Below are 95,165 nucleotides of genomic sequence, written 5' to 3' on the forward strand. Positions count from 1 at the left end.
ACCGTCCTGGTCACCGGCGCTGCCAAGCGCCTGGGCCGCGCCATCGCCCTGGCCTTCGCCCGCGCGGGCTGGGACGTGGCCTGCCACTACCAGCACTCGCGCGACGAGGCCCTGGGCACCTGTGCCGAGGTGCAGGCGCTGGGCCGGCGCGCCTGGGCCCTCGCGGCCGACCTGGCCGACCCGGCGGCGCTCGAGCGCCTGTTTGCCGACACCGTGCAGGCCCTGGGCCAGGCGCCGGACGCCATCGTCAACAACGCCTCGCTGTTCGAGCCCGACACCGGCCTGGATTTCTCGCCCGAGCTGCTGCAGCACCAGATGCAGGTGAACCTGGTGGCGCCGCTGCAACTGGGCACGCTGCTGGCGCGCGCCGCGCCGCCCCCAGGCCAGGGCGTGCCGTCCGTGGTCCATGTGCTGGACCAGAAGGTGTTCAACCTGAACCCCGACTACTTTTCCTACACGCTGAGCAAGCTCGCGCTGGAGCGCGCCGTCGCCCTGCAGGCGCAGGCGCTGGCGCCGCGCGTGCGCGTGAACGCCGTCGCCCCGGGCCTGATCTATGTGAGCGGCCCGCAGACGGGCGAGAACTTCCAGCGCGCACGCAGCGTGAACCTGCTGCGCAGCCCCACCGACCCCGACGACGTGGCGCGCGCGGCCGTGTTCCTGGCCGAGAACGGGTCGATCACCGGCATCACCATCGCCGTGGACAAGGGCCAGCACCTGGTGCCGCTGGAGCGCGACATCATGTTCGTGGCCGAACAACTGGCGCCCCCGCAACCATGACCGCCACCATCGACCCCTGGCTGGCCGACTGCCGCCGCATCTTCCTGCGCGGGCTCACGCGCCATGTGCGCATCGGCGTGCACGATTTCGAGCGCGCGGCCGCCCAGCGCATCATCTTCGACATCGACCTCTACGTGCCGCTGGCCCAGGCCACGCCGCGCAAGGACCACATCGACGAGGTCGTGGACTACGACTTCGTGCGCGACGCCATCACGCGCATCGTCACGCAGGGCCACATCGACCTGCAGGAAACGCTGGGCGACGCCGTGCTCGACGCGCTGCTGGCGCACCCGCAGGTGGTGGCCGCACGCGTGTCCACGCGCAAGCCCGACGTGTACGACGACTGCGACGCCGTGGGCGTCGAAACCTTCCGGCACAAGCCCCTGCCCGCATGAACCCGACCGCGCCGGCCACAGGCCTGCAGACCCTCACCCTCACCGGCCTGCGCTTCGATGCCAACCTGGGCATCCTCGCGCACGAGAAGAACGCGCCCCAGCCCATCCAGGTGGACGCCGAACTGAGCCTGGGCGCCCAGCCCCTGGCGCCGCACAACGACGACATCGCCCATGTGCTGGACTACCGCAAGGTGCGCCAGATCATCATCGACGAGTGCACTGCCGAGCACGTGAACCTGCTGGAGACGCTGATCGGCAAGCTCGCGCACCGGCTGCTGCAACTGCCCGGCGTGCAGGGCGTGCGCGTGAAGATCGCCAAGCTCGAAATCTTCGACGACTGCGAGGTCGCCATCCGCATGGAAGCCGGGCAGTGGTGAGGGCGCAGCTCACCCGGCCGCCGCCGGGTGCTGCGCCAGAAAGGCCTCCAGCGCCGCGCCGGGCAGGGGCTTGCTGAACAGGTAGCCCTGGTACAGGTGGCAGCCCCAGGCGGCCAGCGCATCGCGCTGCGCGGCGGTCTCCACGCCCTCGGCAATCACCTCCAGGCCCAGGCTGTGGCCCAGGGCGATCACGGTCTGCGCAATGGCCGCGTCGTTCGGGTCCTGCAGGATGTCGCGCACAAAGCTCTGGTCGATCTTGAGCTGCTGCAGCGGCAGGCGCTTCAAGTAGGCCAGGGAGGAAAACCCCGTGCCGAAGTCGTCCAGCGAGAAGCGCACGCCCACCGCGCGCAGCGCCTTCATGCGCGCGATGACGTCCTCGATCTGGTGCAGCATGAGGCTCTCGGTGAGCTCGATCTTGAGCTGCCCGGCCGGCGCGCCGGTCTCCGCCAGCACCTCGCGCACCTGCTGCACGAAGTCGTCCTGCTGGAACTGGCCGGCGCTCACGTTCACGGCCATGGTGAGGTGGCGGCGTGCCGGCTCGCGCGCCCAGGCCGCCAGTTGCATGCAGGCGGTGCGCAGGATCCAGCGCCCCAGCGGCAGGATCAGGCCGGTCTTCTCCGCCAGCGGGATGAACTCGGCCGGCGGGACCATGCCATGGCCCTGCAGGTGCCAGCGCACCAGCGCCTCCACCCCCACCACGGCGCCGTCCTCGGCCAGTTGCGGCTGGTAGTGCAGCGCAAAGCTTTCTTTGTGCAAGGCCTCGCGCAGGCTGCGCTGCAGGCGCGCGCGGCTGCTGACCTGGTCGAGCATCTGCGGCTCGAAAAACAGAATGCTGCCCGGCCCCGCCGCCTTGGCCTGGTTGAGCGTGAGGTCGGCCTTGCGCAGCAGCTCCAGGGGGTCTTCGCGCGCCTCGCCAAACACCAGGATGCCGATGCTCACGCTGCAATGCTGCTCCTGCCCGCCGAGGTCGAAGGGCCGGCCCAGCGCCGCGAGCAGGCGCTGGCCGGTCTGCACCGCCTCGCTGGCCGCATCGCCCAGCACGGGCGGCAGGCCCTCGCACAGCACCGTGAATTCGTCGCCGCCCAGGCGCGCGGCCATGTCCTGCGCGCCCAGCACGCCGCGGATGCGCCCGGCCACGGTGTGCAGCAGGGTGTCGCCCTGGCCATGGCCCAGGGCGTCGTTGATGGTGCGGAAGTCGTCCAGGTCGAGGTAGAGCAGCGCACCCAGGCGACGCTCGGCCAGGCAGCGCGCCTGCGCCTGTTCCAGCCGCTCCATGAACTGGCTGCGGTTGGGCAGCCCGGTGAGCTGGTCGGTGAAGGTCAGGCGCTCGATCTGTTCGCGCGCCTGGCGGTGCGCGGTGATGTCGTGCGTGACCCACAGCATGCAGGGCTCGCCCTCGAAATCGAACAGGCTGGCCGACATCAGCACCGTGAGCCGGCGGCCGTCGCGGTGGTAGAGCTGCTGCTCCTGGCTGCGGCACACCCCGTGGGCCAGGAGCTGCGCGAGCATCTGGTCGCGCGCGGCCTTGTCGCGCCAGATGCCCAGCTCCAGCCCCGACTTGCCCACCACCTCCTCGCGCGACCAGCCGAACATCTGCACGAAGCCATCGTTGACCTCCAGGTGCTGGTTGTCCGAGACACGCGTGATGTCCACGGCATCCGGGCTGGTGAGGAAAGCCGCGCGGTAGCGCTTTTCGCTCTCGCGCAGGCCCTGCTGGCGCCGGTCCAACTGGACGAGCAGGTGGTTGAAGCCCTGCACCAGTTGCCGCACTTCGTGCCCCCCGCGCTCGGGCAGGGCCTGCAGGGGCGCCTCGTGCCGGGCCATGGCCGCCATCTGCGCCGCCATGCCTTCGAGCGGCCGCAGCGCACGCCGCAGCAGGCACCACACGCCGGCGGTCACGAGCACGGTGAGCACCAGCGCGGCCAGGACGATGCGCTGGCGCAGCGCATCGAGCGGCGCCAGGGCCTGGGCCAGCGGCTGCTCGACGGCCACCATCCAGCCGAACGAGGGCACCTGCCGCACGGCCGTGAGCATCTGCACGCCCTGGCGCTGCAGGCGCACGGCCCCCTGCGCGCCGCCCCAGTAGGGTTCGAACGCGGCCGCATCGCCGCCCGGTGCGGCCAATGTGGTCATGAGGCGGCTGCGGTCGCTGGCCGCGACGATGGTGCGGCTTGCGCGCTCGGCCACATACCAGCGCATGTGCCCGCCCAGGCTGCCGCCGGGGAGGGCTTCGAGAAAGCCCGGGCTGGCCAGATCGACCACGGCGGCCAGCACACCCACGGCGCGCCCGTCCGCAGCGGGCAGGGGCGCGGCCATCACGACCACAGGCACCTTGGCGGTGCGCCCCACCAGGGGCGGGCTCAGGGACGTGCCGCCCGCCAGGGCGGCCTGCACATAGGCGCGATCCGCATAGTCGCGGCCCACGCGCTCGGACTGCATGGGGTGGGCAGCCACCGCCACGCCCTGGGCATCCGTGGCGAAGACGCCGCCATTGAAGAGCTGCTGCAGCACCGTCAGCGCCATGAGCCGCTGCTGCAGCACCTGCGGCTCGCCCTGGGCCGTGGCGCCCAGCTCCCTGGCCACATGCTGCAGGGCCGCGGCGCGCACCTGCAGCGCCTGCTCCAGCCCCTGCGCGAGCAGCGCGGCCTGGGCCATTTGCTGCGCCTCCAGTTGCCGACCCATGTCCTGGCGCAGCGAACGGTCGGCGTACAGGGCCAGCGCCCACAGCCCGGCGAGCAGGCCCAGGACCACGCACAAGGCCATGCGGGCCTGGAGCGTGGTGGGAAGAAGGCGATGCAAGACCATGGTGGTGGGGCGGCGGGCGCAGGGGGCGGACAGGCCGTCCGGGGCACGCGCAGCACCATGATTGCGCCTGCGGACGCGCGCGGCAACCGGATTGCCCCCGATTGCAGGGAAAATCCGGGTTTTTGACGGCCCCGCGACGGACTGCCCCATGACTGCTGCACTCGACACCCCCTGGACCCAGGACACCGACCCCGCCACCGATGCCCCGCAGGGCCGCGCGGGCTTCAAGATCGAGCGCGAGGCGCACAAGCTCGAGAAACGCCTGTGCCGCGAGGTCGGCAAGGCCATCGTGCAGTACAACATGATCGAGGAAGGCGACAAGGTCATGGTCTGCATGTCGGGCGGCAAGGACAGCTACGCCCTGCTCGACATCCTGCTCAAGCTGCAAAAGCGCGCGCCCATCCATTTCGACCTGGTGGCCGTCAACCTCGACCAGAAGCAGCCAGGCTTTCCCGAGCATGTGCTGCCCGACTACCTGCGCGCGCAGGGCATCCCGTTCCACATCGAGAACGAGGACACCTACAGCATCGTCAAGCGCCTCATCCCCGAGGGCAAAACCACCTGCAGCCTGTGCTCGCGCCTGCGCCGCGGCATCCTCTACCGCGTGGCCGACGAGCTGGGCGCCACCAAGATCGCCCTGGGCCACCACCGCGACGACATCCTGCAGACGCTGCTGCTCAACATGTTCTTCGGCGGCAAGTTGAAGAGCATGCCCCCGAAGCTGGTGAGCGACGACGGCCGCCACGTGGTCATCCGCCCGCTGGCCTTCGTGCCCGAGAAGGACACGGCACGCTGGGCGCAGCACCGCCAGTTCCCCATCATCCCGTGCAACCTCTGCGGCAGCCAGGAGAATCTGCAGCGCAAGCAGGTGGGCGAGATGCTGCGCGAGTGGGAGAAAAAATACCCCGGCCGCGTGGAAAACATGTTCAATGCCCTGCAAAACGTGGTGCCCAGCCACCTGCTCGACGGCAAGATGTACGATTTCGTGCACGCACACGCCACCGGCGTCGCCAGCGAGGACGGGGACAAGGCCTTTGACGAGGAAGAATTCCCCGCCGCCCCCACGCTGCCCGGCCTGCAGGTGGTGCGCGTCGGCTGAACCGCCGGGAGCGCACTGCCGGCGCCCCGCCCCACATTCCGAGGAGGACACCATGCTTTCCCGCCGGTTGATCACCCTGGCCCTGTGCCTGGGCGCCGCCCTCGCCGCAGGCTGCTCCTCGGTGCGCGTGGTCGACAGCCAGGTGCAGAGCTGGTCCACGCTCACGGCCCTGCCCGCTGCGCCCACCTACCGGATCGAGCGCCTGCCTTCGCAGCAATCGCCTGGCCAGGCCTTTGCCCCCATCGAGGCCCTGGCCCATGCAGCGCTGGCGCGCGCAGGCCTGCAGCGCGACGACGCCCACGCCCGCCTGCTGGTGCAGGTGGGCGTGCACTCCAGCCAGGCCCTGCCCGACTGGCCGTACTACCCACCCCTGGGGGGCTGGGCCGGCGGCTGGGGCTGGCGCCCGGGCCTGCGCGCCGGCGTGCTGCTGCGCGACATGCCGCCCATGCTGCAGCGGCGCGAAGCCAGCCTGGTGCTGCGCGACGCCCCGACGCAGCAGGTGGTGTACGAGACCAGCGCGGTGTTCGAGGACGTCTGGTCCGACGATCCGGCCATCTTCGGCGCGCTGTTCGACGCCGCGCTCAGCGGCTTCCCCCAACCGCCCCCGGGGCCGCGCCAGGTGCGCACCCCCCTCGCGCCCGCGGGCGCCGCACGCTGAAAGCCCGCCATGGAGGCCACCCGCATCATTGCCGTGCGCCATGGCGAGACCGCCTGGAACGTGGACACGCGCATCCAGGGTCACCTGGACATCGCCCTCAACGACACCGGGCGCTGGCAGGCGGCCCAGGTGGCGCGCGCGCTGGCCCAGGAGCCGCTGGCCGCCGTCTACACCAGCGACCTGCAGCGCGCCCACGCCACGGCCCAGGCCATCGCCCAGGCCAGCGGCGCGCCGCTGGTGTCCGAGCCCGGCCTGCGCGAGCGCTGCTTCGGCCAGCTGGAGGGCCGCACCTTCGTCGAGATCGAGACCGAACTGCCCGAGCAGGCGCGGCGCTGGCGCCAGCGCGACCCGCACTTCGCGCCCGAGGGCGGCGAGACGCTGCTGCAACTGCAAAGCCGCATCGCCGCCACCACGCAGCGCCTGGCGGCGCAGCACCTGGACCAGCTCATCGTGCTCGTGGCGCACGGCGGCGTGCTCGACATGCTGTACCGCCTGGCCACGGGCCTGGACCTGCAGGCGCCGCGCACCTGGCAGGTGACGAACGCCTCCATCAACCGCCTGCTCTGGACGCCCCAGGGGCTGACCCTGGTGGGCTGGGCCGACACGCAGCACCTGGAACCGGGCTCCCGCGATGAAACCACCACCTGACCCCGCCACCACGCCCGTGCCCGCCGGCCTGCGCGTGGACCAGATCGACAGCCCGGCGCTGGTCATCGACCTGGACGCCATGGAGCGCAACATCACGCGCATGGCCGAGTTCGCGCGCAAGCACCAGGTGCAATGGCGCCCACACGCCAACGCGCACCGCTGCAGCGAGCTCGCCCTGCAGATGCAGCGCGCGGGTGCCGCGGGCGCCTGCGTGCACAAGATTGCGGTGGCCGAGGCGCTGGCCGCGGGCGGCGTGCGCGACATCACCCTCACCAACCAGGTCATCGCCTACCCCAAGCTGCTGCGCGTGGCGCGCCTGGCCGCACGCCTGCAGGCCCAGGGCGGGCGCCTGGCGCTGGCGGTGGACAGCACCGAGGGCATCACCCGCCTGGCCGAGGCCATGGCCCAGGCCGCGCCGCAGACGCGCATCGACGTGTTCGTGGAGATCGACGTGGGCCACTGGCGCTGCGGCGTGGCGCCCGGCGAGCCGGCCCTGGCACTCGCCCAGGCCGTGGCGCGGCTCACCCAGTTGCGTTTTGCCGGGCTGCAGGCCTTCCAGGGGCGGGCGCAGCACATGCGCAGCGCGGCCCAGCGCCGCGCCGTGGCCACGGCCGCCGTGCAGGCCGTGCAGACCACGCGCGCGTGCATCCAGGCCGCCGGGCTGGCCGTGCCGCTGGTCACGGGCGGCGGCACGGGCACGCTGGTGCACGAGGCCGCCAGCGGCGTGTACGGCGAGCTGCAGGCGGGCTCCTTCCTGTTCATGGACGCGGACTACGCACGCAACGAGCGCGAACCCGCGCAACCCGCCTTCGAGCACGCGCTGTACGTCAAGACGCAGGTGATCGCACGCCAGGGCGAGCGCGCCGTGTGCGACGCCGGGCACGCCAGCCACGCCGTCGATGCAGGCCTGCCCTGGGTGGCGGGCCTGCCCGAGGACCAGGGCCTGGCCTACCACAGCGCAGGCGACGAGCACGGCCTGCTGACCGCCGAGACCGACGCCACCCCGCTGCCCGCCATCGGCAGCATGCTGTGGCTCGTGCCCGGCCACTGCGACCCGACCGTGAACCTGCACGACACGCTCATCGGCGTGCGCGGCGGCCTGACGCGCGGCGTGGTCGAGCGCGTGCTGCGCGTGGACGCGCGCGGCGCCCTGGCCTGATGCCGCCGCGCGGCCTGCCCCCCTCTCTGGTTCTACCGCCCATGACACCCACCGCCCTGCGCCCGCTGCCCTCCCCCTTTCTCGCCGCACAGGCGCTGCTGCTTGCCGCGGGCCTGGCCGCCCTGGCCTGGCACGGCGCCGGCTCCCACGCTGCCTTGTGGGGGGCCGCCTGGCTGGTCTGCGCCTGGGCGCCCTGGGCCTGGTGGCGCACGCGCATCACGGCGCTGCAGGTGCTGCTGGTGCAGGCCGCGGCGCTGGCCACGGTGACCAGCGAAACCGGCCTGCTGCACTGGCACTGGCTGTTCAAGCCCGCGGTGATGGCAATTGCTCTTGTTTTCGTAGCTGCCTGCGCACGCCCAGCAAGCGCTGGAGCCCATTTTGATGCCAAATCCTGGTGGCTGCTGGGCGCGGCGCTGGCGGGCTCGCTCGCGGGGGACGCCTTCCTCATGGTGGAGGGCTTCTTCATCCCCGGGCTGGTGAGCTTTCTGCTCGCGCACGTGGCCTACGTGCTGCTGTTCGGCCAGGGCGTGCGCTGGTTTGCGCGGCCGCTGGCGCTGGCGGCGACGCTGGGGGTGGGCGGCGCGATGTACGCCTTCCTGTGGCAGGGCGGGCTGCCTGCGGAGCTGCGCATTCCCGTGGCGGTGTACGTGACGGTGATTGCGCTCATGGCGGCGCAGGCCCTGGGCCGCGCCGGGGCGCTGGGCGACCGCGCGGCACGCCAGGTGGCGCTGGGCGCCTGCCTGTTCATGCTGAGCGACTCCCTGCTCGCCACCAACCGCTTCGTGCAGCCCCTGCCGCTGGCGCAGGTGGGGGTGCTGGCCACCTACTTCGCGGCGCAGGCCTTCATCGTGCACGGCATGGTGCAGGCGCTGGCGCGGCGCGGCTGATCACTCCGCATCGGGCTGGCGCGCCGGATGCGCCGCGGCAAAGGGCTCCAGGGCCTCGCAGTGGGCGACGATGCGCTGCACCGTGGGCCAGGCGGCCAGGTCCAGGCTGAAACGCCGGGCGTTGAAGGCCTGGGGAATGAGGCAGCAGTCGGCCAGCGTGGGGGCATCGCCATGGCAGCACAGGCCGGTGTGCGGGCTGCGCGCCAGCTCCTGCTCCATGGCCGCCAGGCCCAGGCCCATCCAGTGCCGCGCCCAGGTATTGCGCACCTCCTCGGGCTGCTCCAGCGGGTGGTTCAGGTAGCGCAGCACGCGCAGGTTGTTGAGCGGATGGATGTCGCAGGCCACGGCCAGCGCCAGGGCGCGCACACGCGCGCGGCCCAGGGCATCGGGCGGCAGCAGCGCCGCCGTCGCGGGGTAGGCCTCGTCCAGGTATTCCATGATGGCCAGCGACTGCGTGAGCGTGTGCGGCCCATCCTGCAGCGCCGGCACCAGCGCGGCCGGGTTCACGGCGTGGTAGCCCTGCTGGTGCTGCTCGCCGCCGCCGCGCAGCAGGTGCACGGGCACGCTCTCGTAGGCCAGGCCCTTGAGCGCCAGCGCAATGCGCACGCGGTAGGCAGCCGAGCTGCGGAAGTAGGTGTACAGGCGCAGCATGGTCACTGGGGTGCGTGTACGCGGCGCACGGTCTGGTCGATGGCGCCGAAGATGCTCTGCCCGGCGGCGTCGAACATCTCGATGCGCACGCGGTCGCCAAAGCGCAGAAAGGGCGTCTGGGGGGCGCCGTTCTCGATGGTCTCGTACATGCGCACCTCGGCCAGGCAGCAGTAGCCCACGCCGCCGTGGGCGATGCTCGAGCCGTGCAGGCTGCCCTGCTTGTTCGACACCGTGCCCGAGCCGACGATGGAGCCCGCGGCCATGGCGCGCGTCTTGGTCACATGCGCCACGAGCTGCGCAAAATCGAAGGCCATGTCCTCGCCTGCATCGGGGCAGCCGAAGGGCTGGCCGTTGAGCTGCACCTGCAGGGGCCGGTGCAGTTTGTGGCCCTGCCAGGCCGCGCCCAGTTCGTCGGGCGTGACGGCCACGGGCGCGAAGCTGCTCGCGGGCTTGGACTGGAAGAAGCCGAAGCCCTTGGCCAGCTCGGCCGGGATGAGGTTGCGCAGGCTCACGTCGTTCACCAGCATGACCAGGCGGATGGCCTGCGCGCACTGCGCCACGCCTGCGCCCAGCGGCAGGTCGCCGGTGACCACGGCCACCTCGGCCTCGAAGTCGATGCCCCAGTCCTCGGTGAGGGCGTCGATGGGGTCGTGCGGCGCGACGAAGCTGTCCGAGCCGCCCTGGTACATCAGGGGGTCCGTCCAGAACGAAGCCGGCACCTCGCTGCCGCGCGCCTTGCGCACCAGCTCCACGTGGTTGAGGTAGGCCGAGCCGTCGGCCCACTGGTAGGCGCGCGGCAGGGGGCTGTGGCACTGCGCGGGCTCGAAGGGCTGGGCCGCGGGCACTGGGCCGGCGTTGAGCGCGTCGTACACCGACTGCAGCAGGGGCGCGCAGCGCTCCCAGTCGTCCAGCGCGGCCTGCAATGTGCGGGCGATGGCGGGCACGGCCTGGCAGCGGGTGAGGTCGCGGCTGACGACGACCAGCGTGCCGTCGCGGCCGCCTTGCTTGAGGGTGGCGAATTTCATGGTGGTGCAATCAGAAGAGCGCGGCGCGGGCTGCAGCACGCCGCCGCGAAGGGATGCAATGGCCGGGTCCGGGAGACGCTCACTTGGCGGCGATCTGGTCCGTGACCTCCTTGAGCAGGGCCTCGCTCACGCTGGGGGTGAACATCTTCCACACGGGCTGCACCTTCTCGCGCATGCGGGCGTATTCGGCGGCCGAGACCTCGTTCACCTGCAGGCCCTTGGCGGCCATGGCGGCCTGGGCGCTTTGCGCCTGCTCGCGCGCCACGCCGCGCTGGAAGCTGCGCGCCTCGAGCGCGGCCTCCTGGAGGATCTTGCGGTCCGCCTCCGAGAGCTTGTCCCAGAACTTCTTGGACACGAGCGGGATGAAGGCGCCATAGCTGTGGCGCGTGAGCGAGAGGTATTTCTGCACCTCGTTGAGCTTGAGCGCGGCGATCACGGCCGTGGGCGTGCCCTGGCCATCGACGGTGCGCGTCTCCAGCGCCGTGTAGAGCTCGGGCACGGCCAGCGGCACGGGGTTGGCGCCCAGGGCCTTGAGCGTCTCCTGCGAGATCTTGGCCTGGATGGCGCGGAACTTCAGCCCCTGGAAGTCCTCGGCCTTGGCGATGGGGTGCTTGCTGTTGGTGGCGTTGAAGAAGCCGTTTTCCCAGTAGGCCAGGCCCACCAGGCCCTTGGCGGGCAGCAGGGCCAGCAGCTTGTCGCCCACCGGGCCGTCGAGCACCTTCTCGGCCTGCTGCTCATTGGCGAACAGGAAGGGGAAGTCGAGGATCTCGAACTCCTTGACCATGCCCGTGAGCGTGGTCGTCTGGGGCACGGTGAACTCCACGGTGCCGCCCTGCAGCGCCGAGGTCACCTGCACGTCGTTGCCCAGCGCGCCGTTGTAGAAGGCCTTGATCTTGATCTGGCCCTTGCTCTTGGCGTCCACCAGTTCAATGAACTTGGCCACCCCCTGGCCCTGGTGCGACTTCTCCGGCAGCGTGACGGCGAACTTGGCGCTCACCTGCGCCAGGGCGGCCTGGGGCAGTGCGGCGGCCGAGAGGACGGCGGCGATGGCCGCGGCCATCAGGGTGTGCATGGTTTTCATGAGCGTCTCCTTGGGTTGAGAAAAAAGGGGGGAAAGCGGGGCGCGCATCAGCGCCACCAGGCGGCAGGCACGGTGACGAGTTGCGGGAACAGCACCAGCAGCAGCAGCACGGCGCCTTCGGCCAGCAAAAAGGGCAGCACGCCGCGCACGGCCTGCGCCATGCTGACCTTGCCCACCGAGCTGACGACGTTGAGCACCACGCCCACGGGCGGCGTGATCATGCCCAGCGAGCAGTTGATGATGAAGATGACTCCGAAGTACACCGGGTCGATGCCCGCCTGCTGCACGATGGGCAGGAACACCGGCGTGAAGATGAGCACGATGGGGATGAAGTCCAGCACCATGCCGGCCAGGAAGATCACGACCATCATGGCTGCCATGAGCACCAGCGGGCTGTCGCCCAGCAACTGCAGCCAGCCGCCGACCTGGCCCGGGATGTCGGCAATGGTGATCATGTAGGAAGCCACCATGGCCAGGGCGGCGAGCAGCAGCACCACCGCCGTGGTGCGCGCGGTGACCAGCAGGCAGTGGTAGATGGTGGCGGGCTTGAGCTCGCGGTACACCACCGCGCCGACGAACAGCGCATAGGCAGCCGCCACCACGGCGGCCTCGGTGGGCGTGAAGATGCCGAACTTGAGGCCACCGATGATGATCACCGGCAGCATCAGCGCCCAGAAGCCCTTGCCCATGAGGCGCAGCCGCTCGGCCATGCTCTGGCGCGGCGCCAGTTGCATGCTGCTCTTGCGCGACACCCACCACCAGGCCAGCACCAGCGAGCCGCCCATCATCACGCCGGGCACGATGCCGGCCAGGAACAGGCGCGTGATCGAGAGGTTGGCCACCACGCCGAACAGCAGAAAGCCGATGGAGGGCGGAATCACCGGCGCGATGATGCCGCCCGCGGCCATGAGCCCGCAGGAGCGCGCCGGGTCGTAGCCCGCCTGGCGCATCATGGGCACGAGGATGGCCGCCAGCGCCGCCGTGTCGGCCACGGCCGAGCCCGACAGGCTGGCCAGCAGCACGGCGGCAAAGATGGCCACATAGCCCAGGCCCCCGCGCAGGTGCCCGACGAAGGCGCCCGCCAGTTCCACGATGCGGCGCGACAGGCCGCCCGCGTTCATGAACTCGCCCGCCAGGATGAAGAAGGGCACGGCCATGAGGACGAAGTTGTCCGCCCCGCCGATGGCGTTCTGCACTACGATCTGGGCGTCGAACTGGTCGAGCTGCAGCATCAGCGCCACGCCCGCGAACAGCAGGGCGAACGCAATGGGCATGCCCACGGCGATGAGCACGAGCAGCGTGCCGAGAAAGAGCAGCGCGCTCATGGGCGCTGCTCCCCGGCGCCGGCGGCCACCTGCGGCAGCTTCTCGGCGATGCGGTCGCTCAGGTCCTGGGTCAGCCCCGCGTCCGGCGGCCCGCCGGCGAAGGTGCTCCAGATGTTGTGCGTGATGGTCACCACCATGCCCAGGCCAAAGACGATGGCCACGGCATACAGCCAGGCGTAGGAGATGCCCAGCACCGGGTAGCTGTTGTCCCAGTTGATGCGCACCTGCTGCCAGCCACCCACGATGAACATGGCGCAGGCCGCCAGCATCAGGGCGCCGGTGAGCAGCACGAGCAGCTTGCGCGCCCCCACGGGCAGGCGCGCGGCCAGCGCATCGAAGCCGATGTGCGCGTGCTGCGCCGAGGCCAGGATGGCGCCCAGGAAGATCAGCCAGACGAACAACAGCCGTGCCAGCTCCTCGGACTGGGCGATGCCCGAATCAAAGGCGTAGCGCAGCACCACATTGCCAAACACGAGCACGGCCATGAGCGCCAGGCTCAGGGCAATGCACACCTCCAGCACGCGCACGCCAAGGCGCGACCATCGTTGCCACATCACAGGCTCCAGTGCAGGTTCGGAACGGGCGGCTCAGGCCTTGTGCGCCCAACTGCCGTCGTGCATCCAGGCGGCGTGCTTGGGCGCCTTCTTGGTGCGCGCCCACTCGTTGATCATGTCCCACTTCACCTCGTCGAGCCGCTTCATCATCTCGGGCGTGCCGGTGTTGACGGCCAGCTCCAGGCGGTGGCCGCTGGGGTCGCGGAAATAGATGGACTTGAAGATGGTGTGCTCGGTCGGCCCGATGACCTCGATGCCGTCGGCCTCCATGCGCGCCTTGGCGGCCATCATCTCTTCCATGCTGCCGACCTGCAGCGCCAGGTGCTGCGTCCAGGTGGGGGTGTTGCGGTCGCGGTCCATCTCGGGGCTGTTGGGCAGCTCGAAGAAGGCCAGCACATTGCCGTTGCCCGCGTCCAGGAAGATGTGCATGTAGGGATCGGCCTCGCCCGTGGAGGGCACCTGGTCCTCGGCAATGGCCAGCACGAAGCCCATGTTCAGGTACTTGCCGTACCACTCCACGGTCTGCTTGGCGTCCTTGCAGCGGTAGGCCACGTGGTGGATTTTCTGGATCTGCATGCTGGAGTCTCCTGGGTTCAAGGTGCCTGGTGGTCCATGGCGGCATCCCGTGGGCACGGCGCGGGCGCCTGGCAAAACCGGTGGGCGATGGGCGCATTACAGACCGCTTTCATTTATCATTCAAACGGTTTTTTTTGATTCACTCATCAATTTTTATGATGAATATCAGCCTGCGCCAGTTGCGCGCCCTGGTGGCGCTGGCGCGCACCGGGAGCTTCACCCAGGCTGCGGGCGCACTGCACGTCACGCAGTCCGCCCTGAGCGGGCTCATCAAGGAGCTGGAGCAGAACCTGGGCGTGCGCCTGGTCGATCGCAGCACGCGCAGCGCCGAGCTCACGGTGGTGGGCCGGGAATTCGTGCCGCTGGTGCAAAAAATCCTGCAGGACCTGGATGGCGCGCTGGCCAGCGTGGACGACCTCAAGGCCCTGCGCACCGGGGTGCTGCGCCTGGCCGCACCGCAGCTCATGGCCTGCACCCTGCTGCCCGACGTGATCGCGGCCTACCGCGCCCAGTACCCGGCGGTGCAGGTGCGCCTGACGGACTGTGCCGTCGAGCAGGTGCTGGCACGCGTGGCCGCGGGCGAGGTGGACCTGGGCATCGGGCCCGAGCGCGCCGCCATGGCGGGCATTGCGGCCGAGCCGCTGTTCGACATGCCGTTCATGGTGGTCTTTCCGCGCGGACATGCGCTGGAGAAGCTGCCGCGCATCCGCTGGGAGGACGCCATGGCCTACCCCTTCATCGCCCTGCAGGGCCAGTTCACCGAGCGCCTGGCGCTGGACCTGCATGTGGCGCCGCAGCACCTGACGCTGCACCCGAGCAACGAGGTGTCCTTCATGACCACGGCGCTGAGCATGGTGAGTGCGGGCCTGGGCGTGACGGCCTGCCTGCCCTACGCCGTCTCGCTGGTGCGCCTGCACCAGTTGCAGATCCGTCCGCTGCACGAGCCCGAGCTGCGGCGCAAGTTCCAGGTCTACCGGCGCGCGCAGGCCTCGCTGTCGCCCGCGGCGGAGCAGTTCATGGCCTTCTTGCTGCGCTACGTGGCTGCGCACGGCTGGGGCGAGACCGCGCCCTGAAAGCCCCAGGCCGGGCCGCCGTCAGCGCAAGGCCGGGCCGCCGATGCGCTCTTGCAGCGCCACGGTCTCGCCGATCATGATGAGCGCCGGCGGGCGCACGCCATGCTGCACGCTCAGGTCCGGCAGGGTTTGCAGGGTGCCGACCACGGTGCGCTGGCCCGGCAGCGTGGCCCGCTCGATGAGCGCCGCCGGCGTGCGTGCAGGCAGGCCATGCGCGATGAGCTGGGCGCAAATCGTGGGCAGCGTGCCCACGCCCATGTAGATCACCACGGTCTGGCGCGGACGCGCCAGGGCCTCCCAGTCGAGGGCGACGGTGCGCTCGCCCTCCTCGCCCTGCAGGTGGCCGGTGGCGAGCACCAGCATGCCGGCGTGGTCGCGGTGCGTGAGCGGAATGCCGCTGGATGCGGCCGCGCCCTGGGCAGCGCTGATGCCCGGCACGGTCTCGCAGGCAATGCCCACGGCGGCCAGCGCCTCGGCCTCCTCGCCGCCCCGGCCGAAGATGTAGGGGTCTCCGCCCTTGAGACGCACCAGGGAGCGGCCGCTCTGCGCCAGGCGGATCATCAGCTCGATGATGCCCTCCTGCGGCAGGCTGTGGTTGCTGCTCTGCTTGCCCACGTAGATACGCTCGGCGCTGGCGGGCACCAGGGCCAGCACTTGTGGCGAAACCAGGTTGTCGTACAGCACCAGGCTGGCCTGGGACAGCACCCGCGCCGCCTTGACCGTCAACAGGTCGGCATCGCCCGGGCCGGCCCCCACCAGGGTGACACGGCCCCAGGGGGCGGAGGGCGCAGCGGCGGTCACGGGCGCCGGCGTGTCGCCACGGGCGCTATCCTTGCCATGGCCGGTAGGGTGCGAAAAATCCATCGGAGCTCCGAAGGTGAACCAAGAATGCGCAAAAGAAAAAGTGCTGCGCCGGGCACGGATTGTCAGAAGGGTTTACCCCTAAGACCTTGACGATGGTCAAGGTCTTGCAGGTACATTCGGGGGATTATCCGAGCGTACCGGCTTTTACTTGGCGCTCCCCGCAGTCACCAGAGCGCCGCACTCTGCCATTGCCCATGCTGTCCCCTTCCCCCCCCTCCTTGCGCCGGGCCACAGGCCTGCTCCCGCTGCTCGCGGCACTGGCCTGCACGGCGGCCAACGCCCAACAGCCCCCGGGCGCGGAGCGCCAGCGCGAGCTGATCCGCATGGTGCGCCAGGACTGCGGCTCCTGCCACGGCCTGCAACTCACCGGCGGCCTGGGCCCCGCGCTCACCCGCGAAGCACTGGCCGACAAGCCCCTCGACTCCCTGGCCGCCACCATCTACGGCGGCCGCCCCGGCACCCCCATGGCGCCCTGGAAGGCCATGCTCAGCGAGGCCGACGCCCTGTGGATCGCCCAGCAACTGATGGCCGGATTCCCCGAGCCGCACAAGGATGCCCGATGAAACGCCGTGATTGCCTCGCCCTGCTGGGCGCCTCCTCCCTGCTGCTGGCGGGCTGCGCCAGCACCGGCACCCCACCCTCCCTGGTCGGCACCGGCGACCTGGGCGTCGTCGTGGCGCGCTCCACGGGCACGCTGGCCATCGTCAACACCAGCTCACGCAAGCTGCTGGCCGAGGTCAAGGGGCTGGGCGACCTCTCGCACGCCTCGGTGGTGTTCTCGCGCGATGCACGCCACGCTTTTGTCTTCGGGCGCGACGGCGCGCTCACCAAGGTGGACCTGCTGACGCAGCGCATCGCCGGCCGCGTGATGCAGGCGGGCAACTCCATCGGCGGCGCCATCAGCGCCGATGGCCGCCTGGTGGTGGCGCAGAACTACACGCCCGGCGGCATCAAGGCCTTCAACGCCGAGACCCTGGAACTGGTCGCCGACGTGCCCGCCGAATACGCACCCGGCAAACTCTCGCGCGTGGTCGGCCTGGTCGATCTGCCGGGGCAGCGCTTCGCCTACAGCCTGTTTGACGCCAACGCCATCTGGATCACCGACCTGTCCGATCCGGCACGCCCCGTCACCACCAAGCTGCCGAACATCGGCCGCCAGCCCTACGACGCGCTGGTCACGCCCAACGGCCGCCACTACATCGCCGGCCTGTTCGGCGAGGATGGCCTGGCCATGGTGGACCTGTGGGAAGAGCAGCCCCGCGTGCGCCGCATCCTGGCCGGCTACGGCCGGGGCCAGGAGCCGCTGCCGGTGTACAAGATGCCGCACCTGCGCGGCTGGGCCGTGGCCGGGCGCCGCGCCTACCTGCCCGCCATCGGCCGCCACGAGGTGCTGGTGGTGGACACCGACACCTGGCAGGAGGTGGGCCGCATCCCCGTGGCGGGCCAGCCCGTGTTCGTGATGGCCCGGCCCGACGGCCGCCAGGTGTGGGTCAACTTTTCCGTGCCCGACTACCACCGCGTGCAGGTCATCGACACCACCACGCAGCAGATCGTGCGCACGCTGGAGCCCGGCAAGGCCGTGCTGCACATGGAATTCACGCCGCGCGGCGAATCGGTCTGGATCAGCTCGCGCGACGACCACCGCGTCAGCGTGATCGACACGCAAACCTTCGCCACCCAGGCCACCATGACGGTGGATTCGCCCAGCGGCATCTTCTTCACGTCCCGCGCCGCGCGGGTGGGGTTCTAGATGAACCCCCAACCCGACCTGCGCCTGACACTGCTCAACCCCTGGCAGCGCGACTTCCCACTGGTGCGTGAACCCTTTGCACAGATCGCAGATGCCCAGGGCCTGAGCACCGAGGAAGTGCTGGCCGGCTATGCCCGGCTGCGGCAGGAGGGCGCCCTGAGCCGCATCGGCGGCGTGTTCGCGGGCAATGCCGGTGGCGCCGCCCTGCTGGCCGCCATGGCCGTGCCGCCCGAACGGCTGGACGCGGTGGCCGCGGTGGTCTCCAGCCACCCCGGCGTGAACCACAACTACCAGCGCGAGCACCACTACAACCTCTGGTTCGTGATGACCGGGCAGGACGATGCCGCCGTGCGCGCCGCCATGCGCTCGCTCGAAGAAGCCACGGGATTGAGCGCGCTGCAACTGCGCATGCAGCGCGCCTACCGCATCGACCTGGGCTTCGACCTGCGCGGCAGCACCGCCCCCGCGCCCATGGCGGCGGCGCGCGAGGCCACGCCGGTGCAGGGCGCCGACCGACCGCTCGCCGCCCTGCTCGAAGACGGCCTGCCGCTGGTGCCGCGCCCCTACGACGCCTGGGCCCAGGCGCTGGGCCGCACGCCCGAATCCGTGCTGCACACGCTGCAGCAGTGGCTGGACCAGGGCACGGTGCGGCGCATCGGCGCCATCGTGCGCCACCATGAACTGGGCTTCGACGCCAACGCCATGACGGTGTTCAACATCCCCGATGCCCAGGTGGATGCCTGCGGCGAGGCGCTGGCGCGGGTGACCGGGGTGACGCTGGCCTACCGGCGCGAGCGCGCCGAGGGCTGGCCCTACAACCTGTACTGCATGGTGCATGGCCGCGACCGCGCCGCCGTGCGCGACGTGATCGCACGCGCCATCGCCGAAGCCGACCTCGGCGACTTTCCGCACGAGGTGCTGTTCTCCTGCCGCCGCTTCAAGCAGACCGGCCCGCGGCGCTTCCGCGCCCTGCCCGCCGCTGTGCCCGGCACCACCACGACCCCGGAGGTGCTTGATGCTGTCGCCGGATGATGCCCGCCTGCTGGAGCGCCTGCACGGCGACCTGCCGCTGACCGAGCGGCCCTTCGCCGATGTGGCGGCCGAGTTCGGCTGGACCGAGGACGACGTGATCGGTCGGCTCTCGGCCCTGCTGGAAAGCGGCATGCTCACGCGCTTCGGCCCGCTGTTCCAGATCGAGCGCGCGGGCGGCCTGTTCGTGCTGGCCGCCATGGCCGTGCCCGAGGAGCGCTTTGATGCCGTCACGGCCCAGGTCAACGCGCACCCCGAGATCGCGCACAACTACCGGCGCGCGCACGCGCTCAACATGTGGTTCGTGCTCGGCACCGAGACGCCGGCGCAGTGCGCGGCCGCCATCGAACGCATCGAGGCCGAGACGGGCTTGCCCGTGCTGGCCTTCCCGAAGGAGCGCGAGTTCTTCGTCGAACTCAAGCTCCCCCTGACCAACGGAGAAGCCCATGGCGCTTGACGATTTCGACCGCGCCCTGATCGCCGCCACGCAGGGCGGCCTGCCGCTGGTGCCGCGCCCCTATGACGCTGTGGGCGAACGCCTGGGCGTGTCGGGCCAGCAGGTGCGCGAGCGCCTGGCGCAGATGCTGGAAAGCGGCCTGGTGCGCCGCATCGGCGCCGTGCCCAACCACTACCGCCTGGGCTTCACGGCCAACGGCATGAGCGTCTGGGACGTGGACGACGCGCTGGTGGACCAGCTGGGCGAACGCATCGGCCAGCTGCCCGGCGTGAGCCACTGCTACCGCCGCCCGCGCCGCCTGCCGAGCTGGCCGTACAACCTGTTCGCCATGCTGCATGGCCGCACGCGCGCCGAGGTCGAACAACAGGCCGTGCAGCTGCGCGAGCTGCTCGGTGCCGCCTGCCGGGGCCACGACATTCTGTATTCCACCGCCATCCTCAAGAAGACCGGTCTGCGTCTTCGGGAAAGCTAAGAAAGCCCATCATGTTCCGCATCAGCCAATACATGCGCGAGCTCGCGCAAGCCCAGGCCACGGGCACCTACCCCGTTCCCGCCCGCCGTGGCAGCGGCCAGCCGCCGGGGCCCGTGGTGATCTGGAACCTGATCCGCCGCTGCAACCTGACCTGCAAGCACTGCTACGCGCTGTCGGCCGACCACGACTACGAGGGCGAGCTGTCCACGCAGGAAGTGTTCACCGTCATGGACGACCTCAAGGCCTACAGGGTGCCGGTGCTCATCCTCTCGGGCGGCGAGCCGCTGATGCGGCCCGACATCTTCGAGATCGCCGAGCGCGCCCGGGACATGAAGTTCTACACGGGCCTCTCCACCAACGGCACGCTGATCGACGAGCCCATGGCCGACCGCATCGCCGCCATGGGCTTCGACTACGTGGGCATCAGCCTGGACGGCCTGCGCGAGACGCACGACTTCTTCCGCCGCCTCGACGGCGCGTTCGACCGCAGCCTGGCCGCCGTGCGCTACCTGCACCAGCGCGGCGTGAAGGTGGGCCTGCGCTTCACCATGACGGCCATGAACGCGCACGACTTCCCGCCGCTGCTCGACCTGATGCGCCAGGAAGCCGTGGACAAGTTCTACTTCTCGCACCTCAACTACGCCGGGCGCGGCAACATCCACCGCGGCAAGGACGCGCAGTTCCAGGCCACGCGCGACGCGCTCGACCTGCTGTACGAGCGCGCCTGGCAGTCCGCCCTGGAAGGCCGCGAGGAAGACTACGTGACCGGTAACAACGACGCCGACGGCCCCTACCTGCTGCAATGGGTGCGCGAGCGCATGCCGCAGTGGGAGGCGCCGCTGCGCGAGCGCCTCATCGCCTGGGGCGGCAATTCGAGCGGCGTGAACGTGGCCAACATCGACAACCTGGGCAGCGTGCACCCCGACACCATGTGGTGGCACCACGACCTGGGCAACGTGCGCCAGCGCCCGTTTTCAAGCATCTGGTCCGACACCTCCGAGCCGCTGATGGCCGGCCTCAAGGCCAAGCCGCGCCCGGTGGGAGGACGCTGCGCGTCGTGCCACTATTTCGAGATCTGCGGCGGCAACACACGCGTGCGCGCCCAGCAGCTCACGGGCGACGCCTGGGCCGAGGACCCCGGCTGCTACCTGCGCGACGACGAGATCGGCCTGGTCTCGGGCAGCGATGCGCAGCGCGTGGCCGTGACACCGTTCAGCAACCGCCGCCGCACCATCGAGATCCACCCGGAGACCCACAATGCGTGAGCGCCTGCAGCACTGGCTGGCCCGTTCAGCCCCCCTGGCCCTGGGCCTGGGCCTGCTCTGGATGGGCCTGGAACTCGCCCACGCCCAGCCCGGCGCCACCCCTGCCGCATCCGTGGACGCCCAGGCCCTGTACCAGCAGCATTGCGCCGCCTGCCATGGCGTGCAGCGCACCGGCGCCATGGGTCCGGCGCTGCTGCCCGAGAGCCTGGAGCGCCTGCGCCGCCCGGAGGCGCTCCAGGTCATTGGTGAAGGCCGCCCGGCCACGCAAATGCCCGGGTTTGCCGCGACGCTGTCGCAGGCCGAAATCGCCGCGCTGGCCGCGTGGATCTACCAGCCCGTGCTGCCCACGCCCACCTGGAGCGACGCGGACGTGCGCGCCTCGCGCACCGTGCCGGCACAGGACAAGCCGCTGGCGGACCGGCCGCAGTGGAAGGCCGATCCCATGAACCTGTTCGTGGTCGTCGAGGGCGGCGACCACCATGTGTCTGTGCTCGATGGCGACCGCTTCGAGGTCATCACGCGCTTTGCCAGCCGCTACGCACTGCATGGCGGCCCCAAGTTCACCCCCGACGGGCGCTACGTGTTCTTCGGCTCGCGCGACGGCTGGATCACCAAGTACGACCTGTGGAACCTGGCCGTGGTGGCCGAGGTGCGCGCGGGCCTGAACATGCGCAACGTGGCCGTGAGCGGCGATGGCCGCTGGGTCATGGCCGCCAACTACCTGCCACGCACCGTCATGCTGTTCGACGCCGACCTGCAGCTGGTCAAGCGCTTCGAGGCCACCACGCTGGACGGCAAGCGCGCCTCGCGCGCCTCGGCGGTGTACGACGCCGCGCCGCGCAAGAGCTTCGTCGTCGCACTCAAGGACCTCCCCGAGGTCTGGGAAATCTCTTACGACCCCAAGGCCCCGCCCATCTACGACGGCCTGGTGCACGACTACAAGATGGGCGAAGCCCTGCCCAAGCCGGGCTTCCAGAACGTGCGCCGCACGCCGCTGGAGGAGCCGCTGGACGACTTCTTCTTCGACCAGAGCTACCGCCATGTGCTCGGCGCCACGCGCCCCAAGGCGGGCAGCAGCGAGGGCGCCACCGCCCAGGTGGTGAACCTGGACGTGCGCCGCAAGATCGCCGACCTGCCCATTGCCGGCATGCCGCACCTGGGCTCGGGCATCACCTTCGCCTGGAACGGCACCACGGTGCTCGCCAGCCCGAACCTGAAGGACGGCGCCATCGACGTGATCGACATGAAGACCTGGCGCACGGTCAAGACCATTCCCACGCCCGGGCCGGGCTTCTTCATGCGCAGCCACGAAAACTCGCGCTACGCCTGGACCGATTCGATGATGAGCCCGAAGGCCAAGGACACGCTCACGCTGATCGACAAGGCCACGCTGGAGCCCGTGGCCAGCCTACGCGAGCCGGGCAAGACGCTGGCGCACATCGAGTTCACCAAGGACGGGCGCTACGCCCTGGCCAGCGTGTGGGAGATGGACGGCGCCCTCATCGTGTACGACGCGCAAACGCTCAAGGAAGTCAAGCGCCTGCCCATGAAGAAGCCCGTGGGCAAGTACAACGTGTGGAACAAGATCACGCGCTCTGAGGGCACATCGCATTAGGCTGGGGAGCACCCCCCCTGTGGCCCTGCGGGCCTTCCCCCCGCTCTCGCATGGCTGCGCCATGCGGGCAGGGGGACGCTCCCAGCGCGGCGGGGCGGCCCTTGCGCGGGAGCCCTGGTATCGTCGGCGCCCCTCTCATGCGCCGCAGGCGTTGTACACACAGGTTGAATTGACATGGCAGCCAATACCCCCATCACCCGCATTCACCCGCAGGCCCAATGGTCGGACGCCGTGGTGCACCAGCACACGGCGTACTTGGTGGAGGTGCCCGAGAGTGGCACCGACATCACCAGCCAGACGCAGGCCCTGTTCGCGCAGGCCGAGCGCAGCATGGCGCTGTGCGGCACCGACAAGCGCCACATCCTGATGGCGACGATCTACCTCAAGCACATGGCCGACCGCGCGGCCTTCAACGCGTTGTGGCAGGCCTGGCTGCCCGAGGGCTGCGCCCCGGCGCGCGCCTGTGTGAGCGCGGAACTGGCCAGTCCAGACTATTTGCTGGAGATCGTGTTTACGGTGGCGGTGCCTTTGGGCTGAGCTGCGCGACGGGTTCGTCCCGCGCAATACGGCCATCGACCAGCTCCACCAGCCGGTCGCAGCGCGCAGCCAGGCGCGGGTCGTGGGTGACGACGATGAAGGCCGTGCCGCGCTCGGCGTGGATGCGGCGCAGCAGCGCAAACACGTCGTCGGAAGAAGCCGTGTCCAGGTTGCCCGTAGGCTCGTCGGCCAGCACCAGCGGCGGATCCATGACCAGCGCACGCGCAATCGCCACGCGCTGCTGCATGCCGCCCGACAGTTCCGACGGCCGCTTGTGCAGGGCCGCCGCCAGGCCCACGGCGTCGAGCAGTTCGCGCGCCTTGGCCTGCGCCTGCGCACTGACCCGGCCCGCGTGCATCAGCGCGGGCAGCGTGACGTTCTCCAGCGCCGTGAAGGCAGGCAGCAGGTGGTGGAACTGGAACACGAAGCCCAGCGTGCTACGCCGGCGCAGCGTGAGTTCGCCATCCGACAGGCCGCGCACCGAATCGCCCAGAAGCCGGTAGTCGCCTGCGGTCATGCGTTCGAGCAGGCCCAGGATATTGAGCAGCGTGCTCTTGCCCGAGCCCGAGGGCCCGATCAGCGCCAGAAACTCCCCGCGCTGCACGCGCAGGTCGATCCCGTGCAATACCTCGGCCTCATTGGGCTGGCCCAGGTTGTAGCGTTTGCGCAGGTCGTGCAGTTCGATCAGCATGGCGGTCACCCGCTACATCCGGATGGCTTGCGCCGGGTCCATGGCTGCCGCACGGCGCGCCGGCGCCACGGCGGCGAGCACGCCGCATACCGTGGCCATCAAGGCCACGCGCAGCGCCGTGGGCACCGGTACGGTGATGGCAAACAGCGGCAACCCATCCGAGCCGCGCACAAACGTGGTGAAGGCCCAGACCAGCGCCACCGCCAGCAGCAAGCCCAGCAGCGAGCCCAGCGCCCCCACCACCGCGCCCTGCAGCAGGAAGATGCGCTGCATCTGCCCGCGCGTGGCGCCCATGGCGCGCAGAATGCCGATCTCGCGCCCCTTTTGCACGACCGACACCACCAGCACGCTGGCAATGCCCAGCACCACCACCACCAGCACCACCGCGCGGATGATGGTGGTGCTGACGCTCTGGGCATTGAGCGCCGAGACGAGCTGGGCGTTGCTCTCCTGCCAGCTTTCCACGCGCAGCGGGTACTGGCGGCGCAGGCGGTCGGCCAGGGCCTGCGCGGACCAGACGTCCGTCACCGTCAGGTCCAGGTGCGTGGCGCCGCCGGGCAGGCCTTGCAGGCTTTGCGCCGCGCGCAGCGGCACGATCACGGTGCGGCGGTTGAGGTCCTTCACGCCCAGGTCCACCAGCGCGGTCACGCGCGCGGAGTCGCTCACCAGGCCGGTGCGCAGGGTGAGGCGGTCGCCCACGCGCAGGCCCAGGTCGGCGGCCAGCTCGCGGCCGATGATGGCCTCGCCCGGCTGCAGGCTGGCGCGCCCCGCCACCACCTTGGAGCGCAAGTTGACGATGCGGTCGTAGCGCTCGAGCTCCACACCCATCAGCGCAATGGACAGCGCCGCCTCGCCGCGCAGCGCCAGGCCCGCGCCCGACACCATGGGCGAGACCGCCGCCACGCCCGGCGTGGCCTGCAGCACCGGCAGCAGCGCCTGCCAATTGGCCACGGAGCGCAGGCGCTGGGCGCGCGGCTGGGTGTCGCTGAGCACCGCCGTGGCGGCCTCCAGACGGGCCGCCGGCGTCACCAGGTCCTCGGGGGCGCGCAGGCTGATATGCGCCTGAGCGCCCAGGGTCTTGGCCAGGGTGTTGGCCTGCAGTCCTTCGATGAGCGCGGAGATGTAGGCCACCACGGCGACCCCGGCCGCCACGCCCACGATGATGAGCAGCGTCTGCATGCGCCCCTCGCGCAGGAAGCGCCAGGCCACCTGCCATTCAAAGCCCGGCCAGTAGCGCCGCATCAGCGCCCCATGCCCTGGGCCAGGGCCGCACCGGCCGCGCCGCCCTCACCCGTGCGCACCCCGGCCGCCTGCTCCCAGGGCACGGGCCGTGGACGCACGCGCTGGCCCGGCTGCGCGGTGGCGCTGCGCAGCACCCAGTCCTCGGCCGAGAGCCCTTCCCGCACCTCGAACGCATCGAGCGTGCGCAGGCCCACGCGCACGCGGCGCAGCTCGGCCCGGCCGTCGCTGGCAACCAGCAGTTGCGCCGTATCGCCCTCGATGGGCGCGCGCAGCACCGACAGCGGCAGTGCCAGGGCGCGCGCGCTGCGGCCCGTTTCCACCTCCACGGAGAGCGTCATGTCTTCGCGCAAGAAATCGGGCGGCGCCTGCTCCAGCGCCAGCTTGACCTCGATGGCGCCGCGCTGCGCGTCCACCCCCGGGGCGAGGGACTGCACCCGCGCCGCAAACGGCTGGCCGGCAAAGGCGTCGGCCAGCACGGTCGCGGGCTGGCCCGGCTGCAACTGCTGCAGGAAGCGCTCGTCCACCGGGGCCACGAGCTGCGTGGGGCCGTCCAGCGCCAGCGTCAGCAGGGCCTTGCCCGGCTGCACGATCTGGCCCGGCTCCACGCTGCGCAGGATCACGCGCCCGTCGCCGCTGGCACGCAGCGCGGTCTGCGCCAGCCGGGCCTGGGCGGCCTGGGTGGCGGCGCGCGCGGCGTCCCACTGGGCCTGGGCCTGCGCGGTATCGGCACCGGCGTCGCCCTGGGCCTGCCACTGTGCCTGGGCGGCGGCCTGCTGGGCCAGCGCCACATCGAGCGCGCGGCGCGCTTCGTCGCGCTGCGCCGGGCTGTAGAAACCCTGGGCCACGAGCGGCTCCACGCGCTCGAACTGGGCGCGTGCCGCGCGCACGCTGGCGTCGGCCTGGGCGAGCGCCGCCTGCGCCGCCTGGCGGCCCGTGCCGCGCAGGCCCGCCAGGCGCGCGCGTGCCTGCTGCTCGGCTGCCTGGGCCTGCGCCAGGGCGGCCTGGGCCTCGTCGGATTCGAGCTGCACCAGCACCTGGCCGGCGCGCACGCGCGCGCCCTCGTCCACCGCCACGCGCGCCACGCGCGCCGTCACGGTGCTGCCCAGCTCCACCCGCGTGAGGCTTTCCACGCGCGCGGAAAACTGCAGGCTGCGCACCAGCGGCCCCTGGCGCGGCTGCACGGCATCGACCGGCGCGGGCCGGGCGGCCAGCCAGACCGCGCCCACGAGCAGCAGCACCAGCACGCCCGCCACCAGGACGCGCCGCCCCGTTGTCATACCCCGGCCCCGAACAGGTCGGCGCCCCCCCGGGCCGCCGGCGGCTGCAGCCCCAGGTGGCGCCACGCGGCCTGCGTGGCGATGCGCCCGCGCGGCGTGCGCTGCAGATAGCCCTGCTGGATGAGGTAGGGCTCGATCACGTCCTCGATGGTGCCGGCCTCTTCGCCAATGCTCGCGGCGATGTTGTCCAGCCCCACCGGGCCGCCGTCGAAGCGGTGGATCACGGCCTCCAGGAGCTTCCTGTCCATCACGTCGAAGCCCTGCGGGTCCACGTCGAGCATGGCCAGCGCGCGGTGGGCCATGTCCTGCGTGATGCGGCCGTTGCCCTTGACCTCGGCATAGTCGCGCACACGGCGCAGCAGCCGGTTGGCGATGCGCGGCGTGCCGCGCGAGCGGCGCGCGATCTCGAAGCCGCCCGCGTCGTCGATGGGCGCGCCCAGCAGCCCCGCACTGCGCATCACGATGCGCGCCAGTTCCTCGGGCGTGTAGAACTCCAGCCGCGCCACGATGCCGAAGCGGTCGCGCAGCGGGTTGGTGAGCATGCCCGCGCGCGTGGTGGCGCCCACCAGCGTGAAGGGCTGCAGATCGAGCTTGATGCTGCGCGCCGCCGGCCCCTCGCCGATCATGATGTCGATCTGGTAGTCCTCCAGCGCGGGGTAGAGGATTTCCTCGACCACGGGCGAGAGGCGGTGGATCTCGTCGATGAAGAGGACGTCGTTCCTCTCCAGGTTGGTCAGCAGCGCGGCGAGGTCCTTGGGCTTTTCCAGCACCGGGCCGCTGGTCTGGCGAAGCTGAACGCCCAGCTCGGCCGCGATGATGTGGCTGAGCGTGGTCTTGCCCAGCCCCGGCGGGCCGAACAGCAGCACATGGTCCAGCGCCTCCGCGCGCTTCTTCGCCGCGCCGATGAAGATCTCGAGCTGCTCGCGCGCCTTGGCCTGGCCCACGTACTCCTGCAGCAGCTTGGGGCGCAGGGCACGCTCCAGGGCTTCCTCCTGGGCGGAGGTCGGCGCGGCGGAAACCACGCGCTTCGGGGGCGCGGGGGCGAAATCGTCGGTGTGGATGCTCATGCCCTGCCCCTCACTTGGCCAGCGCCTTGAGCGCCAGTTTGATGCCCTCGCTCACGCCCACCTCGGGCGGCAGCGCCTTGAGCGCGCTGGCGGCCTCCTTGTCGTTGTAGCCCAGGGCCAGCAGCGCCTGCAGGATGTCGGCCTGGCTGTCGCTCACGGCCTGCGTGCGCGCCCCCATGTCGGCGCCCAGCTTGCCCTTGAGCTCCAGCAACAGGCGCTCGGCCGTCTTCTTGCCGATGCCGGGCACCTTCACCAGGCGCCCCGCCTCCTGCAGCGAGACGGCCTGGGCCAGGTCCGCCACGCCCATGCCCGAGAGGATGGACAGCGCCGTGCGCGGCCCCACGCCGCTCACCTTGATGAGTTCGCGAAACGCCTGGCGCTCGGCCTGCGTGCCAAAGCCGTAGAGCAGTTGCGCATCCTCGCGCACGATGAACTGCGTGAGCAGGGCCACCCGCTCGCCGACGGCGGGCAGGTTGTAGAACGTGCTCATGGGCACCAGCACCTCGTAGCCCACGCCGTGGCAGTCCACCAGCACCTCGGGGGGGTTCTTTTCCAACAGCGTGCCGCTCAATTTGCCTATCATGCGAAGCGTCCTTTTCGCGCGCCAGGGCCTGGTGCGCACAACCACAGACCGGGAATTATCCGCGTGATCCTGCGCCACTCCTTCATCCCCCAGAACAACCAGCGCCTGGCGCACCTGTGCGGTCCGGCCGACGTGCACCTGCGCACCATCGAGGCGGCGCTGCAGGTCTCCATCGGCCACCGCCACGGCCAGTTCAAGGTGGACGGGCCCAAGGCCCGCGCCACGCAGGCCATGGAGCTGCTGCAGGCGCTGTATGAGCAGGCCGACCGGCCCATCAAGGAGGAGCATGTGCAGCTCATGCTGGCCGGCGACAGCGCCCTGCGCGAGGACGCGGACGGCGCGCTCGTGCTGCACACGCGCCGCGCCGACCTGCGCGCGCGCACGCCCAACCAGAGCGTGTACCTGGAGAACATCGCCACGCACGACATCAGCTTCGGCATCGGGCCTGCGGGCACGGGCAAGACCTATCTGGCCGTGGCCTGTGCGGTCGATGCGCTCGAGCGCGCCAGCGTGCAGCGCATCGTGCTCACGCGCCCGGCCGTCGAGGCCGGCGAGCGCCTGGGCTTTCTGCCGGGCGACCTGACGCAGAAGGTCGATCCCTACCTGCGCCCGCTGTACGACGCGCTGTACGAGCTCATGGGCTTCGACCGCGTGCAGAAAGCCTTCGAGCGCAATGCGCTGGAGATCGCGCCGCTGGCCTTCATGCGCGGGCGCACGCTGAACAACGCCTTCGTCATCCTCGACGAAGCGCAGAACACCACGCCCGAGCAGATGAAGATGTTCCTCACGCGCATCGGCTTCGGCGCCAAGGCCGTGGTGACGGGCGACGTGAGCCAGATCGACCTGCCCAAGGGCGCCCTGAGCGGCCTGGTCGACGCCGAGCGCGTGCTCCGGCGCGTCAAGGGCATCGCCTTCACCCACTTCAACAGCCAGGACGTGGTGCGCCACCCGCTGGTGGCGCGCATCGTGGACGCCTACGACGCACAGCGCAGCCGCCGCAGCCCGGCCTGAACGCAAAATACTATTGTTTTGATAGCTGGTAGCGCTTGATGTACGGGCGCTGGAGGCCAAAATGGCTTTGAATCACCTCACGCTCTCCCTGCAGTTTGCCCGCACCGAGGACACGGCGGCCCACCGCGCCGTGCTGCCGCGCCACAAGGTCGCGCGCTGGATACGCCACGCGCTCAGCGCGGACGCCGAGATCACCGTGCGCATCGTCGGCGAGGACGAGGGCCGCCAGCTCAACCGCGACTACCGCCACAAGGACTACGCCACCAACGTGCTCACCTTCGACTACCAGCAGGCGCCCACGGTCCTGGCCGACCTGGTGCTGTGCGCCCCGGTGGTCGAGCGCGAGGCGCGCGCGCAGAACAAGACGCTGGAGGAGCACTACGCCCACCTGCTGGTGCACGGCACCCTGCACGCCCAGGGCTGGGACCACGAGACCAGCGAGGAGGACGCGCAGGAGATGGAGGCCTACGAGAGCGCCATCCTGCGCGAGCTGGGGTTTGCCGACCCCTACGCCGCCTGAGCCGCCCCGGCCCCGCGCGCACGGCGCCAAGGCTGCGCCGCGGGCAAAACACCTTTGCCTGAAACGGCCCTGCTGGGCCGCCTAAGATCGGCCCGGTTTCCCGCGCTCTTCTTGTTCCCCACTGCCCCATGACCGACACCCTCCTGCTGCTCGTTGCTGCCTTCGTCGCCGGCGCCCTCAACGCCGTCGCCGGGGGCGGCAGCTTTCTGACCCTGCCTACGCTCGTCTTCACCGGCATGCCGCCCGTGGCCGCCAACGCCACGGGCACGGTGGCGCTGCTGCCGGGCTACATGGCCGGGGCCTGGGGCTTTCGCGAGGACATGGCGCCGCCGCCGGGCCTGTCGATGCGCTCGGTGGTGCTGCTGTCGGTGGTGGGCGGCTCGCTGGGCGCGGCGCTGCTGCTGGTCACGCCCGATGCCACCTTCCGCAAGGTGGTGCCCTGGCTGCTGCTGGCGGCCACGGCGCTGTTCGCCTTCGGCCCGCAACTGCGCCAGTGGGCCGGCTCCGCGCAGCACGGCGGCGCCGCCTCGGCCTGGAAGGCGGGCCTGGGCATGCTGCTGGTGGCCGGCTATGGCGGCTACTTCAACGGCGGCCTGGGCATTTTGCTGCTCGCCCTGCTGGGCCTCCTGGGGCAGACACAGCTCAATGCCATGAACGGCATGAAGAACCTGGTCTCGGCGCTGCTCACCGCCATCGCCGTGGCCATTTACGCCGCCGGCGGCATCGTGCACTGGCAGGAGGCGCTGGTCATGATGCTGGCGGCCACCGCGGGCGGCTACGGCGGCGCGCGCGTGGCGCGCCGGCTGCCCGCCCCCGTGCTGCGCTGGGGCATCGTGGCGACGGGGCTGGTGATGGCCGGGCTGTTTTTCTGGAAACAGTAAGAAATCGGGCTGTAGCGCTTATCCAGTAAGCGCAGGCAGCTATCGTTTTTGATACCTGCCGGCCGCTGCCCGCCCTGGCCGGCCGGCCTTGTCACGCGCAGTACACCCCTGCCCGGCAAGACTCGCGCCCGCGCAGTAGCATGCATGGCAAGCGCGCGGCGCGCCCGGGGCGGCGCCGCGCATGCCCGTGAACCCCTGCAAGGAAAGCCATGCTCAACTTCGAATTCCACAACCCCACCCGCATCGTCTTCGGCCAGGGCAAGGTGGCCGACCTGGCGCGCCTGGTGCCGCCAGCGGCCCGGGTGCTGGTGCTCTACGGCGGCGAGAGCGCGCGGCGCACCGGCACGCTGGCCGAAGTGCGCGCCGCCCTGGGCGAGCGCAGCGTGAGCGAGTTCGGCGGCATCGAGCCCAACCCCAGCTACGAGACGCTGATGCGCGCCGTGGCGCAGGTGCGCGCCGAGAACATCGACTACCTGCTCGCCGTGGGCGGCGGCTCCGTCATCGACGGCACCAAGTTCGTGGCTGCCGCCGCCTGCTTTGACGGCGAGCCCTGGGATATCCTGCTGCAGCGCGGGCGCAATGTGCAGCGCGCCCTGCCGCTGGCCAGCGTGCTCACGCTGCCCGCCACGGGTTCGGAGATGAACAACGGCGGCGTGGTCACACGCAAGGCCACGCAGGCCAAGCTGTCGTTCTCCAGCGCGCACTGCTTCCCGCAGTTCTCCGTGCTCGACCCGACCAAGACCTACACCCTGCCGCGCGAGCAGATCGCCAACGGCCTGGTGGACGCCTACGTGCACATCATGGAGCAGTACCTCACCTACCCCGTGCAGGCGCGCCCGCAGGACCGCTTTGCCGAGGGCCTGCTGCAGACGCTGGTGGAAATCGCCCCCGGCGCACTGGCCGAGCCGCCCGACTACGACCACCGCGCCAACCTCATGTGGACAGCCACGCTGGCGCTCAACGGCCTGATCGGCGCGGGCGTGCCGCAGGACTGGGCCACGCACATGATCGGCCACGAGCTCACCGCCCTCTACGGCATCGACCACGCGCGCACGCTGGCCATCGTGCTGCCCTCGCTCATGCAGTCGCAGCGCGCGGCCAAGCGCGACAAGCTGCTGCAGTACGCCGAGCGCGTCTGGCACGTCAGCGCTGGCAGCGAGGACGAGCGCATCGACGCCGCCATCACGCACACGCGCGCCTTCTTCGAGAGCGTGGGCATCCCCACGCGCCTGTCGGCCTACGGCCTGGGGCGCGAGGCCGTGGACGCCGTGGTGGCGCAGCTCACGGCGCACGGCATGCTCAAGCTGGGCGAGCACCGCGCCATCACGCCCGAAGTCAGCCGCGCCATCCTCGAAGCGGCGCTCTGACCGGCGTCCATTGCGGCGCGGGGGCGGTTCTGCTATCGTGATCCGGGGCGCCCATGCGCCCTTGGCTTGCGAAGGAGGCCGACATGTACCAACGCATCCTCGTTCCGGTGGACGGCAGTCCCACCTCCCTCCAGGGGCTGGCAGAAGCCATCCGCCTCGCGCAGACCACGGGCGGCCAGATCCGCGTGCTGCACATGGTGGACACCCTCTCCATCGCCATGGCCGTAGGGGCCTATGCCATCAGCGCCGACGTGCTCGACCAGTTGCGCGCCGACGGCGAGCAAATCCTGCAGGACGCGCGCGCCCAGGCGGTGGCGGCCGGCGTGGCCGCCGACACCGTGCTGGACGACGGCGTGCACGGCCACCTGGCCGACCGCGTGGCCGAACAGGTGCGCACCTGGCCCGCCGACGTGGTGGTGCTGGGCACGCATGGCCGGCGCGGCGTGGGCCGCCTGCTGCTGGGCAGCGACGCCGAGCAGGTGCTGCGCACCACGCGCGTGCCGGTGCTGCTGGTGCGCGGGCAAGAAGCGCCGTGACCGCCGAGCGCCCGCCCGGCCAGCGCACCTGCCTGTACGGCACCACGGCGCTGGGCACGGTCATGGACCGCATGGCGCGCCAGGCCGCGGGGCTGCTGGCGGACCACGAGCGCGTCGCCGTGGTCGGCATCCTGCGCCGGGGCGCACCGCTGGCCGAGCGCCTGACCGCGCTCATGGTGCGCCGCTACGGCCTGCGCATGCCGCTGCGGCTGGACCTGTCCGTCAAGCGCTACGCCGACGACCTGACCCTGCTGCACCCGCAGACCCAGCTCACCGAAGACGCCCGCCACGCCGCCATCGACCTCGCCGGCCATGCGCTGCTGGTCGTCGATGACGTGCTCTACACGGGCCACTCCCTGCTGCGGGTGCTCGAATACCTCGCGCGCAAGCAGCCCGCGGAGATCCGCGTGGCCGTGCTGGCCGACCGCGGCGTCGCGCGCCTGCCGCTGCATGCGGACATCGTCGGCATGCGGCTGGACATCGCCCCCGGGGACGTGATCGAGTGCAACGTCCCGCCCTACGAGGACGAATTCAAGATCGAGCTGCTGCAATTGCAGCACAGCGCGTGAGCCGGCCGGCCGCGCGCAGGCCATGAAAGGGGACTGCCATGTTCCAGGATCGCAGCGACGCCGCCCGCCGCCTGGCGGCCAGCCTGCAGGCCTGCGCCGGCCAGAAACCGCTGGTGCTGGCCATCCCGCGCGGCGCCGTGCCCATGGGGCGCATCATTGCGCAACAGCTCGGCGGCGAGCTCGATGTGGTGCTGGTGCGCAAGCTGCACGCCCCCTTCCAGCCCGAGCTGGCCGTGGGCGCAGTGGACGAGAGCGGCTGGACCTACACCGTGCCGCAGGCCGAACGGGTGGGCGCCGACGCCGCCTACCTGGCCCAGGAGACGCGCACCCAGATGCAGGCCCTGCGCGCGCGCCGCGCGCTCTACAGGCCCGTGCGCACGCCCATCGACCCGGCCGGGCGCACGGTCATCGTGGTCGATGACGGGTTGGCCACCGGCGCCACCATGGTGGCCGCGCTGCACGGCCTGCGCGCGCGGCACCCGGCGCGGCTCATCTGCGCCGTACCGGTGGCCTCGCGCGAGGCCCTGGCCCTGGTCCGCCCCCTGGCCGACGAGGTGGTGTGCCTGGAGGTGCCGCCCGACTTCGCCGCCGTGGGGCAGTTCTACCGCGACTTTGCGCAGGTCGAGGACAGCGAGGTCGTCCGGCTGCTGGCGGGCGCTTGAGAGCCACCGCCGATGGCGCTGTCCCCCTGGAGGGAAGACACACTGCGGCTCAGGGGATGTCAGTGATGATGCCCATGCCCGCCATGCACATGGCGGTGGGCGATTTCCTCGGCCGTGGCGCTGCGCACTTCCGTCACCTTGCAGCTAAAGCGCAGCGCCTGGCCGGCCAGCGGGTGGTTGCCGTCGAGGTGCACCTCGGGACCCTTGATCTTCACCACGTTGAACACCTGGGGCTGGCCGTCGTTGCCCACGCCCTGGAGCTGGCCGCCCACCTTCACGCCGGGCGGGAACTCGCTCTTGGGGATGGTGCGCACCAGGCTCTCGTCGCGCGCGCCGAAGGCGTCCTCCACGGCCAGGTCCAGCGTGGTGGCGAAGCCGGCGGCCTGGCCTTCGAGCGCGGCCTCCACCTTGGGGAAGATGTTCTCGTAGCCGCCGTGCAGGTAGGCAAGGTTGCCCGCGTCGAGCGGCTTGCCCTGGGGCGTGGTCAGCTTGTAGCTGATGGTGACGGCGGTGTCTTTGCTGATGTTCATGCGGCGCTTTCTCTAGAAACCGGTTCTGAGGGCAAAGACGGGATTGTCCCTCACGGCAGGCTCTCGGCCGCCTCGCCGGGATAGCGCGCGAAGCGCCGTGCCGTGCCGCCATGCACCGGGTCGCCGGCGGGCCAGGGCCAGCCGCCGAACTGCGTGCGCCGGTAGTCCTGCATGGCCTGCAGGATCTCCTGCTGCGTGTTCATGACGAAGGGGCCGTACTGCGCCACCGGCTCGGCGATGGGGCGGCCCTGCAGCAGCAGGCATTCCACGGGCGTGCCGCCGGTGTTCTCCAGCATCCAGTCCTGGCCCGCCACCAATTCCAGCGCGGCGTGCGCCGCCACATCCTGCGGGCCCACGCGCAGGCCCGCGCCCACGAAGTAGTACAGCATGCGCCGCGTGCCCTGGCCGCGCGCGGCGGGCAGCACCCAGCGCGCGCCGGGCTCCAGGTGCAGCGTCCAGATGGCCACGTCGGCGTCCGGCTGCGCGGCCCAGGATTCGGGCGGCGGTGCCAGCGGCTCGGCGGCCCCGGGCAGGGCCCCGGCCACCACGGTAACCGTGGTCAGGCGCCCTGCATCGTCGCGGTGCGCCAGGCGCGGAATGCGCTCGTTCCACAGCATGGTGAAGTGCGGCGCCACCATCTTCTGGTGCGCGGGCAGGTTCAGCCACACCTGGAACAGCTCCAGCGGATTCGGGCCGTCGGTGCGCAGCAAGGGGAACATCTCCGAATGCTGGATGCCCCGCCCCGCCGTCACCCACTGCACATCGCCGCCGCCAAAGCGCGCGGCCGCGCCCAGCGAGTCGGCATGGTCGATCAGGCCCTTGCGCACCAGCGTCACCGTCTCGAAACCCCGGTGCGGGTGCGCCGGAAAGCCCGGCACCGTCTCACCGTGGTACATGCTCCAGCCGTCCTGGCGGCTGAAGTCGCTGCCGATCTGCCGGCCGCCCAGCGGCGCGGCCGGGCCGTAGGCACCGTCGCCCGCCGGGTAGGCGTCGTCGTGGTGGGCGCAGAACAGGAACGGATCCAGCGTAGGCCACAACGGGCCGAGGGGCTGGGTGGTCAGGATGGGCGAGGAAGTGGTCATGGCAATGCTCCTGGGTTGTATTGAAGCCGGATTGCGCGCGCAGGAAAAGCCGTCCACAGCGCAACACTGCGTTCCATGGGTGAATCCATCAAAAAAATGGCTTGCAGGCCAATGTGGTTGAGCGCAAGTCGCTACGGAAATAGGAGTGTTATTCCAGCGCCTGCGGCACCACCTCCGCCAGAAAGTCATACACCGCGCGGATGCGCGCGCTGGTGCGGATCTCGCGGTGCACCGTGAGCCAGATGGGGAGCTGCGGCAGCGCGAGCTGGGGCAGCACCGGCTGCACTTCGGGGTCGGTGCGCGCCATGTAGTGCGCCACGAAGCCGATGCCCAGGCCCGCGCGCACCGCCTGCCAGTAGGCGATGAAATCGTCGGTGCGCAGCGCGAACTGCTCGCGCCCCACCGGGTGCCCCAGGGCGGCAAAGCCGCGCAGGATGTCCTCGTAGCGGTCGTTGCCCACCAGCTCGTGCGCCAGCAGGTCGGTGGGCTGGCGTGGCGTGCCCCGGCGACGCAGGTAGTCGCGGTGCGCATATGCGCCCAGCGTCACCGTGCCTATGCGTCGCGCCACCAGGCTGGACTGGTCGGGCCGCACCATGCGCAGGGCGATGTCGGCCTCGCGGCGCAGCAGGTTGCTGACCTCATTGCTCGCCACCAGCTCCACCTGCACCTCGGGGAGCTGCTGGCGCATGCGGGCGAGCAGCGGGGGCAGCAGCAGGCAGGCCACGGGCTGGCTGGCGCTGATGCGCACCGTGCCGCTGGCGCCGGCCTGCGCGCCCGAGACGCCGCGTGCCAGCGCATGCGCGCCGGCCTCCATGGCGCGCGCCGCCTCGGCCAGTCGCAGCGCCGTGGCCGTGGGCTGTAGGCCCCGGCCGGTGCGCTCGAACAGCACCGTGCCCAGTTGCGCCTCCAGCTCGGCGATGTGGCGGCCCATGGTGGGCTGGCTGGAATGCAGCGCGCGCGCCGCGCCCAGCAGGCTGCCATGCTCCAGCACGGCCAGGAAGGAGCGCACCAGGTTCCAGTCGAACGGGGTATTCATGAATGAAATCCTGCTATGGATATTCATGCAATTGTGTAACGGCGCCCGGGTTCCCACAATCGACCCCATCACAGAGCACATGGAGATGGACATGGCCAAGACGGTATGGGTGCTGGGCGCCAACGGGCGCCTGGGGCGGGCGGTGGCGCAAGCCTTTGCGGCGGCGGGCTGGCGGGTGCGTGCGCCCTGGCGGCATGGCGCTGTGGCGCAGGCCCCGGTGCTGCCCGGCGTGCAATGGCTGGCGCCGGGCGCTGCCTTGCAGGCGGCGCTGGACGAGGGTGCCGACGCGGTGGTCCACGCCATGAACCCCGCGCGCTACACCGCCAGCGCCTGGCGCGCCGAGGCCCCGGCGCTGCTGCACCAGGCCATCAGCATGGCGCTGGCGCTGCGCGCCGTGCTGCTGTTCCCCGGCAATGTGTACAACTTCGGCGTGGGCATGCCGCCCCTGCTGGATGCCCACACGCCCCAGCGCCCCAGCACGCCGCTGGGCCAGGTGCGCGTGGCGCTGGAGCAGCAGCTTGCCCAGGCCGTGGCCACCCAGGGGCTGCGCGCCGTCATCGTGCGCGCGGGCGACTTCTTTGGCGCGGGCCAGGGCACCTGGCTGGACCTGGTGATCGCGCGCAAGCTGCGTCAGGGCGTGATGGCCTGGCCCGGCCCGCTGGACGTGCCGCACGCCTGGGCCTACCTGCCGGATCTGGCCCAGGCCTTCGTGCGCGTGGCCGCCGCGCCCGCCCCCGCGCCGGGGCAGTTGCCGTGCCTGCCCTTCGCCGGCCACTCCGCCACCGGGCAGGACTGGCAGGCCGTGCTGGCCGAATGGGCGCAGGAGCAAGGCGGGCTGCACGGCGGCGTCTTGCGCGTGCAGTCGCTGCCCTGGGGCTGGATGCGCCTGGCCAGCCCGGTGGTGCCCATGCTGCGCTCGCTGCAGGCCATGCGCTACCTCTGGCAGGTGCCGCATGCGCTCGACGGCACGGCGCTGGCCCGGTACGCAGGCCCCGTGCCCCACACGCCGTTGCGCGAGGCGCTGCGTGCCAGCCTGGCCTTGCTGGATGGCGCCGCGCAGCTCTCCAGCACACCCGTCACCACGCCCATCACTACAGGAGCCTGAGCATGCAGCGCCGCCCCTTCCTCCGCGTGCTTGGCGGTGCCGCCGTGCTCGCCGCGACGCCCGCGCTAACGGGCTGCTCGTCTGCCCTGCCCGCCGAGGCGCTGGCCGCGTGGCAGCCGCCCGCGCCCGTGCCGCCCGGGGGCGATGTGCGTCGCTGGCTGCTGGCGCACGCCATCCTCGCGCCGCATTCGCACAACCTGCAATCGTGGCTGGTGGACTTGCACACGCCGGGCGAAATCTGGCTCTACTGCGACCACACCCGCCTGCTGCCCGAGACCGACCCGCACTCGCGCCAGATCCTCATGAGCCAGGGCACCTTCCTCGAACTGCTGCACCTGGCCGCGCTGCAGCAAGGCCTGCGTGCCGAGGTGGAGCTGTTTCCGCACGGCGTGTTCGACCCGCGCACGCCGCCCGCGCCGCCGCACACCCACCACGCCACAGCGCGCGTGCGGCTGGTGCCCGACGCGAGCGTGCGGCCCGACCCGCTGTTCGCGCAGATCTTCCGGCGCCACACCAACCGCTCGGCCTACGAGCAGCGCGCGCCCGCGCCACCAGCGGTGCAGACCATCGTGGCGGCCTGCACGGCGCCGGGCCTGCGCGTGGACTTTGCCCTGCCCGGCAACGCGCGCCTGCCCGAGCACCGCGCCATCGCGCGCGATGCCTGGCGCGTGGAGCTGGTCACGCCGCGCACCATGCTCGAATCGCTGAAGGTGCTGCGCGTGGGCCCGCGCGAGATCGCCGCGCACCGCGACGGCCTCAGCGTGAACGAGCCGCAGCCGCGCCTGCTGGCCGCCCTGGGCCTGTTCGACCGCAGCCGCGCCCCCGGCCCCGACGACATGGCGGTGACCCAGCAGGTGCAGGACTTCAACGCCAAGATCGAGGCCACGCCCGCCTTCTTCGCCATGGTGACCGAGACCAACGACCGCGCCACCCAGGTGCGCGCCGGGCGCGCCTATGCGCGTGCGCAGCTCGCCGCCACGGCGCACGGCCTGTCCATGCACCCGCTGCAGCAGGCCTTGCAGGAATACCCCGAGCAGGCGCCGCACCACGCCGCCATCCACGCGCTGCTGGGCGCGGGTGGCGGCCGTGGCACGGTGCAGATGTGGGCGCGCCTGGGCTACGCGCCGCCCGTGGGGCCCGCGCCGCGCCGGGGCGTGCAGGCGCATGTCATGGCATGAGGCTGGCGCCGTAGCACAGCCGGTGCAACTGCTGGTGCAGCGCATCGGTGGCATCCACCGGGCGCTGGTTCTTGGCCTGCAGGTAGTGGTGGGTGAAAACGTCGAGGTAGGCCTGCATCACCTGGGCGGCCTGCGTCTCGCCCGCCAGCGCCAGGCACAGCGCCGCCACCTCCAGCGTGCACAAATGCGCCGCGTCGGCCGACTGGCGCAGCCGGTAGCGCGAGGCCTGTTCGGGCCGCAGGCCCAGCACCGGCAGGGCATCGAGGTAGGGGCTCTTGCGGAACATGCGGCGCGCCTCGGCCCAGGTGGCGTCGAGCAGCACGAACAACGGGCGCCGCGTGGGCGCTGCACCGGGCGGCTCTGCGGGTTGCACCTGGGTGACCACGCGCTGCGGGTCGGCATAGTCCCCCGGGAACACCAGGTACGGCTGCCACTGCGGATCGGCCAGCAGGGCCCGCAGGCCGGGGGGCTCCTCGGTGCGCGTCCAGGCGAAGGCAAAGGTGTCGGCCACCACATCGGCCACCAGCCAGCCGGTGTTGCTGGGCTTGAGCGCTTCGGTGTCGCCCATCAGCAGGCAGACGCCCGCGCGCGTGGGCACCTGCGGCCGCAGGGCGCACAGGCAGTGGCTGGGCCGCAGGCGGCAGCCCGGGCAGCGCTCGCCGCTGGGGCCGCCACGCGCCAGGAAGGGCTTGCTGCTGCGCACCAGGCGCTCGGCGCGCAGGCGCGCCACGGCGTGGGGCGGCGGGACGGGTGTCACGGCGGCCCCGCGTGCTCCAGCGCGAACAGCGGCACCTCGGCACGCTGGCTCAGCCACACGCCACCGCCCACTTCGGTGAAGCCCTCGGCCAGCGTGCGGCGGTACAGCTGCGCGCGGTGGCGGAACTGGCGCGTATCGGTGAGCGTCTTGTCCACCACGTCCTGCTCCCAGTCCTCGCGCGTGACGGCCTCCAGGTACAGCGCGCCCTGGCACAGCCGGGCGAGGTTGCGCATGGCCGCCTGCGCGTCGGCCGCGTTCAGGTAGGGCAGCACGCCCTGGCAGATCACCAGGTCGAAGGGTTCGCTGGCGCGGTAGTCGAGCACCGAGCCGTGCTCCCAGCCAAAACGCTCGCACAGGTAGCGGCTCACCTCCACGCCATGGAAGCTGGCGTGCGGAAAGTGCCGCGCCAGCACCTCGCGCCACAGGCCGATGCCGCAGCCCACGTCGAGCACGCGCCGCACCGGCACGCGCAGGTACTGCAGGTAACTGCACACGAAGGCGCCCAGCCGCTCGATGTGCTGCGGGTCGGCCACGCGGGTCTTGGGGTCGAAGTAGTAGCGCTGGTAGTAGGCCTCGTCGAAGGCAATGGCGGGGTGGGCGGAATGGGGAGCTTGCACGTCAGGTTCCAGTGGGACAGGGCCCAAGTATCGCTGCGCGTGCAGAGGCGGGCCTGCAGAGGCCCCGGCGGGGGCGGCAAGGCCCCGGTCACGCCTGTCCGTGCGTCACCGGCTCCCCCGCGGGCCGATCAGGCCGCCTGCAGGTAGCGCGCAGCCAGCTCTGCCCGCGCCGCCGCATCCACCCCCAGTACGTCTTCCAGGTAGGTCGTGATGCCGCCGTACTGTGCGTCCACGCGGTGCAGCGCGGCGTCCAGAAAGTCCTCCTGCACGCCCCACAGCACCTGCAGCACCTCGCGCGGTGCGGCGCTGGCCAGGCCCGTGGGCGGGCGGTAGTAGGTATTGGTGAGCAGGTAGTCCTGCATCACCACCTCCCGCGGCACGCCCAGGGCGAGCAGAAGGAGGGCGGCGGCAAAGCCGGTGCGGTCCTTGCCGGCCGTGCAGTGGAAGACCAGCGGCGCGTCGCTCTCGAGCAGCAGGCGGAACAGCCCGGCAAAGCGCGGCGCGTTGGCGTCCACGAAGGCGAGGTAGGTCTCCTGCATGAGCCCCACGGCGTCCTGCGCGCTGAGCGGGTGGCCGGCGCGCAGCAGCTCCTGGGCGCGCTGCACCACGGTGGGCTCGATGGTGAGCGGGTGGCAGGCCACGCCCGGCAGGGCATAGGCCTGCGCGGCGCGCTCGGCCTCGCCGCGAAAATCCACGGCGCGCGCCACGCCCAGGGCCTGCAACTGGTCCAGGTCCTGCGGGGTGAGTGCCGCCAGGTGGTCGGAGCGGAACACGCGGCGCCAGCGCAGCGCCCGCCCGCCGTGGCCGCGGTAGCCCCCCAGGTCGCGGAAGTTGCTGGCCCCCTGCAGCGGCAGCGCGCGCGGCAGGTCTTGCATGGCGTGGGTGTGATCGGTCATGCCCCCAAGCGTAGCGCAAGCGCGGACGGCGGGCCCGGCCGGCGCCGGGTGGCGCGCGGGGGCATTCACACGCGCTTCACACCTTCTCAGCCCAGGTGCTGGCCCAGGATGCCGGCGAGCTCGAACATGCCGGCGCTGTCCTTGCCGAAGACGGCGCGCAGCTTGGCGTCGGCGTTGATGGTGCGCTTGTCCTGCGGGTTCTGCAGGTTGTGCGCCCGGATGTACTCCCACAGCTTCTTGACCGCCTCGGGGCGGGCCACGGGTTCGCTGCCGATCACGGCGGCCAGGGCCGCGCTGGGGGCCTTGCCGGCAGCGGCCTTGCGCGGCGCCTTGGGCGCGGCGGCTTTCTTGGCCGCAACGGGTTTAACAGCTTTTTGGGCTGCAGCGCCCGCAGTCTTTGCGCTGGCAGCTCCCTTTTTGCTAGCAGGCGCCGCCGCCGTCTTGCGCGGCGGGTACTTGCTCTCGCGCTGCTCGAACTCGAAGTTGACCTTGCCCGCGTCCTTGTCCCAGACCAGGAAGGCCTTGAACGCGCGGCGCGTGCGCATGGAGACGAACTTGTCGAGCAGGTCGGTCTTGCCCGTCTGCAGCAGCTTTTCCATCTGCGCGCGCTCCACGGGCTGCTGCAGGATCACCTTGCCGCTCTTGAAGGTGCAGCTCGGTGTGGGTTGCGCCGCCGTGGGGACGGCGCGCGTGCACACGTAGTTGCTGCCGTGCTCATGCACGTCCGCGCCGCAGAGGGGGCAGGCCCCCAGGGAGGCGTCGGCAAATTCCACCAGCTCGCCGGTGTCCTCGGCGTTCTTGTCGTCGCCGAAGTCGAATTCGAGCTTGTAGTTCTTGGCTTCCTCGTCGAAGCTGATGGTGATCTCGGCCGTGAACGGCCAGCCCGCCTTGGAGCGGAAGCCCTCCAGCGGGCCGATGCGCTTGTGCGCCAGCAGTTCTTCGGCCTCGGCGGTTTCAAAGGTGCGCCCGGCGGGCGACTTGCCGAACGAGAAGCCGCAGCCCTGGCCGTTGCCGCCGGCGCCGGTGCAGGCGTAGCGGCGGTAGTTCTCCTTCACCACGCCACCGCAGTTGGGGCAGGGTGCGGACAGCGTCGCGTAGTCGCCGGGGATGGTGTCGCGGTCGTATTCCTTGGCCTTCTTCACCATGCGCTCGGTCATGGCGGCGATCTCCTGCATGAAGGCTTCGCGGCTCAGGAGGCCCTTTTCCATCTGTGCGAGCTTGTATTCCCACTCGCCCGTGAGGTCGGCGCGGCACAGCTCCTCGACTTCCAGGCCGCGCAGCAGCGTCATGAGCTGGAAGGCCTTGGCCGTGGGGATGAGCTCGCGGCCCTCGCGCAGCATGTACTTTTCGGTCAGCAGGCCTTCGATGATGGCCGCGCGCGTGGCAGGCGTGCCCAGGCCCTTCTCCTGCATGGCCTCGCGCAGCTCGTCGTCGTCGATCTGCTTGCCGGCGCTTTCCATGGCGCCGAGCAGCGTGGCTTCGGAGTAGCGCGCCGGGGGCTTGGTCTTGAGGCCCTTGGGGTCGGCCTGCTCCGTGCGCACCACCTCGCCGGGCTTCACGGGCACCAGGTTCTGGCCCTTGTCGCCGGCCTGGCCGCCTTCCACCTCGTCGGCCGCTTCCTTGCCGTAGATGGCGAGCCAGCCGGGCTTGACCAGCACCTTGCCCTCGGTCTTGAAACTGTGGCCCGCCGCCGTGCTGATGCGCGTGGTGACGGTGTACTCGGCGCTCGGGAAGAACACCGCCATGAAGCGGCGTACCACCAGGTCGTAGAGCTTTTGCTCGGCCTCGCTCAGGCCGCTGGGCGCCTGCAGCGTGGGGATGATGGCGAAGTGGTCGCTCACCTTGCTGTTGTCGAAGATGCGCTTGCTGGGGCGCACGTAGTTGTTGTTCAACGCCGTGAGGGCGTGCGGCGCCAGGTGGCGCATGCTGCTCTCGGCCAGCATCTCGAAGGTCTGCTTGGCGACGGGCAGGTAGTCCTCGGGCAGCGCGCGCGAATCGGTGCGCGGGTAGGTCAGGGCCTTGTGGCGCTCGTACAGGCTTTGCGCCAGGGCCAGCGTGGTCTTGGCGCTGAAACCGAACTTGCCGTTGGCCTCGCGCTGCAGGCTGGTCAGGTCGAACAGCAGGGGCGAGGCCTGGGTGGTGGGCTTGCTTTCCTCGGTGACGGTGGCCGGCTGGCCACGCACGGCGTCGGCGATCTGCTGGGCCTGCTGCGCGCTCCATACGCGGTCGGCGCGCATTTCCGGGTCTTCGCCCTTCTTCCACTTCGGGTCGAACCACTTGCCGGGGTAGTCGCCCGCCTCGGCGCCGAAGCGGGCATGGATTTCCCAGTAGTCGCGGCTGATGAACTTGCGGATCTTCTCCTCGCGTTCGACGACGAGCGACAGCGTGGGCGTCTGCACCCGGCCCACGGTGGTCAGGAAGAAGCCGCCGCCCTGCGAGTTGAAGGCCGTCATGGCGCGCGTGCCGTTGATGCCCACGAGCCAGTCGGCCTCGCTGCGGCTGCGCGCGGCGTCGGCCAGGCCCTGCATCTGCGCCTCGCTGCGCAGGTGCTCGAAGCCGTCGCGGATGGCCTGCGGCGTCATGCTCTGCAGCCACAGGCGCTGGATGGGCTTGCCCAGGCCGCCCTTGGCGCCACCCGCGTACTGCTCGATCAGACGGAAGATCAGCTCGCCCTCGCGCCCCGCGTCACAGGCGTTGACGAGCGCGGTCACGTCCTTGCGCTTGGCCAGGCGGACCACCGCGGCCAGGCGGCTCTTGGTCTTGTCCACGGGCTTCAAGTCAAAGTGCGGCGGGATCACCGGCAGGTGGGCAAAGCTCCACTTGCCGCGCTTGACGTCGAATTCCTCGGGCGCCTGGATCTCCACCAGGTGGCCCACGGCGCTGGTGACCACGTAGCGTTCGTTCTCGAAATGGTCTTCGTGCTTGTCGAACTTGCCCGCCACGGGGGTGAGGGCGCGCACGATGTCCTGCGCGACCGAAGGTTTTTCTGCGATGACCAGGGTTTTGCTCATGGTTGGTTCTCGTCACTGTCATCGCCCGGCGCATGGCCGGGCGCTTCTACAATCTGGGCTCACACGCGCGTACACGCGCACGCGCATGTGTGCACTATCAAATTAACAGAGTTTTGCCATGCCACGCCCCCGCCCTGCCGCCACCGGCCGCCGCATCCAGATCCGCCGCTCGGGCGTGCACGGCAAGGGCGTGTTCGCGGTGCAGGACATTGCCGAGGGCGAGGTGCTCATCGAGTACACGGGCGAAGTCATCTCCTGGCAGGAGGCGCAGGACCGCCACCCGCACGACCCGGCGCAGCCCAACCACACGTTTTACTTCCACGTCGATGAAGACCGCGTCATCGACGCCAAGTACGGCGGCAACGCCGCACGCTGGATCAACCACAGTTGCGCCCCCAACTGCTACGCCGACGAGCAGGACGGGCGCATCTTCATCACCGCGCTGCGCAACATCCGCGCGGGCGAAGAACTGAGCTACGACTACGGGCTCATCATCGACGAGCGCTACACCCCCAAGCTCAAGGCCGAATACCCCTGCTGGTGCGGCAGCCCGAACTGCCGCGGCACGCTGCTGGCGCCCAAGCGCGGCTGGGCGCCGCCACAACCGAGCGCCCCCGCCGCACCGCGGCGCACGCGCCAGGGCCGCAAGGCATGAGCGCGCCGCTGCGCTGGCCCGCCGAGGCCTTGTGGGAGGCCGTGGCACCGCAACTGCCAGGCTTCACCGTGGAGGTGCTGCGCGAGATCGACTCCACCAACAGCGAGCTGACGCGGCGTGCCCGCGCCGGCCGCTGCGACAGCGTGCTGCTCGTGGCCGAGCAGCAGACGGCCGGGCGCGGGCGCATGGGCCGACCCTGGCGCAGCGCGCCGGGCGCCTCGCTCACCTTCTCGCTGGGCCTGCCGCTGGCGCCGCTGGACTGGTCGGGCCTGTCGCTGGCCGTGGGCGTGAGCGTGGCCGAAAGCCTGCAGCCGCAGTTGCCCGCCCCGGGCAGCGCCACGCCGCGCGTCGCCCTCAAGTGGCCCAACGACCTGTGGCTGGGCGGCGCGCGGGGCGACCGCAAGCTCGGCGGCATCCTGGTGGAGACGGCCAGCGTCGTGGGCACGGCGGCGGCGCACGCGCCGGCCGGCGCACGCTGCGTGGTCGTGGGCGTGGGCCTGAACGTGCAGGCGCCCGAGGGCGCGGGCCTGTCGCTGCCGCCGGGCAGCCTGCAGGAGATCGAGCCCGACCTGGATGCGCCAACCGCCCTGCTGCGCATCGTGCCGCCGCTGGTGTCCACCCTGCAGGCCTTTGCGCTCTACGGCTTTGCGCCGCTGCAGCCGCGCTTTGCCCTGCGCGATGCGCTCGCCGGACGCCACGTGCAACTGAGCGACGGCACCCAGGGCGAGGCCCATGGCGTGGCCGAGGACGGCGCCCTGCTCGTGCATACTGCGCAGGGCATGCAGGCCGTCACCAGCGCTGAAGTCAGCGTGCGCCCCGTGGCCTGACACTTTTGCCCCTCCACCCCATGCTGCGCTTCGCCGTCATCGTGCTGCTGCTGGCCAACGCCGGTTACTTCGCCTGGTCCCAGGGCCACCTGGCCGCCTGGGGCCTGGCGCCCGAGCCCACGGGCGAGCCCCAGCGCCTGCAGCAGCAGATCCGCCCCGAGGCGGTGCGCCTGGCCGGCGTCCCCGCCAGCGCGCCGCAGCCTGCGCCCGCGCCCGCCGCCGCAGCGGCGCCCGAACCGGCGGCGGCCGAGGCCTCCAGCCCAGCCCCCGCGCCGCAGGCTGCCGCCGAGCCCGCGCGCGCCGCCGGTGAATGCCTGCAGGCCGGCATCTTCGACGAGACCCAGGCCGAAGCTCTGCGCCGCAGCGCCGCCACCGCCCTGCCCCAGGGCAGCTGGAGCCTGGAGCGCACCAGCATTCCCGGGCGCTGGATGGTGTACATGGGCAAGTTTGCCGACGCCGAGGCGCTGGCCAAGAAGCGCGCGGAGCTGCGCGAGCTGGGCGTCTCCTACGACCGGCCGGGCAGCGCCACGTTCGAGCCCGGGCTCTCGCTCGGCCGCTTTTCCACCGAGGAAGCCGCCCAGCGCGGCCTGGGCAACCTGACGGCCAAGGGCGTGCGCAGCGCCCGCGTGGTGCAGGAGCGCGCCGACGCCCCGGGCTACCTGCTGCGCCTGCCCGCGGTGGACGAGGCGCAGCGCGCGCGCCTGCCCGCGCTGCGCAGCGCGCTGGCGGGCAAGACGCTCAAGCCCTGCAGCTGAGCGCGGCCCTAGGCCTCGCGCAGCGGAAAACGCACCGTGAAACGCGCCCCCGGCGGGTGCTGGCCCGGGCGCGCATCCTCCACCAGGACCTCGGCGCCGTGCTGGCGCGCAATCTCCTGCACGATGGGCAGGCCCAGGCCGGAGCCGTCGGCCTCCGAGCCCAGGGCGCGGTAAAAGGGCTGGAAGATGAGTTCGCGGTCGGCCTCGGGCACGCCCGGGCCGTTGTCCTCGACCTGCAGCAGCAGCACGCGCCCGAAGGCGTCGCTGAGCACGCGCACGGTGATCACGCCGGGCCGCTCGGCGCTCGAGGGCGTGTAGTTGATGGCGTTGTCCACGAGGTTGCGCACCAGCTCCTTGAGCAGCGTGGGGTTGCCCACCAGCCACACGCCGGGCGAGCCCGGCCCGGCGCCGTCGTAGCCCAGGTCGATGCGCTTGTCCAGCGCGCGCGGCACCGAATCGCGCACCACGTCCATAGTCAGGCGCGCCAGGTCGCAGGGCAGGTGCGCCACGTGCATGCCGCTGGCCTCGGCGCGCGCCAGCGCGAGCAACTGGTTGACGGTGTGCGTGGCGCGCATGGACGCGCGCCCGATCTGCAGCAGCGACTGCTTGAGCTCCTCGGTGCTCGTGCCTTCGCGCTGCGCCAGGTCGGCCTGCATGCGCAGGCCCGCCAGCGGCGTCTTGAGCTGGTGCGCCGCGTCGGCCAGGAAGCGCTTTTGCGTGGCCAGCGAATCGTTCAGGCGCCCGAGCAGGTCGTTCACCGAATCGACGAGCGGCGCCACCTCCAGCGGCACGGTCTTGTGGTCCAGCGGCGAGAGGTCGTCGGGGCTGCGCGCGCGGATGCGCTCTTCCAGGCGGCTGAGCGGCTTGATGCCGCGCGCCAGCGCCAGCCACACCAGCAGCACGGCCAGCGGCAGGATGACGAACTGCGGCAGCATCACGCCCTTGATGATCTCGGTGGCCAGCACGCTGCGCTTTTCGCGCGTCTCGGCCACCTGCACCAGCGCCAGCGGCTCGCCCGCCAGCGGCAGGCGCACCCGGATGTAGGCCATGCGGATGGGCAGGCCGCGCAGCTCGGCGTCGCGCAGGCGCACGTCGCCGGGCGGTGCGGCGTCCTCCTCCTGGGGCACGGGCAGGTCGCGCTCGCCCGAGAGCAGCTCGCCGCGCGGGCCCAGCACCTGGAAGAACACGGTGTCGGCGTCGTCGGCGCGCAGGATCTCGCTGGCGGGCTGGGGCAGGTTGAACTGCGGCTTGCCCTGCTGCACCGCCACGAGCTGCGCCAGCGCGTGCGCGTTGTAGATCAGGGCGCGGTCAAAGGGCTTGTTGGCAATGCCCTGGGCCACCAGCCAGGTCAGCGCCAGGCTCACCGGCCACAGCAGCAGCAGCGGGGTGAGCATCCAGTCCAGGATCTCGCCGAACAGGGAGCGCTGCTCGCGCTGGAAGATCTTCAAGATCGCCGTCCTGGTTGTTGGTGAAAATAGGGTCTAGCGCAATAGTAGAAAGCGCTATTAGCTACTAAATTAATAGCGAAAAATACCTGTCTTTTATGGCATGCGGTCGCATTCGCGGCGCCTGATCGTGGCACGCCCCAGACCAGCGGCCACCGCGCAAGGGCCGCCCCGCCGCGCTGGTGGCGTCCCCCCTCCCGCAGCGCGCAGCGCTGCGAGAGAGGGGGGAAGGAGCGCAGCGACACAGGGGGGGAGTTCCCTACCTCAACCCGGGATCTTTTCCAGGCAGTAGCCCAGGCCGCGCACGGTGGCGATGCGGATGGGCCCGCGCTCGATCTTCTTGCGCAGGCGGTGGATGTAGACCTCGATGGCGTTGTTGCTCACCTCCTCGCCCCATTCGCACAGGCGCTCGACGAGCTGGTCCTTGCTCACCAGGCGGCCGGCGCGCTGCAGCAGCACCTCCAGCAGGCCCAGCTCGCGCGCCGACAGCTCGATCATCTTGCCGTCGATGGTGGCCACGCGGCCGGCCTGGTCGTAGACCAGCGGGCCGTGCTTGATGGTGCTGCTGGTCGTGCCCATGCCGCGGCGCGTGAGGGCGCGCACGCGCGCTTCGAGCTCCTGCAGCGAGAAGGGCTTGGCCATGTAGTCGTCGGCGCCGTAGTCCAGGCCCTTGACGCGCTCCTCCACGCTGTCGGCCGCCGTGAGGATGAGCACCGGCAGCGCCGAGCCGCGCGCACGCAGGCGCTTCAAGACCTCCAGCCCGTGCAGCCGCGGCAGGCCCAGGTCGAGGATCAGCAGGTCGAACTCGTTGTTCGTCATCAGCGCGGCGTCGGCCTCGGTGCCGCTGGCCACATGGTCCGCCACCGCCCCCGAGCCGCGCAGCGTGCGCAGCAGGCCATCGGCCAGCACCTGGTCGTCTTCGGCGATGAGGATGCGCATGGGGTCTTGTCTCCTGGTGTCTTGTGCGGATTTTAGGACCATGCCCTCGCGAGCCGCGCCCCCTGCGGGTTTGCCCCAGGCGGGGCGCAGGCCGCGGCCCGCGCGGCGTCAGCCGGCGGCATAGGCCTCCAGCCCGAGCGCGACCACGGTGGCCACCTCGGCGCCCACCTCGGCGCGGAATTCGGCCTCGGCCTGCGCCACGGCGCGGCGAAAGGCCTGCAGCCATTCCAGCCCCAGCGGGGTGAAGCGCACGATGCGTGCCCGCGCATCGCGCGGGTCGCGCTCGCGCGTGACCAGCCCCCAGGCAGCGCACTGGTCCACCAGGTCGGCCATGGACTGCTTGGCCATGCCCGCGCGCTGCGCCAGATCGGTCAGGCGGTCGCCCGCCAGCGACAGATGGCGCGTGATGTGCACATGCGCGGCGCTCACCTGGTCGCGCGCCGCCAGGTTGGACAGGGCCAGCGGCACCTGGGCATCGCGCGCCATGAGCTGCAGCACGCGCGCGTCGAAGCGGCGCATGGCATGGCCCAGCAGGCGCCCCAGGTGGATCTGGCGCCAGTCGTCATGGTGGGGAGGAGGAGGCGGAGTGTCCATGGCATGCAGTGGGCAGGGGCAAATTGTCAGCCAAACTGACCAAAAAATCCATTTACGCTAAGATGCCGCCCATCTAAACTACTGTTCAAGCATACAGACTGTCGATCGAGACAGTCTTACCTGAAAGCACTATGGCCACCAAGAGGAGCACTTCCATGGACGCACCCGTCAAGACCGCCGATCAGAGCGAAAAAGCCAAGGCCCTGCAGGCCGCGCTGGCACAGATCGAAAAACAGTTCGGCAAGGGCACCATCATGCGCCTGGGCGAGGGCGAGGTGATCGAGGACATCCAGGTCGTCTCCACCGGCTCGCTGGGCCTGGACATCGCCCTGGGCGTCGGTGGCCTGCCGCGCGGCCGCGTGATCGAGATCTACGGGCCGGAAAGCTCGGGCAAGACCACGCTGACGCTGCAGGTGGTGGCCGAGATGCAGAAGCAGGGCGGCACCTGCGCCTTCGTCGATGCCGAGCACGCGCTCGACATCCAGTACGCGCAAAAGCTCGGCGTGAACCTGCAGGACCTGCTGATTTCCCAGCCCGACACCGGCGAGCAGGCGCTGGAGATCGTCGACAGCCTGGTGCGCTCGGGCGCCGTGGACCTGATCGTCGTGGACTCGGTGGCCGCGCTCACGCCCAAGGCCGAAATCGAGGGCGAGATGGGCGACCAGCTCCCCGGCCTGCAGGCGCGCCTGATGAGCCAGGCGCTGCGCAAGCTCACCGCCACCATCAAGAAGACCAACTGCACCGTCATCTTCATCAACCAGATCCGCATGAAGATCGGCGTGATGTTCGGCAGCCCCGAGACCACCACGGGCGGCAACGCGCTCAAGTTCTACGCCTCGGTGCGCCTGGACATCCGCCGCACCGGCACCATCAAGAGGGGCGAGGAGGCCATCGGCAACGAGACCAAGGTCAAGGTGGTCAAGAACAAGGTCAGCCCGCCCTTCAAGACCGCCGAGTTCGACATCCTCTACGGCGAGGGCATCTCGCGCGAGGGCGAGATCATCGACATGGGCGTGAACGCGCGCATCGTCGACAAGAGCGGCGCCTGGTACGCCTACAACGGCGAGAAGATCGGCCAGGGCCGCGACAACGCGCGCGAATTCCTGCGCGAGAACCCGGAGCTGGCGCGAGAGATCGAAAATCGTGTCCGCGAGTCGCTCGGCATCGCCGTGCGACCCGCAGCGGCGAATGCCGATGCGGAGCAGGCGTGAGCCTGCGCGGCACAGTTTCGGTGCAGGCTGACTTGTGCGCAGCGCAAGTCAAGCCGCGAAGCGGCGTGCCGGAGCCAAAACAAGGTGCGCGAGTCGCTCGGCATCGCCCAGCGGCCGGCCGTGGCGTCCACGCAGGCGGCTGCCGAGTCATTGGACAAAAAGGCTTTGAAGCCTTGCCCAGCAATCGCTGCAAGCTCCTGAACCCATAGCACCTGCCATGGCATCCCCGCCGCTTTCCCTCAAGGGCCGCGCGCTGCGCCTGCTCGCCCAGCGCGAGCACTCGCGCGCCGAGCTGGCGGCCAAGCTCGCGCGCCATGTGCAGGAGGGCGAGGACCTGGACGCCGTCCTGCAGGACCTGCAGGCCAAGGGCTTCATCGACGAGGCGCGCGTGGCCGAATCGCTGCTGCACCGGCGCGGCCCGCGCCTGGGCACGCAGCGCCTGCTGCAGGAGCTGCGCAGCAAGGGACTGAGCGAAGACCTGGTGCGCGCCCAGGCCGCGGGCCTGCGCGCCACCGAGTTCGAGCGCGCCCTGGCCGTGTGGCGCCAGCGCTTTGGCTCCCCGGCGGCGACCCCGCAGGAGCGCGCCCGGCAGATGCGCTTTCTCGCCGCGCGCGGGTTCAGCGGCGAGGCCGTGCGCCGCGTGGTGCGCGGCGCGGACGAAGATTTTTAAGTCTTTTGGGCCTCCAGCGCTTATCCAGAAAGCGCCAGCAGCTATCAAACAGATAGCATCACAAACCCAGCATGAGCCGCAGGTTCTGCACCGCCGCGCCGCTCGCGCCCTTGCCCAGGTTGTCCAGCCGCGCCACGAGCACGGCCTGGCGGTACTGCTCGTTGGCAAACACGCGCAGCTCCAGCAGGTTGGTGCCCGCCAGCGGGTCGGCGGCGAGCTTGTGGTCCGCCGTGGGCGGGAGCACGCGCACCCACTGCTCGGCGGTATTGGTGCGCGCGTAGTGCGCGGCCAGGGCGTCGTGCAGGTCGGCGGCGCGCGGCTGGCCGGGCAGCAGGTCCAGGTGCAGGGGCAACTGCACCAGCATGCCCTGGGCGAAATTGCCCACGGCCGGGATGAAGATGGGGCGGCGCGTGAGGCCGGTGCAGTGCAGGATCTCGGGGATGTGCTTGTGCGCCAGCCCCAGGGCATAGGCCTCGTAGGGCGCGGCCGTGCCGGCCTCGTAGGCCTCGATCATCTGGCGCCCGCCGCCGCTGTAGCCCGAGACCGAAGGCAGCGCCAGCGGTGTGTCGGGCGCCAGCAGACCGGCGTCCACCAGCGGGCGCAGCAGGGCGATGGCGCCCGTGGCGTAGCAGCCAGGGTTGGCCACGCGCGTGGCGTTGCGCACGGCATCCTGCTGCCCCACACACAGTTCAGGGAAGCCATAGACCCAGCCCGGCGCGGTGCGGTGGGCGGTGCTCGCGTCGATCACCTTGATGGTGCGGCCGCGGGCCTGCTCCACCTCGGCCACCAGCGCCGCGCTCTCGCGCGCGGCGTCGTCGTGCAGGCACAGGACGACCAGGTCGGCCTGCTCGAGCAGCGCACGCTTGGCCTGCGGATCCTTGCGCTGCTCGGGCGCAATGCTCAGCAGCTCCACGCCCGCCATGCCCTGCAGGCGCTCGCGGATCTGCAGTCCGGTGGTACCGGCTTCGCCGTCGATGAAGATTCTGGACATGCTGTGCTCCTGCAAGGAATGGCCCCCCGCCGCCGCATGGGCGTAAGTTGGAAAAAAGGTATGGTGCGTCGCAGCATGATACATTTACCGGCTGCCATGTCCCAAGCCCGCCGCCAGACGATCCGCCATGGTAGACGGGTGAAATCCCTTCCCTGAGAGAGACCCTCATGAAGATTCACGAATACCAAGGCAAGGAAATCTTGCGCAACTTTGGCGTGCCCGTACCCCGGGGCATTCCTGCATTCACGGTCCAGGAGGCTGTGGAAGCAGCCCAGAAACTGGGCGGCCCGGTCTGGGTGGTCAAGGCCCAGATCCATGCCGGCGGCCGCGGCAAGGGCGGTGGCGTGAAGGTGGCCAAGAGCCTGGACCAGGTCAAGGAGCTGTCCAGCCAGATCCTGGGCATGCAGCTCATCACGCACCAGACCGGCCCCGAGGGCCAGAAGGTCCGCCGCCTCTACATCGAGGAAGGCGCGGACATCCAGAAGGAATACTACATCTCGGTGGTCACCGACCGCGCCACCCAGAAGGTGGCCTTCATCGCCTCCAGCGAGGGCGGCATGGACATCGAGGAAGTGGCGCACAGCACGCCCGAGAAGATCGTCAAGGTGTTCGTCGATCCGCTCACCGGCATGACCGACAGCCTGGCCCAGGAACTGGCCCGGGGCATCGCGCTGCCGGCCGACTCCGAAGCCCAGTTCATCGACCTGTGCAAGAAGCTCTACAAGTGCTACATGGAGACGGACGCCTCGCTGGTCGAGATCAACCCCCTCAACCGCGACAGCAAGGGCAACATCATCGCCCTGGACGCGAAGTTCAACTTCGACTCCAACGCCCTGTTCCGTCACCCCGACATCGTGGCCTTGCGTGACCTGGACGAGGAAGACCCCGCCGAGATCGAGGCCTCCAAGTTCGACCTGGCCTACATCAGCCTGGACGGCAACATCGGCTGCCTGGTCAACGGCGCAGGCCTGGCCATGGCGACCATGGACACCATCAAGCTGTTTGGCGCCGAGCCCGCCAACTTCCTCGACGTGGGCGGCGGCGCCACCCCCGAGAAGGTGACCGAGGCCTTCAAGATCATGCTCAAGAACCCCAAGGTCAAGGCCATTCTGGTCAACATCTTCGGCGGCATCATGCGCTGCGACACCATTGCCACCGGCGTCATCACCGCCTGCAAGGCCGTGAACCTGAACGTGCCGCTGGTCGTGCGCATGAAGGGCACGAACGAGGAGCTGGGCAAGAAGATGCTGGCCGAAAGCGGCCTGCCCATCATCAGCGCCGACACCATGGCCGAAGCCGCCCAGAAGGTGGCCGCGGCCGTCCAAGCCTAAGCCCAGGAAAGAGAGAAACGTCATGTCGATCTACATCAACAAAGACACCAAGGTCATCACCCAGGGCATCACCGGCAAAACGGGCCAGTTCCACACCGAGAAGTGCCAGGAATACGCCAACGGCAAGAACTGCTTCGTCGCCGGCGTGAACCCCAAGAAGGCGGGCGAGAAGATTTTCGACATCCCGATCTACGCCTCCGTGAAGGAAGCCGCCGCCCAGACCGGCGCCACCGTCTCGGTGATCTACGTGCCCCCCGCAGGCGCGGCGGCCGCCATCTGGGAGGCCGTGGAGGCCGATCTGGACCTGGCCATCTGCATCACCGAGGGCATTCCCATCCGCGACATGCTCGAAGTGCGCAACAAGATGAAGGCCAAGGAAGCCGCCGGCGGCAAGAAGACCCTGCTGCTGGGCCCCAACTGCCCCGGCCTGATCACGCCCGACGAGATCAAGATCGGCATCATGCCCGGCCACATCCACAAGAAGGGGCGCATCGGCGTCGTGTCCCGCTCGGGCACGCTCACCTATGAAGCCGTGGCCCAGCTCACCGAAATCGGCCTGGGCCAGTCCAGCGCCGTGGGCATCGGCGGCGACCCGATCAACGGCCTCAAGCACATCGACGTGATGCAGGCCTTCAACGACGATCCGGACACCGACGCCGTCATCATGATCGGCGAAATCGGCGGCCCCGACGAGGCCGAAGCCGCCCTGTGGTGCAAGGCCAACATGAAGAAGCCCATCGTCGGCTTCATCGCTGGCGTGACCGCCCCTCCGGGCAAGCGCATGGGCCACGCCGGCGCGCTGATCTCCGGCGGCGCCGACACGGCCGATGCCAAGCTCGCCATCATGGAAGAGTGCGGCTTCAAGGTCACGCGCAACCCCAGCGAAATGGGCAAGCTGCTCAAGTCCCTGCTCTGAGCGCGCGGCGCGAGCGCGCCGCATGAGCGCCTGCGGCCTCGGGGCCCAGGCGCTTTTTTCATGCCCGCGCGCGCAGCGCCGGGGTGGTGCGGGCAAACCCGGAGGTGCCGCCCCGCTGGTCCGTCCCGGGCGGCCAGATAATCGCCACCACGGGCACAGTCATTGCTTGCAAATCCGCACATCGGAACTCAGAGGCACATGCCGTGGGCGAACGCACACCAGTATCCAGCATGCCGCAAGCGCTGCGGCACGGGCCATGGCCCGTGCTGCTGGCCCTGCTGCTGTCCGCGCTGCACCTGGCCAGCGGCGGCATGCTCGACCAGCGCCTGCAGGATGCCGCCGCCGCGCACGCACGCCGCGCGCCGCTGCCCGAGCTGACCCTGATCGCCATCGACAACGAAAGCCTGGCCCGGCACGGCGCCTGGCCCTGGCCCCGCGATGTGCTGGCCCAGTTGGTGGACCGCCTGGCCGCTGCCGGTGCGCGCACCACGGTGCTGGCCCTGCCGCTCGACGGAGCGCAGGGCGAGCGCGGCCTGCCCTACCTGCGCCAGATCCGCACGCTGCTGGGCAACGCACCGCCGGACGCGCAGGCCCTGGCCGGCGCCATCACCCGCACCGTGGCCGAGGCCGAGGCCGCACTCGACACCGACCAGCGCCTGGCCGCCAGCCTGCGGCGCGCAGGCAATGTGCTGCTCATGGCGCACATGGAGCCTGCCGCCCCGGGCGCCGCCACCGGACTGCATCTGCCCGCCTTCATGCACCGCAGCGCCGCCGCGGGCGCCGCCGCCGGCGTGCCGGCCGCGCGCAGCCTGGCAGCGCCGCTCGACATGCTGGGCAATGCCGCCGCGGGCGTGGGCCACCTGGGCGCCCCGCCCGGCGCCGGCGGCCCGGTGCGCGAAGCGCCGCTGCTGCTAGCCGCCGACGGCACGCTGGTGCCGTCGCTGGCGCTGCTGGCGGCCGCGCACAGCCTGCACCTGGGTGCCTCGGGGCTGCACTGGACCGCAGGTCAGGCGGTGCAGATCGGCAGCACCGCCATCGCCACGCAGCCGGGAGGGTGGCTGCGCCCCCAGCCCTATGCGGCAGGCACGGAGCTGGATGGCGGCACCCCCGGCATCGCCCAGGTGCCGGCCCACGCCGTGCTCGCAGGCCGCGTGCCTGCAGCGCAGCTCCAGGACCGGATCGCCGTCGTCGGGCCCACCGCCAGCGGCACGCACGCCCCGCTGCTGCGGCCAGGCGGCGCATCGCTGGCCCCGGTGCAATGGCTGGCCGAGCAAATCTCCGCCATCCGCCTGGGGCATGTGCAAACCACCCCGGCCTGGGCGCCGCTGCTGCCGTGGGTGCTCACCCTGGCGGCCCTGGCCGTGCTGCTCCTGGCCCTGCCCACGCTGGGCGCTGCCGCGGGCAGCGCGCTGGCCGCGGCCCTGGGCCTGGGCCTGCTGGCAGCGCAATGGGGCGCCATGCAGGCCGCCGGGCTGGCGCTGCCGCTCACCCTGCCCGCCGCCGTGCTGCTGCTGGGTGGCGCCACGCACGCGCTGCAGCGGCGATCGGGCCGCCCGGCCCCTGCGGCCCGGGCGGCGTCCGACCCCGAGGCCGACCGCATGATGGGCCTGGCCCTGCAAGGCCAGGGGCAGCTCGACATGGCGTTTGCGCGCCTGCGCCGCGTGCGCGGCAATCCCCAGGTGCTGAGCGACCTGCTGCACTTGGCACAGGAGTTCGAAAACAAGCTGCGCTACGACCAGGCGGTGGAGGTGTACACCCACATCCTGCGCCAGGACCGCGAGCATGCCGAGGCCCGCAAGCGCCGCCGGCGTGCGCGCCACCTGGCCGACATCGCCGCACAGGCCAGCAAGCCCCTGGACGCCGCCGCCCCCGGCGCGGTGTTGCCCGCGGTGCTGGGCCGCTACCAGGTCGAGAAGGAGCTCGGGCGTGGCGCCATGGGCGTGGTCTACCAGGGGCGTGACCCCAAGATCGGGCGCGTGGTCGCCATCAAAACCCTGGCGCTGGGGCAGGAGTTCGAGGGCAGCGCCCTGCTCGATGCGCGCACCCGCTTCTTCCGCGAGGCCGAATCGGCCGGACGGCTGCAGCACCAGCACATCGTCACCATCTACGACGCGGGCGAGGACCTGGGCCTGGCCTGGATTGCCATGGAACTGCTCAAGGGCCAGGACCTGGCCCACGCCACGGCGCCCGGGCAGTTGCTACCCGTGGAGCAGGTACTCTCGATTGCCGCGCGCGTGGCCGATGCGCTGGACTACGCGCACCAGCAGAACGTGGTGCACCGCGACATCAAGCCCGCCAACATCATGTACGACGCGCAGACCGACACGGTCAAGGTCACGGACTTCGGCATCGCGCGCATCACCGACAGCAGCAAGACACGCACCGGCATGGTGCTGGGCACGCCCAGCTTCATGGCACCCGAACAACTGGCCGGGCGGCGCGTGGACGGGCGCTGCGACCTCTACGCACTGGGCGTCACGCTGTTCCAGCTCCTGACCGGCCAGTTGCCGCTGCGCGGCCATTCCATGAGCGAGCTCATGCAGCACATCGCCCACACCCCGGCGCCCGATGTGCGCAGCCTGCGCCCGGAGCTGCCGGCCGCACTGGCGCAGGTGGTGGCGCAGGCGCTGCGCAAGGACCCGCGCGAGCGGCACCAGACGGGCCGCCAGTTCGCCGCTGCGCTGCGTGGCATCCACGCCACCCCGGATGCCAACCCGGCCCCTTCTGCCATGCCGGCAGACCATGGGCTCGACTATGATGATATGCGCAGCCAATCCTCCAACCACCAGATGCCGGACTTCCAATCGACCGTGATGGGCGCGGCCCCGCCGCAGGCGCCTGCATCCGGCCCGGGGCCAGGTGTGCCATGACCGAATCTTCCATCACCTACCAGTTCTGCGCCCGCACCGATCCGGGCCGCGTGCGCGCGAACAACGAGGATGCAGCCAGCGTGGACGCACAGGCCCAGGTGGCGGTGCTGGCCGACGGCATGGGCGGCTACAACGCGGGCGAGGTGGCCAGCGGCATGGCCACGACCTTCATCCAGAGCGAGCTGGCGCGCTGGATCGCCCAGGCGGGGCAGAACCTCAAGGCCCTGGACCTGCGCCGCGCCATGGAAATCTGCGTGGACAACGCCAACCAGGCTATCCTGGGCGCCGCGCAATCCAATCCGCAGTATGCGGGCATGGGCACCACGCTGGTGGTGTGCGTCTTCCAGGGCCACCGGCTCATGCTGGGCCACATAGGCGACTCGCGCTGCTACCGGCTGCGCGCCGGCGTGCTGGACCAGCTCACGCGCGACCACTCCTGGCTGCAGGAACAGATCGACGCCGGGCTCATCACGCCCGAGCAGGCGGCACTCTCGAGCTGCCGCAACCTCGTCACCCGCGCCCTGGGCGTGGAGGACAGCGTGCACGTCGAGATCAATGAATTCCGCGTCGAAGCCCAGGACATCTACCTGCTGTGCTCGGACGGCCTTAGCGAGATGGTGGACCACCGGGAGCTGACGGCCCTCGTCGCCGCCCCCGTGCCGCTGGAGGCCAAGGTGGATCAGCTCATCGACGCGGCCAACGCCCATGGCGGGCGCGACAACATCGCGGTTGTGCTGGTGCAGGCAGGCGTGCAGCCTCCTGCCCGGCGCGGCTTCATGGCGCGCCTGCTGCGCGCGGCGTAGCCCGACCTCATCGCATTCACCCATACGCAAGACAGATACAGGAGCAGGCCATGGCCAAAATGATCGTCTCGATCGACGGCGTCGTCATCAAGGAGGTGCAGCTCACCAAGGAGCGCACCACGCTGGGGCGCAGGCCCTACAACGACATCGTCATCGACAACCTGGCCGTGAGCGGCGAGCATGCCGTCTTCCACCAGCAAGGCGACGAAGTCGAGGCCGAGGACCTGGGCAGCACCAACGGCACCTACGTCAACGGCAAGGCCATCAAGCGCCAGGCCTTGCGCAACGGCGACACCATCGAAGTGGGCAAGTACAAGATCCGCTTCCATGGCGAGGAAGAAGGCGGCGGCTTCGAGAAAACCATGGTCTTCAAGCCAGGCATGGTGCTGCCCCCGGCCATGCCGCGCCCGGCCCCGGCGGCCGCAGCCGGCGCGTCCCCGGCTGCGGTGCCCCAAGGGGTCATCAAGGTACTCACGGGGGCCGCCGCCGGACGTGAAGTGGCGTTGACCAAAGTGGTCACGACCATTGGCAAGCCTGGGCTCGCCGTGGCCTCGATCACGCGCCGGCACCATGGCTTCGTGCTCGCCCACGTCGAGGGGCCCGACATGCCGCTGCACAACGGCCAGCGCATCGGCGGCGACCCCGTGCCGCTGCACAACGGCGACCGGATCGAGCTGGCCGGCACCGAGATGCAGTTCATCCAGCACTGAAGCCGCGCCCCACAGGCCCGGCCAGGCCATGGAAACGTCGGCGCCTGCGGGCAAGCTCTCCGGCTGGCGGCGCGCGCTGCGCCGCCGCGGGCTGCGCCTGTTGGTGGCCTGCCTGCCGCTGCTGCTGGGCCTGCTGCACGCGACCGGAGCCTGGCGCCTGCCGGTGCTCGAGCGCTTCGACCAGATCATCTACGACGCACGCCTGCGCGCCACCATGCCGCGCACGCTGGATGACCGCATCGTGATCGTGGACCTCGACGAGCGCAGCCTCGAGGAAATCGGCCACTGGCCCTGGGGCCGCGACAAGCTGGCACGCCTCACACAGGAGCTGCTGCAGCGCCAGCAGGCCGCCGTCATCGGCTTCGACGTGGTGTTTTCCGAGCCCGATGGCAGCTCCGGCCTGGAGCACCTCCAGCGCCTGGCCCAGGGCCCGCTGCGCCAGGCGCCGGGTTACGCGCAAGCGCTGCAGCAGTTGGCGCCAGAGCTGGACTTCGACCAGCGCTTTGCCCAGGCGCTGCAGGGCCAGAACGTGGTGCTGGGCTACTACTTCACCAGCGACCGCGACGGCGGCGCACGCGGCCAGTTGCCCGCCCCCGTGGTGACGGAGCACATGCTCCAGGGGCGACGGCTCGCATCCACCACCTGGAACGGCTACGGCAGCAACATCCCCTTGCTGGCCCACGCGGCTCCCGTGGCAGGCTTCTTCAACGCCATAGCGGACGAGGACGGCGTGGTGCGCTCCCTGCCGCTGCTGGCCCAGTACCAAGGCCAGTACTACGAATCGCTGGCGCTGGCGGTGTTCCGCACCCTGCTGGGCCTGCCTGCCGTGCGCCCCAGCTTGCCTGCAGGCATTCAGGCCGGCAACACCACCGCCCTGGGGGTGGAGCTGCAGCAGGACGGCCGCAGCCTGCTGCTGCCCACGGACGACAAGCTGGCCGTGCTCGTGCCCTACCGCGGCCCGGGCGGACCGCGCGGCGGGTCGTTCGCCTACCTCTCGGCCGCGGACGTGCTGCTGGGCCGCCTGCCCGCCGGCAGCCTGCAGGACAAGGTGGTGCTCGTCGGCTCCACCGCACCCGGACTGCAGGACCTGCGCGCCACACCCGTGGGCGGTGCCTACCCTGGCGTGGAGGCGCATGCCAACCTTATTGCCCGCTTCCTGGACGGCCACGGCCTGGTGCAACCCGACTATGCCCTGGGCTACGACATCGTCCAGATCGGCCTGACCGGACTGCTGCTGGGCCTGTGGCTGCCCTGGCTGGGCGCGGGCAGTGCCCTGGCGCTGTGCGCCGCAGCCCTGGGCCTGCTCACGGGACTGCACCTGTGGCTGTACCTGGCGCATGGCCTGGTGTTTCCGCTGGCCACGGCGCTGACCATGGTGCTGCTGGCGTTTGCGCTGCACATGAGCTGGGGCTACTTCGTCGAGAGCCGCACCAAGCGCGGCCTGGCCCAATTGTTCGGCACCTATGTGCCCCCCGAGCTGGTGGACGAGATGGTGCGCGAACCCGAGCGCTACAGCATGCAGGCCGCCATGCGCGAACTCACGGTCATGTTCTGCGACATCCGCGGCTTCACCACCCTGTCCGAACGCATGGAGCCCGTGGCGCTGCAGGCCTTGCTCAACACCCTGTTCAGCCGGCTTACCGAAGTCATCCGGCGCCAGCGCGGCACCATCGACAAATACATGGGCGACTGTGTCATGGCCTTCTGGGGCGCGCCCGTGGCCGAGCCCCAGCATGCCCCCCTGGCCGTACAGGCCGCACTGGACATGGTGCAGGCCGTGCACACCGTCAACGCCGAGCACGCCGCACGCGGCCTGCCCGCCATCGGCGTGGGCGTGGGCCTGAACACCGGCCCCATGTGCGTGGGCGACATGGGCTCGGACGTGCGCCGCAGCTACACCGTCATCGGCGATGCGGTGAACCTGGGCTCGCGCCTGGAGGGTCTGTGCAAGGCCTACGGCGTGGAAATCGTGGCCAGCGAAAGCACGCGCGCGCAGGCCCCCGGCTTCGTCTGGCAGGAGCTCGACCGCGTGCGCGTCAAGGGCAAGGAGCAGGCCGTGGCCATCTACCGCCCCCTGGGGCCACGAGACGCCATCGGCGCGGCGGAGCACGAGGCCCTGGAGCGCTGGCACAGCTGGCTGGCCGCGTTCCGTGCGCAGGACTGGCTGCGCTGCGACGCACTCTGGCCCCTGCTGCCCACCGGCCCCGGGTGGGACGGACTGCGCAGCTTCTACGCCCAGCGCATCCAGGAGCGCAGGGTGTTACCCTACGACCCTGGCTGGGACGCCGCCACCCAGTTCGACACCAAATAACCGAGACACAAGGCCCTCACCACCATGCAAGTGCGCGTGCTCGGCTGCTCGGGCGCCATTGCCCGGGAATGCCGCACCACCTCCTTCCTCGTCGATGGGCATATCCTCATCGACGCGGGTACCGGCGTGGGCGACCTCACGCTGGAGGAAATGCAGGCCATCGACGACGTCTTCCTCACGCACTCGCACCTGGACCACATCGCCGCCCTGCCGCTGATGCTCGACGCCGTGGCGGCGTTGCGTCACCAGCCGCTGTGCGTGCACGCCCTGCCCGAGACCATCGCAGCATTGCAGCAGCATGTGTTCAACGGCGTCATCTGGCCCGACTTCGGGCGCATACCCAGCCAGGCGCAGCCCTTTGTGCGCTACGCACCGCTGCGCGCCGGGGAGATCCTGCGGGTGGCAGGCACCACCATCGAAGTGCTGCCCGCCCGGCACACCGTGCCCGCCGTGGGTTACGCGCTGCAAGGCAGCCGTGGCTGGTGGGCCTTCAGCGGCGACACCGGCGGCTGCCCGGAATTCTGGCAGCGCGTGAACCAACTGCCCTTGTCTGCGCTGGTGATAGAAACCGCCTTCAGCAACCGCGAAAGCGCCCTGGCCCGCCGCGCCCAGCACCTGGCCCCTGAAACCCTCGCCCGCGAACTGGCCCAATTGAGCCCGGCACGCGCCTGCCCCATCTACATCGCGCACACCAAACCGTCGGAGACGGAACTGATCATGCAGGAGGTCCGGGAGTTCGATGCCATCACCCCGCATGGCTTTGATGCGCCGCATGACATCCGGTGGCTGAGTGCGGGAGATGTGCTGCAGGTGTGATGCTCCGCGCACACATAGAGCTACAGGTTTGGCATGTTGCGCGACAAAAATGTCACGCAATCTATTGCCGCGCTGGGCCGAGGCAAGTACCGCAAGTGAGGTAGGCCCAAAGCAGCCTGGCACGATATCTGCTTATCAAATTTCGTCGATTGACTTTCTTAACTCTCCAAGGAGTGATATATGAAGCGTACTCTGCAACAAGGCTTTACCCTGATCGAACTGATGATCGTGGTGGCCATCATTGGTATTCTGGCTGCTGTGGCTCTGCCTGCGTACCAGGACTACACCATTCGCACCCGCGTGGTGGAAGGCCTGACCCTGGCCTCGGGCGCCAAGCAAATGGTGAACGAGGTTGCGACTCCGAACGATTTGACAGTGGCCGCCACTACCTGGAATGCCCAGCAAGGTGGTACCGGCGCCACTTCCAAGTACGTTACTTCGGTTCTTTTGAATGCTGCTAGTGGCGTGATTACCGTCAATTACACGCAGGCGACCGTGGGCGCGGCTGGCACCCTGCTCCTGACTCCCTCCATCAAGACCGGTGCTTCTGCATACACCGATTTGGCAACGGCAATCGGCGCAGGCACGACCGGTGCTGTGGACTGGGCTTGCGGTTCGGTCACCACCGCTGCGGCCACGGCCCGCACCATGCCTGTGAACGCTGGTACGCTGGCTGCCAAATACGCACCTGCTGAGTGCCGTTAATATACCCGCACAGCACAGGGTATGGACAAAGGGGGCTTGCGGCCCCCTTTTTTATTTGAGGTGCTCCATGATGCCCAGCCCAATTTCCAAAGGATTTACGCTGATCGAGCTGATGATCGTGGTCGCCATTATTGGCATTTTGGCTGCGATCGCTTTGCCTGCGTACCAGGACTATATTGCGCGGACGCGCATTACTGAAGGGCTGACCCTGGCCGCAGAAGCAAAAGTTGAAGTTGCTTCAAACGGGCTTGGCGGAGTCACCGACCTTGCCAACACCTCGTCATTGTGGAACGCCCGCATGGCAGGAATGGGTTCGCAGAGCAAGTTTGTTCAGTCAACAATCATGGATCCTGTCACCGGGGATCTTGTTGTGACCTTTTCTGCCAACGTCAGTTCGGCTGCCCATGCAAAAACACTTGTACTGAGCCCTCAAATGCGTACAACTTCGGGGGCCGCGGTCATGTTGCCCACCTATTTTGCGGGGGGCAGCACCGGCGGCACACTTGACTGGCTGTGCACATCCGCAGCAGGTACGGGCGCTGGGACACGCACACAACAATATGCATTTTCGGCGCCGACCACTGTGGCAACCTTGCCAGCCCGGCTGGCGCCACCCGAATGCCGCTAACCATGAGCCAAGCAGAGAGACTGCGGTTTGCCGCCCGATACTCCACCCGCCATTTACTCATCTCCACCGCAGTGGCGCTGCTGGCGGCCATGCTGGTGTTTCTACTGTGGTATCCCGCGCCAACGGCAAGCCTGCTCAATGTCGGGAACATCTATCTGCTGATGCTTGCAGTGGACGTGGTGTGCGGCCCTGTATTGACGCTGGTACTGGCCTCTCCTGCCAAGCCACGAAGAGAGCTTATCCAAGACCTGTGCATCGTCGCCCTTTTACAGTTGGCGGCACTGGCCTATGGCCTGTATACCCTGGAAAAAGGTCGTCCCGTAGCCTATGTTTTTGAGCAAGACAGATTGGTGCTGGTGACCAAGAATGAACTTTATACCGCAGAGTGCACCCCTCAATGCACGCCCGGAACTTCATTAATGGGCATTGAATGGCACATGGCGGAAGTAGATAATTCAAAAACCACCCTTCAAAGCCTTGATCTGTCGCTGCAGGGCATTTCACCTGCCATGCGCCCGCTGCAATGGAAAAACTGGGATTGGCATGATCCCAAGCTTCAAGCCCGTCTGCGCCCTCTGTCCGCCTTGAGCAAAGAAAAACTCGGCGATATTTCACACTGGTCCAGTGGAAAATACTCCACGAGATCGGACATCTTGTACTTGCCGTTGGTTTCATCCAGAAAACTGGACTGGATTGCCTTGTTCGACGACAAGGGAAATTGGCTGGACGCCCTGCCCGTTGATGGATTCTAAGAAAGATCATTCCCACACCCTCGGCATGCAAATCATTTCCAGGCAACCGGGCAGATCAGCCTGGTGGATTTTCATAGTTCTGATACTACTGTGGAATATCCCCAACCTTATCCCCTGGGAGCGCGATTTATATCCGGCAACCTACTGGATGGACATGCAAGAACGTCTGTTCAAGTGTGTTTTGCTGTCGGCCATATTCCTTTCGCTGTTCAACCGACCCTGGATTGCATGGCTGACATCCTGGATCATTGGTCTATGGTGGCTCCCCATCTCCATCGCTGTACGATATTTGAGCAGCACACAAATTACCAGCAATCTGGTGGGTATGGCCATGGCCAGCAGCCCTGGCGAATTGCATAATCTTGCACTCTCCATACCGCCAGGCATATTCGTTGGATTGATGGCATGGAACGCATGCTGCACAGCAGTATATTTATGGCTCAGACGGAATCCAGCCTGGCACTGGCATGGCATGATGCGCCTGAAAATATTCATATACTCTTTAGCGCTATTGGCAGTGCCGCTGATTGCAGAAAGTCAGAATAGATTCCCCGAACCCCATCTTTCCGAACATGGCAGGCAGGCATCGATAGATCCCTTTGAGGAAGGGGATCGCACGATAGGAACAGACGCCGAACTGCCCAGGGCATTTCCTTATGAATTGCCATGGGCCATGGCGCAGTATTGGCGCGCACGGTCAGTGGTCGTGGCCTCCATTGACAAAATGCACAAGGCCCCAGCGACTAGCACGCCGCTGGTGCGCCATGCGGATGCGCCCGACGTGGTGGTCCTCGTCATTGGCGAATCCTCCTCCAGACACGCCTGGCACTTATTCAATCCCGCAGAGGTCATGACAACGCCGCAGTTGGAGGCCAGAATGGCGTCCAAGGGTGGCATTTTTCCGTTGGCAAATGTGGTCGCACAAACCATATCAACCCGACAGGCTGTCCCTTCCATGCTAACCAGGAACCCTCTTTTATGGCCTGACGGAAAGCCAAACCCTGAAGCCACGCGCTCCATTATTACACTTGCATCAAATGCCGGTTACAGCACCGCCTGGTTCTCCAATCAAGCGGCCATTGGACAATATGACGGCGTAATTGCCGCATATGCACAGGAAGCGAATAGCACCGCCTTTCTCAATCCATCAAACTTCATCCAACAAGGCAGCCTGGATGAGGTTTTATTGCCACCACTCCAACGGCATTTGCAAAAATTCCCACGATCTTTTGTGATTCTTCATACCATGGGAAGTCATTTCCGATTTGAACACAGATATCCGCCAAATTTCGGACCATTCCCCAATCCGAAAAATGATAACGAGTCTTACAGAAATAGCATTGCCTACACAGATGGGTTCCTGAAAAAGGTAATAGATATTCTGGAATCCAACAACCGCTCGTCGGCAATGATATATACATCAGATCATGGCCAAGGCCTTGCCAATGAGCGTTGCAACAAGCCCTCCATCAACAGAGTCACGACGGATTCCTACGAGGTTCCAACGTTTATCTGGTTAAGCAGTTCATACATGGAAGATAACCCATTGACCCCCAGGGCATTGCAATCAAACATGAATGAGCCCTACACCAATGGGGCAATTTATCAAACCCTCGTGGACTTCATTTCAGGGCCGAATACCGCAGGCACCACTCTTGCGCCATCCACTGATCACGACAGTTTCATCCGCAGCACGGAAAAAAGGTTGCCGCGTATGGTGGTATCACCCGGAACGCAGTGGGTCAACTATGATCTGGCTGCCTCCAGAGACGCTTGCTCTATTAAAAATCCATAATCGGCGCATCAAAACCCAGCAGAACATGAACAACCTCATCCACAGGCTATTGTTAGTCACCTTTTTTCTGTCTGGTTGCGCGGCATTGATATATCAAATTGTTTGGCAGCGCTATTTATTTACAGGTCTGGGTGTTGATATAGATTCGGTAACACTGATTGTTTCTTCCTTCATGCTTGGAATCGGCATTGGTGGTGCGCTGGGCGGATGGGTAGCAGACAACATCCCAGATCAGCGATTGAAAATATATGCCGCCGCCGAATTTTTTCTAGCTTTGATCGGATTTTCCAGTCCGTGGCTGTTTTCCGTGATTCAATCTTTGAGCGGGAGTGGCTGGTCCTACGCGGGGGTGAGTCTGGTGTCGGTGCTTGCAGTTCTTGTCCCGACCACCATCATGGGAATGACATTACCACTGCTCACTGTATATTTTAATGATGCACTGCAAAACATAGGCGCATCGACCGGCGCCCTCTATTTCTTCAATACGCTGGGCGCCGCATTTGGCGCATGGCTTACCGTCGAGTGGCTTTTCGTATCATGGGGCCTGGACCAGAGTGCGCAGCTTGCTGCAAGCATTAATCTTTGCTGTTGCATTCTTATATTATCGGCTTCAAAAATTCACCACCTCCTAGGCGGCACAGTTTTCTGCCCGAAGGACTGATGATGAATGCAGCACGCTTTATAAGTTTCTGGACAGGATTTTGCAGCCTCTCCCTTGAGATCGCATGGATTCGCCTTTATGGTTATGCCAATCAGAGCACTCCACGCGCATTTGCCTACGTGCTTATCATCTATTTGGTCGGCATTGCCATAGGCGCACAGATCGGAAAGAAGGCCTGCCAAAACAAGGATTCGTATACCATCAAAAAGAGCGCCGTAATAGCATTGGCGTTGTGCGCGCCAATTGCTTCCATCTCTCCCTGGCTGTATCTGGTCTCAAAAAATTATGCGCTCGATGACCTGGCGGCACCCGTGGGCATATTTTTATCCGGCGCATGCTTCTCAGTACTTTTTCCGATCACCCATCACCTGGGGACATTGAGCGAAACCAGTGAAAAATTGCACACAGGGAGGCATTTTTCACGCGTTTACATTCTGAATGTCGTGGGTGCAGCCATGGGCCCTTTGGTCACGGGATATATTCTTCTCGAGTGGCTAACGATCACTGAAATATTCCCGGTGATATCGATAATCATCGCAGTTGTCGCGATCGCCGCATGGAGTTCATATAAAAAATCCAACCATTTGACATTGTCAACAATCACATTGGCCAGCCTTCTCGTGGCCGTCGGATTCGGATATATCTCATGGGAAAATTCGGAAGTATTTGCAAAAGAGTTCGCCGTGACAGAGGGGCGAAAGATTGTCGCAATGCATGAGGGTCGCCACGGGATCATTGCCATCGCAGAAGAGCCGGCATCGCCGCGGCAACCATTTACCGATTACGTTGTATACGGCGGAAATGTTTATGACGGAAAAACCAATGTCGATCTGGAAAGAAATACCAACGGACTAGAACGTCCGTTAGCGCTTCATGTGCTACAGCCGGCGGCAAAAAACATATTGATTCTCGGTCTTTCGATTGGCTCCTGGCTGGCCGTGGTCGAGGGATTCCCTGGGGTTGAAAAGATCGACGTGATAGAGATCAATCCGGGATACCTTCAATTGGCGCGAAAATTTGATGCTCAACGCCGGGCACTAGAAGACCCTCGGGTGAGCATATATATCGACGATGCACGTCGATGACTTCAGTATCACCCCGAGAAAAAATATGATCTGGTACTTATGAACACGACATGGCACTGGCGAGCCAATAGCTCCATGCTGCTATCTCAGGAAATGATGAAAATAGCCAGAAATCATCTGACAGAGAATGGCATATTGGCCTTCAACGCAACAGGATCGGTTGACGCCTTTTTTACGGCATCCACGGTCTTCAAGGAAGTGCGCAGATACCAAAACTTCATTTACGGCGCGAACTGGAATCCTTTCGACGCCGCGGGAAGACCGGAAGCCTGGAGTGCCCTTCAAAATGTCACCGTGGACAAAAAAATAGGGTTTACACCACACAGCAAAGCCATTGAAAAATTCTCGAAAATACCATTCATAAAACCACAGGAAGATATGGGCAAGCTGAACAGGCAGCCAGAAGTCATTACTGACAACAATATGCTTGTCGAATACAAATATGGGAGAAGGAATTAGGCATTCCATCGATGCCCGCTGCATCACTACCAGGACACGCCTTAGATTTCAACCACACATCCGCACGAAAGCCTCCGCCAGCACTGGCGGGCCCGCAACCGAATCGTATTGATACGCCGAATGCATTTCTTGACCGGCCTGGGGCCCGCGCTGGCGCTGGCAGTGCCGTTTTTGTTCTCCAGCACCCGTGCGCCTCTGACCAATTTCTGGCCGCTGATGTGCGCCTGGCTGTGCGCTGGGGTGCTGGCGTTGCTGCTGGTGTGGCAGGTGCGGCGGCCCGATGCACCGGACCGGCGCACGCTGGCGCGGCAATGCGCGGCGGGTGTGCTGCTGGCGGCTTTGCTGGGCAGTGCCGTAGGCCTGCTGCAGTACTTTGGCCAGACCGATGGCTGGTGGGGCTGGCTGCATCCCGCGCAACCGGGCGTGGCCATGGGCCAGTTGCGCCAGCGCAACCAGCAGGCGTCGCTCCTGAGCCTGGGCCTGTGGACGCTGTGGTGGCTGGTAGCGCAGGTGCCCCGGAACGGACCGGACGGCGCGCGGGGCCATTCGGTGCTGGCGGTGGGGCTGGGTCTGCTGCTGGCTTGGGCGCTGGCCTTGCTGGTCGTGGGCAGCGCGGCCACGGCCTCACGCACCGGGCTGGCCCAGTGGCTGGTGCTGCTGGTGCTGCTGGCATGGTGGCGCAAGTCCCTGGGGGCGCTGCCGCTGGCACTGGCGCTGGCGGGCCTGCTGCTGTACGCCTGGGCCGCCTGGCTGCTGCCCGACCTGCTGCTGCGCTGGACGGGCGTGCAGGCCGAGGGCCTGTTCCAGCGGTTCGGCGAGGCCCCGGGCTGCACCAGCCGCCGCGTGCTGTGGGCCAATGTGTGGCATCTGATCCTGCAGCGGCCCTGGACGGGCTGGGGTTGGGGCGAGCTGGACTATGCCCACTACATCACCTTGTTCCCGGGGACGCGCTTTTGCGTGCTGCTGGACAACGCCCACAACCTGCCCCTGCACCTGGCCGTGGAGCTGGGCTTGCCTGCGGCGGCTCTGGCATGCGCGGCGGTGGCCTGGTGGGTCTGGCGTGCCAGGCCCTGGGCCGAAACGGACCCGGTGCGCCAGTGGGCCTGGGGCATTCTGGCCGTGGTGGGCCTGCACAGCATGCTGGAGTTTCCGCTGTGGTACGGGCCCTTCCAGGTCGTCACCGTGCTGGCGCTGGTCTTGCTGTGGCGCGGGCGCGCAGCGCGTGCGGCAGCGCAAATGGTGCAGCACATGCCCTGGGGGCTGTGGGCGCTGGCGGGCATGCTGTGCCTGGCGCTGTGGGCGGCGCTGGGTTGGCAATACCACCGTGTGAGCCAGATCTACCTGCCGGCAGCGCAGCGCATTGCGTCCATGCGTGATGACCCGCTGGCCCAGGTGCAGGACAGTTGGGTGTTCCGGGATGCCATGGCCTTTGCCGAGCTGACCACCACGCCGGTCACCCCGGAGACGGCGCCGCGGGTGCATGCGCTGGCGCTGCGCATGCTGCACTATTCGCCGGAGCCGCGCGTGATCGAGCGCCTGATCGAGAGCGCCACGCTGCTGGGGCTGGACGAAGAGGCTGCATTCCACCTGCAGCGCTACCGGGCGGCTTATCCGGCGGATTTTGCGCGCTGGTCGCGCACCAACCAGCCCCTGGGTACGCTGGCGGGGGATTGACGCTCAGGGGTGCTGCCGCGCCGCGGCCGGGGAAACGAGGGCCACATCCTCGTACAACGCTTCGATGGGCATCACCAGGCCCACGCTGGCCCATTCCAACGCTTGCCCGGCCTCCAGGGGGTGCAGCACCCAGCGCTGGCTGTCGCCCTCGCGGCGGAACAGGTCCACACCCATGCGCTCGGGGTCGATGAGTGCGTACTCGCGCAGCGTGGGCAGCTTGCGGTAGGCGGCAAACTTGGCGCCACGGTCAAAGGCGCTGGTGGCGGGCGAGAGCACTTCCACAATCAACACAGGCGCGCTTTTGCTGTGGCTTTGCCCGCGGTCGCTCTCGGCACAGGTGACGAAGACGTCGGGATAGAAAAAAGCATTGTCCTGCGCGACATGCAGCTTCATGTCGGAGATGAACACGCTGCACGGGCTGCCGCGCAAGTGATTGCGCAAGGCCAAGGCCACGTTGAGCGCCACAGTCACATGGGCATCCGAGGCGCCGGCCATGGCGAACACCTCGCCATCGTGGTACTCGTGCTTGGTGTTTTGCTCGGCCTCCCAGGCGAGGTAGGCCTGGGCATCAAACAGTGGCTGCGGTGCGGGCAGTGACATGGCGCTCTCCGGGTGGTGGGGCCATGGTAGCAGCCGCTGCCGGGAAACGAACGGCAGGCCGCGTCAGCCCGCCACGTAGCTCCCCGACTTGCCGCCGTGCTTCTCCCGCACGCGCACGTCGTGGATGGACATGCCGCGGTCCACGGCCTTGCACATGTCGTAGATGGTGAGCAGGGCCACCTGCACGGCGGTGAGTGCCTCCATCTCCACGCCGGTGGGGCCTACGGTCTCCACGGTTGCAGTACAAAAAATACCTGTAGCGCCCGGCTGACGGGCGCCAGCAGCTTCAAATTCAATAGCAACACGGGTCAGCGCCAGGGGGTGGCACAGGGGAATGAGGTCGCTGGTCTTTTTCGCCGCCTGGATGCCGGCGATGCGCGCGATGCCCAGCACATCGCCCTTTTTGGCGTTGCCCGCCTCGATGAGCGCCAGCGTGGCGGGCTGCATCTCGATGCGGCCGCTGGCCACGGCTCTGCGGTGGGTGGCGGCCTTGGCAGCCACGTCGACCATGTGGGCCTGGCCCTGGGCGTCGAAATGCGTGAGTGGATTCATGACGGACAAAGCGGCGAGGCCGCGGGAAACTTTGGCAGACCCGGGCATCATACGGGCATGCGCACACACTCGCACTCCGGCCCGGCCACGGGCGCCTGCCCCGCGGGGCCGGCACTGGATTTGGGGCCAAAACGGCCTTTTGCGCTTATCAGGCAAGCGCTGGCAGCTCTTATTCTCATAGCGTTTTGCACGCTGCATGCGACGCCCGCCCCGGCGCAAGGCCGCCTGCCCATGCTCGGTGACGGCAGCGAGCTGGCCGCAGGCCAGGAACGGCGCCTGGGCGATGGCATCGCACGCCAGCTCTACCGCGACCCCGACTACCTCGACGACCCCGTGCTCCTGGAATACGTGCAAACGCTCTGGGATGCCCTGCGCGCGGCCGCGCGGGCGCAGGGCGAACTGGCGCCCGAACTGGACGAGCGCTTCGCCTGGGAGGTGCTGCTGGGCCGCGACCGCACGGTCAATGCCTTTGCCCTGCCCGGCGGCTACCTGGGCGTGCACCTGGGCCTGATCGGGGTGACGGCCAGCCGTGACGAACTCGCCTCCGTGCTGGCGCACGAGCTCAGCCACATCACCCAGCGCCACATCGCACGCCTCATTGCGCAGCAGGGCCGCCAGACGCCCCTGGTGCTGGGCGCCCTGGTCCTGGGCGCACTGGCCGCGAGCAAAAACCCCGACGCTGCCCAGGCGCTGGCCATCGGCGGGCAGGCGCTGGCGGTGCAGAACCAGCTCAACTTCTCGCGCGACATGGAGCGCGAGGCCGACCGCGTGGGCTTTGCGCTGATGGACCCGGCGGGCTTTGCACCCCAGGGTTTCGTGGCCATGTTCGAGAAGCTGCAACAGGCCAACCGCATCAACGACAACGCCAGTTGGCCCTACCTGCGCAGCCACCCGCTGACCACGCAGCGCATTGCCGACGTGCAGGCGCGCCTGCCCGTGGGCGCCGCCCGGCCCGCCGCGCCCGGGCTGGAGCACGCCCTGCTGGCCGCCAGGGCGCGCGTGCTCGCGCGGCCGGGCGTGGACGTGCTGCGCCAGTGGATGGCCGAGCCGCAGGCGGCAGACTTTGCCGGCCAGCCGCAGGCGCGCCGCGCCGGCGCGCTCTATGCCGCCGCGCTGGCGGCGCGCGAGCTGGGCGAGCCCGCACGGGCGCAGCGCCTCGTCGGCGACCTGCAGGAGTCGGTAGGGCCGGACGCCGCGGCACAGCGCCAGGTGCGCCTGCTGGCCGCCGAACTGGCCCTGGCGCGCGGCGATGCGGCCGGGGCGCTCAAACTGCTGCCGCCGGCGGGCGGGCGGCCGGAACTGCTGCTGCGCACCCAGGCGCAGTTGCGCGGCGGCACGGCCCCGGACATCGCCGGCCCCCTGCAGACCTGGGTGGCAGGCCATCCCGGCGACGCCGGCGCCTGGCAGCAGCTCGCCAGCGTCTGGCACGCCCAGGGGCAGGTGCTGCGCGCCGTGCGCGCCGAGGCCGAGGCCCAGGCCGCGCGCTACGACTACGCGGCGGCGGTGGACCGCCTCAAGGCCGGGCAGGATTTGGCGCGCCAAAGCCGCGCGGCAGCCGACCATGTGGAGGCCTCGATCATCGACACGCGGCTGCGTGCCATGGAGTCACTGCTTCGCGAACAGGCCGCCGAGCGCTGACTCGATGACCAGCCCGAGCACCGAGTAGATCAGCGAGCCGAGCAGCGCGGCGCCAAAGCCGTTGACGTGGAAGCCCGCGAGCACGCCCGCCGCGGCCCAGAACATGAGCGCGTTGATGACGAACAGGAACAGCCCCAGCGTGACGAGGGTGACGGGCAGCGTCAGCAGCACCAGCACGGGGCGCAGCACCACGTTGAACAGGCCGATCACGAAAGCCGCGAGCAGGGCCGACGGGAAGCTGCGCACCTGCACGCCCTCGTAGACATAGGCCACGAAAAGCAGCGCGCAGGCGCTGAGCAGCCATTTGGCAAGGAGTTTCATGGGCGCAGCATAGCGCAACGGTCGCGCGCGCGGGGGCCCCCATAATGCCGGCACCGCATCTTGCAGGAGCTGTCCCATGCCCCCCCGCCCCTTGCACGCCCTGGCCCTGGCCGCAGCGCTCGCCCTGGCATCGCCCCTGCCGGCGGCGGCGCTGGCTCCCGGCGCGGCCGCCGAGATCGTGAGCCTGCAGGGCGTGGGCGAGCAGCGCGCCGCCACGGCCAGCGCCTGGCAGCCCGCCCGCGTGGCGCAGGCCCTGGCAGCCGGCGATTTCGTGCGCACGGGCGAGGCCGCGCGCATGGCCCTGGTGTTTGCCGACGAGACGCAGTTGCGCCTGCACCAGAACACCGTGCTGCAGGTCAAGGCCCTGGCCGCGCCCGGGCAGCCCACGACCACGCTGCGGCTGGAGGCCGGACGCGCTTGGACGCAGACGCGCCGCCCGCCGGGCAGCCCCCTGCAGATCGAAACCCCGGCGGCCACCGCCGCCATCCGCGGGACGGACTGGGACCTGCGCGTCGAGCCGGACGGGCGCACCCTGCTCACGGTGCTCTCGGGCACGGTGGAGTTCGGCAACGCACAGGGGCAGGTGCGCGTCGGCCCGAACGAGGCCGCCCTGGCCGCAGTGGGCCAGGCCCCGGTCAAGCTGCTGCTGGCCCAGCCGCGCGACCGCGTGCAGTGGGTCAACGCGCTGCAGGCCGACCCCCTGCCGCACCTGCGTGCCGACCCCGCGCCCGCCGCCCTGGAGCCGGTGGTGCAGGCCCTGGCCGCACGGCGCCCCGGCGCCGCGCGCAGCGCCCTGGCCGCCGTACCGGCGTCCGATGCCGCCGCACCCGGCTGGGTGGCCGTGCTACAGGCCGCCATCGCGCTGCAGGAGGGCGACCTGCCCGGCGCGCGCCAGTTGCTGGCGCGCCAGACGGCCACGGACACCGCGCCCGCGGCAGCCTGGCTGCTGCAGGCGGACCTGCAGCTCATGGAGGGCGAAGGCGAGGCCGCGCTGCAAACCCTGCAGGGCGCACTGGCGCGCTGGCCCGGGCACCCTGCGCTGTGGGCCCAGCAGGCGCGCGTGCAACTGCTCACCGACCGCCTGGACGCCGCCCGCACCACGCTGGACGGCGCGCCAGACAGCGGCAGTGCCGAACTCGCCCTGGTGCGCGCGGCCCTGGCCCGGCGCCTGGGCGACGCGCCAGCCACCCTCGCGGCCTACACCGCGGCCACGCAACTGGCCCCGCAGGACGCCCGCGGCTGGCTGGGCCTGGGCAGCGCCTATACCGAGCGCGAGGACACCGAGGCCGCGCGGCACCACCTCGCCCAGGCCCTGCAGCGCGACCCGCAGGCTGCCGGCGCCCAGGGCGAGCGCGGCACGCTGGAGACCTTTGCCAACCGCTGGGAGCCGGCGCAGCAGGCCTTCGACGCCGCACTCGCCGCGCACCCCGCCGACTACGTGGCGCTGACCGGCCTGGGCCTGCTGCGGCTCAAGCAGGGGCGGCCCCAGGAGGCGCTGGACGCCTTCCTGCGCGCGGGGGTCATGGAGCCGCGCTACGCGCGCGCCAAGGTCTGGACGGGCGTGGCCTACTACCAGCTCGGCCGCCATGACGACGCCGTGGCCACGCTCGCGCAGGCCAGCGCCCTCGACGACAAGGACCCCGTGCCCTGGATGCTGCTGGCGCAAATCCACACCGACCGCTTCGCCGCCGGCGAGGCCGTGCAGGCGGCACGCGCGGCCCTGGCGCGCATGCCCTACCTCAAGTCGCTCCACCAGTTGGCCAACGACCAGAAAGGCAGCGCCAACCTGGGCGCGGCCCTGGCCTTTTTCGGCATGGAGGACTGGGCGCTGGAACTGGCGCAGCAGAGCTTCTCGCCCTACTGGGGCGCCAGCCATCTGTTCCTGGCCGACCGCTACCGCGGCGAGTTCAACAAGAACTCGGCGCTGTACCAGGGCTTTCTGACCGACCCCATGGCCTTTGGCGCCAGCCAGCGCCACGCGTCGCTGCTGCAGCAGCCCGGCAGCCATGGCGCCGTGGGGCTGACGCTGGACCGGGAGTTCTACCGCCTCAGCGCACCGGCCTTCACCCTCAACGGTATGGACAACCGCCATGTGCCGCTGTCGTGGTTCGTGAAGGCGCAGACCGTGCGGGCCCGCGACTTCCCCATCGACGTGGGGGTGTTCAATGTTCCGGCCTTCCACGACGGCAGCGGCGGCTTCGACGTCCATGGGCGCGTGCTGACGCTGGGCCTGGGGGCCCAGCCCAGCGAACGGCTGAACCTGTTTGCCTATGCCAACACCTTCGACGCCGATTTTCGCGGGCGGAACAACTTCCGCAGCACCCTGGACGTGACCCAGGCCCAGGGCGCCCTGGGCCTGGCCTACCGCTGGGGGCCCGCCGCGCAGACCTGGCTCAAGATCGGCCGCAGCGTGAACGACACGCTCATGGGCAACTACCCGGTGCTGTTCGACCTGTCGTCCATGGCCGGCGTGGTGGGCATGCACGCCACGCCGCGCAAGCAGTTCAGCGACCTGCAACTGCGCCACACCGTGGACACCAGCGCCGCCACGCGCTGGAGTGCCACGCTGGAGCATGTGGTGGAAAAGCAGTCCAGCCTGTCGGCCGCCGAGGGCCTGATCGGCAGCATGCTGGCGGACGGGCAGACCTTTGTGGACCGCCTGCTGTTTGCCGGCACCAACCAGATCGACCGGCGCTACACCGCCCTCACCCTGGGTGGCAGCCACCGCTACGGCCCGGCCTGGACCGTGGACGGCGCGCTCGGCTGGCAGCAGATCCGCCACCGCGTGTTCGGGCAGAACTTCGTGGTTCTGGAGCAGTTGCAGACCGGCGGGCAGGACGAGGCCCGCCGCCACGACACGGAGCGTGCCTTCACCCCGCGCCTGGGCCTGGTGTGGCAGCCCGCGCCGGGGCGCAGCCTGCGCCTGGCCTACCAGGACTGGATGCGGCCGCTCTCCGTCTCCACCCTGGCCAGCGTGGAGACGGCCGGCATTCCCGTGGAAGACCAGTTGCTCGAAGCCGGCGGCCGCCAGCGGCGCACCGTGCTGCAGTGGGACCAGGAATGGGGCCCCGCCACCTTCGTCAAGCTGCGCGCCGACCACCTGCGCCTGACCAACAACGGCTCCCTGGGCGTGGACCTGCGCACGCCCAGCCTGCCCTTCCTGGAGGAACTGCGCAACATCCAGCTGGCCAACCTCTCGGGCTCCGACCTGCTCGAAGACACGCCCAGCTACGAGCGCGGCACGCTCCAGTTGCTGGGCGCCAGCGCCAACCACATGTTCAGCCGCCAGTGGTCCGGCTACGCCAAGTACCTGCACCAGCGCAGCGACAGCAGCTATGGCGCGGACGCGGCGCGCGTGGGCGGGCGCATGATCCCCTACCTCCCGCGCCACACCGCCGTGCTGGGCGCCACCTGGGCCAGCAGCGCGCGCTGGTACGTGAGCGGCCGCGCGGTCTACCGCTCCGAGCGCTTCGAGGACAAGGAAAACCTCACGCGCCGCCCCCCGGGCTGGAGCCTGGACCTGATGGGTTTCACGGAGTCCGCGGACAAGCGCTGGGTGCTGGGCATGGCGCTGCTCAACCTCGGGGGCGCGAAGTCCGCGCGCCAGAAAACCCGCTTCGTGCTCGATGCGCGCTACCGTTTTTAAGGCCCTGGGCGCGGCCCTGCTGGCGCTGCTGCTGGTGGCCGCGGCAGCGCACAGCCGTCCCTGGCACGCGCTGGAGTTCAAGAGCTTCGACCTCTGGACGCAGCTCGCCGCCCCGGGGCGCAGCGCACAGCCCGTGGTCATCCTGGCCATCGACGAACCCAGCTTCCAGCAGTTGGGGCAGGGCTGGCCGTTCGCGCGCAGCCTGCATGCGCGCCTGATCGACCGCCTGCGCGCCGACGGGGCGGCCGCCATCGGCTTCGACGTGGTGTTTGCCGACCCCGCCGCCGACCCCGCGCAGGACGCCGCCCTGGCCCAGGCCGTGGGGCGCGCGGTGGCGGCGGGCATTCCGGTGGTGCTCGCCTCCAGCCGCGAGCGCGTGGACAGTGCCAGCGCCACGCTGTGGACCGAGGTGCAGCCCCTGCCAGCGCTGCGCGCGGCCGGCGCCGTGCCGGGCGATGCCGGGGTGGAGCCCGACGAGGACTTCGTGGTGCGCCGCGTACCGCCAGGGGCGCAGGGCTTCGCCGCCGTGCTGGCCCAGCACCTGGGCGCGCCCCGGCCCGCATCGCCGCAGCCCGGCCTGCTCGCCTACCGCGGGCCGCGCGGCAGCTTCGACACGCGCTCGTACTACCAGGCGCTGGAGCCCGGCCTGCTGCCCGCCGGCTACTTTCGCGGCAAGACCGTGCTCGTGGGGCGCTCGGCGCTCACGGCCAGCGAGCTGCAGCATGTCCAGGCCGATGCGTTCAACGCGCCCTTCGCCCTGCACGGCGGCGAGCGCCTCATTCCCGGCGTGGAAGTGCAGGCCACGCTGCTGGACAACCTCCTCACGGGCGACGGCCTGCGCCCCCTGCCCGAGGGCTGGAGCGCCCTGCTGGTGCTGCTGGCGCTGGCCGCCCTGGTGCCCGCCAGCCTGCGCTGGCACCCGGGCGCCACGGCCCTGCTGGCCGCGGCGCTGGGCACGGGCGTGCTGCTGCTGTCCTGGCTGCTGTTCAGCGCAGCGCGCCTGTGGCTGCCGCCCCTGCTGCCGCTGGCCGCGGTGCTTGCCATCTACGGGGCCACGGCGCTGGCGGCCTACGCGGCGGTGCGCCGGCGCGCGCGCCAGGTGCGCACCATGTTCGCGCAGTACGTGCCGCCCGAGGTGGTGGCGCGCCTGGTCGCCCAGCCGCAGTCCGTGCGCCTGGGCGGCGAGGTGCGCGAGCTCACGCTGCTGTTCACCGACCTGGCGGACTTCACCACCCTGTCGGAGCAGCTCAGCGCGGAGCAGACGGCCGAGCTGCTCACCGGCTACTTCAACGCCATGACGCCGCTGATCCACGCCACGGGCGGGACGCTGGACAAGTTCATCGGCGACGCCATCATGGCCTTCTGGGGCGCGCCCCTGGCCGATGCGCAGCACGCCGAACACGCCGTGCGCACCGCCATCGCCATGCAGCAGGCCATGGCGCCGCTGCAGGCCGAGCTGCAGGCGCGCGGCCTGCCGGCCATCCACATGCGCATCGGCCTGCACACGGGAGCGGCCGTGGTGGGCCACATGGGCTCGCGCCAGCGCTTTGCCTACACCGCCGTGGGCGACGCGGTGAACCTCGCGGCGCGGCTGGAGGGCGCGAACAAGGCCTTCGGCACGGGCATACTGCTCTCGGGCGCCACGGCGGCGCAACTGCCGGCCGACATCGCCCTGCGGCCGCTGGACGACGTGCTCGTCAAGGGCAAGACCGAGCCCGTGCGCGTGTACACGCCCTGCGCCGACGCCCAGGCCTGCCGCCTGGCGCAGGCGGCGCTCGAGGCCTTCCAGGCGCGCGCCTGGGACGCCGCCGCCGCCCACCTGCACGCCCTGCTGGAGCGCCTGCCCGGCGACCCGGCCGCGCAGCGCCTGCTCCAGCGCATCGCCGATGCCCGCAGCCTGGCGCCGGACGCGCCCTGGACCGCGGCGCTGGCGCTGGACAAGCTCTGAGCACGGCACCCCGGGCAAATCTGGGATGATGGGAGGGTGGGGCCGCTGCCGCGGGTGCCGCGGCCGATTGCAGAGAAAGGAGAACCCATGCAAGTTCAAGTCCACACCGACAACAAGATCCAGGGCGGCGAATCGCTGGCCCAGTGGATGCAGAAGGAGACCGTCGAGCGGCTGGCGCGCTTTCGCGACCAGGTCACGCGTGTGGAAGCCTTTTTGTCCGATGAGGATGCCGGCAAATCCGGCGCCAACGACAAGCGCTGCCGCCTGGAAGCCCGCCCTGCCGGCCGCCAGCCTGTCACCGTGACGGCCGACGCCGACAAGCTGGCCGATGCCTTCACGGGCGCCATCGACAAGCTGCTGCGCGCCCTGGAGCACGACCTGGGCCGCGCCAAGGACCGCAACGGGCGCGAAACCATCCGCACGGGGGAATGAGCCCCCGCCACCCTCCGCCCGCGCGCCCACGGCCTGCGGGCGGATTGCTATACATTCAATAGCTTCTCACGCTTTATCCATGGCCCTTGGGGCCATTTTTTATTATGGACACCGTGGAATCCCTGCAACAGCGCCTGGCCGACCTGGAGCTCAAGGTGGCCGACAACGACGACCTGCTGGACCAGATGAACCTGGCGCTGTACCGGCAGCAGCAGCACATCGACCGGCTCACGCGCGAGCTCGCCCTGCTGCGCCAGCAAATGCCCGAGCCGGGCAGCGGCGCGCCGCGCAGCCTGCGCGACGAGATTCCGCCGCACTACTAGAGAACATCCCCCTGCGGCGCTGCGCGCCTTCCCCCTTCTCGTACAGCGCTGCGCGCTGCGGAAGGGGGACGCCACCCGCGCGGCGGGGCGGCCCTTGCGCGGTGGCCGCTGGCCTGGGGGCATGTCCGCTTCCTAGGCCGCGGATAGTGCAATCACCATGGATCGCGGCATAAAAAAACCGGCCGCCCTTGCGGGCCGGCCGGTTGCGTTCCTGAGCGAATCAGGCGCGGATCACTTGGCGATCACGCGCACCATTTCCAGGCACTTGTTGGAGTAGCCCCACTCGTTGTCGTACCAGGCGACGACCTTGAGGAAGGTCTTGTCCAGGGCGATGCCGGCTTCGGCGTCGAACACGCTGGTGCAGCTCTCGCCGCGGAAGTCGGTGGCCACCACCTTGTCCTCGGTGTAGGCCAGCACGCCCTTCATGGCGCCTTCGCTGGCGGCCTTCATGGCGGCGCAGATGTCCTTGTAGTCGGCTTCCTTGTTCAGCTCGACGGTCAGGTCCACCACCGACACGTCGGAGGTGGGCACGCGGAAGGACATGCCGGTGAGCTTCTTGTTCAACTCGGGGATCACCACGCCCACGGCCTTGGCGGCGCCGGTGGAGCTGGGGATGATGTTTTCCAGGATGCCGCGGCCGCCGCGCCAGTCCTTGTTGCTCGGGCCGTCCACGGTCTTTTGCGTGGCGGTGGCGGCGTGCACGGTGGTCATCAGGCCGCGCTTGATGCCCCAGTTGTCGTTCAGCACCTTGGCCACGGGGGCCAGGCAGTTGGTGGTGCACGAAGCGTTGGAGACGATGGCCTGGCCGGCGTACTTCTCGTGGTTCACGCCGAAGACGAACATGGGCGTGTCGTCCTTGGAGGGCGCGGACATCAGCACCTTCTTGGCGCCGGCGGCCAGGTGCTTCTCGGCGGCTTCCTTGGTGAGGAACAGGCCGGTGGCCTCGATCACCACGTCGGCGCCGACTTCGTTCCACTTGAGGTTGGCCGGGTCCTTCTCGGCCGTCAGGCGGATCTTCTTGCCGTTGACGATGAGGGTATTGCCCTCGACCGCCACCGTGCCCTGGAAGCGGCCATGCACGCTGTCGTACTTGAGCATGTAGGCGAGGTAGTCGGGCTCGAGCAGGTCGTTGATGCCCACCACCTCGATATCGGAAAAGTTCTGCACGCAAGCGCGGAACACCATGCGGCCGATGCGGCCGAAGCCGTTGATGCCAATCTTGATCGTCATAGCTCTTTCACTCCAGGGTCATTGCAAAACTCTCGCGGGCCGCTCATTTGCGCTTGAGCACGGCCTGCACCGTGGCAGCCACGTTCTCGGCGGTGAAGCCGAAGTGCTGGAACAGCACGCCGGCGGGGGCCGATTCGCCGTAGCGGTCGATGCCGACCACGGCCGCGCAGCCGTACTTCCACCAGCCGTCGGTCACGCCCATCTCCACGGCGATGCGCGGCAGGCCCTTGGGCAGCACGGATTTCTTGTACTTCACGTCCTCGCGGTCGAAGGTGGTGGTGCTGGGCATGGAGACCACGCGCACGGCGATCTTCTTGGCGGCCAGCAGCTTTTGCGCGGCCAGGGCCAGTTGTACCTCGGAGCCGGTGGCAACGATGACGGCCTGGGCTTTCTTCTTCAGGCCCACGTCCTTGGGCTCGGAGAGCACGTAGGCGCCGCGCGAGATGTCGCCCAGATCGCGTTTGGGGCAATAAGGCAGGTTCTGGCGGGAGAGCAGCAGCGCCGTGGGCTGCTCGCGGTTGGACAGGGCCACGCTCCAGGCCACGGCCGTTTCGGCCGTGTCGGCGGGGCGCCAGACGTCCAGGCCGGGGATCAGGCGCAGGCTGGCGGCGTGCTCCACCGACTGGTGCGTGGGGCCGTCCTCGCCCAGGCCGATGGAGTCGTGCGTGAACACGTGGATCACGCGCTGCTTCATCAGCGCGGCCATGCGGATGGCGTTGCGGCTGTAGTCGCTGAAGGTGAGGAAGGTGCCGCCGTAGGGGATGAAACCGCCGTGCAGCGCGATGCCGTTCATGATGGCGGCCATGCCGAACTCGCGCACGCCGTAGTTGATGTGGCGGCCGCCGACTTTTTCACCGTTGGCCGCTTCGGTCTTGACCACCTGGCCCTGCATGTCAAAACGCAGGTTGGGCGTGCTCTTGGTGTTGGTGAGGTTGGAGCCGGTGAGGTCGGCGCTGCCGCCCAGCAGCTCGGGCAAGGCGGCGGTGAAGGCTTCGAGCGCCAGTTGGCTGGCCTTGCGGCTGGCCACGGTCTCGGCCTTGGTGTGCGCACCCACCACGGCGTCCACGGCCGTCTGGGCGAAGTGCGCAGGCAGGTCGCCGCTCATGCGGCGCGTGAACTCGGCCGCCAGCTCGGGGAAGGCGGCCTGGTAGGCGGCAAAGCGCTCGTTCCACGCCTGCTCGGCAGCGTGGCCGGTGGCGCGCGCGTTCCAGTCGGCGTAGACCTCGTCGGGCACGGCAAAGGGCGCGTGGTTCCAGCCCAGGGCTTCGCGCGAGAGCGCGATTTCCTCGGCGCCCAGCGGCTCGCCGTGGGCCTTGGCGGTATTCACGCGGTTGGGCGAGCCCTTGCCGATGTGCGTCTTGCAGATGATGAGCGAGGGGCGCTCGGTCTGCTGGTGCGCCTCGGCGATGGCGGCGGCCACCTTGTCGGCGTCGTGCCCGTCGATGGGACCGATCACGTTCCAGCCGCTGGCCACGAAGCGCAGCGCCGTGTTGTCGATGAACCAGGGCTGGACGGAGCCGTCGATGCTGATGCCGTTGTCGTCGTACAGCGCCACGAGCTTGTTCAGCTTCCAGGCGCCGGCCAGCGAGATGGCCTCCTGGCTGATGCCTTCCATCAGGCAGCCGTCGCCCAGGAAGACGTAGGTGTGGTGGTCCACCACGGTGTGGCCGGCGCGGTTGAACTCGGCGGCCAGCAGTTTCTCGGCCAGGGCCATGCCCACGGCGTTGGTGACGCCCTGGCCCAGCGGGCCGGTGGTGGTCTCCACGCCGGGGGTGTGGCCGACCTCAGGGTGGCCCGCGGTGCGGCTGCCGAGCTGGCGGAAGTTCTTGAGCTCCTGCAGGGGCAGGTCGTAGCCCGTGAGGTGCAGCAGCGCGTAGAGCAGCATGGAGGCGTGGCCGTTGGACAGCACGAAGCGGTCGCGGTCGAACCACTGCGGATTCGCGGGGTTGTGCTTGAGGTGCCGCGCCCACAGCCCCACGGCCATGTCGGCCATGCCCATGGGGGCGCCGGGGTGCCCGGAGTTGGCTTGTTGAACGGCATCCATTGCGAGTGCGCGGATCGCATTCGCCATTTGTTGAGAATTGGCCATCGGGGCGGCTCCGGAAGGGGCGGTAGAGGTGGGGAAACCCCCGATTTTAGCGGCCCGCCCCGAAACAGCCCGACAGGCCCCGCCCAGCGATGCACTACAGTGCCGCCATGCCTGCCGCCGCGCCCTCTTGCCCTGCCCCGCAGCAGCCCCCCGCCTTGCTCCTGGCCGCAGGCCGGGGCGAACGCATGCGGCCGCTCACCGACACCTGCCCCAAGCCCCTGCTGGCCGTGCGCGGCCAGCCGCTGCTGCAGTGGCATTTGCAGGCGCTGCATGCGGCCGGGGTGCGCCGCGCGGTCATCAACACGGCCTGGCTGGGGGAGCGGATCAGCGCGCATTTCCAAGACACTTTCAGCCCCCAGGGCGCACCAGACAAGCGCGAGGCGCTATCTATTTCCTACTCGCACGAGGGCCGGGACTTTGGCGGCGCACTGGAGACGGCAGGCGGCATCGCGCGTGCGCTGCCGCTGCTGGGCGACATCTTCTGGCTGGCCGCAGGCGACGTGTTCGTGCCCGGCTTCGGCTTTGACGCCGCCGCGGCGCAGGCCTTCGCCGCCAGCCCCATGCTGGCCCACCTGTGGCTGGTGCCCAACCCGGCGCACCACCCGCGCGGCGACTTCGGCCTCTCGCCCGAGGGCCTGGCGCTGAACCTGCCGCCCGACCACCCCGGCCCGCGCTACACCTACAGCACCATCGCCCTGCTGCGCGCTGCGCTGCTGGCGCCGCCCTGGTGCGACATTCCCCCCGGCAACCCGCAGGGGCTTGCGGCGCCGCTGGCGCCGCTCCTGCGCCGCGCCATGGACAATGGCCGGGTGAGCGCCACGCTTTACACCGGCCCCTGGACCGATGTGGGCACGCCGCAGCGCCTGCAAGAGCTCAATACACCATGACCCTGACCGTTCCCCTTTCCGTGTACGCGCAGCGCCGTGCGCGCCTGGCTGCGCAACTGGGCGCTGGCGGCATCGCCATCGTGCCCACGGCGCCCGAGCGCATGCGCAACCGCGACAGCGACTACGCCTACCGCCACGACAGCTACTTCCACTACCTCACGGGCTTTACCGAGCCGGGCGCCTGGCTGGTGCTCACGGCCGACGGCCGCAGCACGCTGTGGTGCCAGCCCAAGGACATGGAGCGCGAGATCTGGGACGGCTACCGCCTGGGCCCCGAGGCCGCCGTGGCCGCGCTGGGCGTGGACGAGGCCTACTCCGTCGCCGAGCTGGACCAGCGCCTGCCGCGCCTGCTGGAGAACCGCGCCTGCGTGTGGTACCCCTTTGCCACGCACGCCGGCCTGGCCGCGCGCGTGGAGGGCTGGCTGGCCCCCGTGCGTGCGCGCGTGCGCTACGGCGCCCTGTGCCCCACGCACCAGGCCGACCTGTGCCTGCTGCTCGACGAAATGCGCCTGGTGAAGGACGCGCACGAGCTCGCCCTGATGCGCCATGCCTCCCAGATCAGCGCCCAGGCCCATGTGCGCGCCATGCAGCGCTGCGCGCGCATGCTGCGCGCCGGCCAGGAGGTGCGCGAATACCACCTGGAGGCCGAGCTGCTGCACGCCTTCCGCGAGCACGGCGCGCAGGCCCCGGCCTATGGCTCCATCGTCGCCGCGGGCGCCAACGCCTGCGTGCTGCACTACCGCGCCGACCGCGCGCCGGTGCAGGAGGGCGCGCTGGTGCTCATCGACGCGGGCTGCGAGTACGACAGCTACGCCAGCGACATCACGCGCACCTTCCCGGCGGGCGGGCGCTTCACGGGGCCGCAGCGCGCGCTCTACGAGCTGGTGCTGGCCAGCCAGGAAGCCGCCATCGCCGCCACGCGCGCGGGCGCGCGCTTCAACGCCCCGCACGACGCCACCGTGGCCGTGCTGGCGCAGGGCCTGCTGGACCTGGGCCTGCTCGACCGGAACCAGCACGGCAGCGCGCAGGACGTGATCGAGCGGCGCGCCTACTTCCGCTTCTACATGCACCGCACCGGCCACTGGCTGGGCATGGACGTGCACGACTGCGGCAGCTACGTGGAGCCCACCGAGATCGGCCAGGTGAGCGAGCGCCGGGACCCGCTCTCGGGCGAGACCATCCAGGACCGACCCAGCCGCATCCTGCGCCCCGGCATGGTGCTGACCATCGAGCCCGGCCTGTACGTGCGCCCCGCGGCCGACGTGCCCGAGGCCTTCCACCACATCGGCATCCGCATCGAGGACGACGCCGTGGTGCACGCCCAGGGCTGCGAGCTGATCACGCGCGGCGTGCCCGTACAGGTGGACGAGATCGAGGCGCTGATGCGCGCCTGACGCCCCCCGGCGCCTGCGCGGCCGGCTCAGGCCGGCCAGCGCACGGACGGCAATTGCTCGAACGCCGGGCGCGCGAACCAGTAGCCCTGGAAGTAGTAAATGCCCAGGGAGTGCAGCAGCCGGTACTCGGCCTCGGTCTCTATGCCCTCGGCGATCACTTCGATGTTCAACGCCTGGCACACCCCCAGGATGCCGCGGACGATGGCCTGGCGCACCGGGTCGGCGTCGATCTGGCGCACCAGCTCCATGTCCAGCTTGATGATGTCGGGCTGGAATTCGGCCAGCAGGTTGAGCCCCGCGTAGCCGGCGCCGAAATCGTCGATCGCCGTCTTGAAACCCTGGCGGCGGTACTCCTGGATGATGCGCTTGAGGTGCTCCTTGTCCACCACCTTCTCGTTTTCCGTGATCTCGAAGATCAGGCGCTCGGTGGGGAACTGGTGCCGCCGCGCGGCTTCCAGCGTGGCGCGTATGCAGGTGGCCGCCTCGTAGACCGCGTTGGGCAGGAAGTTGATGCTCACATGGCTGTCCACGCCCAGCCGCGCGGCCAGGCCCACGGCCTTGACGCGGCAGGCCTGGTCGAACTGGTAGCGGTTGTCTTCCGTGACCCGGCCCAGCACCTGCGCCGCCCCGCCGCCATCGAGCCCGCGCGCCAGGGCCTCGTAGGCAAACACCGTGCGCGTGCGCATGTCCACGATGGGCTGGAAGGCCATGCTGAATTCGATGCCCAGCGGCGGCCGGTCCTGGCAAGCCCGGCAGGGCGGAATGGGCGATGGCGCGGGTGTGGTCATGGGGCTTATCGTAAGGCACCGGGCGCCGCCGCGCCCGCGCCGCCCTGCTCCGCCAGCGCCAGGGCCGGGGCCGCCTGCAGCAGGGCTTCCAGCCGCTCGATGCGGTGGCGGTGCGGCGTGGTGATGGCGTAGAAATGCTCATGCAACTGCGGGCATTGCCCCACGGTGCACAGCAGGCCGCTGCGCAGTTCGTCCTGCACCACCACCTCGGGCAGCACGGCCAGCCAGCCACTGTCGCGCGCGATCAGGCGCAGCATGGCCATGTCGTCCACCTCGGCGCGCACCAGGGGCTGCACCTGCGCGGCCATGCACAGGGCGTCGAACTGCGAGCGCACGGCATGGCGCGGCCCCGGCAGGGCGATGTCCAGGCCGCCCAGGTCCTGCGGCACGCGCAGGCGCTGCCCGCCCCAGCGCCGCGCCGGGCCGATCAGGGAAATCGGCTGGCTGCCCAGGAAGCGGCTGTGCAGCGGGCGCCGGGGGTCGGCGGCCACGGCCTCGTTGGCCAGCACCAGGTCCAGCTGGTGCTCGGCCAGGCGTTCGAGCAAATGCTCCAGCGGACCGGACTCCAGCGTCAGGGCCACCGCGGCATCGCCCAGCAGGGGCCGGAACAGGTTTTCCTGGTAATTGCGCGACATGGTGGCCACGCTGCCGATGCGCAGGCGCACCACGCCCTCGCTGCGCCCCTGCAGCCGCCCAAGCATTTCCTGGCCCAGGCCGAAGATGTTCTCGGCATAGGCCTGCACCAGATGGCCGGTTTCCGTCAGCACCAGGCGCCGGCCCTCGCGCACGAACAGCGCCTCGCCCAGGCGCTCCTCCAGTTGCCGGATCTGCGCCGACAGCGAGGACTGCGAGGTGTGCAGCTCCTGCGCGGCGCGCGTCAGATGGCCCAGGCGCGCGACACGCCAGAAGTAGAACAGGTGATGGAAGTTGAGTTGCTCAAGCTGCACTGTTCTATTTTATGAATTGATTTGTTCTTATCAATGTATTTTACAGAACGTATTGGGCACTGCAACATGGCGTCCGCTGACCTCCACACCGAACGCCCATGTCTTCCCTCCCCCTCCTCCCCCTGGCCCCCGCCGCCCTGATGGCGGCGGCGCTCCTGCTTCTTTGCCTGCCCGGGACGGGCCGCCAGCCCTGGCGCCTCTTCATGCCGCTGTGCGCGCTGGCCCTGCTGGCCAGCCTGCCGGGCGCCTGGCCCGGCGCGCAGCCCGCGCTGCCCGCATCGGCCTGGCTGGCGCTGACGCCGCTGGGCGGCGTGCTGGCCACGCTGGTGCAACTGCTGGGCACCGTGATCGGCGCTTTTTCGGCGCGCTACCTCGACGGCGAGGCCGGCCAGCAGCGCTACGCCGCCGCCCTGGCGGGCGTGCTGGCCGCCGTGCACGCCCTGCTGCTGGCCGACCACTGGCTGGTGCTGATCCCCGCCTGGGCCCTGGTGGGCGTGGCGCTGCAGCACCTGCTGTGCTTCTACCCCGAGCGCCCCTTCGCCCGCCTGGCGGCGCACAAGAAGCATCTGGCCGACCGCCTGGCCGACGCCCTGCTGCTCGCCGCGGCCGGCCTGGCCTGGTCCGCGACGGGCAGCGGCTCCTTGAGCGATCTGGCCGCCCACGTGGCCGCCCAGGGCGCTGGCGCCGCCCTGCAGGCCAGCGCCCTGTGCCTGGCGCTGGCCGTGGTGCTGCGCACGGCCCTGCTGCCGGTGCACGGCTGGCTGATCCAGGTCATGGAGGCGCCCACCCCCGTCTCCGCCCTGCTGCATGCCGGCGTGGTCAACCTGGGCGGCTTCGTGCTGATCCGCTTTGCCACGCTGCTCGAACACGCCCCCGCCGCACGCTGGCTGCTGGTGACCCTGGGCCTGGCCACGGCCGTGCTGGCCGGGCTGATCATGCTCACGCGCATCACCATCAAGGTGCGGCTGGCCTGGTCCACCGTGGCGCAGATGGGCTTCATGGTCATGGAGTGCGGCCTGGGGCTGTACACCCTGGCCGCCCTGCACCTGCTCGGGCACTCGCTGTACAAGGCGCACCACTTCCTGTCGGCCTCCAGCGCCGTGCGCGCCACGCGCCTGCAGGCCCTGCATGCGGGCGCGGCCGCCCACCCCGCCAGCCTGCTGCTCGCCCCGCTGGGCGCGGCGGCCATGCTGGCGCTGCTGCAGGCCGCCCTGGGCAGCGCGCCCTGGCCCTGGTGGTGGACCGCGCTGCTGGCCCTGGCCTGGGCACCGCTGCTGTGGCTGGCACGCACGGACACGAGCGCCGCGCTGCTGCGCCCGGCCGCCGCCGGGCTGGCCATGACCGCCGGCCTGGGCGCCGCCGCCCTGCTGGCCCACACCCTGCCGCTGGGCCTGCGCGACGCCCCCGCCAGCGCGCCCGGCCTGCTGGCCCTGCTGGGCCTGGCCGGGCTCTATGCGAGCCAGGCCTGGCTGCAATGGCGCCCGCACGCCCTGGCCGGCTGGCGGCGCTGGAGCTATGCCGGCTTTTATGTCGACGAGTACTACACCCGGCTGGCCCTGCTGCTGTGGCCCGCCCACCGGGCACTGACGCCCGCCGCTGCCGCGCCCTTGCCGGTGCGCACCTGGGCTGCGGCCCGCCCCCACTAAACCCCGGAGCCCTGCACCATGCCCACCCTCGCCCCGTTCCCCGAAGCTCCTTGCCCCGAAGCCCCTGCCGCGGCGCCTGCGCACGCCGGGCCCACCGCCGCCTGGCAGGCCCGCGTGGAGGCCGCCTGCGCGCAGGCCTGCCAGGCCATTGCGCCTGCCTGGCCGCTGGACCGCGCCATCGCCGTGAACCCGCACTGGGAGCGCGCCCACCTGCCGCTGCGCCGCGTGGCCGCGCGCATGGCCGTGCTGGGCCGCATCCAGGTGTTGGCGCCGCGCAGCCTGCTGCGCCGGGCCTGGCAGCAAGGCCGCATCCGGGCCGCCGACCTGGCCCATGCGCGGGCGCAACTGCCGTCCGCGCTGGCCGAGCCCTGGACGCCGGAGCGCCTGCAGCACATCCTGGAGACGGAACTGCAGACGCCGCAACTGCCGCTGCTCATCGACCTGCTGGACCAGGACCCGCAGCGCCACACCCGCCTGCCTTGGCGGCAGGCCATCACGCACCAGGTCAGCCAGACCTGCGCGGCCTACTTCGACACCTGGCAGGCCGACTGGCAGCCCGAGCGCCGCCAGGGCCTGTACGCCTTCTGGCGCGACACCCTGCGCCACGACCACGGCATCGGCACGCTGATGGGCCTGCCCGGCCTGGGCCGGGCCCTGGGCGCCCTGCCCGCCACGCGCCAGGACGCCGAGCGCTGGGTGCTCGAGCGCCTGCAACTGCCCCCCGCCGTCTGGGCCGACTACCTGGAGGCCGTGCTGCTCACGGTGAACGGCTGGGCCTCGTGGTGCGCCTACCTGCGCTGGCAGGCCGGCCTGGAAGGCCGCGCCGACGAACACCTGCGCGAGCTGCTGGCCATCCGCCTGGCCTGGGGCGCGCTCTTGCTGGACGGCCAGGACGATGCCGCCACGCGCCAGGCCTTCGCCACGCTGCAGCAGGCCTGGCGCCAGGCCCCGGCCCTGCTCGCGCAGTGCGAGGACGAACTGCGCGCCGACGAGATCTGGCAGGCCGCGCTGGAGGCCGGCTACCAGCGGGAGCTGGCCGCGCGCCTGGCCGGCGCCCGGCCGCCGGCCGGCGCACAGCCCGCGCCCCAGGTGCAGGCGGCCTTTTGCATCGACGTGCGCAGCGAACCCCTGCGCCGCGCCCTGGAGAGCGCCCACCCCGACCTCCAGACCCTGGGCTTTGCCGGCTTCTTCGGCCTGCCCGTGGCCTACACGCCGCTGGGCACGGCGGCCCGGCGCCCCCAACTGCCCGGTCTGCTGGCGCCCGCGCTGGAGCCGACGGAACAGATCATCCCCGCCACCGGCGCGCCGGACCCGGCCGGGCAGGATGCCGCGCGCCAGGCTCGGCACGACCGCCTGGCCCTGGCGCAGCAGTGGCTGGGCGCCAGCCGCTGGCCGGGGGCGGCGTTCTCTTTCGTGGAGGCCGCGGGCCTGGGCTACCTGGGCGCGTTGGGGCAGTGGCTGCGCCCCTCGGCCGCGCCGCGCGCCAGCGACGACCACGCCGGCCTGCCCGCCCGCCTGCGCCCCCTGTGCCGCCCCGGGCTGCACGGGCTGGCGCTGGAGGACAAGGTGGCACTGGCCGCCCGCGTGCTCCAGGCCATGGGACTGGCACAGGGCCTGGCGCCGCTGGTGCTGTTCGTGGGCCATGGCAGCCAGACGCGCAACAACGCCCAGGCCGCCGCCCTGGACTGCGGCGCCTGCTGCGGCCAGACGGGCGAGGCCAATGCGCGCGCCCTGGCGCGGCTGCTCAACGAGGACGCCGTGCGCACCGCGCTGGCGCGGCAGGGCATCGCCATCCCGGCCGACACCTGGTTCGTCGGCGCCCTGCACAACACCACCACCGACGAGATCGAGGGCTTCGACCTGGACCTCCTGCCCGGCGCCGCACGCGCGCGCTGGCAGGCGCTGCTGCCCGCGCTGCAGCAGGCGGGCGCCCAGGTGCGGCGCGAGCGCGCCCCGCGCCTGGGCCTGGACCCGCAGCAGGCGCCGGAGCGCCTGCTGGCGCAGTTGCGCCGCCGCGCCAACGATGGCGCGCAAAACCGCCCCGAATGGGGCCTGGCGGGCAACGCCGCCTTCCTCATCGCGCCGCGCTGGCGCAGCCAGGGGGTGGACCTGCAGGGGCGCAGCTTCCTGCACGACTACGACGCACGCCAGGACCCCGCAGGCACCCTGCTGGAGCAACTGATGACCGCGCCCATGCTGGTCACGCACTGGATCAACTGGCAGTACCACGCCAGCACCTGCGACCCCGAGCGCCTGGGCAGCGGCAACAAGCTGCTGCACAACGTGGTGGGCGGGCACATCGGCGTGTTCGAGGGCAATGGCGGCGACCTGCGCATCGGGCTGTCGCGCCAGTCGCTGCACGACGGCACGCGCTGGGTGCACGAGCCGCTGCGGCTGACGGTGGCCATCGACGCGCCGGCCGCCGCCATCGAGCGCGTGCTGGGCGCGCACGCGGTGGTGCGCCAGTTGGTGGACAACGGCTGGCTGCACCTGTGGCGCTGGGCCGAGGACGGCCGGCTGCAGCGCTACGCGCAGGGCCAGTGGCAGGACCTGCCCTGGGCAGGTGCCTGAGGTCGTCAGGCCGGCATCACCACCGGCCCGCCCTTGTCCAGCGCGCGCTGGTAGGCAGGCCGCGCCTGCATGCGCTGGCGGTAGGCGGCCAGGTGGGGCCAGGCGGCCGCATCGGCGCCGCGCGTGAGCACGGCCTCGACGGCAAAGCTCATCTGGAAGTCGGCCATGCTCAGGTGCTCGCCCGCAAACCAGCGGTGCTGGGCCAGGTGCGCCTCCATGAAGGCCAGGGCGGTCTGCACGTTGGGGGCGATGAGCTTGCGCTGCACCGTGGCGCACAGGGTGCGGGCGATGGGGCGCACGAAGAACGGCATGGGCTGGCGCGGGATGGTGTCGAACACCAGTTGCATCACCAGCCAGTTCATCAGCGAGCCCTCGGCGTAGTGCATCCAGAAGCGGCACTGGCGGTGCGCGGCCGTGCCGCGCGCGGGCTCCAGGTGGGCCAGCTCCGCCGGGGCCTGGGCGCCGTAGCACTCGGCCAGGTACTCGATGATGGCGCCCGACTCGGCGATCACCAGGTCCCCGTCGGTGATCACCGGCGACTTGCCCAGCGGGTGCACCTTCTTGAGCGCCGCCGGCGCCAGCCGCGTGGCCGGGTCGCGCCGGTAACGGCGCAGGTCGTAGGGCAGGCCCAGCTCTTCGAGCAGCCACAGGATGCGCTGGGAGCGCGAGGTCTCAAGGTGGTGAACGGTCAGCATGGGATGGCATGGTAGGCGCTGCGCCGGCTTTGCGCAGCCAGCGCATCAGAGCCCCCAGAACCGGCAGTTTCGCGTACAGTTCCTCGGCCGCGTCCCAGTAGTCGCGGTGCAGCGCCACACGGCCCTGGGCATCGAAATGCACCAGGGTGGCGCCATGGATGCACTGCGGCACCTGCGCGCGCCAGCGCTTCATGCGGAAGTGGAACTCCCAGGCCAGAAAGGCCTGGTCGCCCTGCACGAGCTGCTGCGTCACCACGAAGCGGGGCTGCTCCAGGTTGTCGAACATGTGGGCAAAGATCTGGCGGATGGCGGGCACGCCGCGCACCTCGTTGAAGGGGTCCTTGAAGCGCGCGTCGGGGGCATAGTAGTCGCCCAGCCGCGCCAGATGCGCGGGCGTGAGCTGCTCGTAGAGCTGCACCAGCCGGGCGGCGGCAGCCGGGGTGTCGAGAAGGTCGGTCATGCGTCACAGCCCCGTCATGCGGTGCACCAGGGGAAAGTACCAGCGGTAGGGCAGCACGCGCAGCAGCTTGAGCCAGAGCGTGAAGCGGCGCGGGAAATGCAGCTCGAAGTCGCCGCGCGCCCAGCCGCGCAGCATGGCCTGGGCCGCCTGCTCGGGGGTGAGCAGCGCGGGCATGGCGAAGTCGTTCTGGCGCGTCAGCGGCGTGTCCACGAAGCCCGGGTTCACCACGCTCACGCCCACGCCCTGCGGGCGCAGGTCCAGGAACAGGGTCTCGGCCAGGTTGATCAGCGCCGCCTTGGTGGGGCCATAGGCCAGGCCCTGGGGCAGGCCGCGCCAGCCGGCCACACTGGCCACCAGGCTCAGGTGGGGCATGCGCCCGGCCTGGGCCGACGCCAGCAGGCCCGGCACCACGGCGGCGAGCACGTGCAGCGCCCCGGTCAGGTTGACCTGCTGGTGGCGCAGCAGCTCGGGCAGGTCCAGTGTGTCGGCGCGCATGGGGGCGTAGTGGCCGGCGCAGTAGCACACCAGGTCCAGCGGCGCCTGGGCCTGCAGGTGCGCAGCCGCCTGCTGCACGGCCTGGGCGTCGGTCACGTCCAGCGCCAGGGCCTGGCTGCCCGGGTGGGTCTGGGCGAAGGCCTGCAGCAGCGCCTGCTGGCGCGCCGACACGATCACCTGCGCGCCCCGGGCGTGCAACTGCCCGGCCAGCGCCCGGCCGATGCCGCTGGAGGCGCCGACCAGCCACACGCGCTTGCCGCGCCAGTCGCTCAGGGGCGGGTTCAGGGGCACGGGCTCACTCCTTGGTGAAGGACAGCAGCACCTCGCCCAGCGTGACGCCAAACTTGCTCATGGTCGCGCGGTTGAGCATCACCCGCTCGTCGACCAGGAACATCCAGTCGTCGAACTGCACCTCGTACTCGCTGCCGTCCACCGGCAGGCGCAGCGTGTAGTTCCAGCGGAAGGCGTTGCCGGAAGTCTGGCCCTGGGCCTCGCCCACCACATCGTCGGCGCGGCCGGTGTAGCGGCCGTCCGCGTGCTTGGTCAGGCGCCAGACGCGGCGCTGGGTGCTGCCGTCCGCGTAGGTGAAGGCCTCGTCCAGCACGCCCTGGTTGCCCTCCCAGCGGCAGTCCATGACCACGGTGAAGCGGCGCACCACCTCGCCGCCGCGCTGCTGGAAGATGCCGTGGGCCAGGATGCGGCCGTTGAAATAGCGGTCCAGCTCCAGCAGCGGGCGCTGCTGGGCATAGTCGGTCACCTGCGGGCTGGCACAGCCCGCGAGGACGGCAGAGCCTGCCAGCAGGGCCAGCAGGGCATGGCGGCGGGTGTTCATGGGGTCGCTCCTAGAGTAGGGGTTGGTGGGCGGATCAGCAGCCGGTGCAGCAGCGTGGCCGCCAGCAGCTTGAGCGCGCAGGGCAGCAGCGCGTAGGCCCAGGCCAGGCGCTGCAGGGCCTGGGCGTCCTGGGTGCCGGGCACATAGCCGCCCCACTGCAGCAGCGGCAGCGCGGCGCCCGCGGCCAGGGCCAGGTTCAGCTTGGTGGCCAGGTTCCACCAGCCCAGGTAGGCGCCTTCGCTGCGCCCCTGGGCGCCGTGGCGCTCGACCAGCCGGGCCAGCAGCGCCCCGGGCAGGGCGAGATCCGCACCGAGCGCCATGCCCGACAGCGCGCAGATCACGGCAAACGCGGCCGCCTGGCCGCTGCCCAGCCCCGCCGTCCAGCCAAAGCAGGCCACGGCCAGCAGCATGCCGCCCAGCCAGGCGCGCTCCAGCCCCCAGCGGCGCACGGCGCGCAGCCACAGCGGCATGGACAGCGCGCCGCAGACGAAATACAGCACCAGGAACAGCGCGATCTGCGCCTGCGTGGCCTGCAGCCGGTCCTGGGCGAAGAACAGCATCAAGGCCGCGGGAATGGCGCTGGCAATGCCGTTGCACAGGAACACCGCCAGCAGGCGGCGAAAGCCGGGTTGCACCAGCGGCTGCCAGACGGCGGCCCAGGGCAGCGCGGCGGGCCGCGCCGGGGCCGATGCCGATGGCGCGGGGCGCGGCGCCCACCACAGGGCCAGCCAGCCGGCCAGCAGGGCGAGCGCAAACACCGCCAGCATGGGCCCGGCGCCCCAGGCCACCGACAGGGCGCTGGCCGTGACCACGCCGATCAGCCCCGGCCCCTCGCGCCAGGCCACTACGCGGCTGCGCTGCAGCGCGTCGCCACCCAGGCGCACGCCCCAGGCCTGGTGGGCAATGACCAGTTGGCTGTGCGCCAGGCAGGTCAGCAGCAGGCCCGCCACCATCCACACGGCCAGCGCCTGCGGCTCCTGCACCCGCGGGAAGAACAGCCCTGCCAGCCCCAGCACCTGCACCAGGGCCGAGCCGCCGGCCACCCCCAGCACCGCGCGCAGCGGCCCCTGGTACAGGCGGTCGCTCAGGCGCCCGAGCAGCGGCTCGGCCGCGGCGTCCAGCAGGCGCACCAGCATCAGCAGGGCGCCCACGCGGGCCAGCGGCAGACCCAGCACCGTGGCGTAGTGGTGCGGCAGCACCACGTACAGCGGCAGGGCCACAAAGGCCAGCGGCAGGCCCAGCAGGCCGTAGGCCGGGCCCGACCACCAGCGCGGCAGCGGGGCGGCCGGCGGCGGCAGCACGGTGCTCATGGTGCGGCTCCGCCCGGGCTGCGTGCCAGCAAGGCGCTGCGCAAACCGGGTTCGGAGGTGCGCGGCGAGAGCCAGATGCCGAAGAACAGGCGCGCCAATGCGGCATCGTCGATCGTGCCCAGCGCCTGGCTGCCACGCCACAGGTGCATGCCCTGGCCCGGCTGGTACAGGCCGATGAGCCGATCGCCGGGCTGCACATCCGGCAGCAAGGCCGCCAGACGCTGCTGCCAGCGCTCGGCCTGGGCCGGCTCCAAGGGGGCCTGGCGCTGCATTTCCTCCACGGAGCGCTGGGCGATGGCCGCGCCGCTGAAGGCCCGGTGGTAGGTGAGCTCCAGCGCCAGCGCGTGGGCGCCAAAGCGGCTGGCGTCAAAACCGGGCGTGACCCACAGCCGTGCGTCGTAGATGCGCAGACCGAAAAAGCGCAATTGCCCCTCGCCCGCCAGCGCGGCGCCGGGCAGGGCCTGGTGCAGCCAGGGGGGCGGCGCGCTGCCGTCGCGTGCCAGCGCCGGATGGCCCGCAGCCGCCGCCAGGGCCACGGCAGCTCCCGCAGCCACAGCCCAGCGTTTCACATATGAAAATGGGCTCCAGGGCATATCCAGCAAGCGCAAACAGCTCTTCTTTTGATAGTCAACCGGCAGCCGCACGCAGGCGCGGCGCCAGCGGCGCGGCGGCGCGCTGCGGCAGTGCAGGCCCACGCGCCGGGGCAGCCCAGGCCTCGCTGCCCGCCGGCGCATCGAGCGCCAGGCGGAACACGCTCACCGCCTCGGCCAGCTCTGCCGCCTGCTGCTTAAGGGTCTGCGCGGCGGCGGCGCTTTGCTCGACCATGGCGGCGTTCTGCTGTGTGGCGCGGTCCAGGTGGGCCACGGCGTCGCCCACCTGGGCGATGCCTTCGGTCTGTTCGGCCGTGGCGGTGCTGATCTCGGCGATCAGCCCGGCCACGCGCTGCGCCTCGGTCACGATGTCGGTCATGGTGGCGCCGGCATCGCCCACCAGGCGCGCGCCCTGCTCCACCTTGGCCATGCTGCCGTCGATCAGGCCGCGGATCTCCTTGGCCGCATCGG

93 protein-coding genes (1 of these 93 running past the window's edge) are annotated in these 95,165 nt (G+C 69.8%); 55 read left to right on the top strand and 38 right to left on the bottom strand.

Translation table 11 applies throughout. The features are described from left to right. The 3 genes in view from CGR01S_RS01280 to CGR01S_RS01290 are tightly spaced (each overlapping or abutting the next) and all read left to right on the top strand, a layout consistent with a single transcriptional unit that may run on beyond the window. Positions 1-777 carry the 3' portion of an SDR family oxidoreductase gene (locus CGR01S_RS01280; protein ID WP_042421575.1) on the top strand. 24 nt of this gene lie to the left of the window's left edge, so the window shows 777 of its 801 coding nt (coding positions 25-801); the start codon falls outside the window, past its left edge; the stop codon is at positions 775-777. Continuing rightward, the gene (locus CGR01S_RS01285; RefSeq protein WP_042421577.1) at positions 774-1,172 is read left to right on the top strand and encodes a dihydroneopterin aldolase; all 399 of its coding nucleotides are present in this window, start codon (positions 774-776) and stop codon (positions 1,170-1,172) included. The genes CGR01S_RS01280 and CGR01S_RS01285 overlap by 4 nt, the downstream gene beginning before the upstream one ends. Beyond that, a complete protein-coding gene (locus tag CGR01S_RS01290; RefSeq protein ID WP_042421578.1) occupies positions 1,169-1,549 on the top strand; it encodes a dihydroneopterin aldolase in 381 nt (126 codons plus the stop codon). The genes CGR01S_RS01285 and CGR01S_RS01290 overlap by 4 nt, the downstream gene beginning before the upstream one ends. Before the next feature lie 9 nt (positions 1,550-1,558). On the opposite strand, the gene CGR01S_RS16105 is transcribed toward CGR01S_RS01290, so the two are convergent. Next, positions 1,559-4,354, bottom strand: a complete 2,796-nt coding sequence (locus CGR01S_RS16105; protein ID WP_169742442.1) for a bifunctional diguanylate cyclase/phosphodiesterase — start codon at positions 4,352-4,354, stop codon at positions 1,559-1,561. A gap of 148 nt (positions 4,355-4,502) precedes the next feature. On the opposite strand from CGR01S_RS16105, the gene ttcA reads away from it, so the two are divergent. The 5 genes from ttcA to CGR01S_RS16920 are packed head-to-tail and all read left to right on the top strand — an operon-like array spanning position 4,503 to position 8,805. Further along, positions 4,503-5,453 carry a tRNA 2-thiocytidine(32) synthetase TtcA gene (gene ttcA, locus CGR01S_RS01300; RefSeq protein WP_042421580.1) on the top strand — a complete coding sequence of 317 codons (951 nt, stop codon included), beginning with the start codon at positions 4,503-4,505 and terminating at the stop codon, positions 5,451-5,453. Positions 5,454-5,505: 52 nt separating this feature from the next. Then, positions 5,506-6,111 carry a DUF4136 domain-containing protein gene (locus CGR01S_RS01305; protein WP_042421582.1) on the top strand — a complete coding sequence of 202 codons (606 nt, stop codon included), beginning with the start codon at positions 5,506-5,508 and terminating at the stop codon, positions 6,109-6,111. A gap of 9 nt (positions 6,112-6,120) precedes the next feature. Further along, positions 6,121-6,759, top strand: coding sequence for a histidine phosphatase family protein (locus CGR01S_RS01310; protein WP_042421584.1), 639 nt, complete (start codon positions 6,121-6,123; stop codon positions 6,757-6,759). Further along, positions 6,743-7,918, top strand: coding sequence for a DSD1 family PLP-dependent enzyme (locus CGR01S_RS01315; RefSeq protein WP_042421586.1), 1,176 nt, complete (start codon positions 6,743-6,745; stop codon positions 7,916-7,918). Before CGR01S_RS01310 ends, CGR01S_RS01315 begins: the two co-directional genes overlap by 17 nt. Positions 7,919-7,959: 41 nt before the next feature. Beyond that, positions 7,960-8,805 carry a lysoplasmalogenase gene (locus CGR01S_RS16920; RefSeq protein ID WP_052382469.1) on the top strand — a complete coding sequence of 282 codons (846 nt, stop codon included), beginning with the start codon at positions 7,960-7,962 and terminating at the stop codon, positions 8,803-8,805. Here the strand turns inward: CGR01S_RS16920 and maiA are convergent, their stop codons facing one another. From maiA to CGR01S_RS01350, 6 genes are all read right to left on the bottom strand, one after another. After that, positions 8,806-9,453 (bottom strand): maleylacetoacetate isomerase, encoded by a 648-nt coding sequence (gene maiA / locus CGR01S_RS01325; RefSeq protein ID WP_042421777.1) that lies wholly within the window; start codon positions 9,451-9,453, stop codon positions 8,806-8,808. It lies immediately after the preceding gene. A gap of 5 nt (positions 9,454-9,458) precedes the next feature. Next, positions 9,459-10,481: a fumarylacetoacetate hydrolase family protein gene (locus CGR01S_RS01330; protein ID WP_042421588.1), complete on the bottom strand. Its 1,023-nt coding sequence runs from the start codon at positions 10,479-10,481 to the stop codon at positions 9,459-9,461. Between the two features lie 79 nt (positions 10,482-10,560). Next, entirely contained in the window at positions 10,561-11,562 is a 1,002-nt protein-coding gene (locus tag CGR01S_RS01335; RefSeq protein WP_042421590.1) for a TRAP transporter substrate-binding protein, read from the bottom strand. Between the two features lie 47 nt (positions 11,563-11,609). Further along, positions 11,610-12,887, bottom strand: coding sequence for a TRAP transporter large permease (locus tag CGR01S_RS01340; RefSeq protein ID WP_042421592.1), 1,278 nt, complete (start codon positions 12,885-12,887; stop codon positions 11,610-11,612). Next, a complete protein-coding gene (locus CGR01S_RS01345) occupies positions 12,884-13,441 on the bottom strand; it encodes a TRAP transporter small permease (RefSeq protein WP_042421594.1) in 558 nt (185 codons plus the stop codon). The genes CGR01S_RS01340 and CGR01S_RS01345 overlap by 4 nt, the downstream gene beginning before the upstream one ends. A gap of 33 nt (positions 13,442-13,474) precedes the next feature. Further along, positions 13,475-14,017 carry a VOC family protein gene (locus CGR01S_RS01350; protein WP_042421596.1) on the bottom strand — a complete coding sequence of 181 codons (543 nt, stop codon included), beginning with the start codon at positions 14,015-14,017 and terminating at the stop codon, positions 13,475-13,477. Between the two features lie 155 nt (positions 14,018-14,172). Here CGR01S_RS01350 and CGR01S_RS01355 point away from each other — a divergent pair, with 155 nt between their 5' ends. Then, entirely contained in the window at positions 14,173-15,090 is a 918-nt protein-coding gene (locus CGR01S_RS01355; RefSeq protein WP_369345543.1) for a LysR family transcriptional regulator, read from the top strand. Between the two features lie 21 nt (positions 15,091-15,111). On the opposite strand, the gene cobA is transcribed toward CGR01S_RS01355, so the two are convergent. Continuing rightward, positions 15,112-15,954, bottom strand: coding sequence for a uroporphyrinogen-III C-methyltransferase (gene cobA / locus CGR01S_RS01360; protein ID WP_042421598.1), 843 nt, complete (start codon positions 15,952-15,954; stop codon positions 15,112-15,114). A 194-nt stretch (positions 15,955-16,148) separates the two neighbouring features. Between cobA and CGR01S_RS01365 the strand changes: the two genes are divergently transcribed. From CGR01S_RS01365 to CGR01S_RS01400, 8 genes are all read left to right on the top strand, one after another. Beyond that, positions 16,149-16,517: a c-type cytochrome gene (locus CGR01S_RS01365; RefSeq protein ID WP_042421600.1), complete on the top strand. Its 369-nt coding sequence runs from the start codon at positions 16,149-16,151 to the stop codon at positions 16,515-16,517. After that, a complete protein-coding gene (locus CGR01S_RS01370; protein ID WP_042421601.1) occupies positions 16,514-17,704 on the top strand; it encodes a cytochrome D1 domain-containing protein in 1,191 nt (396 codons plus the stop codon). The genes CGR01S_RS01365 and CGR01S_RS01370 overlap by 4 nt, the downstream gene beginning before the upstream one ends. Next, on the top strand, positions 17,705-18,736 hold the full coding sequence (gene ahbB, locus CGR01S_RS01375) for a siroheme decarboxylase subunit beta (protein WP_042421603.1): 1,032 nt from the start codon (positions 17,705-17,707) through the stop codon (positions 18,734-18,736). Further along, entirely contained in the window at positions 18,720-19,190 is a 471-nt protein-coding gene (locus CGR01S_RS01380) for an Lrp/AsnC family transcriptional regulator (protein WP_042421605.1), read from the top strand. The genes ahbB (CGR01S_RS01375) and CGR01S_RS01380 overlap by 17 nt, the downstream gene beginning before the upstream one ends. Further along, entirely contained in the window at positions 19,180-19,662 is a 483-nt protein-coding gene (gene ahbB / locus CGR01S_RS01385) for a siroheme decarboxylase subunit beta (RefSeq protein ID WP_042421607.1), read from the top strand. The genes CGR01S_RS01380 and ahbB (CGR01S_RS01385) overlap by 11 nt, the downstream gene beginning before the upstream one ends. A gap of 11 nt (positions 19,663-19,673) precedes the next feature. Further along, positions 19,674-20,927, top strand: a complete 1,254-nt coding sequence (gene nirJ, locus CGR01S_RS01390; protein WP_042421609.1) for a heme d1 biosynthesis radical SAM protein NirJ — start codon at positions 19,674-19,676, stop codon at positions 20,925-20,927. Positions 20,928-20,988: 61 nt separating this feature from the next. Further along, positions 20,989-22,542, top strand: a complete 1,554-nt coding sequence (locus tag CGR01S_RS01395) for a nitrite reductase (protein WP_042421782.1) — start codon at positions 20,989-20,991, stop codon at positions 22,540-22,542. A gap of 174 nt (positions 22,543-22,716) precedes the next feature. Next, positions 22,717-23,079, top strand: coding sequence for a RidA family protein (locus tag CGR01S_RS01400; RefSeq protein ID WP_042421611.1), 363 nt, complete (start codon positions 22,717-22,719; stop codon positions 23,077-23,079). Here CGR01S_RS01400 and CGR01S_RS01405 read toward each other — a convergent pair. Genes CGR01S_RS01405 through ruvA form a run of 5 tightly spaced genes read right to left on the bottom strand, consistent with a single transcriptional unit; the run spans position 23,054 to position 27,939 of the window. Beyond that, entirely contained in the window at positions 23,054-23,770 is a 717-nt protein-coding gene (locus CGR01S_RS01405; RefSeq protein WP_042421614.1) for an ABC transporter ATP-binding protein, read from the bottom strand. The two genes, CGR01S_RS01400 and CGR01S_RS01405, sit on opposite strands and share 26 nt — an antisense overlap. Positions 23,771-23,782: 12 nt before the next feature. Then, positions 23,783-25,012, bottom strand: a complete 1,230-nt coding sequence (locus tag CGR01S_RS01410) for an ABC transporter permease (protein WP_042421617.1) — start codon at positions 25,010-25,012, stop codon at positions 23,783-23,785. Then, the gene (locus tag CGR01S_RS01415) at positions 25,012-26,289 is read right to left on the bottom strand and encodes an efflux RND transporter periplasmic adaptor subunit (protein ID WP_042421618.1); all 1,278 of its coding nucleotides are present in this window, start codon (positions 26,287-26,289) and stop codon (positions 25,012-25,014) included. Before CGR01S_RS01415 ends, CGR01S_RS01410 begins: the two co-directional genes overlap by 1 nt. Next, a complete protein-coding gene (ruvB, locus tag CGR01S_RS01420) occupies positions 26,286-27,356 on the bottom strand; it encodes a Holliday junction branch migration DNA helicase RuvB (RefSeq protein ID WP_042421622.1) in 1,071 nt (356 codons plus the stop codon). Before ruvB ends, CGR01S_RS01415 begins: the two co-directional genes overlap by 4 nt. 10 nt (positions 27,357-27,366) lie before the next feature. Further along, positions 27,367-27,939: a Holliday junction branch migration protein RuvA gene (gene ruvA, locus CGR01S_RS01425; protein WP_042421624.1), complete on the bottom strand. Its 573-nt coding sequence runs from the start codon at positions 27,937-27,939 to the stop codon at positions 27,367-27,369. A gap of 63 nt (positions 27,940-28,002) precedes the next feature. On the opposite strand from ruvA, the gene CGR01S_RS01430 reads away from it, so the two are divergent. The 7 genes from CGR01S_RS01430 (at position 28,003) to CGR01S_RS01460 (ending at position 33,485) form a co-directional block, all read left to right on the top strand. Further along, positions 28,003-28,950: a PhoH family protein gene (locus CGR01S_RS01430; protein ID WP_042421625.1), complete on the top strand. Its 948-nt coding sequence runs from the start codon at positions 28,003-28,005 to the stop codon at positions 28,948-28,950. Positions 28,951-29,011: 61 nt separating this feature from the next. Next, positions 29,012-29,470 (top strand): rRNA maturation RNase YbeY, encoded by a 459-nt coding sequence (ybeY, locus tag CGR01S_RS01435; RefSeq protein ID WP_042421626.1) that lies wholly within the window; start codon positions 29,012-29,014, stop codon positions 29,468-29,470. Positions 29,471-29,598: 128 nt separating this feature from the next. Beyond that, entirely contained in the window at positions 29,599-30,351 is a 753-nt protein-coding gene (locus tag CGR01S_RS01440; RefSeq protein WP_042421627.1) for a sulfite exporter TauE/SafE family protein, read from the top strand. A gap of 209 nt (positions 30,352-30,560) precedes the next feature. After that, positions 30,561-31,718, top strand: a complete 1,158-nt coding sequence (locus CGR01S_RS01445) for an iron-containing alcohol dehydrogenase (protein ID WP_042421628.1) — start codon at positions 30,561-30,563, stop codon at positions 31,716-31,718. 83 nt (positions 31,719-31,801) lie between these two features. Beyond that, positions 31,802-32,254, top strand: coding sequence for a universal stress protein (locus CGR01S_RS01450; RefSeq protein WP_042421630.1), 453 nt, complete (start codon positions 31,802-31,804; stop codon positions 32,252-32,254). Beyond that, positions 32,251-32,823 (top strand): bifunctional pyr operon transcriptional regulator/uracil phosphoribosyltransferase PyrR, encoded by a 573-nt coding sequence (locus CGR01S_RS01455; protein WP_245616717.1) that lies wholly within the window; start codon positions 32,251-32,253, stop codon positions 32,821-32,823. The genes CGR01S_RS01450 and CGR01S_RS01455 overlap by 4 nt, the downstream gene beginning before the upstream one ends. A 38-nt stretch (positions 32,824-32,861) precedes the next feature. After that, the gene (locus tag CGR01S_RS01460) at positions 32,862-33,485 is read left to right on the top strand and encodes a phosphoribosyltransferase (RefSeq protein ID WP_042421632.1); all 624 of its coding nucleotides are present in this window, start codon (positions 32,862-32,864) and stop codon (positions 33,483-33,485) included. A 59-nt stretch (positions 33,486-33,544) separates the two neighbouring features. Here CGR01S_RS01460 and CGR01S_RS01465 read toward each other — a convergent pair whose 3' ends face one another. From CGR01S_RS01465 to CGR01S_RS01475, 3 genes are all read right to left on the bottom strand, one after another. Further along, entirely contained in the window at positions 33,545-34,015 is a 471-nt protein-coding gene (locus CGR01S_RS01465; protein ID WP_042421634.1) for an FKBP-type peptidyl-prolyl cis-trans isomerase, read from the bottom strand. 50 nt (positions 34,016-34,065) lie between these two features. Then, a complete protein-coding gene (locus CGR01S_RS01470; RefSeq protein WP_042421635.1) occupies positions 34,066-35,097 on the bottom strand; it encodes a pirin family protein in 1,032 nt (343 codons plus the stop codon). 148 nt (positions 35,098-35,245) lie between these two features. Next, a complete protein-coding gene (locus CGR01S_RS01475; RefSeq protein ID WP_042421638.1) occupies positions 35,246-36,133 on the bottom strand; it encodes a LysR family transcriptional regulator in 888 nt (295 codons plus the stop codon). Positions 36,134-36,224: 91 nt separating this feature from the next. Between CGR01S_RS01475 and CGR01S_RS01480 the strand changes: the two genes are divergently transcribed. Both CGR01S_RS01480 and CGR01S_RS01485 read left to right on the top strand, forming a co-directional pair. Next, positions 36,225-37,238, top strand: coding sequence for an NAD-dependent epimerase/dehydratase family protein (locus CGR01S_RS01480; RefSeq protein WP_245616718.1), 1,014 nt, complete (start codon positions 36,225-36,227; stop codon positions 37,236-37,238). Between the two features lie 2 nt (positions 37,239-37,240). Continuing rightward, positions 37,241-38,416 carry an Acg family FMN-binding oxidoreductase gene (locus CGR01S_RS01485; RefSeq protein WP_042421640.1) on the top strand — a complete coding sequence of 392 codons (1,176 nt, stop codon included), beginning with the start codon at positions 37,241-37,243 and terminating at the stop codon, positions 38,414-38,416. Here the strand turns inward: CGR01S_RS01485 and CGR01S_RS01490 are convergent. From CGR01S_RS01490 to CGR01S_RS01505, 4 genes are all read right to left on the bottom strand, one after another. Next, positions 38,406-39,173 (bottom strand): tRNA-uridine aminocarboxypropyltransferase, encoded by a 768-nt coding sequence (locus CGR01S_RS01490; RefSeq protein ID WP_042421642.1) that lies wholly within the window; start codon positions 39,171-39,173, stop codon positions 38,406-38,408. The two genes, CGR01S_RS01485 and CGR01S_RS01490, sit on opposite strands and share 11 nt — an antisense overlap. Beyond that, positions 39,170-39,790, bottom strand: coding sequence for a class I SAM-dependent methyltransferase (locus CGR01S_RS01495; protein ID WP_245616719.1), 621 nt, complete (start codon positions 39,788-39,790; stop codon positions 39,170-39,172). The genes CGR01S_RS01490 and CGR01S_RS01495 overlap by 4 nt, the downstream gene beginning before the upstream one ends. Positions 39,791-39,918: 128 nt before the next feature. Continuing rightward, positions 39,919-40,665, bottom strand: a complete 747-nt coding sequence (locus tag CGR01S_RS01500; RefSeq protein ID WP_042421790.1) for a tyrosine-protein phosphatase — start codon at positions 40,663-40,665, stop codon at positions 39,919-39,921. Between the two features lie 107 nt (positions 40,666-40,772). Continuing rightward, positions 40,773-43,697, bottom strand: coding sequence for a DNA topoisomerase III (locus CGR01S_RS01505; RefSeq protein WP_042421644.1), 2,925 nt, complete (start codon positions 43,695-43,697; stop codon positions 40,773-40,775). A gap of 118 nt (positions 43,698-43,815) precedes the next feature. Here CGR01S_RS01505 and CGR01S_RS01510 point away from each other — a divergent pair, with 118 nt between their 5' ends. Genes CGR01S_RS01510 through CGR01S_RS01520 form a run of 3 tightly spaced genes read left to right on the top strand, consistent with a single transcriptional unit; the run spans position 43,816 to position 45,934 of the window. Then, positions 43,816-44,352, top strand: a complete 537-nt coding sequence (locus CGR01S_RS01510; RefSeq protein ID WP_042421646.1) for an SET domain-containing protein — start codon at positions 43,816-43,818, stop codon at positions 44,350-44,352. Further along, positions 44,349-45,179, top strand: a complete 831-nt coding sequence (locus tag CGR01S_RS01515; RefSeq protein ID WP_042421648.1) for a biotin--[acetyl-CoA-carboxylase] ligase — start codon at positions 44,349-44,351, stop codon at positions 45,177-45,179. Before CGR01S_RS01510 ends, CGR01S_RS01515 begins: the two co-directional genes overlap by 4 nt. Before the next feature lie 20 nt (positions 45,180-45,199). Further along, positions 45,200-45,934: an SPOR domain-containing protein gene (locus CGR01S_RS01520; RefSeq protein WP_042421650.1), complete on the top strand. Its 735-nt coding sequence runs from the start codon at positions 45,200-45,202 to the stop codon at positions 45,932-45,934. A gap of 8 nt (positions 45,935-45,942) precedes the next feature. Here CGR01S_RS01520 and CGR01S_RS01525 read toward each other — a convergent pair whose 3' ends face one another. The 3 genes from CGR01S_RS01525 to CGR01S_RS01535 form a co-directional block, all read right to left on the bottom strand. Further along, positions 45,943-47,382, bottom strand: coding sequence for a sensor histidine kinase (locus CGR01S_RS01525; protein ID WP_042421652.1), 1,440 nt, complete (start codon positions 47,380-47,382; stop codon positions 45,943-45,945). A 261-nt stretch (positions 47,383-47,643) separates the two neighbouring features. After that, complete coding sequence (locus tag CGR01S_RS01530) at positions 47,644-48,318, bottom strand: response regulator transcription factor (RefSeq protein ID WP_042421654.1); 675 nt, start codon at positions 48,316-48,318, stop codon at positions 47,644-47,646. A 108-nt stretch (positions 48,319-48,426) separates the two neighbouring features. Further along, a complete protein-coding gene (locus CGR01S_RS01535) occupies positions 48,427-48,912 on the bottom strand; it encodes a MarR family winged helix-turn-helix transcriptional regulator (RefSeq protein WP_042421656.1) in 486 nt (161 codons plus the stop codon). Between the two features lie 155 nt (positions 48,913-49,067). Here CGR01S_RS01535 and recA point away from each other — a divergent pair, with 155 nt between their 5' ends. Together recA and recX are read left to right on the top strand one after the other, a co-directional pair. Then, the gene (gene recA, locus CGR01S_RS01540; protein WP_042421658.1) at positions 49,068-50,123 is read left to right on the top strand and encodes a recombinase RecA; all 1,056 of its coding nucleotides are present in this window, start codon (positions 49,068-49,070) and stop codon (positions 50,121-50,123) included. 217 nt (positions 50,124-50,340) lie between these two features. Beyond that, on the top strand, positions 50,341-50,793 hold the full coding sequence (gene recX, locus CGR01S_RS01545; RefSeq protein ID WP_042421660.1) for a recombination regulator RecX: 453 nt from the start codon (positions 50,341-50,343) through the stop codon (positions 50,791-50,793). Positions 50,794-50,851: 58 nt separating this feature from the next. Here the strand turns inward: recX and argC are convergent, their stop codons facing one another. Continuing rightward, on the bottom strand, positions 50,852-51,784 hold the full coding sequence (argC, locus tag CGR01S_RS01550) for an N-acetyl-gamma-glutamyl-phosphate reductase (protein ID WP_042421663.1): 933 nt from the start codon (positions 51,782-51,784) through the stop codon (positions 50,852-50,854). A gap of 167 nt (positions 51,785-51,951) precedes the next feature. On the opposite strand from argC, the gene sucC reads away from it, so the two are divergent. The 15 genes from sucC (at position 51,952) to CGR01S_RS01610 (ending at position 69,300) form a co-directional block, all read left to right on the top strand. Beyond that, entirely contained in the window at positions 51,952-53,115 is a 1,164-nt protein-coding gene (gene sucC, locus CGR01S_RS01555) for an ADP-forming succinate--CoA ligase subunit beta (protein ID WP_042421665.1), read from the top strand. A 22-nt stretch (positions 53,116-53,137) separates the two neighbouring features. Beyond that, positions 53,138-54,031 (top strand): succinate--CoA ligase subunit alpha, encoded by an 894-nt coding sequence (gene sucD / locus CGR01S_RS01560; RefSeq protein WP_042421668.1) that lies wholly within the window; start codon positions 53,138-53,140, stop codon positions 54,029-54,031. 230 nt (positions 54,032-54,261) lie between these two features. Further along, on the top strand, positions 54,262-56,901 hold the full coding sequence (locus tag CGR01S_RS01565) for a CHASE2 domain-containing serine/threonine-protein kinase (RefSeq protein ID WP_042421670.1): 2,640 nt from the start codon (positions 54,262-54,264) through the stop codon (positions 56,899-56,901). Further along, positions 56,898-57,704, top strand: coding sequence for a Stp1/IreP family PP2C-type Ser/Thr phosphatase (locus CGR01S_RS01570; RefSeq protein ID WP_042421672.1), 807 nt, complete (start codon positions 56,898-56,900; stop codon positions 57,702-57,704). Before CGR01S_RS01565 ends, CGR01S_RS01570 begins: the two co-directional genes overlap by 4 nt. Positions 57,705-57,754: 50 nt before the next feature. Beyond that, on the top strand, positions 57,755-58,414 hold the full coding sequence (locus tag CGR01S_RS01575) for an FHA domain-containing protein (RefSeq protein WP_042421674.1): 660 nt from the start codon (positions 57,755-57,757) through the stop codon (positions 58,412-58,414). Between the two features lie 28 nt (positions 58,415-58,442). Then, complete coding sequence (locus CGR01S_RS01580) at positions 58,443-60,725, top strand: CHASE2 domain-containing protein (protein WP_042421676.1); 2,283 nt, start codon at positions 58,443-58,445, stop codon at positions 60,723-60,725. 24 nt (positions 60,726-60,749) lie between these two features. Then, positions 60,750-61,541, top strand: coding sequence for an MBL fold metallo-hydrolase (locus CGR01S_RS01585; protein ID WP_042421678.1), 792 nt, complete (start codon positions 60,750-60,752; stop codon positions 61,539-61,541). A 180-nt stretch (positions 61,542-61,721) separates the two neighbouring features. Continuing rightward, entirely contained in the window at positions 61,722-62,246 is a 525-nt protein-coding gene (locus tag CGR01S_RS01590) for a pilin (RefSeq protein ID WP_042421680.1), read from the top strand. 70 nt (positions 62,247-62,316) lie between these two features. Next, positions 62,317-62,874 carry a pilin gene (locus tag CGR01S_RS16265; RefSeq protein ID WP_042421793.1) on the top strand — a complete coding sequence of 186 codons (558 nt, stop codon included), beginning with the start codon at positions 62,317-62,319 and terminating at the stop codon, positions 62,872-62,874. A 2-nt stretch (positions 62,875-62,876) separates the two neighbouring features. Further along, positions 62,877-63,626: a fimb protein gene (locus CGR01S_RS16580; protein ID WP_156967477.1), complete on the top strand. Its 750-nt coding sequence runs from the start codon at positions 62,877-62,879 to the stop codon at positions 63,624-63,626. A 25-nt stretch (positions 63,627-63,651) separates the two neighbouring features. Beyond that, positions 63,652-65,421: a phosphoethanolamine transferase gene (locus tag CGR01S_RS16270; RefSeq protein ID WP_217997521.1), complete on the top strand. Its 1,770-nt coding sequence runs from the start codon at positions 63,652-63,654 to the stop codon at positions 65,419-65,421. Positions 65,422-65,446: 25 nt separating this feature from the next. Then, positions 65,447-66,082, top strand: a complete 636-nt coding sequence (locus CGR01S_RS16585; RefSeq protein WP_042421684.1) for a spermidine synthase family protein — start codon at positions 65,447-65,449, stop codon at positions 66,080-66,082. 2 nt (positions 66,083-66,084) lie between these two features. After that, complete coding sequence (locus CGR01S_RS16590; protein ID WP_156967478.1) at positions 66,085-67,167, top strand: spermidine synthase family protein; 1,083 nt, start codon at positions 66,085-66,087, stop codon at positions 67,165-67,167. A gap of 39 nt (positions 67,168-67,206) precedes the next feature. Then, complete coding sequence (locus CGR01S_RS16595; RefSeq protein WP_156967479.1) at positions 67,207-67,626, top strand: hypothetical protein; 420 nt, start codon at positions 67,207-67,209, stop codon at positions 67,624-67,626. Positions 67,627-67,746: 120 nt separating this feature from the next. Beyond that, positions 67,747-69,300, top strand: coding sequence for a Wzy polymerase domain-containing protein (locus tag CGR01S_RS01610; RefSeq protein ID WP_042421686.1), 1,554 nt, complete (start codon positions 67,747-67,749; stop codon positions 69,298-69,300). Between the two features lie 3 nt (positions 69,301-69,303). Here CGR01S_RS01610 and CGR01S_RS01615 read toward each other — a convergent pair whose 3' ends face one another. Both CGR01S_RS01615 and moaC read right to left on the bottom strand, forming a co-directional pair. Beyond that, positions 69,304-69,900 carry a Uma2 family endonuclease gene (locus CGR01S_RS01615; protein ID WP_042421687.1) on the bottom strand — a complete coding sequence of 199 codons (597 nt, stop codon included), beginning with the start codon at positions 69,898-69,900 and terminating at the stop codon, positions 69,304-69,306. 63 nt (positions 69,901-69,963) lie between these two features. After that, entirely contained in the window at positions 69,964-70,452 is a 489-nt protein-coding gene (gene moaC, locus CGR01S_RS01620) for a cyclic pyranopterin monophosphate synthase MoaC (protein WP_042421689.1), read from the bottom strand. Between the two features lie 231 nt (positions 70,453-70,683). Here moaC and CGR01S_RS01625 point away from each other — a divergent pair, with 231 nt between their 5' ends. Next, positions 70,684-72,090, top strand: coding sequence for a M48 family metalloprotease (locus CGR01S_RS01625; RefSeq protein WP_245616723.1), 1,407 nt, complete (start codon positions 70,684-70,686; stop codon positions 72,088-72,090). Here the strand turns inward: CGR01S_RS01625 and CGR01S_RS01630 are convergent. Beyond that, positions 72,058-72,411, bottom strand: a complete 354-nt coding sequence (locus tag CGR01S_RS01630) for a phage holin family protein (RefSeq protein ID WP_042421692.1) — start codon at positions 72,409-72,411, stop codon at positions 72,058-72,060. The genes CGR01S_RS01625 and CGR01S_RS01630 overlap by 33 nt on opposite strands. 76 nt (positions 72,412-72,487) lie before the next feature. Here CGR01S_RS01630 and CGR01S_RS01635 point away from each other — a divergent pair, with 76 nt between their 5' ends. From CGR01S_RS01635 to CGR01S_RS01650, 4 genes are all read left to right on the top strand, one after another. Beyond that, the gene (locus CGR01S_RS01635) at positions 72,488-76,057 is read left to right on the top strand and encodes a TonB-dependent receptor domain-containing protein (RefSeq protein ID WP_042421694.1); all 3,570 of its coding nucleotides are present in this window, start codon (positions 72,488-72,490) and stop codon (positions 76,055-76,057) included. After that, on the top strand, positions 76,038-78,005 hold the full coding sequence (locus CGR01S_RS01640) for an adenylate/guanylate cyclase domain-containing protein (RefSeq protein ID WP_042421696.1): 1,968 nt from the start codon (positions 76,038-76,040) through the stop codon (positions 78,003-78,005). Before CGR01S_RS01635 ends, CGR01S_RS01640 begins: the two co-directional genes overlap by 20 nt. Positions 78,006-78,092: 87 nt before the next feature. After that, complete coding sequence (locus CGR01S_RS01645) at positions 78,093-78,437, top strand: HPF/RaiA family ribosome-associated protein (protein ID WP_042421699.1); 345 nt, start codon at positions 78,093-78,095, stop codon at positions 78,435-78,437. A gap of 104 nt (positions 78,438-78,541) precedes the next feature. Continuing rightward, positions 78,542-78,760: a SlyX family protein gene (locus tag CGR01S_RS01650; RefSeq protein WP_042421700.1), complete on the top strand. Its 219-nt coding sequence runs from the start codon at positions 78,542-78,544 to the stop codon at positions 78,758-78,760. A gap of 231 nt (positions 78,761-78,991) precedes the next feature. Here the strand turns inward: CGR01S_RS01650 and gap are convergent, their stop codons facing one another. Further along, positions 78,992-79,990 (bottom strand): type I glyceraldehyde-3-phosphate dehydrogenase, encoded by a 999-nt coding sequence (gap, locus tag CGR01S_RS01655; protein ID WP_042421702.1) that lies wholly within the window; start codon positions 79,988-79,990, stop codon positions 78,992-78,994. Positions 79,991-80,033: 43 nt separating this feature from the next. Continuing rightward, a complete protein-coding gene (gene tkt / locus CGR01S_RS01660) occupies positions 80,034-82,079 on the bottom strand; it encodes a transketolase (protein ID WP_042421703.1) in 2,046 nt (681 codons plus the stop codon). 107 nt (positions 82,080-82,186) lie between these two features. Here tkt and CGR01S_RS01665 point away from each other — a divergent pair, with 107 nt between their 5' ends. Further along, a complete protein-coding gene (locus CGR01S_RS01665; protein ID WP_174435678.1) occupies positions 82,187-82,966 on the top strand; it encodes a nucleotidyltransferase family protein in 780 nt (259 codons plus the stop codon). After that, complete coding sequence (locus tag CGR01S_RS01670) at positions 82,963-84,360, top strand: aminopeptidase P N-terminal domain-containing protein (protein WP_042421705.1); 1,398 nt, start codon at positions 82,963-82,965, stop codon at positions 84,358-84,360. The genes CGR01S_RS01665 and CGR01S_RS01670 overlap by 4 nt, the downstream gene beginning before the upstream one ends. A 26-nt stretch (positions 84,361-84,386) precedes the next feature. On the opposite strand, the gene CGR01S_RS01675 is transcribed toward CGR01S_RS01670, so the two are convergent. Beyond that, a complete protein-coding gene (locus tag CGR01S_RS01675; protein WP_042421706.1) occupies positions 84,387-85,148 on the bottom strand; it encodes an EAL domain-containing protein in 762 nt (253 codons plus the stop codon). 5 nt (positions 85,149-85,153) lie between these two features. Beyond that, the gene (locus CGR01S_RS01680; protein WP_042421707.1) at positions 85,154-86,095 is read right to left on the bottom strand and encodes a LysR family transcriptional regulator; all 942 of its coding nucleotides are present in this window, start codon (positions 86,093-86,095) and stop codon (positions 85,154-85,156) included. A gap of 98 nt (positions 86,096-86,193) precedes the next feature. On the opposite strand from CGR01S_RS01680, the gene CGR01S_RS01685 reads away from it, so the two are divergent. Further along, positions 86,194-87,741, top strand: a complete 1,548-nt coding sequence (locus CGR01S_RS01685; protein WP_042421709.1) for an NADH-quinone oxidoreductase subunit L — start codon at positions 86,194-86,196, stop codon at positions 87,739-87,741. An 18-nt stretch (positions 87,742-87,759) separates the two neighbouring features. Then, positions 87,760-90,312, top strand: a complete 2,553-nt coding sequence (locus tag CGR01S_RS01690) for a YbcC family protein (RefSeq protein ID WP_084690512.1) — start codon at positions 87,760-87,762, stop codon at positions 90,310-90,312. Positions 90,313-90,317: 5 nt separating this feature from the next. Here CGR01S_RS01690 and CGR01S_RS01695 read toward each other — a convergent pair whose 3' ends face one another. The 7 genes from CGR01S_RS01695 to CGR01S_RS01725 form a co-directional block, all read right to left on the bottom strand. Next, entirely contained in the window at positions 90,318-91,007 is a 690-nt protein-coding gene (locus tag CGR01S_RS01695; RefSeq protein WP_042421714.1) for a glutathione S-transferase family protein, read from the bottom strand. After that, complete coding sequence (locus CGR01S_RS01700; protein WP_042421716.1) at positions 90,985-91,467, bottom strand: nuclear transport factor 2 family protein; 483 nt, start codon at positions 91,465-91,467, stop codon at positions 90,985-90,987. The genes CGR01S_RS01695 and CGR01S_RS01700 overlap by 23 nt, the downstream gene beginning before the upstream one ends. Positions 91,468-91,470: 3 nt before the next feature. Then, positions 91,471-92,253, bottom strand: coding sequence for an SDR family NAD(P)-dependent oxidoreductase (locus CGR01S_RS01705; RefSeq protein WP_042421718.1), 783 nt, complete (start codon positions 92,251-92,253; stop codon positions 91,471-91,473). A 4-nt stretch (positions 92,254-92,257) separates the two neighbouring features. After that, entirely contained in the window at positions 92,258-92,794 is a 537-nt protein-coding gene (locus tag CGR01S_RS01710) for a DUF3833 domain-containing protein (RefSeq protein ID WP_042421723.1), read from the bottom strand. Continuing rightward, positions 92,791-94,104, bottom strand: a complete 1,314-nt coding sequence (locus tag CGR01S_RS01715) for an MFS transporter (protein ID WP_042421726.1) — start codon at positions 94,102-94,104, stop codon at positions 92,791-92,793. Before CGR01S_RS01715 ends, CGR01S_RS01710 begins: the two co-directional genes overlap by 4 nt. Further along, positions 94,101-94,697, bottom strand: coding sequence for a chalcone isomerase family protein (locus CGR01S_RS01720; RefSeq protein WP_042421797.1), 597 nt, complete (start codon positions 94,695-94,697; stop codon positions 94,101-94,103). The genes CGR01S_RS01715 and CGR01S_RS01720 overlap by 4 nt, the downstream gene beginning before the upstream one ends. Before the next feature lie 34 nt (positions 94,698-94,731). After that, positions 94,732-95,165 (bottom strand): methyl-accepting chemotaxis protein (locus CGR01S_RS01725; protein WP_042421729.1); only part of this gene is annotated, 434 nt, incomplete at its 5' end.

Source organism: Comamonas granuli NBRC 101663 (assembly GCF_000739995.1).
Lineage (GTDB): Bacteria > Pseudomonadota > Gammaproteobacteria > Burkholderiales > Burkholderiaceae_C > Simplicispira > Simplicispira granuli.

Excerpts from the sequence above, each read along its gene's own strand:
- CGR01S_RS16265 (WP_042421793.1), top strand. The coding sequence starts at position 62,317 with ATGCCCAGCCCAATTTCCAAAGGATTTACGCTGATCGAGCTGATGATC.
- CGR01S_RS16270 (WP_217997521.1), top strand. The coding sequence starts at position 63,652 with ATGCAAATCATTTCCAGGCAACCGGGCAGATCAGCCTGGTGGATTTTC.
- CGR01S_RS01330 (WP_042421588.1), bottom strand. The coding sequence starts at position 10,481 with ATGAAATTCGCCACCCTCAAGCAAGGCGGCCGCGACGGCACGCTGGTC.
- CGR01S_RS01285 (WP_042421577.1), top strand. The coding sequence starts at position 774 with ATGACCGCCACCATCGACCCCTGGCTGGCCGACTGCCGCCGCATCTTC.
- CGR01S_RS01675 (WP_042421706.1), bottom strand. The coding sequence starts at position 85,148 with ATGACCACACCCGCGCCATCGCCCATTCCGCCCTGCCGGGCTTGCCAG.
- tkt (WP_042421703.1), bottom strand. The coding sequence starts at position 82,079 with ATGGCCAATTCTCAACAAATGGCGAATGCGATCCGCGCACTCGCAATG.
- CGR01S_RS01510 (WP_042421646.1), top strand. The coding sequence starts at position 43,816 with ATGCCACGCCCCCGCCCTGCCGCCACCGGCCGCCGCATCCAGATCCGC.
- ahbB (WP_042421607.1), top strand. The coding sequence starts at position 19,180 with ATGGCGCTTGACGATTTCGACCGCGCCCTGATCGCCGCCACGCAGGGC.
- CGR01S_RS01535 (WP_042421656.1), bottom strand. The coding sequence starts at position 48,912 with ATGGACACTCCGCCTCCTCCTCCCCACCATGACGACTGGCGCCAGATC.
- CGR01S_RS01685 (WP_042421709.1), top strand. The coding sequence starts at position 86,194 with ATGTCTTCCCTCCCCCTCCTCCCCCTGGCCCCCGCCGCCCTGATGGCG.
- CGR01S_RS01400 (WP_042421611.1), top strand. The coding sequence starts at position 22,717 with ATGGCAGCCAATACCCCCATCACCCGCATTCACCCGCAGGCCCAATGG.
- CGR01S_RS16595 (WP_156967479.1), top strand. The coding sequence starts at position 67,207 with ATGAACACGACATGGCACTGGCGAGCCAATAGCTCCATGCTGCTATCT.
- CGR01S_RS01405 (WP_042421614.1), bottom strand. The coding sequence starts at position 23,770 with ATGCTGATCGAACTGCACGACCTGCGCAAACGCTACAACCTGGGCCAG.
- CGR01S_RS01370 (WP_042421601.1), top strand. The coding sequence starts at position 16,514 with ATGAAACGCCGTGATTGCCTCGCCCTGCTGGGCGCCTCCTCCCTGCTG.
- CGR01S_RS01580 (WP_042421676.1), top strand. The coding sequence starts at position 58,443 with ATGGAAACGTCGGCGCCTGCGGGCAAGCTCTCCGGCTGGCGGCGCGCG.
- CGR01S_RS01650 (WP_042421700.1), top strand. The coding sequence starts at position 78,542 with ATGGACACCGTGGAATCCCTGCAACAGCGCCTGGCCGACCTGGAGCTC.
- CGR01S_RS01475 (WP_042421638.1), bottom strand. The coding sequence starts at position 36,133 with ATGAATACCCCGTTCGACTGGAACCTGGTGCGCTCCTTCCTGGCCGTG.
- CGR01S_RS01710 (WP_042421723.1), bottom strand. The coding sequence starts at position 92,794 with ATGAACACCCGCCGCCATGCCCTGCTGGCCCTGCTGGCAGGCTCTGCC.
- CGR01S_RS01570 (WP_042421672.1), top strand. The coding sequence starts at position 56,898 with ATGACCGAATCTTCCATCACCTACCAGTTCTGCGCCCGCACCGATCCG.
- CGR01S_RS01380 (WP_042421605.1), top strand. The coding sequence starts at position 18,720 with ATGCTGTCGCCGGATGATGCCCGCCTGCTGGAGCGCCTGCACGGCGAC.
- CGR01S_RS16580 (WP_156967477.1), top strand. The coding sequence starts at position 62,877 with ATGAGCCAAGCAGAGAGACTGCGGTTTGCCGCCCGATACTCCACCCGC.
- ahbB (WP_042421603.1), top strand. The coding sequence starts at position 17,705 with ATGAACCCCCAACCCGACCTGCGCCTGACACTGCTCAACCCCTGGCAG.
- CGR01S_RS16590 (WP_156967478.1), top strand. The coding sequence starts at position 66,085 with ATGAATGCAGCACGCTTTATAAGTTTCTGGACAGGATTTTGCAGCCTC.
- CGR01S_RS01575 (WP_042421674.1), top strand. The coding sequence starts at position 57,755 with ATGGCCAAAATGATCGTCTCGATCGACGGCGTCGTCATCAAGGAGGTG.
- CGR01S_RS01340 (WP_042421592.1), bottom strand. The coding sequence starts at position 12,887 with ATGAGCGCGCTGCTCTTTCTCGGCACGCTGCTCGTGCTCATCGCCGTG.
- CGR01S_RS01335 (WP_042421590.1), bottom strand. The coding sequence starts at position 11,562 with ATGAAAACCATGCACACCCTGATGGCCGCGGCCATCGCCGCCGTCCTC.
- CGR01S_RS01585 (WP_042421678.1), top strand. The coding sequence starts at position 60,750 with ATGCAAGTGCGCGTGCTCGGCTGCTCGGGCGCCATTGCCCGGGAATGC.
- CGR01S_RS01645 (WP_042421699.1), top strand. The coding sequence starts at position 78,093 with ATGCAAGTTCAAGTCCACACCGACAACAAGATCCAGGGCGGCGAATCG.
- CGR01S_RS01395 (WP_042421782.1), top strand. The coding sequence starts at position 20,989 with ATGGGCCTGGAACTCGCCCACGCCCAGCCCGGCGCCACCCCTGCCGCA.
- CGR01S_RS01305 (WP_042421582.1), top strand. The coding sequence starts at position 5,506 with ATGCTTTCCCGCCGGTTGATCACCCTGGCCCTGTGCCTGGGCGCCGCC.
- CGR01S_RS01670 (WP_042421705.1), top strand. The coding sequence starts at position 82,963 with ATGACCCTGACCGTTCCCCTTTCCGTGTACGCGCAGCGCCGTGCGCGC.
- CGR01S_RS01480 (WP_245616718.1), top strand. The coding sequence starts at position 36,225 with ATGGCCAAGACGGTATGGGTGCTGGGCGCCAACGGGCGCCTGGGGCGG.
- CGR01S_RS01630 (WP_042421692.1), bottom strand. The coding sequence starts at position 72,411 with ATGAAACTCCTTGCCAAATGGCTGCTCAGCGCCTGCGCGCTGCTTTTC.
- CGR01S_RS01695 (WP_042421714.1), bottom strand. The coding sequence starts at position 91,007 with ATGCTGACCGTTCACCACCTTGAGACCTCGCGCTCCCAGCGCATCCTG.
- CGR01S_RS01445 (WP_042421628.1), top strand. The coding sequence starts at position 30,561 with ATGCTCAACTTCGAATTCCACAACCCCACCCGCATCGTCTTCGGCCAG.
- CGR01S_RS16105 (WP_169742442.1), bottom strand. The coding sequence starts at position 4,354 with ATGGTCTTGCATCGCCTTCTTCCCACCACGCTCCAGGCCCGCATGGCC.
- CGR01S_RS01415 (WP_042421618.1), bottom strand. The coding sequence starts at position 26,289 with ATGACAACGGGGCGGCGCGTCCTGGTGGCGGGCGTGCTGGTGCTGCTG.
- CGR01S_RS01700 (WP_042421716.1), bottom strand. The coding sequence starts at position 91,467 with ATGACCGACCTTCTCGACACCCCGGCTGCCGCCGCCCGGCTGGTGCAG.
- CGR01S_RS01505 (WP_042421644.1), bottom strand. The coding sequence starts at position 43,697 with ATGAGCAAAACCCTGGTCATCGCAGAAAAACCTTCGGTCGCGCAGGAC.
- recA (WP_042421658.1), top strand. The coding sequence starts at position 49,068 with ATGGACGCACCCGTCAAGACCGCCGATCAGAGCGAAAAAGCCAAGGCC.
- ybeY (WP_042421626.1), top strand. The coding sequence starts at position 29,012 with ATGGCTTTGAATCACCTCACGCTCTCCCTGCAGTTTGCCCGCACCGAG.
- CGR01S_RS01350 (WP_042421596.1), bottom strand. The coding sequence starts at position 14,017 with ATGCAGATCCAGAAAATCCACCACGTGGCCTACCGCTGCAAGGACGCC.
- CGR01S_RS01715 (WP_042421726.1), bottom strand. The coding sequence starts at position 94,104 with ATGAGCACCGTGCTGCCGCCGCCGGCCGCCCCGCTGCCGCGCTGGTGG.
- CGR01S_RS01590 (WP_042421680.1), top strand. The coding sequence starts at position 61,722 with ATGAAGCGTACTCTGCAACAAGGCTTTACCCTGATCGAACTGATGATC.
- CGR01S_RS01485 (WP_042421640.1), top strand. The coding sequence starts at position 37,241 with ATGCAGCGCCGCCCCTTCCTCCGCGTGCTTGGCGGTGCCGCCGTGCTC.
- CGR01S_RS01345 (WP_042421594.1), bottom strand. The coding sequence starts at position 13,441 with ATGTGGCAACGATGGTCGCGCCTTGGCGTGCGCGTGCTGGAGGTGTGC.
- CGR01S_RS01640 (WP_042421696.1), top strand. The coding sequence starts at position 76,038 with ATGCGCGCTACCGTTTTTAAGGCCCTGGGCGCGGCCCTGCTGGCGCTG.
- sucC (WP_042421665.1), top strand. The coding sequence starts at position 51,952 with ATGAAGATTCACGAATACCAAGGCAAGGAAATCTTGCGCAACTTTGGC.
- ruvA (WP_042421624.1), bottom strand. The coding sequence starts at position 27,939 with ATGATAGGCAAATTGAGCGGCACGCTGTTGGAAAAGAACCCCCCCGAG.
- sucD (WP_042421668.1), top strand. The coding sequence starts at position 53,138 with ATGTCGATCTACATCAACAAAGACACCAAGGTCATCACCCAGGGCATC.
- CGR01S_RS16585 (WP_042421684.1), top strand. The coding sequence starts at position 65,447 with ATGAACAACCTCATCCACAGGCTATTGTTAGTCACCTTTTTTCTGTCT.
- CGR01S_RS01515 (WP_042421648.1), top strand. The coding sequence starts at position 44,349 with ATGAGCGCGCCGCTGCGCTGGCCCGCCGAGGCCTTGTGGGAGGCCGTG.
- ruvB (WP_042421622.1), bottom strand. The coding sequence starts at position 27,356 with ATGAGCATCCACACCGACGATTTCGCCCCCGCGCCCCCGAAGCGCGTG.
- CGR01S_RS01410 (WP_042421617.1), bottom strand. The coding sequence starts at position 25,012 with ATGCGGCGCTACTGGCCGGGCTTTGAATGGCAGGTGGCCTGGCGCTTC.
- CGR01S_RS01465 (WP_042421634.1), bottom strand. The coding sequence starts at position 34,015 with ATGAACATCAGCAAAGACACCGCCGTCACCATCAGCTACAAGCTGACC.
- CGR01S_RS01610 (WP_042421686.1), top strand. The coding sequence starts at position 67,747 with ATGCATTTCTTGACCGGCCTGGGGCCCGCGCTGGCGCTGGCAGTGCCG.
- CGR01S_RS01615 (WP_042421687.1), bottom strand. The coding sequence starts at position 69,900 with ATGTCACTGCCCGCACCGCAGCCACTGTTTGATGCCCAGGCCTACCTC.
- CGR01S_RS01440 (WP_042421627.1), top strand. The coding sequence starts at position 29,599 with ATGACCGACACCCTCCTGCTGCTCGTTGCTGCCTTCGTCGCCGGCGCC.
- CGR01S_RS01290 (WP_042421578.1), top strand. The coding sequence starts at position 1,169 with ATGAACCCGACCGCGCCGGCCACAGGCCTGCAGACCCTCACCCTCACC.
- CGR01S_RS01315 (WP_042421586.1), top strand. The coding sequence starts at position 6,743 with ATGAAACCACCACCTGACCCCGCCACCACGCCCGTGCCCGCCGGCCTG.
- ttcA (WP_042421580.1), top strand. The coding sequence starts at position 4,503 with ATGACTGCTGCACTCGACACCCCCTGGACCCAGGACACCGACCCCGCC.
- CGR01S_RS16920 (WP_052382469.1), top strand. The coding sequence starts at position 7,960 with ATGACACCCACCGCCCTGCGCCCGCTGCCCTCCCCCTTTCTCGCCGCA.
- argC (WP_042421663.1), bottom strand. The coding sequence starts at position 51,784 with ATGTCCAGAATCTTCATCGACGGCGAAGCCGGTACCACCGGACTGCAG.
- cobA (WP_042421598.1), bottom strand. The coding sequence starts at position 15,954 with ATGGATTTTTCGCACCCTACCGGCCATGGCAAGGATAGCGCCCGTGGC.
- CGR01S_RS01690 (WP_084690512.1), top strand. The coding sequence starts at position 87,760 with ATGCCCACCCTCGCCCCGTTCCCCGAAGCTCCTTGCCCCGAAGCCCCT.
- gap (WP_042421702.1), bottom strand. The coding sequence starts at position 79,990 with ATGACGATCAAGATTGGCATCAACGGCTTCGGCCGCATCGGCCGCATG.
- CGR01S_RS01500 (WP_042421790.1), bottom strand. The coding sequence starts at position 40,665 with ATGCAAGACCTGCCGCGCGCGCTGCCGCTGCAGGGGGCCAGCAACTTC.
- CGR01S_RS01355 (WP_369345543.1), top strand. The coding sequence starts at position 14,173 with ATGATGAATATCAGCCTGCGCCAGTTGCGCGCCCTGGTGGCGCTGGCG.
- CGR01S_RS01635 (WP_042421694.1), top strand. The coding sequence starts at position 72,488 with ATGCCCCCCCGCCCCTTGCACGCCCTGGCCCTGGCCGCAGCGCTCGCC.
- CGR01S_RS01625 (WP_245616723.1), top strand. The coding sequence starts at position 70,684 with ATGCTCGGTGACGGCAGCGAGCTGGCCGCAGGCCAGGAACGGCGCCTG.
- recX (WP_042421660.1), top strand. The coding sequence starts at position 50,341 with ATGGCATCCCCGCCGCTTTCCCTCAAGGGCCGCGCGCTGCGCCTGCTC.
- CGR01S_RS01520 (WP_042421650.1), top strand. The coding sequence starts at position 45,200 with ATGCTGCGCTTCGCCGTCATCGTGCTGCTGCTGGCCAACGCCGGTTAC.
- CGR01S_RS01460 (WP_042421632.1), top strand. The coding sequence starts at position 32,862 with ATGTTCCAGGATCGCAGCGACGCCGCCCGCCGCCTGGCGGCCAGCCTG.
- moaC (WP_042421689.1), bottom strand. The coding sequence starts at position 70,452 with ATGAATCCACTCACGCATTTCGACGCCCAGGGCCAGGCCCACATGGTC.
- CGR01S_RS01365 (WP_042421600.1), top strand. The coding sequence starts at position 16,149 with ATGCTGTCCCCTTCCCCCCCCTCCTTGCGCCGGGCCACAGGCCTGCTC.
- CGR01S_RS01665 (WP_174435678.1), top strand. The coding sequence starts at position 82,187 with ATGCCTGCCGCCGCGCCCTCTTGCCCTGCCCCGCAGCAGCCCCCCGCC.
- CGR01S_RS01720 (WP_042421797.1), bottom strand. The coding sequence starts at position 94,697 with ATGCCCTGGAGCCCATTTTCATATGTGAAACGCTGGGCTGTGGCTGCG.
- CGR01S_RS01530 (WP_042421654.1), bottom strand. The coding sequence starts at position 48,318 with ATGCGCATCCTCATCGCCGAAGACGACCAGGTGCTGGCCGATGGCCTG.
- CGR01S_RS01310 (WP_042421584.1), top strand. The coding sequence starts at position 6,121 with ATGGAGGCCACCCGCATCATTGCCGTGCGCCATGGCGAGACCGCCTGG.
- nirJ (WP_042421609.1), top strand. The coding sequence starts at position 19,674 with ATGTTCCGCATCAGCCAATACATGCGCGAGCTCGCGCAAGCCCAGGCC.
- CGR01S_RS01450 (WP_042421630.1), top strand. The coding sequence starts at position 31,802 with ATGTACCAACGCATCCTCGTTCCGGTGGACGGCAGTCCCACCTCCCTC.
- CGR01S_RS01470 (WP_042421635.1), bottom strand. The coding sequence starts at position 35,097 with ATGACCACTTCCTCGCCCATCCTGACCACCCAGCCCCTCGGCCCGTTG.
- CGR01S_RS01565 (WP_042421670.1), top strand. The coding sequence starts at position 54,262 with ATGCCGCAAGCGCTGCGGCACGGGCCATGGCCCGTGCTGCTGGCCCTG.